This window comes from Kosakonia sp. (assembly GCF_032052965.1).
Taxonomy (GTDB): Bacteria; Pseudomonadota; Gammaproteobacteria; order Enterobacterales; family Enterobacteriaceae; genus Kosakonia.
This window is the reverse complement of sequence record NZ_DAMBVN010000002.1, coordinates 173,015-288,357: the sequence shown is the minus strand read 5'-3', so window position 1 is coordinate 288,357 and position 115,343 is coordinate 173,015. Positions and strand designations below refer to the sequence as shown.

Annotated in this window: 103 protein-coding genes, 2 pseudogenes, 1 riboswitch and 1 other annotated feature (2 of these 107 running past the window's edge); of the genes and pseudogenes, 38 read left to right on the top strand and 67 right to left on the bottom strand. The window is 53.9% G+C overall.

What is annotated here, in order from left to right:
* Positions 1 to 628 carry the 3' portion of an MFS transporter gene (locus RTX30_RS04690; RefSeq protein WP_312687312.1) on the top strand. It extends 776 nt beyond the left edge of the window, so only the last 628 of its 1,404 coding nucleotides appear in the window; its start codon lies off the left edge, out of view; its stop codon occupies positions 626 to 628.
* Positions 628 to 1,578 (top strand): family 43 glycosylhydrolase, encoded by a 951-nt coding sequence (locus tag RTX30_RS04685; protein ID WP_312687311.1) that lies wholly within the window; start codon positions 628 to 630, stop codon positions 1,576 to 1,578. Before RTX30_RS04690 ends, RTX30_RS04685 begins: the two co-directional genes overlap by 1 nt.
* Positions 1,579 to 1,594: 16 nt before the next feature.
* On the opposite strand, the gene ampE is transcribed toward RTX30_RS04685, so the two are convergent.
* Positions 1,595 to 2,449, bottom strand: a complete 855-nt coding sequence (gene ampE, locus RTX30_RS04680) for a beta-lactamase regulator AmpE (RefSeq protein WP_312687309.1) — start codon at positions 2,447 to 2,449, stop codon at positions 1,595 to 1,597.
* A complete protein-coding gene (gene ampD, locus RTX30_RS04675; RefSeq protein WP_312687308.1) occupies positions 2,446 to 3,009 on the bottom strand; it encodes a 1,6-anhydro-N-acetylmuramyl-L-alanine amidase AmpD in 564 nt (187 codons plus the stop codon). The genes ampE and ampD overlap by 4 nt, the downstream gene beginning before the upstream one ends.
* A 130-nt stretch (positions 3,010 to 3,139) precedes the next feature.
* Between ampD and nadC the strand changes: the two genes are divergently transcribed.
* The 4 genes from nadC to hofC all read left to right on the top strand — a co-directional run bounded on the left by nadC (position 3,140) and on the right by hofC (position 7,236).
* Positions 3,140 to 4,033, top strand: a complete 894-nt coding sequence (gene nadC, locus RTX30_RS04670; protein ID WP_312687307.1) for a carboxylating nicotinate-nucleotide diphosphorylase — start codon at positions 3,140 to 3,142, stop codon at positions 4,031 to 4,033.
* A 178-nt stretch (positions 4,034 to 4,211) separates the two neighbouring features.
* Positions 4,212 to 4,649, top strand: coding sequence for a prepilin peptidase-dependent pilin (ppdD, locus tag RTX30_RS04665; protein ID WP_312687304.1), 438 nt, complete (start codon positions 4,212 to 4,214; stop codon positions 4,647 to 4,649).
* 9 nt (positions 4,650 to 4,658) lie between these two features.
* A complete protein-coding gene (gene gspE, locus RTX30_RS04660; RefSeq protein WP_312687302.1) occupies positions 4,659 to 6,044 on the top strand; it encodes a type II secretion system protein GspE in 1,386 nt (461 codons plus the stop codon).
* Positions 6,034 to 7,236, top strand: coding sequence for a protein transport protein HofC (hofC, locus tag RTX30_RS04655; RefSeq protein WP_312687301.1), 1,203 nt, complete (start codon positions 6,034 to 6,036; stop codon positions 7,234 to 7,236). Before gspE ends, hofC begins: the two co-directional genes overlap by 11 nt.
* Positions 7,237 to 7,264: 28 nt before the next feature.
* Here the strand turns inward: hofC and RTX30_RS04650 are convergent, their stop codons facing one another.
* Positions 7,265 to 8,308, bottom strand: coding sequence for a GMP reductase (locus tag RTX30_RS04650; protein ID WP_312687299.1), 1,044 nt, complete (start codon positions 8,306 to 8,308; stop codon positions 7,265 to 7,267).
* A 321-nt stretch (positions 8,309 to 8,629) separates the two neighbouring features.
* Between RTX30_RS04650 and coaE the strand changes: the two genes are divergently transcribed.
* From coaE to yacG, 3 genes are read left to right on the top strand one after another with little or no spacing between them, the layout of a single operon-like run.
* The gene (coaE, locus tag RTX30_RS04645; protein ID WP_312687297.1) at positions 8,630 to 9,250 is read left to right on the top strand and encodes a dephospho-CoA kinase; all 621 of its coding nucleotides are present in this window, start codon (positions 8,630 to 8,632) and stop codon (positions 9,248 to 9,250) included.
* Complete coding sequence (gene zapD, locus RTX30_RS04640; RefSeq protein WP_312687295.1) at positions 9,250 to 9,993, top strand: cell division protein ZapD; 744 nt, start codon at positions 9,250 to 9,252, stop codon at positions 9,991 to 9,993. Before coaE ends, zapD begins: the two co-directional genes overlap by 1 nt.
* 9 nt (positions 9,994 to 10,002) lie before the next feature.
* Complete coding sequence (gene yacG, locus RTX30_RS04635; RefSeq protein WP_312687293.1) at positions 10,003 to 10,197, top strand: DNA gyrase inhibitor YacG; 195 nt, start codon at positions 10,003 to 10,005, stop codon at positions 10,195 to 10,197.
* Between the two features lie 42 nt (positions 10,198 to 10,239).
* Here the strand turns inward: yacG and mutT are convergent, their stop codons facing one another.
* From mutT to leuO, 23 genes are all read right to left on the bottom strand, one after another.
* On the bottom strand, positions 10,240 to 10,629 hold the full coding sequence (gene mutT / locus RTX30_RS04630) for an 8-oxo-dGTP diphosphatase MutT (protein WP_312687291.1): 390 nt from the start codon (positions 10,627 to 10,629) through the stop codon (positions 10,240 to 10,242).
* A 59-nt stretch (positions 10,630 to 10,688) separates the two neighbouring features.
* Complete coding sequence (gene secA / locus RTX30_RS04625; protein WP_312687290.1) at positions 10,689 to 13,394, bottom strand: preprotein translocase subunit SecA; 2,706 nt, start codon at positions 13,392 to 13,394, stop codon at positions 10,689 to 10,691.
* A 58-nt stretch (positions 13,395 to 13,452) separates the two neighbouring features.
* Positions 13,453 to 13,959 carry a secA translation cis-regulator SecM gene (gene secM / locus RTX30_RS04620; protein ID WP_312687289.1) on the bottom strand — a complete coding sequence of 169 codons (507 nt, stop codon included), beginning with the start codon at positions 13,957 to 13,959 and terminating at the stop codon, positions 13,453 to 13,455.
* Positions 13,960 to 14,228: 269 nt separating this feature from the next.
* A complete protein-coding gene (lpxC, locus tag RTX30_RS04615; RefSeq protein WP_263098053.1) occupies positions 14,229 to 15,146 on the bottom strand; it encodes a UDP-3-O-acyl-N-acetylglucosamine deacetylase in 918 nt (305 codons plus the stop codon).
* Positions 15,147 to 15,246: 100 nt separating this feature from the next.
* The gene (gene ftsZ, locus RTX30_RS04610) at positions 15,247 to 16,395 is read right to left on the bottom strand and encodes a cell division protein FtsZ (RefSeq protein WP_312687285.1); all 1,149 of its coding nucleotides are present in this window, start codon (positions 16,393 to 16,395) and stop codon (positions 15,247 to 15,249) included.
* Between the two features lie 117 nt (positions 16,396 to 16,512).
* Complete coding sequence (gene ftsA / locus RTX30_RS04605; protein WP_312687283.1) at positions 16,513 to 17,769, bottom strand: cell division protein FtsA; 1,257 nt, start codon at positions 17,767 to 17,769, stop codon at positions 16,513 to 16,515.
* A complete protein-coding gene (ftsQ, locus tag RTX30_RS04600; RefSeq protein WP_312687281.1) occupies positions 17,766 to 18,617 on the bottom strand; it encodes a cell division protein FtsQ in 852 nt (283 codons plus the stop codon). Before ftsQ ends, ftsA begins: the two co-directional genes overlap by 4 nt.
* A gap of 1 nt (position 18,618) precedes the next feature.
* The gene (locus RTX30_RS04595; RefSeq protein ID WP_312687279.1) at positions 18,619 to 19,539 is read right to left on the bottom strand and encodes a D-alanine--D-alanine ligase; all 921 of its coding nucleotides are present in this window, start codon (positions 19,537 to 19,539) and stop codon (positions 18,619 to 18,621) included.
* The gene (gene murC, locus RTX30_RS04590; RefSeq protein ID WP_312687277.1) at positions 19,532 to 21,004 is read right to left on the bottom strand and encodes a UDP-N-acetylmuramate--L-alanine ligase; all 1,473 of its coding nucleotides are present in this window, start codon (positions 21,002 to 21,004) and stop codon (positions 19,532 to 19,534) included. The genes RTX30_RS04595 and murC overlap by 8 nt, the downstream gene beginning before the upstream one ends.
* A 57-nt stretch (positions 21,005 to 21,061) precedes the next feature.
* Positions 21,062 to 22,129 (bottom strand): undecaprenyldiphospho-muramoylpentapeptide beta-N-acetylglucosaminyltransferase, encoded by a 1,068-nt coding sequence (gene murG / locus RTX30_RS04585; protein ID WP_312687275.1) that lies wholly within the window; start codon positions 22,127 to 22,129, stop codon positions 21,062 to 21,064.
* Positions 22,126 to 23,370, bottom strand: a complete 1,245-nt coding sequence (gene ftsW / locus RTX30_RS04580; RefSeq protein ID WP_312687274.1) for a cell division protein FtsW — start codon at positions 23,368 to 23,370, stop codon at positions 22,126 to 22,128. The genes murG and ftsW overlap by 4 nt, the downstream gene beginning before the upstream one ends.
* Complete coding sequence (gene murD, locus RTX30_RS04575; RefSeq protein ID WP_312687272.1) at positions 23,370 to 24,686, bottom strand: UDP-N-acetylmuramoyl-L-alanine--D-glutamate ligase; 1,317 nt, start codon at positions 24,684 to 24,686, stop codon at positions 23,370 to 23,372. The genes ftsW and murD overlap by 1 nt, the downstream gene beginning before the upstream one ends.
* Before the next feature lie 2 nt (positions 24,687 to 24,688).
* The gene (gene mraY, locus RTX30_RS04570; RefSeq protein WP_312687270.1) at positions 24,689 to 25,771 is read right to left on the bottom strand and encodes a phospho-N-acetylmuramoyl-pentapeptide-transferase; all 1,083 of its coding nucleotides are present in this window, start codon (positions 25,769 to 25,771) and stop codon (positions 24,689 to 24,691) included.
* On the bottom strand, positions 25,765 to 27,123 hold the full coding sequence (gene murF, locus RTX30_RS04565; RefSeq protein ID WP_312687268.1) for a UDP-N-acetylmuramoyl-tripeptide--D-alanyl-D-alanine ligase: 1,359 nt from the start codon (positions 27,121 to 27,123) through the stop codon (positions 25,765 to 25,767). The genes mraY and murF overlap by 7 nt, the downstream gene beginning before the upstream one ends.
* On the bottom strand, positions 27,120 to 28,607 hold the full coding sequence (gene murE / locus RTX30_RS04560; RefSeq protein WP_312687266.1) for a UDP-N-acetylmuramoyl-L-alanyl-D-glutamate--2,6-diaminopimelate ligase: 1,488 nt from the start codon (positions 28,605 to 28,607) through the stop codon (positions 27,120 to 27,122). Before murE ends, murF begins: the two co-directional genes overlap by 4 nt.
* Positions 28,594 to 30,360 carry a peptidoglycan glycosyltransferase FtsI gene (locus RTX30_RS04555; RefSeq protein ID WP_312687262.1) on the bottom strand — a complete coding sequence of 589 codons (1,767 nt, stop codon included), beginning with the start codon at positions 30,358 to 30,360 and terminating at the stop codon, positions 28,594 to 28,596. The genes murE and RTX30_RS04555 overlap by 14 nt, the downstream gene beginning before the upstream one ends.
* Positions 30,361 to 30,385: 25 nt before the next feature.
* Positions 30,386 to 30,751 (bottom strand): cell division protein FtsL, encoded by a 366-nt coding sequence (ftsL, locus tag RTX30_RS04550; RefSeq protein WP_312687260.1) that lies wholly within the window; start codon positions 30,749 to 30,751, stop codon positions 30,386 to 30,388.
* Positions 30,748 to 31,689 (bottom strand): 16S rRNA (cytosine(1402)-N(4))-methyltransferase RsmH, encoded by a 942-nt coding sequence (rsmH, locus tag RTX30_RS04545; protein ID WP_312687257.1) that lies wholly within the window; start codon positions 31,687 to 31,689, stop codon positions 30,748 to 30,750. The genes ftsL and rsmH overlap by 4 nt, the downstream gene beginning before the upstream one ends.
* A 2-nt stretch (positions 31,690 to 31,691) precedes the next feature.
* The gene (gene mraZ, locus RTX30_RS04540; RefSeq protein ID WP_312687255.1) at positions 31,692 to 32,150 is read right to left on the bottom strand and encodes a division/cell wall cluster transcriptional repressor MraZ; all 459 of its coding nucleotides are present in this window, start codon (positions 32,148 to 32,150) and stop codon (positions 31,692 to 31,694) included.
* A gap of 621 nt (positions 32,151 to 32,771) precedes the next feature.
* A complete protein-coding gene (gene cra, locus RTX30_RS04535) occupies positions 32,772 to 33,776 on the bottom strand; it encodes a catabolite repressor/activator (RefSeq protein ID WP_312687253.1) in 1,005 nt (334 codons plus the stop codon).
* A 178-nt stretch (positions 33,777 to 33,954) separates the two neighbouring features.
* Positions 33,955 to 34,446, bottom strand: coding sequence for an acetolactate synthase small subunit (gene ilvN / locus RTX30_RS04530; RefSeq protein WP_007373137.1), 492 nt, complete (start codon positions 34,444 to 34,446; stop codon positions 33,955 to 33,957).
* A 2-nt stretch (positions 34,447 to 34,448) separates the two neighbouring features.
* A complete protein-coding gene (gene ilvI, locus RTX30_RS04525) occupies positions 34,449 to 36,173 on the bottom strand; it encodes an acetolactate synthase 3 large subunit (protein WP_312687250.1) in 1,725 nt (574 codons plus the stop codon).
* Between the two features lie 386 nt (positions 36,174 to 36,559).
* Positions 36,560 to 37,522 carry a transcriptional regulator LeuO gene (gene leuO, locus RTX30_RS04520; RefSeq protein WP_312687471.1) on the bottom strand — a complete coding sequence of 321 codons (963 nt, stop codon included), beginning with the start codon at positions 37,520 to 37,522 and terminating at the stop codon, positions 36,560 to 36,562.
* A gap of 543 nt (positions 37,523 to 38,065) precedes the next feature.
* On the opposite strand from leuO, the gene leuL reads away from it, so the two are divergent.
* The 5 genes from leuL to leuD all read left to right on the top strand — a co-directional run bounded on the left by leuL (position 38,066) and on the right by leuD (position 42,931).
* A complete protein-coding gene (gene leuL / locus RTX30_RS22360) occupies positions 38,066 to 38,152 on the top strand; it encodes a leu operon leader peptide (protein ID WP_409429800.1) in 87 nt (28 codons plus the stop codon).
* A 94-nt stretch (positions 38,153 to 38,246) separates the two neighbouring features.
* Positions 38,247 to 39,818 carry a 2-isopropylmalate synthase gene (gene leuA / locus RTX30_RS04515; RefSeq protein WP_312687248.1) on the top strand — a complete coding sequence of 524 codons (1,572 nt, stop codon included), beginning with the start codon at positions 38,247 to 38,249 and terminating at the stop codon, positions 39,816 to 39,818.
* Positions 39,818 to 40,909 (top strand): 3-isopropylmalate dehydrogenase, encoded by a 1,092-nt coding sequence (gene leuB, locus RTX30_RS04510; protein ID WP_312687246.1) that lies wholly within the window; start codon positions 39,818 to 39,820, stop codon positions 40,907 to 40,909. Before leuA ends, leuB begins: the two co-directional genes overlap by 1 nt.
* A gap of 2 nt (positions 40,910 to 40,911) precedes the next feature.
* Complete coding sequence (gene leuC / locus RTX30_RS04505) at positions 40,912 to 42,315, top strand: 3-isopropylmalate dehydratase large subunit (protein ID WP_312687244.1); 1,404 nt, start codon at positions 40,912 to 40,914, stop codon at positions 42,313 to 42,315.
* A gap of 10 nt (positions 42,316 to 42,325) precedes the next feature.
* Positions 42,326 to 42,931, top strand: coding sequence for a 3-isopropylmalate dehydratase small subunit (leuD, locus tag RTX30_RS04500; RefSeq protein WP_312687242.1), 606 nt, complete (start codon positions 42,326 to 42,328; stop codon positions 42,929 to 42,931).
* A gap of 84 nt (positions 42,932 to 43,015) precedes the next feature.
* On the opposite strand, the gene RTX30_RS04495 is transcribed toward leuD, so the two are convergent.
* Positions 43,016 to 44,194, bottom strand: a complete 1,179-nt coding sequence (locus RTX30_RS04495; protein WP_312687241.1) for a sugar efflux transporter — start codon at positions 44,192 to 44,194, stop codon at positions 43,016 to 43,018.
* A gap of 95 nt (positions 44,195 to 44,289) precedes the next feature.
* On the bottom strand, positions 44,290 to 44,466 hold the full coding sequence (gene sgrT / locus RTX30_RS04490; RefSeq protein WP_312687239.1) for a glucose uptake inhibitor SgrT: 177 nt from the start codon (positions 44,464 to 44,466) through the stop codon (positions 44,290 to 44,292).
* An 87-nt stretch (positions 44,467 to 44,553) separates the two neighbouring features.
* Between sgrT and sgrR the strand changes: the two genes are divergently transcribed.
* The 4 genes from sgrR to thiQ all read left to right on the top strand — a co-directional run bounded on the left by sgrR (position 44,554) and on the right by thiQ (position 49,631).
* Positions 44,554 to 46,209 (top strand): HTH-type transcriptional regulator SgrR, encoded by a 1,656-nt coding sequence (gene sgrR, locus RTX30_RS04485; protein WP_312687237.1) that lies wholly within the window; start codon positions 44,554 to 44,556, stop codon positions 46,207 to 46,209.
* Positions 46,210 to 46,245: 36 nt separating this feature from the next.
* A riboswitch (TPP riboswitch) is annotated at positions 46,246 to 46,346 on the top strand.
* Positions 46,347 to 46,376: 30 nt separating this feature from the next.
* Entirely contained in the window at positions 46,377 to 47,360 is a 984-nt protein-coding gene (gene thiB / locus RTX30_RS04480) for a thiamine ABC transporter substrate binding subunit (protein WP_312687235.1), read from the top strand.
* Complete coding sequence (gene thiP, locus RTX30_RS04475) at positions 47,336 to 48,946, top strand: thiamine/thiamine pyrophosphate ABC transporter permease ThiP (protein WP_312687233.1); 1,611 nt, start codon at positions 47,336 to 47,338, stop codon at positions 48,944 to 48,946. The genes thiB and thiP overlap by 25 nt, the downstream gene beginning before the upstream one ends.
* The gene (thiQ, locus tag RTX30_RS04470; protein WP_312687231.1) at positions 48,930 to 49,631 is read left to right on the top strand and encodes a thiamine ABC transporter ATP-binding protein ThiQ; all 702 of its coding nucleotides are present in this window, start codon (positions 48,930 to 48,932) and stop codon (positions 49,629 to 49,631) included. The genes thiP and thiQ overlap by 17 nt, the downstream gene beginning before the upstream one ends.
* Here the strand turns inward: thiQ and RTX30_RS04465 are convergent.
* Positions 49,625 to 50,395 carry a DedA family protein gene (locus tag RTX30_RS04465; protein ID WP_312687229.1) on the bottom strand — a complete coding sequence of 257 codons (771 nt, stop codon included), beginning with the start codon at positions 50,393 to 50,395 and terminating at the stop codon, positions 49,625 to 49,627. The two genes, thiQ and RTX30_RS04465, sit on opposite strands and share 7 nt — an antisense overlap.
* A 127-nt stretch (positions 50,396 to 50,522) precedes the next feature.
* Positions 50,523 to 51,368 carry an arabinose operon transcriptional regulator AraC gene (araC, locus tag RTX30_RS04460; protein ID WP_312687228.1) on the bottom strand — a complete coding sequence of 282 codons (846 nt, stop codon included), beginning with the start codon at positions 51,366 to 51,368 and terminating at the stop codon, positions 50,523 to 50,525.
* 335 nt (positions 51,369 to 51,703) lie between these two features.
* Here araC and araB point away from each other — a divergent pair, with 335 nt between their 5' ends.
* From araB to rluA, 6 genes are all read left to right on the top strand, one after another.
* Positions 51,704 to 53,395, top strand: coding sequence for a ribulokinase (gene araB, locus RTX30_RS04455; protein ID WP_312687226.1), 1,692 nt, complete (start codon positions 51,704 to 51,706; stop codon positions 53,393 to 53,395).
* Between the two features lie 10 nt (positions 53,396 to 53,405).
* Complete coding sequence (gene araA / locus RTX30_RS04450; protein WP_312687224.1) at positions 53,406 to 54,908, top strand: L-arabinose isomerase; 1,503 nt, start codon at positions 53,406 to 53,408, stop codon at positions 54,906 to 54,908.
* A 102-nt stretch (positions 54,909 to 55,010) separates the two neighbouring features.
* Positions 55,011 to 55,706 carry an L-ribulose-5-phosphate 4-epimerase gene (gene araD, locus RTX30_RS04445; RefSeq protein WP_312687222.1) on the top strand — a complete coding sequence of 232 codons (696 nt, stop codon included), beginning with the start codon at positions 55,011 to 55,013 and terminating at the stop codon, positions 55,704 to 55,706.
* A gap of 73 nt (positions 55,707 to 55,779) precedes the next feature.
* Positions 55,780 to 58,137 carry a DNA polymerase II gene (polB, locus tag RTX30_RS04440; RefSeq protein ID WP_312687220.1) on the top strand — a complete coding sequence of 786 codons (2,358 nt, stop codon included), beginning with the start codon at positions 55,780 to 55,782 and terminating at the stop codon, positions 58,135 to 58,137.
* Between the two features lie 319 nt (positions 58,138 to 58,456).
* Positions 58,457 to 61,363, top strand: coding sequence for an RNA polymerase-associated protein RapA (gene rapA, locus RTX30_RS04435; RefSeq protein ID WP_312687218.1), 2,907 nt, complete (start codon positions 58,457 to 58,459; stop codon positions 61,361 to 61,363).
* Positions 61,364 to 61,374: 11 nt separating this feature from the next.
* Entirely contained in the window at positions 61,375 to 62,034 is a 660-nt protein-coding gene (gene rluA, locus RTX30_RS04430) for a bifunctional tRNA pseudouridine(32) synthase/23S rRNA pseudouridine(746) synthase RluA (protein ID WP_312687216.1), read from the top strand.
* Positions 62,035 to 62,071: 37 nt separating this feature from the next.
* Here rluA and djlA read toward each other — a convergent pair whose 3' ends face one another.
* On the bottom strand, positions 62,072 to 62,902 hold the full coding sequence (gene djlA, locus RTX30_RS04425) for a co-chaperone DjlA (RefSeq protein WP_312687214.1): 831 nt from the start codon (positions 62,900 to 62,902) through the stop codon (positions 62,072 to 62,074).
* A gap of 197 nt (positions 62,903 to 63,099) precedes the next feature.
* Here djlA and lptD point away from each other — a divergent pair, with 197 nt between their 5' ends.
* The 6 genes from lptD to apaH are packed head-to-tail and all read left to right on the top strand — an operon-like array spanning position 63,100 to position 69,875.
* Complete coding sequence (gene lptD / locus RTX30_RS04420; RefSeq protein WP_312687212.1) at positions 63,100 to 65,496, top strand: LPS assembly protein LptD; 2,397 nt, start codon at positions 63,100 to 63,102, stop codon at positions 65,494 to 65,496.
* Between the two features lie 53 nt (positions 65,497 to 65,549).
* Complete coding sequence (surA, locus tag RTX30_RS04415) at positions 65,550 to 66,836, top strand: peptidylprolyl isomerase SurA (RefSeq protein ID WP_312687210.1); 1,287 nt, start codon at positions 65,550 to 65,552, stop codon at positions 66,834 to 66,836.
* Complete coding sequence (pdxA, locus tag RTX30_RS04410; protein WP_312687208.1) at positions 66,837 to 67,823, top strand: 4-hydroxythreonine-4-phosphate dehydrogenase PdxA; 987 nt, start codon at positions 66,837 to 66,839, stop codon at positions 67,821 to 67,823. It begins immediately after the preceding gene.
* Positions 67,820 to 68,641 carry a 16S rRNA (adenine(1518)-N(6)/adenine(1519)-N(6))-dimethyltransferase RsmA gene (gene rsmA / locus RTX30_RS04405; protein ID WP_312687206.1) on the top strand — a complete coding sequence of 274 codons (822 nt, stop codon included), beginning with the start codon at positions 67,820 to 67,822 and terminating at the stop codon, positions 68,639 to 68,641. The genes pdxA and rsmA overlap by 4 nt, the downstream gene beginning before the upstream one ends.
* Positions 68,642 to 68,644: 3 nt before the next feature.
* Positions 68,645 to 69,022, top strand: coding sequence for a Co2+/Mg2+ efflux protein ApaG (gene apaG / locus RTX30_RS04400; protein WP_312687204.1), 378 nt, complete (start codon positions 68,645 to 68,647; stop codon positions 69,020 to 69,022).
* Positions 69,023 to 69,026: 4 nt separating this feature from the next.
* Positions 69,027 to 69,875: a bis(5'-nucleosyl)-tetraphosphatase (symmetrical) ApaH gene (gene apaH, locus RTX30_RS04395; RefSeq protein ID WP_312687202.1), complete on the top strand. Its 849-nt coding sequence runs from the start codon at positions 69,027 to 69,029 to the stop codon at positions 69,873 to 69,875.
* Between the two features lie 33 nt (positions 69,876 to 69,908).
* Here the strand turns inward: apaH and folA are convergent, their stop codons facing one another.
* From folA to RTX30_RS04355, 8 genes are all read right to left on the bottom strand, one after another.
* Positions 69,909 to 70,388, bottom strand: coding sequence for a type 3 dihydrofolate reductase (gene folA / locus RTX30_RS04390; protein ID WP_312687200.1), 480 nt, complete (start codon positions 70,386 to 70,388; stop codon positions 69,909 to 69,911).
* Between the two features lie 176 nt (positions 70,389 to 70,564).
* Positions 70,565 to 72,427, bottom strand: a complete 1,863-nt coding sequence (gene kefC / locus RTX30_RS04385; RefSeq protein ID WP_312687198.1) for a glutathione-regulated potassium-efflux system protein KefC — start codon at positions 72,425 to 72,427, stop codon at positions 70,565 to 70,567.
* The gene (gene kefF / locus RTX30_RS04380) at positions 72,420 to 72,950 is read right to left on the bottom strand and encodes a glutathione-regulated potassium-efflux system oxidoreductase KefF (protein WP_312687196.1); all 531 of its coding nucleotides are present in this window, start codon (positions 72,948 to 72,950) and stop codon (positions 72,420 to 72,422) included. The genes kefC and kefF overlap by 8 nt, the downstream gene beginning before the upstream one ends.
* Before the next feature lie 144 nt (positions 72,951 to 73,094).
* A complete protein-coding gene (locus RTX30_RS04375) occupies positions 73,095 to 73,328 on the bottom strand; it encodes a YgdI/YgdR family lipoprotein (RefSeq protein ID WP_312687194.1) in 234 nt (77 codons plus the stop codon).
* 206 nt (positions 73,329 to 73,534) lie between these two features.
* A complete protein-coding gene (gene carB / locus RTX30_RS04370; RefSeq protein WP_312687192.1) occupies positions 73,535 to 76,759 on the bottom strand; it encodes a carbamoyl-phosphate synthase large subunit in 3,225 nt (1,074 codons plus the stop codon).
* Positions 76,760 to 76,776: 17 nt separating this feature from the next.
* Entirely contained in the window at positions 76,777 to 77,925 is a 1,149-nt protein-coding gene (gene carA / locus RTX30_RS04365; RefSeq protein ID WP_312687190.1) for a glutamine-hydrolyzing carbamoyl-phosphate synthase small subunit, read from the bottom strand.
* 453 nt (positions 77,926 to 78,378) lie between these two features.
* A complete protein-coding gene (gene dapB / locus RTX30_RS04360; RefSeq protein WP_312687188.1) occupies positions 78,379 to 79,200 on the bottom strand; it encodes a 4-hydroxy-tetrahydrodipicolinate reductase in 822 nt (273 codons plus the stop codon).
* Positions 79,201 to 79,361: 161 nt separating this feature from the next.
* Positions 79,362 to 79,997: an alanyl-tRNA editing protein gene (locus RTX30_RS04355; RefSeq protein WP_312687186.1), complete on the bottom strand. Its 636-nt coding sequence runs from the start codon at positions 79,995 to 79,997 to the stop codon at positions 79,362 to 79,364.
* Positions 79,998 to 80,089: 92 nt separating this feature from the next.
* Between RTX30_RS04355 and RTX30_RS04350 the strand changes: the two genes are divergently transcribed.
* Complete coding sequence (locus tag RTX30_RS04350) at positions 80,090 to 80,989, top strand: LysR family transcriptional regulator (RefSeq protein ID WP_312687183.1); 900 nt, start codon at positions 80,090 to 80,092, stop codon at positions 80,987 to 80,989.
* On the opposite strand, the gene rihC is transcribed toward RTX30_RS04350, so the two are convergent.
* The 7 genes and pseudogenes from rihC to RTX30_RS04315 form a co-directional block, all read right to left on the bottom strand.
* A complete protein-coding gene (rihC, locus tag RTX30_RS04345) occupies positions 80,986 to 81,900 on the bottom strand; it encodes a ribonucleoside hydrolase RihC (RefSeq protein ID WP_312687181.1) in 915 nt (304 codons plus the stop codon). The genes RTX30_RS04350 and rihC overlap by 4 nt on opposite strands.
* Before the next feature lie 72 nt (positions 81,901 to 81,972).
* On the bottom strand, positions 81,973 to 82,923 hold the full coding sequence (gene ispH, locus RTX30_RS04340) for a 4-hydroxy-3-methylbut-2-enyl diphosphate reductase (protein ID WP_312687179.1): 951 nt from the start codon (positions 82,921 to 82,923) through the stop codon (positions 81,973 to 81,975).
* Complete coding sequence (gene fkpB / locus RTX30_RS04335) at positions 82,904 to 83,374, bottom strand: FKBP-type peptidyl-prolyl cis-trans isomerase (protein WP_312687176.1); 471 nt, start codon at positions 83,372 to 83,374, stop codon at positions 82,904 to 82,906. The genes ispH and fkpB overlap by 20 nt, the downstream gene beginning before the upstream one ends.
* 102 nt (positions 83,375 to 83,476) lie before the next feature.
* A complete protein-coding gene (gene lspA / locus RTX30_RS04330; RefSeq protein WP_312687174.1) occupies positions 83,477 to 83,977 on the bottom strand; it encodes a signal peptidase II in 501 nt (166 codons plus the stop codon).
* The gene (ileS, locus tag RTX30_RS04325; RefSeq protein ID WP_312687173.1) at positions 83,977 to 86,793 is read right to left on the bottom strand and encodes an isoleucine--tRNA ligase; all 2,817 of its coding nucleotides are present in this window, start codon (positions 86,791 to 86,793) and stop codon (positions 83,977 to 83,979) included. The genes lspA and ileS overlap by 1 nt, the downstream gene beginning before the upstream one ends.
* A gap of 45 nt (positions 86,794 to 86,838) precedes the next feature.
* Positions 86,839 to 87,780: a bifunctional riboflavin kinase/FAD synthetase gene (gene ribF / locus RTX30_RS04320; protein ID WP_312687172.1), complete on the bottom strand. Its 942-nt coding sequence runs from the start codon at positions 87,778 to 87,780 to the stop codon at positions 86,839 to 86,841.
* A gap of 7 nt (positions 87,781 to 87,787) precedes the next feature.
* Positions 87,788 to 88,005, bottom strand: a pseudogene (locus RTX30_RS04315) (DUF2575 domain-containing protein).
* A 102-nt stretch (positions 88,006 to 88,107) separates the two neighbouring features.
* On the opposite strand from RTX30_RS04315, the gene rpsT reads away from it, so the two are divergent.
* Positions 88,108 to 88,371, top strand: coding sequence for a 30S ribosomal protein S20 (gene rpsT / locus RTX30_RS04310; protein WP_012015991.1), 264 nt, complete (start codon positions 88,108 to 88,110; stop codon positions 88,369 to 88,371).
* A 48-nt stretch (positions 88,372 to 88,419) separates the two neighbouring features.
* On the opposite strand, the gene nhaR is transcribed toward rpsT, so the two are convergent.
* The 4 genes from nhaR to dnaK form a co-directional block, all read right to left on the bottom strand.
* The gene (gene nhaR, locus RTX30_RS04305) at positions 88,420 to 89,319 is read right to left on the bottom strand and encodes a transcriptional activator NhaR (RefSeq protein ID WP_312687170.1); all 900 of its coding nucleotides are present in this window, start codon (positions 89,317 to 89,319) and stop codon (positions 88,420 to 88,422) included.
* A 28-nt stretch (positions 89,320 to 89,347) separates the two neighbouring features.
* The gene (gene nhaA / locus RTX30_RS04300) at positions 89,348 to 90,511 is read right to left on the bottom strand and encodes a Na+/H+ antiporter NhaA (RefSeq protein WP_312687168.1); all 1,164 of its coding nucleotides are present in this window, start codon (positions 90,509 to 90,511) and stop codon (positions 89,348 to 89,350) included.
* 164 nt (positions 90,512 to 90,675) lie between these two features.
* On the bottom strand, positions 90,676 to 91,815 hold the full coding sequence (gene dnaJ, locus RTX30_RS04295; protein ID WP_312687165.1) for a molecular chaperone DnaJ: 1,140 nt from the start codon (positions 91,813 to 91,815) through the stop codon (positions 90,676 to 90,678).
* An 85-nt stretch (positions 91,816 to 91,900) separates the two neighbouring features.
* A complete protein-coding gene (gene dnaK / locus RTX30_RS04290; protein ID WP_312687163.1) occupies positions 91,901 to 93,814 on the bottom strand; it encodes a molecular chaperone DnaK in 1,914 nt (637 codons plus the stop codon).
* Between the two features lie 297 nt (positions 93,815 to 94,111).
* On the opposite strand from dnaK, the gene satP reads away from it, so the two are divergent.
* The gene (gene satP, locus RTX30_RS04285) at positions 94,112 to 94,678 is read left to right on the top strand and encodes an acetate uptake transporter (protein WP_312687161.1); all 567 of its coding nucleotides are present in this window, start codon (positions 94,112 to 94,114) and stop codon (positions 94,676 to 94,678) included.
* Positions 94,679 to 94,732: 54 nt separating this feature from the next.
* Here satP and RTX30_RS04280 read toward each other — a convergent pair whose 3' ends face one another.
* The 3 genes from RTX30_RS04280 to tal form a co-directional block, all read right to left on the bottom strand.
* Positions 94,733 to 96,034, bottom strand: a complete 1,302-nt coding sequence (locus RTX30_RS04280; protein WP_312687159.1) for an MFS transporter — start codon at positions 96,032 to 96,034, stop codon at positions 94,733 to 94,735.
* Between the two features lie 126 nt (positions 96,035 to 96,160).
* Positions 96,161 to 96,748 carry a molybdopterin adenylyltransferase gene (gene mog, locus RTX30_RS04275; protein WP_312687156.1) on the bottom strand — a complete coding sequence of 196 codons (588 nt, stop codon included), beginning with the start codon at positions 96,746 to 96,748 and terminating at the stop codon, positions 96,161 to 96,163.
* 110 nt (positions 96,749 to 96,858) lie between these two features.
* Positions 96,859 to 97,812, bottom strand: coding sequence for a transaldolase (tal, locus tag RTX30_RS04270; protein WP_312687154.1), 954 nt, complete (start codon positions 97,810 to 97,812; stop codon positions 96,859 to 96,861).
* Positions 97,813 to 98,111: 299 nt separating this feature from the next.
* Between tal and RTX30_RS04265 the strand changes: the two genes are divergently transcribed.
* Together RTX30_RS04265 and yaaA are read left to right on the top strand one after the other, a co-directional pair.
* Entirely contained in the window at positions 98,112 to 99,542 is a 1,431-nt protein-coding gene (locus RTX30_RS04265) for a sodium:alanine symporter family protein (RefSeq protein ID WP_312687152.1), read from the top strand.
* A gap of 80 nt (positions 99,543 to 99,622) precedes the next feature.
* Positions 99,623 to 100,396, top strand: a complete 774-nt coding sequence (yaaA, locus tag RTX30_RS04260; protein WP_312687151.1) for a peroxide stress protein YaaA — start codon at positions 99,623 to 99,625, stop codon at positions 100,394 to 100,396.
* Between the two features lie 35 nt (positions 100,397 to 100,431).
* On the opposite strand, the gene RTX30_RS04255 is transcribed toward yaaA, so the two are convergent.
* From RTX30_RS04255 to yjjY, 7 genes and pseudogenes are all read right to left on the bottom strand, one after another.
* Complete coding sequence (locus tag RTX30_RS04255; RefSeq protein ID WP_312687150.1) at positions 100,432 to 100,728, bottom strand: DUF2502 domain-containing protein; 297 nt, start codon at positions 100,726 to 100,728, stop codon at positions 100,432 to 100,434.
* Positions 100,729 to 100,923: 195 nt separating this feature from the next.
* Positions 100,924 to 102,210 (bottom strand): threonine synthase, encoded by a 1,287-nt coding sequence (gene thrC / locus RTX30_RS04250; RefSeq protein WP_312687148.1) that lies wholly within the window; start codon positions 102,208 to 102,210, stop codon positions 100,924 to 100,926.
* A 3-nt stretch (positions 102,211 to 102,213) separates the two neighbouring features.
* Positions 102,214 to 103,143: a homoserine kinase gene (gene thrB, locus RTX30_RS04245; protein ID WP_312687145.1), complete on the bottom strand. Its 930-nt coding sequence runs from the start codon at positions 103,141 to 103,143 to the stop codon at positions 102,214 to 102,216.
* A gap of 1 nt (position 103,144) precedes the next feature.
* Positions 103,145 to 105,607, bottom strand: coding sequence for a bifunctional aspartate kinase/homoserine dehydrogenase I (thrA, locus tag RTX30_RS04240; RefSeq protein ID WP_312687142.1), 2,463 nt, complete (start codon positions 105,605 to 105,607; stop codon positions 103,145 to 103,147).
* A 24-nt stretch (positions 105,608 to 105,631) separates the two neighbouring features.
* Positions 105,632 to 105,749: a sequence feature (Thr leader region), on the bottom strand.
* Complete coding sequence (gene thrL, locus RTX30_RS04235; RefSeq protein WP_134319007.1) at positions 105,688 to 105,756, bottom strand: thr operon leader peptide; 69 nt, start codon at positions 105,754 to 105,756, stop codon at positions 105,688 to 105,690. (Overlaps the previous feature by 62 nt.)
* Before the next feature lie 211 nt (positions 105,757 to 105,967).
* Positions 105,968 to 106,654 carry a tRNA/rRNA methyltransferase gene (locus RTX30_RS04230; protein ID WP_312687140.1) on the bottom strand — a complete coding sequence of 229 codons (687 nt, stop codon included), beginning with the start codon at positions 106,652 to 106,654 and terminating at the stop codon, positions 105,968 to 105,970.
* Between the two features lie 399 nt (positions 106,655 to 107,053).
* Positions 107,054 to 107,193, bottom strand: a pseudogene (gene yjjY, locus RTX30_RS04225) (protein YjjY).
* A 94-nt stretch (positions 107,194 to 107,287) separates the two neighbouring features.
* Here yjjY and arcA point away from each other — a divergent pair.
* Positions 107,288 to 108,004, top strand: coding sequence for a two-component system response regulator ArcA (arcA, locus tag RTX30_RS04220; RefSeq protein ID WP_312687138.1), 717 nt, complete (start codon positions 107,288 to 107,290; stop codon positions 108,002 to 108,004).
* A gap of 40 nt (positions 108,005 to 108,044) precedes the next feature.
* On the opposite strand, the gene creD is transcribed toward arcA, so the two are convergent.
* The 4 genes from creD to creA are packed head-to-tail and all read right to left on the bottom strand — an operon-like array spanning position 108,045 to position 112,079.
* Positions 108,045 to 109,424, bottom strand: a complete 1,380-nt coding sequence (creD, locus tag RTX30_RS04215) for a cell envelope integrity protein CreD (protein WP_312687136.1) — start codon at positions 109,422 to 109,424, stop codon at positions 108,045 to 108,047.
* A gap of 57 nt (positions 109,425 to 109,481) precedes the next feature.
* On the bottom strand, positions 109,482 to 110,906 hold the full coding sequence (gene creC, locus RTX30_RS04210; protein ID WP_312687133.1) for a two-component system sensor histidine kinase CreC: 1,425 nt from the start codon (positions 110,904 to 110,906) through the stop codon (positions 109,482 to 109,484).
* Positions 110,906 to 111,601, bottom strand: coding sequence for a two-component system response regulator CreB (creB, locus tag RTX30_RS04205; RefSeq protein ID WP_312687130.1), 696 nt, complete (start codon positions 111,599 to 111,601; stop codon positions 110,906 to 110,908). Before creB ends, creC begins: the two co-directional genes overlap by 1 nt.
* A 4-nt stretch (positions 111,602 to 111,605) precedes the next feature.
* On the bottom strand, positions 111,606 to 112,079 hold the full coding sequence (gene creA / locus RTX30_RS04200; RefSeq protein ID WP_312687128.1) for a protein CreA: 474 nt from the start codon (positions 112,077 to 112,079) through the stop codon (positions 111,606 to 111,608).
* 215 nt (positions 112,080 to 112,294) lie between these two features.
* Between creA and robA the strand changes: the two genes are divergently transcribed.
* On the top strand, positions 112,295 to 113,167 hold the full coding sequence (gene robA / locus RTX30_RS04195; RefSeq protein WP_312687126.1) for an MDR efflux pump AcrAB transcriptional activator RobA: 873 nt from the start codon (positions 112,295 to 112,297) through the stop codon (positions 113,165 to 113,167).
* On the opposite strand, the gene gpmB is transcribed toward robA, so the two are convergent.
* Entirely contained in the window at positions 113,164 to 113,811 is a 648-nt protein-coding gene (gpmB, locus tag RTX30_RS04190) for a 2,3-diphosphoglycerate-dependent phosphoglycerate mutase GpmB (protein ID WP_312687125.1), read from the bottom strand. The genes robA and gpmB overlap by 4 nt on opposite strands.
* Positions 113,812 to 113,910: 99 nt before the next feature.
* Here gpmB and yjjX point away from each other — a divergent pair, with 99 nt between their 5' ends.
* Positions 113,911 to 114,426, top strand: coding sequence for an inosine/xanthosine triphosphatase (gene yjjX / locus RTX30_RS04185; protein ID WP_312687122.1), 516 nt, complete (start codon positions 113,911 to 113,913; stop codon positions 114,424 to 114,426).
* Here yjjX and trpR read toward each other — a convergent pair.
* Positions 114,417 to 114,746, bottom strand: a complete 330-nt coding sequence (trpR, locus tag RTX30_RS04180) for a trp operon repressor (RefSeq protein WP_312687121.1) — start codon at positions 114,744 to 114,746, stop codon at positions 114,417 to 114,419. The genes yjjX and trpR overlap by 10 nt on opposite strands.
* Before the next feature lie 73 nt (positions 114,747 to 114,819).
* Positions 114,820 to 115,343 carry the final stretch of a murein transglycosylase gene (gene sltY, locus RTX30_RS04175; RefSeq protein WP_312687119.1) on the bottom strand. 1,417 nt of this gene lie beyond the right edge of the window, so 524 of the gene's 1,941 nt are visible here — the last part of the coding sequence; the start codon falls outside the window, past its right edge; it ends in the stop codon at positions 114,820 to 114,822.

Genomic DNA, 115,343 nt, shown 5'->3' with positions numbered 1-115,343 from the left:
GGGAGAAAGCACCCACTTTGCGACGCTGTTTATCAGTCTTGGCGTAGTTGGCATGATGATCGGCAGTATGCTGGCCAAAGTACTGACCGACCGCTGGTGCAAACTTAAAGTCTTTTTCTGGACCAATATCGCGCTGGCTATTTTCTCCTGCGCGTTCTACTTCTTTGATCCACACGCCACGATGCTGATTGTGGTGCTCTACTTTTTACTCAACATTCTGCACCAGATCCCTTCTCCGCTGCACTGGTCGCTGATGGCAGACGTCGATGATTATGGCGAGTGGAAAACTGGCAAACGCATTACCGGCATCAGTTTCTCTGGCAATCTGTTCTTCCTCAAAGTCGGGCTGGCTGTCGCCGGGGCAATGGTCGGCTTCCTGCTTTCCTGGTATGGGTACGATGCGGGGGCCAAACAACAAAGCGCGACGGCGATCAATGGCATTATGCTGCTGTTTACCGTCATTCCGGGTGTTGGTTACCTGATTACCGCAGGCGTTGTACGCCTGCTGAAAGTCGACCGCGACCTGATGAAACAGATCCAGGCGGACCTGGAGAAACGCCGCGTGAATTACCACGAACTGACCGGAAGTCAGCAAGTCCCCGCTGGCGACAACGTAAGGAAAGCATAATGAGCCACTGGCCAAATCCGTTTATTGAACAGCGCGCAGATCCGTTTATTCTGCGCCATGAGGGAATGTACTACTTTGTGGCATCAGTCCCGGAATATGACCGACTTGAGATCCGTCGCGCCAGCACGCTGGAAGGGCTCCGTCAGGCCGAAGGCGTGGTTGTGTGGCGTAAACCGACGAGCGGCCCGATGAGCGAACTCATCTGGGCGCCAGAGCTGCATCATATTGATGGCAAATGGTATCTTTATTTCGCCGCTGCCGGGACAAAAGCGCTGGATGCGCTGAATATGTTCCAGCACCGTATGTTTGTGCTCGAATGCGCAGATAGCGATCCACTGAATGGGCATTGGGTGGCGCGCGGCCAGGTGAAAACGCCTTTCGACACCTTTGCGCTGGATGCCACAACCTTTGTCCATCAAGGGAAACGCTGGTACTTGTGGGCGCAAAAAGCGCCGGACATCGCCGGGAATTCCAACCTCTATCTCGCAGAAATGGAAAACCCATGGACGTTAAAAGGCCATCCCGTACTGCTCAGCAAGCCCGAGTTTGACTGGGAGTGTCGCGGCTTTTTAGTCAATGAAGGGCCTGCGGTGCTGTTCCACGGTGACAAGCTGTTTATTAGCTATTCCGCCAGCGCCACAGATGAAAACTACTGCATGGGCTTGTTATGGATTGACAGGTCAGCGGATCCACAGATCGCCGCCAACTGGCACAAAGCACCACAGCCGGTGTTTAAAACCAGCTATGAAAATCGCCAGTATGGCCCTGGTCACAATAGCTTTACGCAAACGCCGGAAGGGGAAGATGTGCTGGTGTATCACGCGCGCAATTACACGGAAATTGAAGGGGATCCGCTGTACGATCCTAACCGTCATACCCGCCTGAAAACGGTACACTGGCAGCAAGATGGGATGCCTGATTTTGGCACCCCACCTGCGGATCATCCGTAACGCGACGGCACGCGGGTTAAATCAGCGTGCCGTAAATAGTCAGCAGCGCCACCACTACCACCAGCACCAGTGAGGTTTTCTTCGCCATCGACACGGCGGCTTTGGGGGTTTCGACTTTATCCATATGCGGTTCGCGCGCCAGTGAGAACTGCGCAAGGCGCGTCAGCACCTGGTACTGTGAGGTATAGCGATCGCCAAGCGAAGCAAACCAGGCGGGCAGCGCCTTTTCGCCATGCCCGACCAATGCGTAAACCACGCCCGCCAGCCGCACCGGGATCCAGTCCAGCACATGCAGGATCGCATCGATCCCGGACTGCTGGCGCTCATTCGGCGTTTGATAGCGCGCCAGCCATGACTGCCAGGCACGTAAAAACGCATAGCCCGCGAGCAGCACTGGCCCCCACGACGCACCAACAATAAACCAGAACAGCGGGGCAAGATAAAAACGAAAGTTAATCCATACCAGCGCGTTTTGCAGTTCGCGCAAAAACTCACGCTCATCGCAGCCCGGCGGTACACCGTGGATCAGCGTCAGCTCATTGGCCATTGCATTATGGGCATGACTATCATTGCGCGCCGCCGCTTTCAGATAGGCGTGATAGTGCAAACGGACTTTGCCTGCACCAATGCATAACAGCCCCAACAGGATCCACACCACCAGCAACGGCACATTAAAAAATAGCCCCAACAGCGCACGCAGGATCAGAAACGTCACCAGCATGACCAGCGCTGTCATCAAAACCGTTCTGATCATCGAATAGTGCTTAACCCGCCGGAATACCACTTCCAGACGGTGATCCAGTTGCCAATGCTCTCCCAGTTTAAACAGCCGCTCTGCCGCCAGTACCAGCAGCATGGTGAATAACGTCATGGCATCTCCTTTTCTGACAAACCGGCGACCTGCGCGCGAAACCGTGCCCAGTCAAAAGCAGGGCCCGGGTCAGTCTTGCGCACAGGGGCTATATCGCTATGCCCGGTCATATTGTCGGCAATCGACGGGTAAAGCTCAATCAGCGTTCGGGTTACGGCCGCCAGTTGCTGGTATTGCGTATCGGTGTAGGGCTGATGGTCCGTGCCTTCGAGTTCGATACCAATCGAGAAATCATTACAGCGCTCCCGTCCCAGATAAGAAGATACACCCGCATGCCAGGCACGTTTATCAAAAGGCACATACTGCACAATCTCGCCATCGCGGCGGATCAGGCAGTGTGCGGAAACACGCAGATGAACAATCTCAGCAAAAAAGGGATGGGCGGTCGCATCCAGCGTGCCGGTGAATAAGGCATCTATCCACGGGCCACCAAATTCCCCGGGTGGCAGGCTGATATTATGTACCACCAGTAGTGAAGGCTGTTCATCGTCCGGGCGGCAATCGAAATGAGGAGACGGCACCTGCCGCGCTTCTACCAGCCAGCCCTTGCGTAACTGCATAAGGAACTCCTTATAGAGGATGGTGCTGAAACACGCTTCAGAGTAGCATGTTCAGGCGGTGTCCTGTAATGGCCTCCCTGCACAAGACATTGCCTAACTTTGTGATTCGTTACCTTTTTTGGAGTTTATCATGCCGCCTCGCCGCTATAACCCCGACCTTCGACGTGACGCACTGCTCAAACGTATCGAACTGGATATCCCTGCCGCTGTCGCCCAGGCGCTGCGCGAAGATCTGGGGGGAGACGTCGATGCGAATAATGATATTACCGCTCAATTGTTACCGCCGGGGAATCGCTCGCACGCGGTGATCATCACCCGTGAAGCAGGTGTATTCTGCGGCAAGCGTTGGGTCGAAGAGGTCTTCATCCAGCTGGCGGGCAGCGATGTGGCCCTGACATGGCACGTGGCAGATGGGGATGTCATCAGGGCCGATCAGCCTTTATTCGAACTGGAAGGACCGTCACGCGTGCTGCTGACCGGCGAAAGAACAGCGTTAAATTTTGTACAAACCCTGTCAGGTGTCGCCAGCGAAGTGCGTCGTTATGTGGAACGACTGAACGGAACGAAAACGCAACTGCTGGATACGCGAAAAACATTACCTGGGCTGCGCACGGCGTTGAAATATGCCGTATTGTGCGGCGGCGGTGCCAACCATCGCCTTGGTCTCTCTGACGCCTTTTTAATTAAAGAAAACCACATTATCGCGGCGGGATCGGTACGCCAGGCGGTGGAAAAAGCTTTTTGGTTGCATCCGGACGTGCCGGTAGAAGTCGAAGTAGAAACGCTGGATGAACTCGACGATGCTCTCAAAGCCGGGGCCGATATCATCATGCTGGACAACTTCACCCCAGAACAAATGCGTGAAGCCGTGAAACGCACCAACGGTGAAGCACGGCTGGAAGTCTCCGGCAATGTGACGCTGGAAACCCTGCGTGAATATGCCGAAACCGGCGTTGATTATGTCTCCGTCGGCGCTCTGACAAAACATGTCCGCGCGCTCGATTTGTCGATGCGTTTTCGCTAACCCACCTGCTCACTGAACGGGCCGCTGGCCCGTTTTTGTGCGTACCTCCTCGCAAACTTTTTGTTCTCTCTTGCTACATCAGTAGCAAGTCTGGAAACCCTCTTCCTTAAACCAATTTTCCCTCTCGCAGTCCCCCTCAGGCACTGACACAGTAACGGCTCACTACAAGGAGCCAAAGATGAATAAACAACAAGGATTTACCCTCATTGAGTTGATGGTCGTGATCGGCATTATTGCCATTCTGAGCGCCGTTGGGATCCCCGCCTATCAGAACTACCTGCGCAAAGCCGCGCTGACCGATCTCTTGCAGACCTACGTGCCCTATCGTACTGCCGTGGAGTTATGTGCATTGGATCGCGGCGGTATTGAGAGCTGTGATGCAGGTAGCAATGGTATTCCTCTCCCGATCAGCACGCGTTATGTAGCGGCGATGAGCGTCGCCAAAGGCGTGGTCTCGCTGACCGGGCAAGAGAGCCTGAAAGGGCTGAGTATTGTAATGACGCCACAATGGAGTGATACCGAAGGTCTTAAAAGCTGGACGCGCAACTGCAACACCAATAGCGATAGCGCCTTGCAGCAAGCTTGTGAAGATGTTTTCCGTACCGGACGCCCTTAAGGAGACGCAATGAAAAAGGATAAACTGGTCGCACTGTGCCAGCGGCATAATGCCGCACTGCTAAACAATGAAGATGAAGTACTCACCATCGCGGTGGTCGATACGCCTGCCCCTGAACTGATGGAATCACTCAGTTTCGCGGTACAAAAGCGCGTTGATATCCGTTGCTGGACACAGGATCAAATGGACAAACACCGGCAAATGACGGTGCAGAGACCTCTCCCCTCCCATACAGAGGAGAGTGTGACTATCGCAAAGGTGCTGGATCAAACGCTGAAGCTGGCGCAGGTATTACGGGCGTCAGACATCCATTTCGAGCCGGGTGAAACCCAGTATGTTATCCGGTTACGTGTTGATGGCGTTTTACATGCGATCTCTCCCCTTCCCTGTGATTACGCGCCCACGATAACCGCAAGGCTGAAAGTACTTGGCAACCTTGATATTGCGGAACGACGTCTGCCACAGGATGGGCAATTCAGCATTGAGCTTGACGGTCACGCCATCTCATTTCGTATCGCAACGCTACCCTGTCGGCATGGCGAAAAAGTGGTTCTGCGTCTGCTGCATCAGGTCAATCAGGCACTGGAAGTGACAGCACTCGGTATGACAGATGCCCAGCTGGCGCTATTTACCGCGGCGCTGTCGCAACCTCAGGGGTTACTCCTGGTGACCGGTCCAACCGGCAGCGGTAAAACCGTTACGCTCTACAGTGCGTTACAGCGGCGCAACAAACCCGAAGTCAATATTTGCAGTGTGGAAGATCCGATAGAAATCCCCCTGGAGGGGCTCAATCAAACGCAGATTAATCCGCGAACCGGGCTGACGTTTCAAAGTGTGCTGCGCGCCCTGCTACGCCAGGATCCGGATATCATCATGGTCGGGGAAATTCGTGATGGCGAAACGGCAGAAATTGCCATCAAAGCGTCGCAAACCGGGCACCTGGTGTTGTCGACACTGCATACCAACTCCACCAGCGAAGCGCTGGTACGCATTGAGCAGATGGGCGTCGCCCGTTGGATGATCTCGTCGGCATTATTGCTGGTGGTTGCCCAGCGTCTGGTACGTAAACTCTGCCCACATTGCCGTAAACTGACTCACGAAAACAACCAACTGCCGGGGGATCTGTGGCCGCGTCCGCTACCTCGGTGGCGAGCGGAAGGGTGCGAACAGTGTTATCACGGCTTCTATGGGCGGGTTGCCCTGTTCGAAGTGTTTGCTGTCACACCTGAACTTCGCCACGCCATCGCCAGCGGTAAGCAAGTGAGTGAAATTGAACAATGCGCCCGTGAAGGGGGTATGTCTACCCTCTTCCAGCACGGCTGCATGGCGGTAGAAAAAGGACTAACGACGCTTGAAGAGCTGGTGCGCATACTGGGTCTGCCCCATGGCGACTAGGCAGTTATGGCAGTGGAACGGGATCGACAGCACCGGTGCATTACAGCATGGCGCTATGTGGTGTGAGGATCGCAACGCTGCACTACAACGGCTGAATCAGCAACAGATCCATCCTTTAACGCTGAAGCGCAGCCCTGTAAGGCGGTCGCTCTGGCGGGCAGAACAGGCTTGTACACTCTTGCGCCAGCTTGCCACCTTACTGCAGGCAGGGCTGACCTTGTCTGCCAGTTTGCAGCTGCTGGCGCAGCAACATCCCGCCAGGCAATGGCGGGCATTGTTGCAGCATCTTGCGCAGACGCTGGAACAAGGCGAAAGCTTTTCTGCCGCGCTACGGGAGTGGCCAGACGTTTTCCCGCCACTCTGGCTGGCGATGATCCAGACAGGCGAACTGACAGGAAAGCTCGATGAATGCTGTTTTAAACTGGCCATCCAGCAGCAAGCTCAGCGGGAACTGGCGCAAAAAGTAAAAAAAGCGCTGCGCTATCCGCTGATCATTCTTTCACTGACCGCAGCCATCGTGCTGGCGATGGTTTACCTGGTGCTGCCGCAGTTCTCTGCTATCTACCAGACGTTCAATACCCCACTGCCAGCGCTCACCCGTGGCGTAATTGCTGGCGCGGCACTTCTGCAACAAGGTGCCGTGCCATTAATGATCATTGGGCTAATGATGGCCGGAGCCATGACGATGATGCGGCGCCATACCGGCTGGCGGCGCACGCAACAACGCTGGTTGTTACGTTGTCCGCAGATGGGGCGGTTGATTCGCGGGCAGCGGCTGAGCCAGATTTTCACTGTGCTCTCGCTGACGCAGCGCGCGGGAATCACCTTTTTACAAGGTCTGGAAAGCGTAAAAGAGACCATGATTTGCCCGTACTGGCAGGAGGTGCTGCACCAGGCGCACCAGCAAATTACGCAGGGATCATCAATATCGTCAGCGCTGGCCGGGAGCGGAGAATTCACCTCACTGTGTGTTCAGCTGATTCACACCGGCGAAATTTCGGGTGCGCTGGATGTGATGCTGGAAAATCTGGCGCAGCACCATAGCGAACAGACTCAGCATCAGGCCGATGGGCTTGCTGCGGTGCTGGAACCGTTGTTGCTTGTCGTTACCGGGCTGATCATTGGCGTGCTGGTGGTAGCGATGTATCTGCCCATCTTCCATCTGGGAGATGCGATGGGCAGTACAGGGTAGAGGCGCAAGGGCTGCGCCAGCTGTTGCCTTACAGGCTGTTGAACACGCGGTTCTCTTGTTCCTGAACGCGAATAAAGGTCGTGCGTTTGGTCAGTTCTTTCAGACGAGAAGCCCCCACATAGGTGCATGCGGAACGTAAACCGCCAAGGATATCGCGGGCGGTATTTTCCACCGGGCCACGCAACGTAAGCTTAACAGTTTTCCCTTCTGCGGCGCGGTAACCAGCAACACCGCCAACATGGCGATTCATCGCAGATTCTGAGCTCATACCGTAGAACAGCATGAATTTTTCGCCGTTTTCTTCAACAACGGTGCCGCCGCTTTCTTCGTGCCCTGCCAGCATACCGCCTAGCATTACGAAATCTGCACCACCGCCAAAGGCTTTCGCCACGTCGCCAGGGACTGTGCAACCACCATCGCTGACGATTTGACCGCCAAGACCATGAGCAGCATCGGCACACTCAATCACCGCGGAGAGTTGCGGGTAACCTACACCGGTTTTCACACGCGTGGTGCATACAGAACCTGGGCCAATACCGACTTTAACGATGTCAGCTCCAGACAGAATCAGCTCTTCGCACATTTCGCCAGTGACGACATTGCCTGCACAAATGGTTTTGTCTGGCCAGGCTTCACGTGCTTTGGCGACGAACTGCACGAAATGCTCAGAATAACCATTCGCCACATCAATGCAGACAAAGTTCAGCGACGGGTGTAAGGCCAGGATACGCTTTGTCTTCTCGAAATCAGCATCTGACGTGCCAGTAGACACCATAACATGACGGATCACGTCTGCAGATTCACGCTGAATAAACCCCTGCCAGTCTTCAACTGAATAGTGTTTATGCACCGCAGTGAGGATGTCGAATGAGGCCAACGCTTTCGCCATGGCAAACGTGCCAACGGTATCCATATTGGCGGCAATAACCGGTACGCCAGACCAGTTCAATCCTGAATGTTTGAAGGTAAATTCGCGTTCCAGCTCAACATCGGAACGGCTTTTAAGGGTGGAACGTTTTGGGCGGATAAGAACGTCTTTGAAACCTAACTTCAGATCTTCTTCAATACGCATGTGCGGATTCCTGGGGTTAATGGCGAAAGGACAAACTCACAACTCCAGTGACGCTATCATACGCGCTAATAAGACCCGTGCAAGACTGCGAAATTCTCTTTTTTTACGCTACAATCCTATAAATTTACCTGGTGGACAGGCGCGTTCAGGCAAATGAGCTGAAATGCTGACTGATTAAATGACAAGCCACTGATTAAATTAGTAAATATATTTAACGATTTGCGATTTTCTTTATTCAGAAGAGCAATAAATGATTATCTTGCTGGCAGGAAAAAGATCGCAGATTGTGATGTGCGACAGTCTATTTTGGGATTAAGCGTTATGGGGTATACGGTCGCGTTAACCGGCGGCATTGGCAGTGGTAAAAGTACCGTCGCAGATGCCTTCGCCGCACTTGGCGTTGATGTTGTCGACGCGGATATTATTGCCCGCCAGGTTGTGGAACCCGGATCGCCTGCATTACGCGCTATTGCCAGGCATTTTGGCACTGAAATGATCCTTGCGGACGGTTCACTTAATCGCCGTTTATTACGTGAGCGCATCTTTGCTTCTCCTGCAGATAAAACCTGGCTTAACGGGTTACTCCACCCGCTTATTCATCAGCTGACGCAGCAACAAATTGCGCAAGCCTCATCGCCTTATGTGCTGTGGGTTGTGCCACTGCTGGTGGAGAACCAGCTTTATCACAAAGCCGATCGGGTTTTAGTTATTGATGTCTCTGAAGAGACACAGATTTCACGCACCATGCAGCGTGATGGCGTCAGCCGTGAACATGCTGAAAATATTCTCGCGGCCCAGGCCACACGTGAAGCGCGGCTTGCCGTCGCGGATGATGTTATTGACAATAATGGCGCACCAGATGCAATTGCCTCGGATGTTGCCCGCCTGCACGCCGCGTATCTTAAGAACGCCCTGCAGGCCGTATCACAGGAAAAACCGTAATGCATACCCACATTCTTTTTGAACATCCGCTTAACGAAAAGATGCGTACCTGGTTGCGCGTCGAGTTTTTACTGCAGCAACTCTCGGTTAATCTGCCGCTGAGCACCCATGCTGATGCATTGCACTTTTTCCGCAACGTGGGCGATTTACTGGACGTATTCGAACGGGGCGATACCCGAACGGAACTGCTCAAAGAACTGGAGCGCCAGCAGCGTAAACTGCGCGCATGGAGCGATGTACCCGGCGTTGATCAGAGCCGTATTGAAGCCATTCGTCAGCAATTAAAAGAGAGCGGGGCCGTACTGATGAATGCACCGCGCATCGGTCAGTTGCTGCGGGAAGATCGTCTGATTGGTCTGGTACGCCAGCGTCTGAGCATTCCCGGTGGATGCTGCAGCTTCGATCTGCCCACACTGCATGTCTGGTTGCACCTGCCGCAGGCACAGCGAGATGCACAAATCGCGATCTGGCTGGACAGTTTATTGCCACTGCAGCAGACCCTGTCGCTGATCCTTGATTTAATTCGTAATGCTGCGCCCTTCCGCCGTCAGACCAGTCTGAATGGTTTTTACCAGGATAATGGTGACGACGCCGATTTACTGCGTCTGCAATTACAACTGGACGATCGGTTATACCCGCAAATTTCCGGCCATAAGAGCCGTTTTGCCATTCGCTTTATGCCGCTGGATAGCGAAAATGGCGTAGTGCCAGAGCGACTCGATTTTGAACTGGCCTGCTGTTAAGGAGTAAAGATGTCTGAAGAAATCACCGTTAACTGCCCCACCTGCGGCAAACGGGTCGTCTGGGCAGAAAAGAGCACGTTTCGCCCGTTCTGCTCTAAACGTTGCCAGCTTATTGACCTGGGCGAATGGGCGGCTGAAGAAAAGCGCATTCCAAGCGCTGGCGACTTGTCGGACAGCGACGACTGGAGTGAAGAACAGCCTTGATCTGGCTTGCCTGCCGGCACATTACCCGGCAGGTTAATGACATCACTCTGATAATAGGCGGGTAATTACGGGCTCGTTGGCTGGCGGGAATTTAGCCGCATCGAGCGCGCTTTGTGCAACCCAATTGCCCGGCTGCCCCTCTTTCCCCCACGGTTCCCCATCCCAGCGCTCGACCAGCCAGAACCACAGCGTGATATGGCGATCCGGAAATTGATATTCCAGCTTATCGAACAATGTCGCCTCATGCGGGGTAATGCCCACTTCTTCCTGTAGCTCGCGGATCATCGCCTGTTCTGGGTTTTCTCCGGCTTCAATTTTACCCCCAGGAAATTCCCATTTATTCGCCATGTGCGCATCAGCGGCACGCTGGGTAATAAAGATTTCCCCTTGTGGGTTGCGAATAATCCCCACTGCGATGTTTAAAATTTTCATATTGCAGACTCCATAAAAAAGGCGCAGAAGTCTGCGCCTTTTTATTTTTTATCAATGCGTTACGCCAGACGGCCGTGGCACTGTTTGTATTTTTTACCGGAACCGCACGGGCACGGGTCGTTACGTCCTACCTTGCGCTCGCCAGTCTGCGCTGCCAGTGCGGCCGCCGCTTCTGCTTCGTCGTTCTGGTGACTCAGTTGCTGCATCTGCGCCAGACGCTCAGCTTCCTGACGACGCTGTAGCTCCATTGCTTCCACTTCTTCCGGCATGCGCACCTGTACTTTGCTCAGGGTACTGATCACTTCATATTTCAGGGATTCCAGCATCGCAGCGAACATAGCAAAGGATTCGCGTTTGTACTCCTGCTTCGGATCTTTTTGCGCGTAGCCGCGCAGATGAATGCCCTGACGCAGGTAATCCATCGCAGCTAGGTGCTCCTTCCACAGAGAATCAAGCGTTTGCAGCATCACGCCTTTTTCGAAGTGACGCATCATCTCAGCACCCACCACCTCTTCTTTACGCTGGTAGGTTTCGATAGCGCTTTGCAGAATACGCTCGCGCAGCGTCTCTTCATGCAGATCCGGCTCTTTATCCAGCCATTCAGCAATAGGCAGATCCAGATCGAAGTCGTTTTTCAGACGTTCCTGCAGACCCGGAATATCCCACATCTCTTCCAGCGACTGCGGCGGAATGTGACCATCAATAGTGGCTTTAAATACATCTTCCCGGATGCTGGCGATCGTCTCGCTTACATCGGTCACGTCCAGCAATTCGTTACGCTGAGTATAGATGGCACGGCGCTGGTCGTTTGCCACATCATCATATTCCAGCAACTGCTTACGAATATCGAAGTTACGGCTTTCAACTTTACGCTGTGCGTTGGCAATCGCTTTGGTCACCCACGGGTGTTCAATTGCTTCACCCGGTTTCATCCCCAGTTTACGCATCATGCCAGAGACACGATCGGAGGCGAAAATGCGCATCAGCGCATCTTCCATTGAGAGATAGAAACGGGAAGAGCCTGCATCGCCCTGACGGCCGGAACGACCACGCAGCTGGTTATCGATACGACGCGATTCATGACGTTCAGTACCGATAATGTGCAGACCACCAGAAGCCAGCACGGCATCATGACGCACCTGCCACTCGGCTTTAACCTTCGCGATTTGCTCTGCAGTTGGTTCTTCCAATTCGGCCAGTTCTGCCTGCCAGCTGCCGCCCAGTACGATATCGGTACCACGACCTGCCATGTTGGTGGCAATGGTAACGGCACCTGGATAGCCCGCCTGCGCCACAATATCCGCCTCTTTGGCGTGGAACTTGGCGTTCAATACGTTGTGCTTGATGCCCGCTTTGGTCAACTCATGGGAAACCACTTCGGACTTCTCAATAGAGATGGTACCAACCAGAACCGGCTGACCATTTTGAGTGCGTTCCTTAATGTCTTCGATGATGGCCTGGATTTTTTCCGCTTCGGTCATATAGACCAAATCCGCCATATCTTTACGGATCATCGGACGGTTAGTCGGCACAACGACCGTATCGAGTTTGTAGATAGAGCTGAACTCAAACGCTTCGGTATCCGCTGTACCGGTCATACCGGCCAGTTTTTCGTACAGACGGAAGTAGTTCTGGAAAGTAATGGACGCCAGCGTCTGGTTTTCGTTCTGGATATCCACACCTTCTTTCGCTTCAACCGCCTGGTGCAGACCATCTGACCAGCGACGTCCCTGCATGGTACGCCCGGTATGCTCATCGACGATAATGACTTCACCATCTTTAACAATGTAGTCAACATCGCGGGTAAAAAGCGCGTGAGCCCGCAGCGCGGCGGTGACGTGGTGCATCAGCATAATATTCGCCGGAGAGTAGAGCGACTCGCCCTCTTCCATGATGCCTTCTTTCACCAGCAGCTCTTCAATCAGCACCAGGCCACGCTCAGTCAGGGTCACCTGACGCGCTTTTTCGTCCACGGAGAAATGGCCTTCGCCCTGGAAGGTGTCGGAATCTTCTTTTTCCTGGCGAACCAGATACGGAATGATTTTGTTAACTTTTTTGTAAAGTTCAGAGCTGTCTTCTGCCGGACCCGAAATGATCAACGGCGTACGCGCTTCATCAATGAGGATGGAGTCGACTTCATCCACCAACGCATAGTGCAGTTTACGCTGTACACGCTCTTCAGGGCTGAACGCCATGTTATCGCGCAGGTAATCAAAGCCGTATTCGTTGTTTGTGCCGTAGGTGATATCGGCAGCATAGGCTTCACGTTTGGCGACAGCAGGCATATTAGGCAGGTTAATGCCCACGCTCATGCCGAGGAATTCAAAAAGCGGACGGTTGTTCTCGGCATCACGCTGAGCCAGATAGTCGTTGACGGTAACGACGTGCACACCTTTGCCGCTCAGGGCATTAAGATAAGCAGGCAGGGTTGCCGTCAGGGTTTTACCTTCACCGGTACGCATCTCTGCAATACAGCGCTCGTTAAGGACCATACCGCCCAGCAACTGCACGTCGAAGTGGCGCATGCCAAACACACGTTTACTGGCTTCACGCACAACCGCAAAGGCTTCCGGGATCAGGCTTTCAACGGTATCGCCTTTTTCCAGGCGCGCACGGAACTCTGCGGTTTTGGCTTTCAGCTCATCATCGCTGAGCTTTTCCATTTCGGGTTCCATGGCATTGATTTGTGCCACGACTTTGCGCATACGGCGCAGTGTACGATCGTTACGACTACCGAAGACTTTAGTTAATAATTTGATAAGCATAATAAAAATCTCAAACGCTCCACGCCGTGGAGCTAAAAAAATGAATTAGGGTATTTTTTTAGCTGAGGCGAAGAGGACCGGCGCGAATGCCCTGCACCTGACTTAACCAGGTGGAGATAGAGAACGCAGCATCAGGCGCGGCGGACGTTTGAACGGCCAGACGAACAATGGCTGGCGGCTTGCCTTCCTGGTCCAGTAACGCACTGAGCGTATCCAGTAAAGCGAGATGGTGTGCCTGAATTGGCAAAGCTTCTTCGGTTGCCACCGGCAGCGCTTGCGGTGCCATAGCGAACGAAAGATGGCGAATGACGGTGCGGATGGCATGTTGATGCCAGTAATCGACAGTAAAATTAGGGCGTCGGTTCGCTTCCAGTAATGCAAGACTGGTGAAATTGACCGAGCCTGCATTGTCGTGATTACGGCTACTCTCGCGTGGGGTTTGTGCTGGTTCAGCGCTGTTGGCAAGCGCAGGCAGGCCGAGACTCGCCGCGACCATCCCTAATAAGAGATGCGGCCAGAAATAACGTCTGCCAAATTGTCTCCAGCGCGTCAGAATTCCGCTCACTTGCTCCACCCAAAAATAACGCTTGTCGAATTGACTTCTGTTTGTGTCATTTTGCGCACGAATCTTACCACTAAAGCGGCCTTCGCCACAGCAGTATTCCGGCATTTTAGAGGATAAAAACGGTCAGGAATGCAGCGTTCGCACAGCCAGAATGCTGTTATGAATCAAGGAAGCACAAAGAGAGGATTTACAAACGTGCAAATAAAAACGACTGGCTTCCCTGACCGGAGAGAGTGCCAGGTTAACCAGTCGCTTTTGTGGTTAAGGCGTTACGCCAGAACCATAGACGGTGCTTTAAACGCCAACGGCAATTCGGCTTCGTCTTCGAAGGTCACATATTCCCAGGCTTCCTGTTTTGCCAGAACAGCCTGCAACAATTTGTTGTTCAGTGCGTGACCGGATTTATACGCGGTAAACGCACCAATAATGTTGTGACCACACATGAACAAGTCGCCAATAGCATCCAGCATTTTGTGGCGAACGAATTCATCTTCGAAACGTAAACCGTCTTCGTTCAATACGCGATAATCGTCAACTACGATGGCACAATCGAAGCTACCGCCCAGGCACAATCCACGGGACTGGAGGTATTCGATATCACGCATGAAACCGAAGGTACGCGCACGGCTAATCTGGCGCATAAATGCGTCGGCAGAAAAGTTCATCGCGTAACGTTGTGTGCTGGCATCAATCGCCGGGTGATTGAAGTCGATAGTAAAATCGAGAGAGAAACCGTTATGCGGTTTAAACTCTGCCCACTTATCGCCATCTTCAACACGAACGGTATTTTTGATACGCACAAATTTTTTGGCGCTGTTAAGTTCTTCGATTCCTGCATCTAGCAACAAGTAAACGAATGGCGCAGCACTGCCATCCATAATCGGAATTTCCGGCGCATCGACTTCAACAACAATGTTGTCGATACCCAGCCCCGCCAAAGCAGCATTCAGATGCTCGACGGTGGAAATCCGCACGTCATGCTCGTTGACCAGACAAGTACAGAGCATAGTATCACGCACAGATTTAGCATCAGCCGGAAAGTCAACCGGTGGATTTAAGTCAGTGCGACGATAGATGACCCCGGTATTTGCCGGCGCAGGGCGCAACGTCAGGGTGACTTTTTTGCCGGTATGCAAACCGACGCCAGTCGCCTGAACGATACGTTTAAGAGTCCTTTGTTTGATCATCGTATAATCTCGCCTAATTACCAATCCAACCAAATTGTATAACACAATCGGTGGGCCAGTTTAGCACAAAGAGCGAAGAAGCCCAACTTCCAGCAAATTCTTAATCCGCCTGCTTACGCAGGAACGCAGGAATATCCAGATAGTCCGGTTCTTTCGTGGTCTGCGGCGTATTGTCGTTGACCACTTTTGCCGGTTTCTGTTCCTGCTGCATCGGCGGCATACCATGCTGCTGATAACGATCCATCACTGGCTGCTGCGCCTGTTTGTTGGTCACCAGCGTAATTTCTGGACGTTTGTCCATACCGATACCGGTTGCAACAACAGTAACACGCAGTTCGTCGTTCATGTCCGGATCGAGAGAAGTACCAATCACCACCGTCGCGTTATCAGAAGCGAACGCACGAATAGTATTACCTACAGTTTCGAACTCATCCAGACGTAAGTCAAAGCCAGCCGTGATGTTAACCAGCACGCCGCGCGCGCCAGACAGGTCGATATCTTCCAGTAATGGGCTGGAGATCGCCATTTCTGCGGCTTCTTCAGCACGGTCTTCACCGCTGGCAACGCCTGAGCCCATCATTGCGTAGCCCATTTCGGACATTACTGTACGGACGTCTGCAAAGTCGACGTTCATCAGACCCGGGCGCGTAATCAGCTCAGCGATACCCTGCACTGCGCCTTTCAGTACGTCATTTGCCGCACCGAATGCATCCAGCAGAGAAATACCACGGCCTAATACTTTCAGCAGCTTGTCGTTCGGAATAGTGATCAGCGAGTCCACATGCTTGGACAGCTCAGTAATCCCCTGCTCCGCAAACGCCATGCGCTTCTTGCCTTCAAAGTTAAAAGGCTTGGTGACCACCGCAACGGTCAGAATACCCAGATCTTTAGCAACTTCAGCCACCACAGGCGCAGCACCAGTACCGGTACCGCCCCCCATGCCCGCAGCGATAAAGACCATATCAGCGCCTTCGAGCGCAGCGCGCAGGGCTTCACGATCCTCTTCTGCTGCGTTACGGCCAACCTCAGGGTTTGCGCCAGCGCCCAGACCTTTAGTGATACCACCACCGATCTGGATGGTCTGACCTACCGCCGTTTTACGCAACGCCTGCGCGTCGGTATTCACCGCGAAGAATTCAACCCCTTCGATGCGTTCACGCACCATATGCTCTACGGCGTTACCGCCGCCGCCACCGACGCCGATGACTTTAATCACCGCGTCGTTGGTTAATTCCATTGGTTCAAACATGATCTCTCTCCGTCGTTACGCTTTTTCTTTTAAGCTACCTCTTGCGACGTATCTTAAAAGGATAGGCGTATGTGCCTGTCGCCTGAGACCGTTAATTTTCGGCGGTCTCTGAAAAAATTAAAACTCTTTTCGCAGCCAGCTGTTGATTCGTTTTAACCACGAACCGACTGACGCTCGTTTTTCCACTTCTGCTTCACCACTTAAATGGGTTTCTTTCCCGTAGTGCAGCAACCCCACCGCCGTAGAGTAATACGGCTCCTGGGCATAATCCGTTAAGCCGGTAATATTGAGCGGCGCACCAATACGCACCTGCGTATGGAACACGCGTTGGGCGCAGGCCGCCAGGCCTTCAATTTGCGCTGCCCCACCGGTCAATACAATCCCCGCCGCCAGATGATGTTTCACGCCTTGCTGACGGAGTTGCTCCTGCAACTGCAAAATTTCGTCGTTCACCAGATTGAGCAACTCGGTGTAGCGCGGCTCAATCACATCGGCCAGCGTCTGGCGCTGCAAGCTACGCGGCGGACGACCGCCCACGCTCGGCACTTCCACGCTTTCGTCTTTGCCGACCAGCGAGCCCAGCGCGCAACCATGGCGAACTTTAATCGCTTCGGCGTCGCTTGGTGGCGTACCGAAGGCGTAAGCGATGTCACTGGTCACCACATTCCCCGCATACGGGATCACTTTGGTGTGGCGCAACGCACCGCCTGTGTAGACAGCCATGTCCATTGTACCACCGCCGACGTCGACAACGCAGACCCCTAACTCACGTTCATCTTCCGTCAGCACGGAATAACTGGACGCCAGTCCGGCGAAAATAAGTTGGTCAACTTTCAATCCACATCGTTCAACCGCTTTGACGATGTTTTTCGCCATATCGTTATGGCAGGTAATCAGATGCACTTTCGCCTGCATACGCACGCCAGACAACCCAACCGGGTTTTTGATCCCTTCCTGGTAGTCAATGGCATACTCTTGCGGGATCACGTGCAGTACACGGTGCTCATCACGTACACGCACCGACTTCGCGGTATGCACGACGTTCTCAACGTCTTCCTGGGTGACTTCCTCTTCGGAAATCGGCACCATGCCAATCTCATTCTGGCAACTAATATGTTTCCCCGACAGCGCAAGGTAGACCGAGGAGATCTGGCAATCGGCCATCAGTTCGGCCTGATCGATGGCGCGCTGTACGCACTTAACCACCGATTCCAAATCGTTCACGCCCCCTTTGTCCATCCCGCGGGACGGGCAACTGCCCACGCCAATGATATTCACGATGCCATCGGGCAGAACTTCCCCTACTAAAGCGGCGACCTTCGCGGTGCCAATCTCCAGTCCAACTACCAGTTTTCTGTCCGTCGCCTTGATCATTGTTGCTCTGCCTGTGCCTGATTCTGTTGTGCCTGTGTTTGCTGCTGATTCGGTTCCTGAACAGGGGCTGCCGCTTTCCAGCCAACCGCCGCACCTGAGTCATAGCGTAAATCCACGTAGCTAATCTCTTTGCCATCGGTCTGCGCTTGTTGCTGCAGAACGGGATAAAGTTCCACAAAGCGCGCCAGGCGTTTCATCGTATCGCCGCGGCCCAGATTGAGCTTAATGTCATTACTCAGCGTTAACTGCCATGAACGCCGAGCGGTCATAGCCGCCTCTTTCAACGTGAATTTATCCTTTGCCAGCACCTGCCCCATATCGCGATAGCCTTGCAACACTTCGCTCTCGCTGCCTTCTGGCCCGTACAGCATGGGTAAAATCTGCTTACTGGTTCGTTCGGCCGGCACACTGAAGGAATTACCGTCAACATCAACCATGTGCTGATCATTCCACCGCGCAATCGGCACATATTCAACCAGATGAATCTTCAATTCGTCCGGCCACTGTTTTCTGACGCTGGCCTGCTTAATCCAGGGCAGACGCTCAATCTGGCTTTGAATGATGTTAACGTCCTGCGTCATAAAGGTGCCAGGCGCGCCCAACGCCAGTATCGACTGGCGAATATCGTCGTTACGCGTGTAGTGACGATCGCCAGTTACCACCAGTTTCGACAATGGTAAACGCTGTGCATCATCCATCCAGCCCAACACCACCCAGCCGCTAATAAACACGGTGCACAGCACCGCCAGCAGGAACACAATCCCTGCAAGACGCGTTCCATTATTCCGCCGGGAAGCTGTTATTGCTTCCTCCTCGCGGTTTCGCGTGTTCAGCGCAGCCTGAGACATATCACTCCGCCAGTTCCAGAATGCGTACAACAAGTTGCGAGAAGCTCAACCCCGCCTGACGGGCCGCCATCGGCACCAGGCTGTGACTCGTCATGCCAGGAGACGTGTTCGCTTCCAACAAATAAAACTGACCATCGCTGTCCAGCATCGCATCAATTCGGCCCCAACCACGACAGCCAAGAACATGCCATGCTTTCAGCACCAGAGACTGTAATGCGGCTTCACGTTCAGCTTCCAGACCAGAAGGGCAGAAATATTGCGTCTCATCAGAGAGATACTTTGCTTCATAATCATAGAAGATTCCCGCCGGTTGAATACGGATCGACGGTAAAATTTCATTTCCGAGCAGCGCCACGGTAAATTCAGGCCCACTCAGCCATTTTTCGATCAGAACTTCATCATCATGTTGAAAGGCAAGCGCTAATGCAGCCTGCAGATCATCATTTTTGTCGACCTTCGACATTCCAACGCTGGAGCCTTCACGGCTGGGCTTGACAATAACGGGTAACCCCAGATCATCAATGCGCTGAATAACATCATTTTTCAGGCCTAATTCGAACTCGCTACGCGTCACGCCAACAGAAGGCGCAACCGGTAAGCCTGCGCCCTGCCACAGTAACTTGCTACGCAGCTTATCCATTGAGATGGCTGATGCCATTACGCCACTGCCGGTATAGGCGACACCGGTCAGTTCCAGTAACCCTTGCAATGTCCCGTCTTCGCCGCCGCGACCATGCAAAGCAATAAACGCCTTGCTAAAGCCCATCTCTTTGAGGCGCGTAACATCTACGTCGCGCGGATCAATGCCATGCGCATCCACCCCGCCCTCACGCAAGCCGCTTATCACAGCAGCGCCGGAGTCGAGCGAAACCTCGCGTTCAGCAGACGTTCCGCCAAACAGAACCGCGACTTTCTCAGCCATTGGTCTCCTCCGCGGTCTGTGGCTTCAATTTACACTCCGCCAGGCTGCGCGCGATCTTACCGATGTTGCCTGCCCCCTGGATCAGGATCAGATCATTACCGGTCAGCACGGGTGCCAGCATCGCCGCAACCTGCGTTGGATCTGACGCCAGAATCGGGTCAATTTTGCCGCGACTGCGGATAGTGCGGCACAACGAACGGCTGTCCGCACCCGGAATCGCCGTTTCACCAGCCGGGTAAACTTCCAGCATCAGTAAGGCATCAACTTGTGTCAGTACATTGGCAAAATCGTCGTACAGATCGCGAGTACGGGTGTAACGGTGCGGCTGAAACACCATGACCAGATTTTTATCCGGCCAGCCTGCGCGCGCCGCTTTAATGGTGGCATCCACTTCTGTCGGGTGGTGACCGTAATCATCAACCAGCATCGCAGTACCTGCTTTGCCGTTCACCGCTTCCAACGGATACTCGCCCAGGAAATCGAAACGACGGCCGGTTCCCTGGAAGCTCTCCAGCGCACGCAGGATAGCCTCATCTTCAATGCCTTCTTCCGTGGCAACCGCTACTGCGGCGGCGGCATTCAGGGCGTTATGGCGTCCTGGCGCATTCAGCGTGACGCGCAGTTCCGGTTTATCCTGGCGCACCAGCGTAAAGTGACCCTGAGGCCCAATCTGGCGGTAGTTTTCTACCCGCACATCGGCATCATCGCTAAAGCCGTAGGTTGTCGTCTGGCGGCCGACACGCGGCAGTAACTCGCGGATCACCGGGTCATCAACGCACATTACCGCACGGCCATAGAACGGCAGGTTATGCAAGAAGTTGATGAACGTCGTTTTTAAATTTTCGAAGTCGCCCTGGTAGGTATCCATATGGTCAGCTTCGATATTGGTAACAATGGCCACCATCGGTTGCAAATGCAGGAAAGAGGCATCGCTCTCATCGGCTTCGGCAATCAAATAGCGGCTATGTCCGAGGCGCGCATGCACGCCGGCGGCTTTAACCAGCCCGCCATTGACGAAGGTCGGATCCAGCCCGGCTTCGGCGTAAATACTTGCCACCATCGCAGTGGTGGTGGTTTTACCGTGCGTACCGGCAATGGCGATACCGTGACGAAAACGCATCAACTCGGCCAGCATTTCTGCACGGCGGATCACCGGGATACGCGCCTCATGCGCCGCGACAATCTCCGGATTATCGGCAGAGATCGCGCTGGAGACCACGACAACACTGGCATCGCTTACATTTTCCGGGCGATGGTTGAAATAAATCGTGGCGCCAAGCGACGTCAATTGCTGCGTAACCGGGTTCGGCGCCAGATCGGAACCGCTGATCTGGTAGCCTTCGTTGGCCAGGACTTCGGCAATACCGCCCATGCCGGCACCGCCAATGCCAACGAAGTGAATGTGCCGGACGCGACGCATCTCGGGCACGATTGAACGCAGTTTCGCCAGTTCTTGTGTATTCATTCTCTAAACGCCATCGAGTACTTCAATTTCGCGCGACGCAACAGGCGTCGCCAGTATTTATGCCTGAGCTGCCAGGCTCACTTCATGCGCCACCCGTTCGGTGGCATCGGGAATGGCCGCCGCGCGCGCGCGTTCCGCCATATCCAGTAATGCTCCACGATCCCAGCCCGCCAGCACCGTTGCCACTGCGTCAGCAGTAAACTGTGGCTGCTCCAGGATCTTTGCTGCGCCCGCCTTTTCCAACGGCAGCGCATTCCAGTACTGCTGCCGATCTTTATGCTGGAAAGGCACGAACAACGCCGGTAAACCCGCGGCAGCGATTTCACTGACCGTCAACGCGCCGGAGCGGCAAACAACCACATCCGCCCACGCATAGGCTTGTGCCATATCGTCAATAAACTCAGTAACTTTATGGTGAGTCTCACCACTAGCCGCGTAAGCCTGTTCCACTTCCTGCTGCGCGCCTTTACCGCTCTGATGCCAGATGGTTACCGACGCGCCCAGTTTGGCCGCCACCTGCGGCATGGTCTGGTTTAGTACACGTGCCCCTTGTGAGCCGCCAACAACCAGCACGCGCACCGGGCCATCGCGACCGGGTAAGCGTTGTTGTGGCAAAGGCAGCGCCAGCACATCCACCCGCACCGGGTTGCCCACTACTTCCGCTTTCGGGAATGCGCCGGGAAAAGCCTGCATCACAGTAGTGGCAATTTTTGCCAGCCATTTATTGGTCAAGCCGGCGATACCATTTTGCTCATGCAAAACCACCGGAATGCCAAGCGACCACGCCGCAAGGCCGCCAGGGCCAGAAACATAACCGCCCATTCCCAGCACCACATCCGGTTTAAAGCGCTGCATAATCGCTCGCGCCTGGCGCCAGGCGTTAAAAATGCGCACCGGTGCCAACAGTTGCGCCTTGATCCCCTTGCCACGCAGGCCAGAGATGCGAATAAAATCGATCTCAATACCGTGTTTCGGCACCAGGTCGGCTTCCATGCGATCGGCGGTTCCGAGCCAGCGCACTTGCCAGCCCTGATCCATCAAATGGTGCGCAACGGCCAGTCCGGGGAATACATGTCCGCCGGTACCGCCTGCCATCACCATTAACCGCTTTGGTTGACCACTCATCGCAAACCCCGTGTAAACGCCTGGGCTTTTTCCAGACGCGTTTCATAATCTATTCGTAGCAACAGCGTAATCGCCATCGACATAATTAATAAGCTGGAGCCGCCGTAACTGATCAATGGCAGCGTCAGCCCTTTGGTTGGCAGCATGCCCGCAGCTGCACCTACGTTTACCAGTGCCTGGAAGCTAAACCAGATGCCAATTGAACAGGCGAGGAAACCGGAAAAACGTTGGTCGATTTCCAGCGCTTTACGCCCAATGGACATGGCGCGGAAAGCGACGAAGAATACCATTAAAAGTGCTAATACCACACCGATATAACCGAGTTCTTCCCCGATAATGGAGAAGATAAAGTCGGTGTGTGCTTCCGGCAGATACTCCAGTTTCTGTATCGAGTTACCCAGCCCTTGCCCCCACAACTCGCCGCGGCCAAATGCCATTAACGACTGGGTAAGCTGGTAACCGCTACCAAAAGGATCTTCCCATGGGTTCCAGAAGGACGTTACACGGCGAATACGGTAGGGCTCAGCCAGGATTAACAGCACCACGGCTGCAATACCGGTGCCGATAATGGCGATGAATTGCCACAGTTTCGCCCCCGCCAGGAACAGCATGGCCAGCGTGGTAATAAACAGCACCACCACCGTACCAAGGTCCGGCTGCGCCAGCAGCAGCACCGCCAGCACCAGGATCACCCCCATCGGTTTGAGGAAGCCGCGCAAGTTATTGCGTACCTCATCAACCTTGCGCACCAGGTAGTTAGCCAGGTAGCAAAACAGCGACAGCTTGGTAAATTCCGCCGGCTGGAAACGCATCACTCCAAGGTCGATCCAACGTGATGCCCCATTGATCGAACTACCGACAACCAGTACCACTAACAGCATGATGATCGCGGTGATCAACATGACGGAGCTGTATTTTTGCCAGAATTCCATAGGCATACGCAGCGTGATCATCGCCGAGCAAAACGCCAGGAACAGGTACAACGCATGGCGCTTGGCAAAGAAAAAGGGATCGTTCGTCAGACGTTGACCGACCGGCATTGACGCCGAGGTCACCATAATGAAGCCAATCGCAGCCAGGCCCAGTGTCAACCACAGTAATGTGCGGTCATACATGACCAGGCTGTTGGTATCTTTCTCTCTGGAGCCCATCACCCAGCCTTTTAATGCCGCAAACAGCCACGCCAGGACACCAAATCCTGGCAAGTGCGGCATTTTCGGGCGAGGGAGAGTTAAACGCATCAACCTAACTCCTGCGCCAGGCGGGTAAAGACATCACCCCGCTGTTCAAAGTTTTTAAACTGATCGAGGCTTGCGCAGGCGGGAGAGAGCAATACCATATCACCCGACTGTATGCGCGTGGCAATCTGGTGCATGGCCTGGTCCATGGTCTCGAATTGTTCGGCAATTTCCGGACGCAGTGCCGCCAGTTCCGCCCCATCACGGCCAAAGCAGTACAGACGCACGCGCTCGCCACCGAGATAACGTTTCAAGGGAGAGAAATCCGCAGACTTCCCGTCGCCCCCCAGGAGCAGGTGTAACGTCCCGTCAACGTGCAGACCGTTCAGCGCCGCTTCTGTACTCCCGACATTGGTCGCTTTGGAGTCGTTGATCCAACGCACGCCGTTATGATCCAGCGCCAGCTGGAAGCGATGCGCCAGCCCGGTGAAGGTTGTCAGTGCTTTCAGACTGCTTGCGCGCGGTAAACCCGCGGCATCCGCCAGCGCCAGCGCCGCCAGGGCGTTGGTGTAGTTATGCTGGCCGGTCAGTTTCATCTCTTTAACATTCAATACCTTTTCACCTTTCACCCGCAGCCAGATCTCGCCCTGCTGGCGGTTAAGGTGATAGTCGCCGACATCGACGCCAAAACTGACGCAACGTTCATCCGCCCCGCGAACCGGCATCGTGAGCGCATCATCAGCATTGACCACGCACACTTTCGCGTTTTCGTAGATACGCAGTTTCGCGGCGCGGTACTGCTGCAGACCAAACGGATAACGATCCATATGATCTTCAGTGACGTTCAGAATGGTTGCCGCCACGGCCTGCAGACTGGAAGTGGTTTCCAGTTGGAAGCTGGACAGTTCCAATACATACAGTTCGCGGGCTTCGTCGAGTAGCATTAATGCAGGCAGACCAATATTACCGCCCACGCCAACGTTTACCCCGCCCGCTTCGGCCATCTCGCCTACCAGTTTGGTGACGGTGCTTTTGCCGTTCGAACCGGTGATCGCAATAATGGGTGCCTGCGCTTCACGGCAGAACAGTTCAATATCGCCAACAATTTCGACGCCCGCGTCCGCCGCCGCGCTCAAAGAAGGATGCGCCAGGGCGATGCCCGGGCTTGCGACAATCAGATCCGCCGCCAGAAGCCAGTCATCGTTAAGAGTACCAAGATGGCGTTCCACCTCTTCCGGCAGCTTATCCAGCCCCGGCGGTGAAATGCGCGTGTCCATAACACGTGGCATCACACCGCGCGCGAGGAAAAAGTCCACGCAGGAAAGGCCCGTCAGGCCTAAACCGATAATGACGACTTTTTTACCCTGGTAATCTGCCATGATTAACGTACCTTCAGCGTTGCCAGGCCAATCAGCACCAGCATCAGCGAAATAATCCAGAAACGCACGATCACGCGCGGCTCCGGCCAGCCTTTCAGTTCATAGTGGTGGTGGATCGGCGCCATACGGAAAATGCGCTGACCGCGCAGCTTGAACGACCCAACCTGCAAAATCACCGACAGTGTTTCCACCACGAAGACCCCGCCCATGATCACCAGCAGGAACTCCTGACGCAGCAGCACGGCGATAATACCCAGTGCGCCGCCCAAGGCCAGCGAGCCAACATCCCCCATAAAGACCTGAGCCGGATAGGTGTTGAACCATAAGAAGCCGAGCCCCGCGCCGACAATCGCCGTGCACACGATCACCAGCTCCCCCGCGTGGCGGAGATAAGGAATATGCAGGTAATTCGCAAAATTCATGTTCCCGGTCGCCCAGGCGACCAGCGCAAAACCGCCCGCCACAAATACGGTCGGCATAATCGCCAGGCCATCAAGACCATCCGTCAGGTTCACCGCATTGCCCGTGCCGACAATGACAAAATACGCCAGCGCGATGTAGAGCAAGCCCAGTTGCGGCATCACATCTTTAAAGAAAGGCACCACCAGTTCGGTGGCCGGGGTATCTTTACCTGCGAGGTACAGCGCAAAGGCAACGCCCAGGGCAATCACCGACATCCAGAAATACTTCCAGCGCGCGATAAGCCCCTTGGTATCTTTGCGTACCACTTTGCGATAGTCATCAACAAAGCCAATGGCACCGTAACCCACCAGCACCACCAGCACGCACCAGACGTACGGGTTGGACGGGTAAGCCCAAAGCAGCACAGACACAACGATCGCTGTCAGGATCATGATGCCGCCCATCGTGGGCGTACCGCGTTTACTGAAGTGTGATTCCGGGCCATCGTTACGCACGACCTGCCCGAAAGAGAGCTTTTGCAGGCGAGCAATCATACGCGGCCCCATCCACAACGAGATGAAGAGTGCGGTCAGCAGGCTGACAATGGCGCGAAACGTCAAATAGGAAAAGACGTTAAAGCCCGAATAATATTTGACCAAATGTTCGGCCAGCCACACTAACATGTCCCGTTCTCCTGTAATTCGCGTACCACCTCTTCCATGGCGGAACTACGTGAACCTTTCACTAAAATGGTAATAATTTGCTGTTCAGCAATCAGCGCTTTTAAGCGCGCCGCCACTGCCGCTTTATCGTTAAAATGCTCGCCGACGCCGCTAGCGTCGCTTAATGCCTTACTCAGTGCGCCAACACTCAGTACCTTGTCGATCCCCACGGCTTTTGCCGCTTCGCCAACCTGAATATGACAGGCTTCGCTTTCATCGCCGAGTTCTGCCATATCGCCAACCACCATCACCCGGTAGCCCGGCATTTCTGCCAGAACATGAGCCGCAGCCGTCATTGAACCGACATTGGCGTTATAGGTGTCATCCAGAAGTAGCTGGTTTTCAGCCAGCCTCACCGGGAACAGGCGGCCGGGTACGGCTTTCAGATTCGCCAACCCTTTTTTCACTGCATCAAGACTGGCATCCACCGCCATTGCCAACGCCGTTGCCGCCAGCGCATTGGCAATGTTGTGCCGTCCTGGTAATGGCAGAGTGACATCAATGTTGCCCGCCGGCGTTTGCAGCGTGAAATCGGTGCCATGAGAGGTGACGTGAATATTGATAGCCGTAAAATCGCTGTTTGCTGCGTTCGGCGAGAAGCGCCACACTTTGCGATCGCCAATAATGCTCTGCCAGTTCAGCCAGTCGTTATTGTCGGCGTTCAGAATGGCAATGCCGTTCTCGGGCAGGCCGGTGTAGATCTCACCTTTTGCTTTCGCCACACCCGCCAGTGAACCAAAACCTTCCAGGTGTGCTGCTGCCAGGTTATTTACCAGCGCGGCTTCCGGGCAAGTCAACCCAACCGTCCAGGCAATTTCGCCCTGGTGGTTAGCGCCCAGTTCAATTACGGCGTATTGATGCTCTCTGGTCAGACGCAGCAGGGTCATCGGCACGCCGATATCATTATTCAGATTGCCTGCGGTATAGAGGGTGTTGCCGCATTCGCTGAGAATGGCTGCCGTCATCTCTTTCACCGAGGTTTTGCCAGATGACCCCGTCAGGGCAACGACACGTGCGGGAACCTGCTGGCGGACCCATGCGGCCAGTTGACCAAACGCCTGGCGGGTATCTTTCACGACCAGTTGCGGCAGATCGATATCCAGCTTGCGGTTGACCAGCAGCGCGCCTGCGCCGCCTGCTTTCGCTTTGTCAGCAAAATCATGCGCATCAAAGCGTTCGCCTTTCAGGGCCACAAACAAGCAGCCCGGCGTCAGTTTTCGGGTATCACTGGTCACCGCATCGATAGCGATGTCATGACCGTGTAATTCTCCCGGCAGAATGCCGGTGAGTTGGCTGAGCGTTACGCTAATCATGCCACGACTCCCAGCAAACGTGCCGCCGTTACGCGGTCTGAATAATCCAGACGGCGGGTGCCGACTATCTGATAATCTTCATGGCCTTTACCAGCCAGCAGAACCACATCGTTCTCTTTCGCCTGCATAATGGCGTTGGTTACGGCTTCCGCGCGGCCTTCCACCACGTGCGCCCGGCCAGCGTCCAGCATTCCGGCCAGAATGTCATTAATGATGGCGCGCGGCTCTTCTGTTCGCGGGTTGTCATCCGTCACAACGGGCATATCCGAAAACTGTTCAGCAATTGCCCCCATCAGCGGGCGTTTGCCTTTGTCGCGATCGCCACCGCAGCCAAAAACGCACCACAATTTGCCTGTGCAGTGCAGGCGTGCGGCCTGCAAGGCTTTTTCCAGTGCATCTGGTGTATGAGCATAATCCACCACCACCGTGGGTTTACCCGGCGCGCTGAACACTTCCATACGGCCGCATACAGGTTGCAGACGTGATGCCGTCTTAAGCAGCTCCTGCAACGGGTAGCCCAGCGCCAGCAGCGTCGCCAACGCCAGTAACAGGTTGCTGACGTTAAATGCCCCCATCAGGCGACTTTCAATTTCGCCTTCACCCCAACTGGAGCTAAAACGGATAGTCGCGCCACTGTCGTGGTAATCGACAGCGATGGTTTTCAACCAGCGACCATGGCAATCAGGATTGATATGGTCTTCCATTGATACCGCAACCGCATCCGGCAACTTCGCCAGCCAACGGCGCCCCACCTCATCATCGGCGTTAATAATTGCCTGGCCGTAGTGATGCGCGGAGAACAGTAGCCACTTCGCCGCTTCGTAGTTGGCCATGTCACCGTGATAATCCAGATGATCGCGGCTGAGATTGGTGAATACCGAAGCAGCAAACTTCAACGCCGCAACACGATGCTGCACCAGACCATGGGAGGAAACTTCCATTGCTGTGAAGGTCGCGCCCTGTTCTGCCAGTCCGGCAATCACATGCTGCACATCCACCGCCGAGCCAGTGGTATTTTCCGTTGGGGTGACTTTGCCCAGCAACCCGTTTCCTACCGTGCCCATCACCGCACTGGTTTCGCCCAGCAACTGGCTCCACTGCGCCAGCAATTGGGTGGTGGTGGTTTTACCGTTGGTGCCGGTAACGCCAATCAGGCGCAGTTGCTCAGAAGGTTCGTTATAAAAACGGCCTGCCAGCGCGGAGAGGCGCTCAGTTAACTGGCTGAGATAAATGACCGGAACACCATGCATTTCACGAATTTCACCGTCATTTGCTTCGTCTTTCGCTTCAGCAATAATGGCAGCAACACCTTGCGCAATCGCCTGCGGGATATATCGACGCCCGTCCGCCTGATGACCGACCACCGCCACAAAGAGATCGCCCGATGCAGCCACACGGCTATCGAGTATCATTTCCCGCAGTGTTCGCTCCGGCGCGCCAGGCACCCACGGAGCGAGAAGGTCGCGCAAATTACGATCTGCCACCTGTTCCCTCGCCTTGATTAATTACAAACTCACTTTTCTCGCCTGTGGTCAGCGCATCCGGCTCAATGTTCATGGTACGCAGAACGCCGCCCATGATGGCACCGAAGACCGGCGCGGACACAGCGCCACCGTAGTATTTACCCGCTTGCGGATCGTTGATAACCACCACCAGCGCAAAGCGCGGGCGGCTGGCAGGCGCGACGCCAGCGGTGTAAGCAATGTATTTGTTGATATAACGACCGTCAGGCCCGACTTTTTTCGCTGTACCGGTTTTAATCGCAATGCGATAGCCTTTGATGGCTGCTTTTACGCCGCCGCCGCCAGGCAGCGCGACGCTCTCCATCATATGCACCACAGTACGGACAATCGGCTCCGCAAAAACGCGTTCGCCAGGCACGGGCGGATCAACTTTGGTTATCGACAGCGGGCGATAAATGCCATAGCTGCCAATGGTTGCATAGACTCGCGCTAACTGTAACGGCGTTACCATTAGCCCGTAGCCGAAAGAGAAGGTGGCCCTCTCTATGTCAGACCACCGTTGTTTTTGAGGAAATAAGCCACTGCGTTCCCCGACCATCCCCAAATTGGTCGTTTTTCCCAGTCCAAAACGTGAGTAAGTATCTACTAACGCTGAGGAGGGCATCGCTAACGCCAGCTTGGAAACGCCGACGTTACTCGACTTCTGTAGCACACCGGTAAGGGTCAATTCGCTGTATCGCGCCACGTCCTTAATTTCGTGGCCGTTAATACGGTAAGGTACGGTGTTTAATACGGTATTCGGATTCACGACACCACGTTGCAGGGCGGTCATCACTACCATCGGTTTAACTGTAGAACCCGGTTCGAAAACATCGGTAATAGCGCGGTTGCGCATCGCGTCCTGCGCCGTACCGGTAAAGTTGTTCGGGTTGTAGGAGGGGCTGTTAGCCATCGCCAACACTTCGCCAGTATTTACATCCACCAGTACCGCACTACCGGATTCGGCTTTGTTAAACGCCACAGCATTGTTCAGCTCACGGTAGACCAGCGCCTGCAGACGTTCATCAATGCTCAGCGCCAGGTTATGCGCAGCCTGGCTGTCAGTAGAGGAGATATCTTCAATGACCCGACCATAGCGATCTTTACGCACAATGCGCTCGCCGGGTTGACCGGTAAGCCATTTATCAAAGCTTTTTTCAACCCCTTCAATGCCCTGGCCATCGACATTGGTGAAACCAATGAGGTGAGCGGTCACTTCCCCGGAAGGATAGTAGCGACGTGACTCTTCCCGCAGGTGAATACCTGGCAACTTGAGTTTTTTAATGTAGTCGCCCAGATCCGGGTTAACCTGACGCGCAAGGTAGATAAAGCGCATTTTCGGGTTTGCGTTAATACGTGCCGCAAGCTGGTCGAGCGGCATATTCAACGCATCGGAAAGCGCTTTCCAGCGGTTATCCAGCGTAACGCCGCCCGCATCGTGTAACTCTTTCGGATCCGCCCAAATAGCTTTTACCGGTACACTGACCGCCAGCGGGCGGCCCGACCGATCTGTGATCATCCCCCGCGATGTCGCGACTTCTTGTACGCGCAGAGAACGCATGTCTCCTTCACGCACCAACATCTCCGGATTGACGATCTGCAAATACGCAACGCGCCCGAGCAGGAACCCGAGCGCAAGTAAAATGCAACCGCAAAGCAACGCAAAACGCCAACTTATAAAGTTGGCCTGTTCTTCCTGGCGTTTCGGTTTAAGCGTCTTCGCCGCTGCTTTCATGCGTTGCGTGATTCCTTATTCATCTTTATTTCTGCACGACAATATTTTCCTGAGAGGGATCGACATGCTGCATTTGCAGTTTATCCGTCGCGATCCGTTCAACACGGCTGTGATCGCCGAGCGCGTTCTCTTCCAGGATCAGGTTGCGCCATTCGATATCCAGCGCATCACGCTCAAGCACCATTTGTTCACGCTGCGCGGTGAGTAAGCGAGTGTGGTGTGCGGTAGTGACCACCGTTACCGCCGTCATGATGATGCAAATGAACAGACAGAGTGGCAGTTTCCCAAATCGCAAAAGATCGTCGCCGATCACGCCAGGCAAAGCATGGCGCTCGTTGCTTCCTAACGATCCCTTCACTTTGCTCAGGGTCTCTGTCACTCTGCTGATCATGCGTTCGTCCTCTCTGCGATACGCAGAACTGAACTACGGGCACGTGGGTTTTCAGCCACTTCTTCTTCGCCCGGCATCAACTTTCCTAAAGCTCGCAGTTGGCGACCACCCAGTTTACTGAGCTGCTCTTCGGTCATCGGTAGCCCGGCAGGAACCTGAGGGCCACGGCTTTGTTCCCGCATAAAGCGTTTAACAATCCGATCTTCCAGCGAGTGGAAGCTGATAATCGAGAGCCGCCCACCAGGGGCAAGCACACCGAGCGAGTTTTTTAGCGCCAGCTCGATCTCTTCCAGTTCACTGTTCACCCAAATGCGCACCGCCTGGAAGGTACGGGTCGCAGGATGTTTGAATTTGTCTTTCACCGGCGTAGCTGCCGCGACAACTTCTGCCAACTCTTTCGTGCGGGTCATTGGCTCAACACGATTACGCTCTACAATCGCGCGAGCGATACGTTTTGCGAAACGCTCTTCGCCAAAGGTTTTCAACACCCAGGCAATATCGGCTTCTTCTGCGGTTTGCAGCCATTCGGCGGCAGACTGACCGCGTGTCGGATCCATACGCATGTCCAGCGGGCCATCGCGCATGAAAGAGAAACCGCGTTCAGGATCGTCAAGTTGCGGCGAAGAGACACCAAGATCGAGAAGAATTCCGTCGATCTTGCCATTAAGTTCGCGCTCGCTGACATAATCAGCAAGCGCAGAAAAGGGCCCATGAATGATGGAGAAGCGGGGATCATCAATGGTCTGTGCTACGGCAATTGCCTGCGGATCGCGATCGATCGCCAGCAAGCGTCCTTCCGCTCCCAGTTGGGAGAGGATCAGGCGTGAGTGACCACCGCGACCAAAAGTGCCATCGATGTAAATGCCATTCGGACGAATGTTCAGGCCATTAACGGCCTCATCCAGCAGCACCGTCGTGTGTTTAAAATTTTCCATCATATTTACAGAGACAAATCCTGCAATCGATCCGAAAGCGCTTCAGAACCTGATTGCTCAGCGTCGATATCTTCCCTGACCTGTTGATACCAGGTCGTTTCGTCCCACAGCTCAAATTTATTGAACTGCCCGACCAGCATCACTTCTTTGGTCAGCCCGGCGTGTTGCCGTAAAACAGGCGCGATCAATAGACGCCCGGCGCTATCCATCTGGCACTCGCTGGCATGACCTAGCAATAAACGTTGCACGCGTCGCTCAAGCGGGTTCATGCTCGACAGACGCGACAATTTTTGCTCGATAATTTCCCATTCGGGCAGGGGGTAAAGCAGCAGGCATGAGTGACGGATGTCAATGGTGCATACCATTTGACCGGAGGCATTCTCTTGTAGCAAATCCCGATACCGGGTAGGGACGGATAACCGCCCTTTGCTGTCGAGATTGACTAACGTCGCGCCACGGAACATGTCCGATTCACCCCCAGGTGACCTTTTTCACCACTTTATCCCACAAATCCCCACCAAGGGAGTTTACGGAGCGGAGGAAAAGCTTGTCAAGCTAGCGAAAAGGCTAACCAGAGCAAAAGATCCCTTATTCGCAATGAATATCTGCGTTGGTGAATTACTGCTCAGCTTACGAGGCAAATTAACGTCATGAATATTTGCAAGAAAATAAATAGAATATGCGCACCGGCGTTTACAACCATTCAATTTCTGCGCGCGAAATATAAAGTGTCAGTTTGCGACGCGGGCGGCATTTTAAGCCATATTTAGCCCACTGAACAGTGCCAGTTGCGTCCGTTAGCACTTTGCATGGCGGCATGTGCACTGTGTTTACTCGCCTTAAGGGAAAGCGGTTGTTAATTCAGCAATTACGGTGCTTTTTAGATGTAACAATTTAATACAGAAGTCATGTTCAGTTACTTCTCAATAACCTTTAAAAATTGTTTTTAAAGAAACGCCCAGAATAAATAAAAAGTGACCTAAGAAAAAATAAGGATTTATCTTAGGAAGGTGAAAGGCAATAAATGGATTAAAAACATCAGAGAGAACTAAAAAGGCAGCTTGCGCTGCCTTTAATCTTAACAGTTAAACGCGGCTCAATATCCCGCGGCGGTAAAGATTCCTGCGGATACGGCTCAAACCGGCTTTGGGTTTACGCGGCTCATCGAGGCTTGCAAGCACGATCTCCAGCACCCGTTCAGCGACGTCGCGGTGACGCTGCGCCACAGCAAGCACCGGGCATTGCAAAAAATCGAGCAGTTCGTGATCGCCGAAGGTTGCAATCGCTAAATCGGACGGCAGTTTACCGTCCCGGCGTAGCGTAACGTCCAGCACACCCTGCAATAACGCAAAAGAGGTGATAAACAACGCCTGTGGCATTGAGTTGGTTTCCAGCCATTTATCAAACAATTGCGCGGCAGCTTCCCGCTCGTAACTGTTCGCATAGAGGAATTGCACCTCGCGCGGGTCATCTTTCCAGGCAGTGCGGAAGCCTTGCTCTCGCAAGAAGCTGACCGACAACTCCGGAAGCGCCCCCATATAAAGCACGCGTTCCGCCGGGAATTTACGCAGCTCCTGCGCCAGCATCTCTGAATCATCCTGATCGGCACCAACAACGCTGGTGAAATGTTCGCGATCCAGTGCGCGATCCAGCGCGACAATCGGGAAAGAATCATTCGCCCAGCGCTGGTAAAACGGATGCTCAGGCGGAAGAGACGTCGAAACGATAATTGCATCCACCTGGCGCTGCAGGAGATGCTCGATACAGCGCATTTCGTTATCAGGTTGATCTTCTGAACAGGCAATAAGCAACTGGTAGCCGCGCTGACGCGCTTGCCGTTCGAGATAGTTGGCAATGCGTGTATAGCTTGTATTTTCAAGGTCGGGGATAACCAGCCCAATAGAGCGAGTACGTCCTGCTCGCAGCCCAGCCGCTACCGCATTCGGGTGGTAGTTATGCTCACGAACGACAGCCATGACTTTCTCAACGGTTTTGTCGCTGACACGATATTGCTTCGCCTTACCATTAATGACGTAGCTTGCCGTGGTACGTGAGACGCCGGCTAACCGGGCGATTTCATCCAGTTTCACAATTGCCCCTCAAAATGATGTACTCCATAACCTTTTTAGGGATATAGGATAATTTCCATAACATCTAAGCGCAGAATAGGCACTGCGGCAACCGCTTTCGTATCTGGTTCCGTCTGATTTCGCAAAAAAAAGCCCGACACAGCTATGTCGGGACTTTAAATGCAGACAGCAATAACGATTAACGCATGATTTTATCGCCGCGCGACAAGCCAACAACACCTGAGCGAGCGACTTCAACAATTTTCGCCACATCGCGAATGGTCGCCAGAAAGGCATCCAGCTTATCGCTGGTGCCGGCAAGCTGAACCGTATAAATAGAAGGCGTGACATCAATAATCTGACCACGGAAAATTTCCGCGTTTCGTTTGACCTCTTCACGCCCGTATCCGCTGGCCTGGATCTTCACCAGCATGATCTCACGCTCAACGTAAGCGCCCTGCCCCAGTTCATTAACCCGCAGTACATCGACCAGCTTGTGCAGTTGCTTTTCGATTTGCTCAAGTACTTTCTGATCGCCGACCGTTTGAATGGTCATACGCGACAGTGTCGGATCGTCGGTCGGTGCAACCGTCAGGCTTTCAATGTTGTAGCCGCGTTGTGAGAAAAGACCGATCACGCGCGATAACGCGCCCGACTCGTTTTCCAGTAAGACAGACAGTATCCGGCGCATAATCAGGTCCTCTCCGTTTTGCTTAACCACATCTCATCCATTCCGCCGCCGCGGATCTGCATCGGATAAACGTGTTCACTACCATCAACGGTAACATCAACAAACACCAGGCGATTATTTTTCACCTGCTCCAGCGCGTGTGCCAGCTTCTCTTCCAGTTCATCCGGGCGCGTAATATTGATCCCCACATGACCGTAGGCTTCCGCCAGCCGGGCAAAATCAGGCAGAGACTGCATATAGGATTGTGAATGGCGACCGGAATAAATCATGTCCTGCCACTGTTTCACCATGCCTAAATAGCGGTTGTTCAGATTAAGCACCAGCACCGGCAGCTCATACTGCAGCGCAGTAGAGAGTTCCTGAATATTCATCTGGATGCTGCCATCGCCCGTTACGCAAATAACAGTCTCATCCGGAAACGCCATCTTCACACCTAGCGCGGCAGGCAAACCAAACCCCATCGTGCCCAGGCCCCCGGAATTGATCCAGCGGCGTGGCTTATCGAAGCGGTAATAAAGCGCGGCAAACATCTGGTGTTGCCCCACATCGGAGGTCACATACGCCTCGCCGTTGGTCAGGCGCCAAACCGCTTCGATGACTGCCTGCGGCTTGATGCTGTCGCTTTGCGTGTCATATTTCAGACACTGACGCGCCCGCCACTGCTCAAGGCGCAACCACCAGTCACGAACATCATCCAGCGATTGCGGGTACTCTTCCTGAGCCAACAGTTCCAGCATTTGCTCCAGCACTAAACGCGCATCACCGACAATAGGCACGTCCGCCTGTACGGTTTTAGAAATTGAGGTGGGATCGATGTCGATATGAAGAACCGTGGCGTCGGGGCAATATTTCGCCAGGTTATTGGTCGTACGATCGTCAAAGCGCACGCCGACCGCAAAAATGACATCGGAATGGTGCATTGCCATGTTGGCTTCATAAGTGCCATGCATGCCAAGCATACCCAGAGATTGACGGTGAGACGCTGGAAATGCGCCTAATCCCATGAGAGACGACACCACCGGCACATTGAGTTTTTCCGCCAACTGACGGAGCTGGCTTTCACATGCGGAATTAATGGCCCCACCACCGACATAGATAACAGGCTTTTTGGCTGCGCTAAGCGTTTGAAGCGCACGCTTTATTTGCCCTTTGTGCCCCTGCGTTGTCGGATTATACGAGCGCATACTGACCGATTCCGGCCAAACATACGGCAACTTATTCGCTGGATTCATAATGTCTTTTGGCAGATCAACCACCACAGGCCCCGGGCGCCCGCTGGCTGCCAGCCAGAACGCTTTCTTTAATACGCCTGGAATATCTTCGGTCTGTTTAACCAGGAAGCTGTGTTTTACCACCGGGCGGGAGATCCCCACCATGTCGCACTCCTGAAAAGCATCGTAGCCAATCAGAGAAGTCGCCACCTGCCCGGACAGTACGACAAGCGGGACCGAATCCATGTACGCTGTGGCAATCCCCGTAATGGCATTTGTTGCCCCCGGCCCGGATGTAACCAACACAACGCCCACTTCTCCCGTTGCCCGTGCCAGACCGTCCGCCATATGCACTGCGGCCTGTTCGTGGCGTACCAGTACATGTTCTATCCCCCCAACCGTATGCAGGGCATCGTAGATATCGAGGACCGCGCCTCCGGGATAACCGAACACTTTCTTGACGCCTTGATCGATAAGCGATCGGACGACCATCTCGGCTCCAGACAACATCTCCATGGTTTGCCTCCAGGCTTTGTTTTGTCGACTGACGGCGAAAATCATTTCCGCGCTGTCGCTCTGTTCAGAACAGGAAAACCCTGCATTCTGATTATGAATGGCAGTTACCATAACCGCTCAAAATCTGGCAGGCAATTAGCAAACCGGTGATGGCAGATGGCCTGAAAAGAGAAATAGCAACGTCAGTTCGCAAGAATTGGTGAAAACATCTGTGATAAGTAAAGACAATGACCAATCATCGTCCTGATAAGGGACAGCGCAGTAATTCATGCATTTTTACTGCAACCACCAGCGTTTTAAGGATGACAAATCAGGACAAAATACTACCAACGAAACTGAATACAGAATAAACCGGGAGAGGGATCCCGATTTATCCTGTTACGGGGTTATCGACTGCATATCGAAACGAGCAGTTCTTCCATCCACTGGTGCCCTTTATCGCGCCCCGCCGCCTCATGCCATGAGAGATAACAGGTTCGGCTATTCAGGTGCAACGGCAGCGGTAACATGTATAACCCCAGACTTTCCGCGAACTCTTCCGCCAGCCAGCGGGGAGCAATGGCCACAAGATGCGTTTGCGAAACCACATTCAAGGCACTGGTTAACGCCATTCCCTGGTAGGCAATACGGTTTTGTTTTTCTGGCGTGTCATACCAGGGCTGGCTGAAAGAAGCATAGCGCTCCAGGGAAACGACAGCATGCTGCTCTTTAAAAATATCCTCTTCTGTGACGAGAGCATCAAGACGAGGATGATTTGTACTGGCAACCAATACCATATCGTCTTTAAAAAGAGGCACACAGACAAACTCAGGGCGGCGGAATTCATCATAGCCGATCACAAATTCAACTTCCTGATAACGCAACTGATGTTCTGTATTATGATTAAGCGCGGATTTAAAGCCTAAGTGAATATTTGGCGCAATTTTCTCTACGTTATTGTAAATAATAGAGGTTAAAAAATTATCAAGTGGGCTACAAACGCAAAGATTAAAAACGCGATCGCTGGTAACAGGCTCAAATCCCGCGCCGGGTAGTTCGTTTTGCACCAGTTGCAGCGCCTGACGGATCGATCCAAAAAGCTGACAGGCGCGTGTTGTAGGTTGAATACCACGGCCATATCGCACAAAAAGTTCGTCATTAAACATTAGCTTAAGGCGGGCGACAGCATTACTGACCGCCGGTTGAGACATACCCAGCGAATGGGCCGCCCGGGTAATGTTTTGCTCCTGCATTACCGCATCAAATACGGTAAGCAGATTAAGATCCACAGAGCGTAATTGCGGTTTCCCACTACTAACAATCCTATGATTATCAACGCTCTTCCCCGGAAAATCACATGCTGTCGACATCATATACTCCCTTCAATTTCATAATAATATTCAGGAAGATGATTTATCATGCATATTGCATTAATAGAAGTATGCTACGGCAAATTAGGAATATATAAAGCCCATACCTAATGCTTAAGAAACAAAAAAATAGCGGTAATTTGTGAGGTAATATTATGACCTTAACTATTTTTTCAGTTGACTTTATAAATATATCAGGCAATTAAAAAGGAAATCATCTTATTTTCACAGAAAAATAACATACTTTATTGACTTTCCTTGCTCTTAATTTATTTGAAAAGCTAAAAAAAAGATTAATTAAATAAAAATGTTAAAAATAGACTTTGCACAAGCCAGTCCGCGCCAGCCGCATATGGCATAAGAGCGCAGACAGCAAACAAAGCGAACGGTAATAGTGCATTTCATACCACAAGCAGAATAATTATCTAAAGCCATGTCAAACAATTCGCCCTCAAAGCGGTGCATTGACATGCATCAGGGTTGACATTGCAGAACGCATCCGGTACCACTAAAAGCATATCGCATTCATCTGGAGCAAGATTCATGATTCGCAACGTCGGTTTCGCTGGTCTACTACTACTAAACGCATCTCTCGTGCGCGGTAGACCGGTGGGCGACATTCAGAATTGAATCGTCTTCCAGTTTAAGACTAAGAACCCGCGCCTTGGCGCGGGTTTTTTTATGCTCGTAGCAAGGCGACCCAAGAAACAAAAGGACCTAAACCATGAGCCAGCAAGTCGTTATTTTCGATACCACGTTACGTGATGGTGAACAGGCTTTACAGGCAAGCCTGAGCGTGAAAGAGAAACTGCAGATCGCCCTGGCACTGGAACGTATGGGTGTTGATGTCATGGAAGTCGGCTTCCCTGTTTCTTCCCCGGGCGATTTCGAATCCGTGCAGACTATCGCGCGCCAGGTGAAGAACAGCCGGGTTTGCGCCCTCGCTCGCTGCGTTGAAAAAGATATCAATGTCGCAGCTGAGTCGCTGAAAGTAGCAGAAGCGTTTCGTATCCACACGTTTATCGCCACTTCACCGATGCATATCGCTACCAAATTGCGCAGCACGCTGGATGAAGTGATTGAGCGCGCTATCTATATGGTTAAACGTGCGCGTAACTATACCGATGATGTTGAGTTTTCTTGTGAAGATGCAGGTCGTACACCGATTGCCGATCTGGCACGGGTAGTAGAAGCTGCGATTAACGCTGGCGCTAAGACCATCAATATTCCGGATACCGTTGGCTACACCATGCCGTTCGAGTTCTCTAACATCATCTCCGGCCTGTACGAACGCGTGCCAAATATTGATAAAGCGATTATCTCTGTCCATACCCATGACGATTTAGGCCTGGCGGTAGGCAATGCGATTGCCGCTGTGCATGCCGGGGCTCGCCAGGTTGAGGGCGCCATGAACGGTATCGGCGAACGCGCCGGTAACTGCTCGCTGGAAGAAGTGATCATGGCAATTAAAGTGCGCAAAGACATTATGAATGTGCACACCCAAATCAATCACCACGAAATCTGGCGCACCAGCCAAACCGTCAGCCAAATTTGCAATATGCCCATCCCGGCTAACAAAGCCGTTGTCGGCAGCGGCGCATTCGCCCACTCCTCCGGTATTCATCAGGATGGCGTGCTGAAAAACCGCGAAAACTACGAAATCATGACCCCGGAATCAATCGGCCTGAACCAGGTGCAACTGAACCTGACCTCCCGTTCTGGTCGCGCAGCGGTGAAACATCGCATGGATGAAATGGGTTACAAAGAAACGGATTACAGCCTGGATAACCTGTACGACGCGTTCCTGAAACTGGCGGACAAAAAAGGCCAGGTATTCGACTACGACCTGGAAGCGCTGGCGTTTATCAACAAACAACAGGAAGAGCCGGAGCATTTCCGTCTCGAATATTTCAGCGTGCAGTCCGGCTCTAATGATATCGCCACGGCCTCGGTAAAACTGGCCTGCGGGGATGAAATCAAAGCTGAAGCCGCCAACGGTAACGGCCCGGTCGATGCAGTTTATCAGGCGATCAACCGTGTGACGGAATACGACATTGAACTGGTGAAATACGGCCTGAGCGCCAAAGGCCAGGGCAAAGATGCACTGGGCCAGGTCGATATCGTGGTGAACTACAATGGTCGTCGTTTCCATGGTGTAGGTCTGGCGACCGATATCGTTGAATCTTCTGCAAAAGCAATGGTGCACGTACTGAATAGCATCTGGCGCGCCGCCGAAGTCGAACAAGAATTGCAACGCAAAGCTCAGAACAAAGAGAACAACAAGGAAACCGTGTGATGTCGAAGAATTATCATATTGCTGTGTTGCCAGGTGATGGCATTGGCCCGGAAGTGATGGCGCAAGCGCTGAAGGTACTGGAAGCTGTGCGCAACCGTTTTGGTATGCGCATTACCACCAGCCATTATGATGTCGGCGGTATCGCCATCGATCGTCATGGCAACCCGCTGCCGCAGGCAACCGTGGAAGGTTGCGAGCAGGCAGACGCGATCCTGTTTGGCTCCGTAGGCGGACCAAAATGGGAAAACTTGCCCCCGGCGCAGCAACCGGAACGCGGCGCATTGCTGCCACTGCGCAAGCATTTCAAACTGTTCAGCAATCTGCGCCCGGCTAAACTTTATCAAGGTCTGGAGGCATTTTGCCCGCTGCGTGAAGACATCGCGGCAAACGGCTTCGACATCCTGTGTGTACGTGAATTAACCGGGGGTATTTACTTCGGCCAGCCGAAAGGCCGCGAAGGAACCGGTCAGCACGAGAAAGCCTTTGATACAGAGGTGTATCACCGTTTCGAGATTGAGCGTATTGCTCGTATCGCATTTGAATCGGCGCGCAAACGGCGTAAGAAAGTGCACTCTATCGACAAAGCCAACGTTCTGCAGACTTCTCTGCTGTGGCGCGAAATCGTTAACGAAATCGCCACGGAGTACCCGGATGTGCAACTGGCGCATATGTATATTGACAACGCCACCATGCAGTTGATTAAAGATCCGTCCCAGTTCGATGTGCTGCTGTGCTCTAACCTGTTCGGCGACATTCTGTCGGATGAATGCGCAATGATCACTGGTTCCATGGGCATGCTGCCATCGGCAAGCCTGAACGAGCAGGGTTTTGGCCTGTATGAACCGGCGGGCGGCTCAGCGCCGGATATCGCGGGTAAAAATATCGCTAACCCGATTGCGCAAATCCTGTCGCTGGCGTTGCTGTTGCGTTATAGCCTGGACGCGGGCGCTGCGGCTGATGCCATCGAAGGCGCTATCAACCGGGCATTAGAAGAAGGCGTGCGCACCGGCGATTTAGCCCGTGGCGCGGCTGCAGTCAGTACCGATGAGATGGGCGATATCATTGCCCGTTATATCGCTGAAGGGGTGTAATTATGGCTAAGAGCTTGTATGAAAAGTTGTTTGACGCCCATGTCGTCTACGAAGCGCCCAACGAAACCCCGTTGTTATATATCGACCGGCATCTGGTGCACGAAGTCACTTCGCCACAGGCCTTTGATGGTTTGCGCGCGCACCGCCGCCCGGTCCGTCAGCCGGGTAAAACCTTCGCCACGATGGATCACAACGTTTCCACGCAGACGAAAGACATCAACGCCTCCGGCGAGATGGCACGCATTCAGATGCAGGAGCTGATCAAAAACTGTAACGAGTTTGGCGTCGAACTGTACGATCTGAACCACCCGTATCAGGGCATCGTCCACGTTATGGGGCCGGAACAGGGGATCACCCTGCCTGGGATGACCATCGTTTGTGGCGACTCGCATACCGCAACGCACGGCGCATTTGGCGCACTGGCTTTTGGTATCGGCACATCGGAAGTCGAACATGTTCTGGCCACACAAACCCTGAAACAGGGCCGCGCCAGGACCATGAAAATCGAAGTAAAAGGCACTGCAGCACCCGGCATTACCGCAAAAGATATCGTGCTGGCGATCATTGGCAAAACCGGCAGCGCGGGCGGCACAGGTCATGTGGTGGAATTCTGCGGCGATGCTATCCGAGCTTTGAGCATGGAAGGTCGTATGACTCTGTGCAATATGGCAATCGAAATGGGGGCGAAAGCAGGCCTGGTTGCGCCTGACGAAACCACCTTTAATTATGTGCGTGGGCGTCTGCACGCGCCGAAGGGCAAAGATTTTGACGACGCTGTCGCCTACTGGAAAACCCTGCAAACCGACGAAGGCGCGGCCTTCGATACGGTGGTGACGCTGCAGGCAGAAGAGATTGCGCCGCAGGTAACCTGGGGCACGAATCCCGGCCAGGTGATTTCCGTCACGGATGCTATCCCCGATCCGGCGTCTTTCGCCGATCCGGTGGAGCGCGCCTCGGCGGAAAAAGCGCTCGCGTATATGGGCCTGAAACCCGGTGTCCCACTGACCGAAGTGGCTATCGATAAGGTCTTTATCGGGTCCTGCACCAACTCACGGATTGAAGATTTACGTGCAGCAGCAGAAATTGCCAAAGGGCGTAAAGTTGCGCCAGGCGTACAGGCGCTGGTGGTCCCCGGCTCCGGCCCGGTAAAAGCACAGGCGGAAGCAGAAGGTCTGGATAAGATCTTTATTGAAGCCGGTTTCGAATGGCGTTTGCCGGGCTGTTCAATGTGTCTGGCGATGAATAACGATCGTCTGAACCCGGGCGAACGTTGCGCCTCAACCAGCAACCGTAACTTTGAAGGCCGCCAGGGCCGCGGCGGACGCACGCATCTGGTGAGCCCGGCTATGGCGGCCGCTGCGGCGGTAACTGGCCATTTCGCTGATATTCGTAGCCTGCAGCACTAAGGAGACCACCATGGCAGAAAAATTTACCCAACATACCGGCCTGGTTGTTCCGCTGGATGCCGCAAACGTCGATACCGACGCCATTATTCCGAAACAGTTTTTGCAGAAAGTGACGCGAACCGGTTTTGGCGCGCACCTGTTCAATGACTGGCGTTTTCTGGATGACGAAGGTCAGCAGCCCAACCCTGAGTTCGTGCTGAACTTCCCGCAATACAAAGGCGCGTCGATTTTACTGGCGCGTGAAAACTTTGGCTGTGGCTCTTCTCGTGAACATGCGCCGTGGGCGCTGACGGATTACGGCTTCAAAGTGGTTATTGCGCCAAGCTTCGCAGACATCTTCTATGGCAACAGTTTTAACAACCAGTTGCTGCCGGTAACGCTGAACGAGGAAGAGGTAGACGCCCTGTTCACCCTGGTGCAAAGCCAACCGGGCATCACATTTGAAGTCGATCTGGAAGCCCAGGTGGTGAAAGCGGGCGGGAAATCCTACAACTTCAACATTGATGCATTCCGGCGCCACTGCATGTTGAACGGGCTGGACAGTATCGGTTTAACGTTGCAGCACGAAGATGCTATCGCCGCTTACGAACAGAAACAGCCCGCGTTTATGGGCTAATGGAGAGACGTGGGTTGCCAGTTGGCACCCACGCTTACCCGGCCAGTATGATGTTGCTTGCCGGGTAAAGTAACCCCGCGCCGATCATACGTCTTTGACCCTGCTGGTTAGCACCAGCGCCACGACTGAAATTACCGCAATGCCAATATAAACCGCGCCATGACCATAGCTTTGCGCCAGCGCCCCCTGGATCACCCCGGCCAGAATCACACCTGTCGAGATACTGTTCGTGAACAACGTCGTTGCCGACCCGGCTCTTCCTGGCATGAGATCCTGAAACCATAACATGCCGATCCCGGCGATGATGCCGATAAACACTGCGTTAAACAGTTGTAAAGCAAGCAGTGCTGCCTGACTGTGAAAGAAAATCAACCCGAGATAAAACAGCACGCCAGCAGCGACGGCGATCACCATCATTGGCCGTTTACCCACGCGTTTGACCACATAACCCGCGAGGATCATCGCCGGGATCTCCAGCCCGGCAGCCGTTCCCATCAGGATCCCGGCCAGTTTATCGGGCAGGCCAAGTTCAAGGCTTATCCACAACGGCATATCAATGATGTACATGGTGTTGCAGGTCCACATCAGCGTGGAAGCTATAAACAACATGCGTACGTTGTTATCGCTCCAGCCGCTGACCTGCGTCACCGCCGTGTCAGCAGGCTGTTCAATTCGCGCCACGGAAGGTAACCACAACGCAATCAACGCCAGGCTGATAATAAAAAGCCCGGCGGCGAGGGTGAACATGGCGGTAAAGCCATAATTCAGTGCCAGCATAAACGCCAGCGGCGGGCCAATGACCCAGGCCAGCGAGAGCTGCGCACGCATGACAGAGCTGAACATCACCACTTCACGCGCCGAACTGTCGGCATATTCTCGCGCCAGGGCAAACAACTGCGGCATCGCCGTGTTCGCCAGCGAGGCCAGCAATACCCCGCAGGTGATCAAGGTCAAATAGTGGCGGTTAAAAGCAAACAGCAGTGCATTGCCGACCGCCATCATGCAGCAGAAGAGGATCAGTTTGCGGCGATCGCCCCGGCTGTCGGAACGCTTTGCCAGCCACAGGCTAACGAGGATCCCTGCAATAGCGTTGACGGTATAAAACAGCCCGATCCAGAAAGGCTCTGTGCCCACTTCACGGCTTAAAAACAGACTCAGCGTCGGCGCCTGAACCGCACCGGCGACGCCCATCATAAAGGCGACGATCATAAAGGCGATGTACACGCCATTCAGGCGGCGCCCCATCGTCATTAACCAGAGCATGGCATTTCCTTGTCGAAAACAAAAAGCGTTGCAAGCATAAACGAAAAAAGCCAGCAAAAAGGTTTTTTGCTGGCGGGTGCATTTGCACTCAATACTCAGTCACACATGACGTCTGCGGAGCGGTGTGAAGAAACAGGGGGTGTCACTTCCCACTGCATCAGTTCTTCCAGAATTTTCAGGCGCTGTCCTGCACTCTGACGGGCGAGCCAGCACGCATCCTGCGTTGCTCGAAAATAGTCCAGATAAAACCGTCGTAAGGATGCTCTCTTCATATCACCTCCTCGCTTTCATCGAAGAGAAGTATTGGCTTAATATAGGGATTAATAAATTGCTGAGTTTTCGCCAGGAGTTCCTCTTTTATGTCGTCTGGTCGCCTGCAACAACAGTTCATCCGTCTGTGGCAATGCTGCGATGGCAAATCCCAGGAAACCACGCTCAATGAGCTGGCAGAGTTGCTCAGTTGCTCACGCCGCCATATGCGCACGCTCCTGAACACCATGCAGCAGCGCGGCTGGCTAACATGGGACGCTGAAGCTGGGCGCGGGAAACGCTCGCGCCTGACCTTCCTTTATACCGGCCTTGCGCTCCAGCAGCAGCGCGCTGAAGATCTGCTGGAGCAGGATCGTATCGATCAACTGGTTCAACTGGTCGGTGACAAAAGCGCTGTGCGACAAATGCTGGTTTCGCATTTGGGCAGAAGCTTTCGCAGCGGTCGGCATATCCTGCGCGTGCTCTATTATCGCCCGCTGCGTAACCTGCTACCAGGCACCGCGCTCCGGCGTTCCGAAACCCATATGGCACGGCAAATTTTTAGCGCGCTAACGCGAATAAATGAGGAAAATGGGGAACTGGAAGCGGATATTGCCCACCACTGGAAGGCGATTTCCCCGTTACACTGGCGTTTTTATTTACGCCCTGGCATTCATTTCCATCATGGCCGCGAACTGGAAATGAGCGATGTTATCGCTTCCCTGCAACGTGCAACGGCGTTACCGCTTTATTCGCATATCAGCGAGATCCTCTCGCCAACCCCATGGACGCTGGATATTCACCTGACACAACCGGATCGCTGGCTGCCATGGCTGATGGGTTACATTCCGGCAATGATTTTGCCTCGCGAGTGGAATACGATGGCCAACTTTGCCAGCCAGCCGATTGGCACCGGCCCCTATGCGGTCACCCGCAATACCCATAATCAGCTTAAAATCCATGCCTTTGATGATTACTTCGGTTTTCGCGCTCTGATCGACGAAGTTAACGTGTGGGTGTTGCCGGATCTCGCCGATGAACCGACCAGCGGCCTGACGCTCGAAGGGCCAACCGACGGCGAAAAAGCCGTTGAGAGCCGTCTCGAAGAGGGATGCTATTATCTGCTGTTCGACGCCCGCTCCAGCCGTGGCGCTAACCCGGCGGTCAGAGAATGGGTCAGCCAGGTGCTCTCACCCACTAACCTGCTCTGGCATGCCAATGAGCAATATCAGCGCTACTGGTTCCCGGCTTATGGTCTGCTGCCACGCTGGCACCATGCCCGCCCCGGCAGCGGCGAAAAACCTGCCGGTCTGGAAACCCTGACGCTCACGTTCTACCGTGAACATAACGAGCACGAAGCACTCTCCCGCACCATGAGCACCTTATTAGCAGAACATGGGGTAAAACTGATCGTACAGGAAGTGGAGTACGAGGAGTGGTATCGGGGTGAAGCCGTGAGCGATATCTGGCTTAACAGCGCCAACTTTACGTTACCGCTGGATTTTTCCGTGTTCGCCAACCTGTATGAAGTCCCCCTGCTGCAGCACTGTATTATGCGCGACTGGCAAGCCGATGCCGCACAATGGCGTACCGGCGACATGAACCTCGCCCTCTGGTCGCAAGAGTTGCTTGCCAGCAAAGCGATGGTGCCGCTTATTCACCACTGGCTGATGATTCAGGGGCAACGTTCTATGCGCGGGCTGCGTATGAACACACTGGGCTGGTTTGACTTTAAATCTGCCTGGTTCGCGCCACCGGACCCATAACGCTTTCCCATTGTTTACCAAATCATTACAATAGCGGCGTTCTCAACGGGGTGCTGCGCGAAGAGCGTGTGCTGAGAAAATACCCGTCGAACCTGATCCGGATAACGCCGGCGAAGGGATTTGAGGCTATGACTCAAAATCCTTTGCCACCCATATTGAGGTGCAAAGTGTTAAAAAAATGTCTGCCATTCCTGCTGCTGATTGCAGCGCCTGCTTTTGCCAAACCTGTATTGACCGTTTACACCTACGACTCGTTTTCCGCCGACTGGGGCCCGGGCCCTGCGGTGAAAAAAGCCTTTGAAGCCGACTGTGACTGCGAACTGAAATTCGTCGCGCTGGAAGATGGCGTCTCACTGCTTAATCGTCTGCGTATGGAAGGGAAAAAAAGTAAAGCAGACGTGGTACTGGGACTGGATAATAACCTGCTTGAAGCCGCAACGCAGACTAACCTGTTCGCCAAAAGCGGCGTCCCCACCGATGCCGTCAGCATTCCCGGCGGCTGGAAAAACGAGACGTTCGTTCCGTTCGACTATGGCTGGTTCGCCTTTGTCTACGATAAAAACAAGCTGAAAAACCCGCCGAAAAGCCTGAAAGAACTGGTAGAGAGCGACCAAAAATGGCGTGTCATCTATGAAGATCCGCGCACCAGTACGCCAGGCCTGGGTCTGCTGCTGTGGATGCAAAAAGTCTATGGCGACAAAGCCCCGGAAGCCTGGCAAAAACTGGCAGCAAAAACGGTGACCGTCACCAAAGGCTGGAGCGAAGCTTATGGGCTGTTCCTGAAAGGCGAGAGCGATCTGGTGCTAAGCTACACCACCTCACCGGCTTACCATCTGATCGAAGAGAAAAAAGATCGCTACGCGGCAGCCAATTTCAGCGAAGGGCACTATTTGCAAGTGGAAGTGGCCGCCCGCACTGCCGCCAGTAAACAGCCGGAACTTGCGGAGAAGTTCCTGAAATTTATGGTTTCCCCTGCTTTCCAGAATGCTATCCCGACTGGCAACTGGATGTACCCTGTCAGCGATGTCACCCTGCCTGCCGGTTTTGAGACGCTGACAAAACCGCAGACGTCACTCGAATATAGCCCGCAAGATGTTGCCGCACAGCGCGCGGGCTGGATTAGCGCATGGCAACGCGCCGTCAGCCGCTGATTGCCGGCTGGCTGATACCTGGCCTCACCGCCGCCATTGTGATGGTGGCGGTGGCGCTGGCCGCTTTCCTGGCACTATGGCAAAACGCCCCCACCACCGCGTTGTCGGCGTTCTGGCAGGACAGCTACTTGTGGCACGTGGTGCGGTTCTCTTTCTGGCAGGCATTTCTCTCCGCCCTGCTCTCCGTGGTTCCGGCCATTTTTCTTGCCCGCGCCCTCTACAGACGCCGCTTCCCTGGCCGTCTCGCACTGTTACGCCTGTGCGCAATGACGCTTATCCTGCCGGTGCTGGTCGCAGTATTTGGCATTCTTAGTGTTTATGGGCGCCAGGGGTGGCTGGCCAGCCTCTGGCAACTCTCAGGACACGAGTGGACATTTTCGCCCTATGGATTACAGGGTATTTTGCTGGCCCATGTCTTTTTTAACCTGCCAATGGCGTCGCGTTTATTTTTGCAATCGCTGGAGCTGATCCCCGGCGAGCAGCGCCAGCTGGCAGCGCAGCTGGGCATGAACGGCTGGTCATTCTTTCGCTTTGTTGAGTGGCCGTGGCTACGTCGCCAGCTCCTCCCTGTCGCGGCGCTGATTTTTATGCTCTGTTTCGCCAGTTTCGCTACCGTCCTGTCGCTTGGCGGCGGGCCGCAAGCCACTACCATTGAACTGGCTATCTACCAGGCGCTAAGCTTCGATTTCGATCCCGCACGTGCTGCCATGCTGGCGCTGATCCAGATGGTGTGCTGCCTTGCACTGGTATTGCTGAGCCAACGGTTGAGCAAAGCGATAGCCGTGGGTAGCCATCAGATTCAGGGCTGGCGCAATCCGCAGGACCGTCTGTTCAGCAGAATTGCCGACAGCATACTGATTGGCCTGGCACTGTTGCTGCTGCTGCCGCCCTTGTTGGCGGTGATCATTGACGGGATCAATATGAGCATGCTGAAAGTTCTGGCAGAACCTATTCTATGGCAGGCTATTGGCACCTCACTGCGCATTGCGCTGGCCGCCGGGTTGCTGTGTGTGGTACTCACAATGATGCTGCTGTGGAGTAGCCGTGAACTACGCGCCCGCCAGCAAAATCTGGCCGGTCAGGCGCTGGATCTGAGCGGCATGCTGATTCTGGCAATGCCAGGCATTGTGCTGGCTACCGGTTTCTTCCTGTTACTGAACGACAGTGTGGGTTTGCCTGCTTCCGCCGATGGCATCGTCATCTTCACCAATGCATTGATGGCCATCCCTTATGCTTTGAAAGTACTGGAAAACCCGATGCGCGACGTGGCTGCACGCTACAATTTGCTGTGCCAGTCGCTGGGCATGCAGGGCTGGCAGCGGCTGCGGGTAGTGGAATTACGCGCCCTGAAACGCCCGCTGGCGCAGGCGCTGGCCTTTGCCTGCGTTCTTTCAATCGGGGATTTTGGTATTGTGGCGCTCTTTGGCAATGACGATTTCCGCACATTGCCGTTTTATTTGTATCAACAAATCGGCTCTTATCGCAGCCAGGACGGGGCTGTTACCGCATTGATCCTGCTGCTGCTGTGCTTTTTATTATTCACATTGATAGACAAACTTCCGGGCCGCCATGCTAAGACTGACTGATGTCACCTGGCTTTATCAGCACCTGCCAATGCGTTTCTCTCTCTCGGTTCAACGCGGAGAGCAGATTGCTGTTCTCGGCCCCAGCGGGGCAGGCAAAAGCACACTCCTGAACCTGATTGCCGGCTTCCTCACCCCAGCAAGCGGCACGCTGCTGATAGCAGGAACAGACCATACACGGACGCCCCCATCTCAGCGCCCGGTCTCAATGCTGTTTCAGGAAAACAACCTGTTTACCCACCTCACCGTGTACCAGAACATCGCACTGGGGCTGCATCCGGGGCTAAAACTGCATGCCGACCAGCAAAGCAAGCTGCAGCGAATTGCGGAAACGATGGGGCTGGAAACATTACTGCAACGTCTGCCAGATCAGCTCTCCGGCGGCCAGCGCCAGCGTGTTGCACTGGCCCGCTGCCTGGTCCGGGAACAACCGGTACTGCTACTGGATGAACCCTTTTCGGCGCTCGATCCGGCGCTACGTCAGGAAATGCTGAGCCTGGTGCGGGAGGTGTGCCGCCACCAGCAACTCACGCTCTTGATGGTGTCACACAGCATTGAAGACGCTGCGCACATTGCCGATCGTTCGCTGGTCATTGCAGATGGACGTATCGCCTGGGATGGTCGCACCGCCGATTTGTTGAGCGGCAAATCGGCGGCATCAGGATTGTTGGGTATTCGCGGTCAGTGACCGCGTATAACATCCGCCAGAATGTTGAGATACATCGGCATCAGTGGGTGTTTCGACAGCAAGGCTGCCGCTGCCACGCCTGCGATTAACGTTACTGGCGCCAGCCAGATCAGCCGCTGCCGCGGCAAATAACGCGCCAGACGATCGACGCCCGCTTTGCCGGAGCGCCATAAGCGCCAGCATAACCAGCCGCCCAGCCACAACAACAACGCCGTCAGTAGCAGCAACCATTTGAAATTGCCGCTTTGCATATCCGGCGGAATGTCAATTGCCGCACCGGCAAGAATACCGGGCAGAAAGTAGAAGGGTGGCCATAACAGGCAGCCGATAATATTCGGCGGCAGGAACTTACGGATCGGCAGATCCAGCATACCGGCCACCATCGGAATTAGCGGACGCGTCGGGCCAACAAAGCGCCCAACAAGAATGGTAAACACGCTGTGCTGGTGCAGCGCATGTTCGGTTTTGTTGAGCAGCGCTTTGTTCTTTTTCATAAACGACCAGCGATGCAGCGGACCTTTAAAGCGCCAGCCAAGCCAGAATGAGATCCAGTCGCCCAGCAGGCATCCCACTATTCCCGCCAGCCACGCATGCCAGAAATTGACTTCGCCGCTGCCAATTAGCGCCCCCAGCGCTGCCATCATCACCGTTCCGGGCAGGATCAACCCAACCAGCGCCAGCGATTCAAAGAAGGCTACCAGCGCAATCGCCGCCAGCGAATAGGCGGCGGATTGGGTAATAAAGTGTTCCAGCAGTGATTCCATAACCTGTCCTGTTCAGAATGAAGGCTGGATTCTCCAGAGGGTATCCGCGAGCGTCAAGCTTTCAATTATCTGAAATTTTTACGAGTTATGTCACTTTTCAGAACCGTTTATTGCCAAACTTTACGAATCATTCACATCCGGCACGGAATTCACTCGGGCTGGCGCCCGTGCATTTTTTAAACACCCGCGAGAAGTAGAGTTGATCATCAAAACCGACATTGCGGCCCACGCTGGCAATCGGCATACGCGTGGTGCTGAGCAGTAATTTGGCCTGACTGATGCGCTGATCCTCGCGCCAGCTCAACACGCTCACCCCCAACTGCTGGCGAAACAGGTGCGACAACCGCGACGGCGACAAACAGACATGCTGGGCTACGCCCGCAATATCGAAATGGCTGTCCGCCAGGTGGTCGCTAATGTACTGGCAGGCATCACGCACGCGGTTATCCAAAGGCGGGTGCAGCGAGGCGTTGATTGCTTCCATTCTGCGCAACAGAAGCTGCTCCAACAGGTTTATCGCCAGATGTTCCGCATAACGGCCTGCGCTCTGCCCGGCATCAATAATTTGCGCGAAAAGTTCGCGAAAACGCTCCATATTGTCATCATCCGGGCGGTAAAATCCCGTTTGTGCAAATAGCGTCGGCCAGCTTAACCATTCATGCCAGTAAGCGCGCGGCCGAAAATAAACCCACTGGTGATACCACTCTGTGGCGTCCGGGTGGCGGCCATAATGGTGAATTTCACCCGGCGGAAAAAGCAAAATATCCCCGGGGCGGCAGACGAATTGCTTGCCCTGGTTTTTGACAATCCCTTCACCGCGCACGGTAAGATTGAGGATATAGCCTTTCATTCCCAACGGGCGGTCAATAAAGAAATCGAGATACCCTTCTGACTCGATAGGCGTCAGACCCGCGACCAAATGCGCGTTAAATGAGTATCCGGGCAGCAGTGGATCATTTTGTGATTCAGCCATAAACGCATTACTCCGAGGCTCAGCAAGGAAACCAATTGTCCATATTGGCGGTCACACAACTTCCCCCACTCCTGCGCACAGGGGATGCAAACGCGTATAACGTGTAATCCCGCCAGATAAAAGCAATTACGCCTTTCCTCCCCCTTCAGTCGGGGTAAAAAGGGATAACGGAAGTGTCTATAAAGGTGGCAGAAATGTCCACATCGAATTTTTGCACGGCGTCACACTTTCCCATGCCATAGCATTTTCGTCCATAAGATTAGCGGATCCTGCCTGACGGTTTTTGCCATCGGTCACTATGTTTTTGCTAACGGTTATTCTTATGGAGCAACACCATGGCAATCACAATTGGCCTCGATTTCGGCAGCGATTCAGTACGTGCGCTGGCGGTAGACTGCACATCCGGGGCGGAGATCGCCACCAGCGTAGAATGGTATCCGCGCTGGCAGGAGGGCCGCTATTGCGACGCCCCACATAATCAGTTTCGTCATCATCCGCGTGATTACATTGAGTCGATGGAAGCCGCACTCAAAGCAGTCGTGACGCAGTTAAGTGAAACGCAACGGGCGGCGATCAAAGGTATCGGCGTAGACAGCACCGGTTCTACGCCCGCCCCGATTGATGCGGAAGGTCGCGTACTGGCCCTGCGCCCGGAATTCGCCGATAACCCGAACGCCATGTTTGTGTTATGGAAAGATCACACTGCCGTCGAAGAAGCGGAAGCGATTACTCGCCTGTGCCACACCCCCGGCAAAACAGACTACTCACGCTATATTGGCGGCATTTATTCCAGTGAATGGTTCTGGGCCAAAATTCTGCATGTCACCCGAGCCGACAGCGCCGTGGCGCAGGCCGCCGTCTCCTGGATCGAGCTGTGCGATTGGGTTCCGGCCCTGCTTTCCGGGACCACCCGTCCGCAAGCGATTCGCCGTGGTCGTTGCAGCGCCGGGCATAAATCGCTGTGGCATGAAAGCTGGGGTGGCTTACCACCGGCCTCTTTCTTTGACGAGCTGGATCCGATCATTAATAAGCATCTCGACTGGCCGCTGTTCACCGATACCTTTACCGCCGATCTTCCGGTCGGCACGCTCACCGCAGAATGGGCACAGCGCCTGGGTCTTTCCGAGTCGGTCGTGATTTCCGGCGGTGCGTTTGACTGCCATATGGGCGCAGTGGGCGCTGGCGCACAGCCCAACACGCTGGTGAAAGTGATTGGTACTTCTACCTGCGACATTCTGATTGCCGACAAACAAAGCGTTGGGCAACGCGCGGTAAAAGGCATTTGCGGCCAGGTTGATGGCAGCGTGGTACCAGACTTTATCGGGCTGGAGGCCGGGCAATCCGCCTTTGGCGATATCTATGCCTGGTTTGGCCGTATCCTCGGCTGGCCGCTGGAACAACTGGCGCAACAACACCCGGAACTGAAAGCGCAAATCCAGGCCAGCCAGAAACAGCTTCTGCCCGCGCTCACTGACGCCTGGGTAAAAAATCCCTCGCTGGAACATCTGCCAGTCGTGCTCGACTGGTTTAACGGCCGGCGCACCCCCAACGCCAACCAGCGCCTGAAAGGGGTCATCACCGACCTCAACCTGGCGACGGACGCGCCAGCGTTGTTCGGTGGGCTGATCGCCGCAACAGCCTTCGGCGCGCGCGCCATCATGGAGTGCTTTACCGAACAGGGGATCGCCGTCGACAACGTGATGGCGCTGGGCGGTATCGCCCGTAAGAACATCGGCGTAATGCAGGCCTGCTGTGACGTGCTTAATCGCCCGTTGCAGGTGGTGGCCTCTGAACAATGTTGTGCGCTGGGCGCGGCCATTTTTGCCGCCGTCGCGGCGCAGGTGCATGCGGATATCCCGGCGGCGCAACAGAAGATGGCCAGCGCCATCGAAAAAACCCTGCAGCCTTCGCCGCAAGCTCAGCAATTTGAACGCCTCTATCGCCGCTATCAGCAGTGGGCGAAGAGCGCCGAACAACACTATCTCCCTTCCGCCGCGACAGTCTCGCAGGCCGCGTTAACTCATTAAGGACAAGATCATGACTATTTTCGACAATTATGAAGTGTGGTTCGTCATTGGCAGTCAGCACCTGTATGGCCCTGAAGCGCTGAAGCAGGTGACGAAGCATGCTGAACAGGTGGTCAACGCCCTCAATGCGGAAGCGAAACTCCCCTGCAAACTGGTGCTGAAACCACTGGGCACCTCGCCGGACGAAATCACAGCGATTTGTCGTGATGCGAACTATGACGACAAATGCGCCGGGATGGTGGTGTGGCTGCACACCTTCTCCCCGGCAAAAATGTGGATCAACGGCCTGAGTATCCTGAACAAACCGCTGTTGCAGTTTCATACCCAGTTTAACGCTGCCCTGCCGTGGGACAGCATTGATATGGACTTTATGAACCTCAACCAGACCGCGCACGGCGGCCGCGAATTTGGCTTTATTGGCGCACGTATGCGCCTGCAACATAGCGTTGTAACTGGCCACTGGCAGGACAAACACGCGCACACCCGTATTGGCGCCTGGATGCGTCAGGCTGTCTCTAAACAGGATACCCGCCACCTGAAAGTGGTCCGTTTTGGCGACAATATGCGCGAAGTAGCAGTGACCGATGGCGATAAAGTCGCTGCCCAGATTAAGTTTGGTTTCTCGGTTAATACCTGGGGCGTGGGCGATCTGGTCCAGGTGGTCAATGCGGTCAGTGACGGTGATGTTAATGCGCTGGTGGATGAGTACGAAAGCAGCTACCGGCTGACGGCAGCGGCACAAGTTCACGGCGACAAACGTCAGAACGTTATCGACGCCGCGCGTATTGAATTGGGTATGAAGCGTTTCCTTGAAGAGGGTGGATTCCACGCGTTTACCACTACGTTTGAAGATTTGCATGGCCTGAAACAACTGCCGGGCCTGGCGGTGCAACGCCTGATGCAACAAGGCTACGGCTTTGCTGGCGAGGGTGACTGGAAGACTGCAGCACTGCTGCGCATCATGAAGGTGATGTCCGGCGGACTGAATGGAGGCACCTCCTTTATGGAGGATTACACCTACCACTTTGAACACGGAAACGACCTGGTGCTCGGCTCCCATATGCTGGAAGTCTGCCCGAGTATCGCCATTGAAGAGAAACCGATCCTCGACGTGCAATACCTCGGCATTGGCGGCAAGGCCGATCCGGCACGCCTGATCTTCTCCACGCAGACCGGCCCGGCAATTAACGCCAGCCTGATCGATCTGGGGGATCGTTTCCGCCTGCTGGTGAACTGCGTCGACGCGGTGAAAACGCCACATGATCTGCCCAAACTGCCAGTGGCCAACGCACTGTGGAAAGCGCAGCCGGATCTGCCAACCGCATCGGAAGCGTGGATCCTCGCCGGCGGCGCGCACCACACTGTGTTCAGTCACGCGCTGACGCTCGATGACATGCGCCAGTTTAGTGAACTGCATGACATCGAACTGACTGTGATTGATAACGACACCCGCCTGCCTGCGTTTAAAGATGCGCTGCGCTGGAACGAAGTGTATTACGGTTCAAAACGCTAAACCGTTACGACCGCGCCCGGTGGCAATACGTTCACCGGGCCAGGTTACGTCGTAAGCCGGATGAGCGTTGCCGCCATCCGGTAACGTGTTCAGGAGAGAAGTATGCTCGACGATCTCAAACGGCAGGTGCTGGAAGCTAACCTGGCGCTGCCCAAACATAATCTGGTGACGCTGACCTGGGGTAACGTCAGCGCGGTAGACAGGCAAACAGGCCTGATGGTGATCAAACCGTCCGGCGTTGATTACAGTGTGATGACCGCCAACGACATGGTAGTGGTAGATATCACCACCGGCAAAGTGGTCGAAGGGACGAAGAAACCCTCTTCGGATACCCCGACCCACCGCCTGCTTTATCAGGCTTTCCCGACGATTGGCGGCATTGTGCATACTCATTCGCGTCACGCTACGATCTGGGCACAAGCGGGTCAGCCGATCCCGGCGACCGGTACCACGCATGCCGACTATTTTTACGGCGAGATCCCTTGCACCCGCAAGATGACCGACGAGGAGATCAACGGCGAGTATGAGTGGGAAACCGGTAATGTCATCGTTGAAACCTTTGAACGAAAAGGCATTGACGCAGCACAGATGCCAGGTGTGCTGGTGCACTCGCACGGGCCATTCGCATGGGGTAAAAATGCGGATGATGCGGTGCATAACGCCATCGTGCTCGAGGAAGTCGCCTATATGGGCATTTTCTGCCGCCAACTGACTCCACAACTGCCCGCTATGCAGCAAACCCTGCTGGATAAACATTATCTGCGCAAGCACGGGGCAAAAGCCTACTACGGGCAATAACTGTATAAAACCACAGCTTAAAAAACTGAACCAGGCTATAATCTTGCCTGGTTTTGTTTAATGAGAGAACGCTGTGGCGCAGGCGCGAGAAGGCTTTTTATTGACCCGACACTGGCGGGATACCCCCGCTGGCACCGAGGTGGAATTCTGGCTGGCAACGGACGAAGGTCCGTTGCGTGTTGTTCTGCCGCCACAGGAATCAGTGGCATTTATTCCTGCCACCCAGGTGGAAAAAACCAAACAGTTGCTGCGCAGTGAAAACCACTGGCGTTTAACCCCTCTGAATCTGGCGGATTTCCGCCGTCAACCCGTGTATGGCCTCTACTGCCGTGCCCACCGCCAGTTAATGCGCATTGAAAAACTGCTGCGTGAGAACGGCGTTACCCTCTACGAAGCCGATGTGCGCCCGCCTGAACGCTTTCTGATGGAACGCTTTATTACCGCGCCGGTGTGGGCCGATGGCGAGCGTCAGGGATCTGCGCTGGTCAATGCGCGTCTCAAACCCAACCCCCATTACCGACCACCGCTAAAATGGGTTTCACTGGATATCGAAACGAGCCGTCACGGCGAACTTTACTGTATTGGCCTTGAAGGCTGCGGTCAGCGCACCGTGTATATGCTGGGGCCAGAAAACGGCGACGCGCGGGCGCTGGATTTTGATCTCCACTATGTCGCCAGCCGGCCACAACTGTTAGAAAAGCTAAACGCCTGGTTTGCCGAACACGACCCGGATGTGATCATCGGCTGGAATCTGGTGCAATTTGACCTGCGGGTTCTGCAAAAGAGTGCCGAGCGCTACCGCGTGCCGCTTACGCTTGGGCGTCTCGGCAGTGAACTGGAGTGGCGCGAGCACGGTTTTAAAAACGGCGTGTTCTTTGCCCAGGCCACCGGCAGGCTGATTATTGACGGCATTGAAGCGCTGAAATCCGCCTTCTGGAACTTCTCCTCTTTCTCGCTGGAAGCTGTCTCGCGGGAGCTGCTGGGTGAAGGTAAAGCCATTGATAATCCGTGGGATCGCATGGATGAAATCGACAGACGCTTTGCCGAAGATAAACCGGCGCTCGCCACGTATAATTTGAAAGATTGCGAGTTGGTGACGCGCATTTTCCATAAAACGGAGATCATGCCGTTTCTGCTGGAGCGCGCCACGGTTAACGGCCTGCCGGCTGACCGGCACGGCGGCTCGGTCGCGGCATTCAGCCACCTCTATTTCCCCCGCATGCACCGTGCCGGGTACGTCGCGCCAAACCTTGGTGATGTTCCGCCTCAGGCCAGCCCAGGCGGCTATGTCATGGATTCCCGGCCGGGCTTGTACGACTCGGTACTGGTGCTTGACTATAAAAGCCTGTACCCCTCGATTATCCGCACTTTTTTGATAGATCCTGTAGGCCTGGTTGAAGGGATGGCGCAACCGGATAATGCACACAGTACTGAGGGTTTTCTTGGTGCCTGGTTTTCACGCGAAAAGCACTGTCTGCCGGGCATTGTCGGGCAGATCTGGCATGGGCGTGATGATGCCAGGCGTCAAGGCAACAAACCGCTGTCGCAGGCGCTGAAAATTATTATGAACGCGTTCTATGGCGTGCTCGGCACCAGCGCTTGCCGCTTTTTCGATCCCCGCCTGGCATCGTCGATCACCATGCGCGGCCATGAGATCATGCGCCAGACAAAAGCGCTGATCGAAGCGCAAGGTTATGACGTGATCTATGGCGACACCGACTCGACCTTTGTCTGGCTTAAAAAGCCGCACAGCGAAGAAGCAGCCGCGCAAATTGGCAAAGCGCTGGTAGAACAGGTCAACGCATGGTGGGCAGCACATTTACAGCAACAGGGGCTGGAGAGCGCGCTGGAGCTGGAGTTCGAAACCCATTTTTGCCGCTTTTTAATGCCCACCATTCGCGGTACCGACCAGGGTAGCAAAAAGCGTTACGCCGGGTTGATTCAGGAAGGCGACAACCAGCGTATGGTGTTTAAAGGGCTTGAGACGGTGCGCACTGACTGGACGCCACTGGCGCAACAGTTTCAGCAGACGCTTTACCTGCGCGTGTTTCGTAACGAGCCTTATGAGGACTATGTGCGCGAAACGATTGCCAGCCTGATGGCGGGCGAGCTCGATGCACAGCTGGTCTACCGTAAACGCCTGCGCCGGGCGCTGGCAGATTATGAACGCAATGTGCCCCCACACGTGCGCGCCGCCAGACTGGCCGATGAAGAAAACCGCAAGCGTGGTCGCCCGGCACAGTACCAGAATCGCGGCAGCATAAAATACGTCTGGACGCTCAACGGCCCGGAGCCGGTGGATTACCAGCACTCGCCACTGGATTACGATCACTACCTGAGCAAGCAGTTACAACCCGTCGCCGACGGAATTCTTCCTTTCATTGACGATGATTTTGCTACACTACTGACAGGGCAACTGGGATTATTTTAAAGCCACGTCATTCCGTCGCTAGCCTGAATAATTTGAGTTGCAGGGAACCTCTCGTCACGGATGTCAGTCAGTGACGGGGTGAGCGCCCCGTCTGCTGGAGCAGATTTCAACACTGTTCGCGGCAGCCTGAAGGGTGATGCTCATGGACGAGCCGGGTAGCAAAGCCAACGCGCATGCAACCTGAAGTATGACGGGTATATACGAACGAGGTGTCATCCAGTACCATAGCGCCCTTCCTGTTCCTGGCCCCAAATTTATGCCCGCCTAACCTAAGGCGGTGACGAACTATTGCCTGAAATTTGAGATATAGAGTCCATTTATGCCCTTTACACTTGGTCAACGCTGGATTAGCGACACGGAAAGCGAACTCGGACTTGGTACGGTCGTCGCAATGGATGCGCGCACAGTTACGCTGCTGTTTCCCGCCACGGGAGAAAACCGTTTGTACGCACGCAGCGATTCACCCGTTACCCGCGTGATGTTTAACCCCGGCGATACGGTCACCAGTCATGAAGGCTGGCAGCTCGCGGTTGAAGACGTAAAAGAAGAAAATGGCCTGCTTGCCTACACCGGGACTCGCCTGGATACGCAAGAGAGCAATGTCGTGCTGCGCGAAGTCCTGCTCGACAGCAAGCTGGTGTTCAGCAAGCCACAGGACCGCCTGTTTGCCGGGCAAGTGGATCGCATGGACCGCTTTTCGTTGCGTTTTCGCGCCCGTAAATACCAAAGTGAACAGTACCGCATGCCGTGGAGCGGTCTGCGCGGTCAGCGCACCAACCTGATCCCGCACCAGTTACATATCGCTCACGATGTTGGTCGCCGTCACGCGCCACGCGTTCTGCTGGCCGATGAAGTAGGCCTGGGTAAAACCATCGAAGCCGGCATGATCCTGCATCAACAGTTGCTCTCTGGCGCCGCTGAGCGCGTTCTGATCGTGGTACCGGAAACCCTGCAACACCAGTGGCTGGTAGAAATGCTGCGTCGCTTTAACCTGCGTTTTTCGCTGTTTGATGACGAGCGCTATGCAGAAGCCCAACACGATGCGGACAACCCGTTTGAAACAGAACAACTGGTGATTTGCTCACTCGACTTCGTACGTCGCAATAAACAGCGGCTGGAGCACCTGTGCGAGGCGGAATGGGATCTGCTGGTAGTTGACGAAGCGCACCACCTGGTGTGGAGCGAGAACGAAGCGAGCCGCGAATATCTGGCCATTGAACAACTGGCCGAACGCGTACCGGGCATTCTGCTGCTGACCGCCACGCCGGAGCAACTGGGGATGGAGAGCCATTTCGCCCGTTTGCGCCTGCTGGATCCGAATCGCTTTCATGATTTTGCCCAGTTTGTGGAAGAGCAACAAAACTACCGCCCGGTAGCCGATGCCGTTGCGCTGCTGCTGGCAGGTAAGCATCTGAGTAATGAAGAGCTAAATACCTTAAGCGATCTGATTGGCGAACAGGATATCGAGCCATTACTGCAAACCGCCAACAGCGATCGCGACAATGCCGACGCGGCCCGCCAGGAGCTGATCGCCATGCTGATGGATCGCCACGGCACCAGCCGCGTGCTGTTCCGCAACACACGTAATGGCGTGAAAGGTTTCCCGAAACGCGAGTTGCACACGGTGAAATTGCCGTTGCCTACCCAGTATCAAACCGCGATTAAAGTTTCCGGCATTATGGGCGCGCGCAAGAGTCAGGAAGAACGCGCGCGCGACATGCTCTACCCGGAACAAATTTATCAGGAATTTGAAGGCGATAGCGGCACGTGGTGGAACTTCGATCCGCGGGTTGAGTGGCTGATGGGTTACCTGACCAGTCACCGTTCGCAGAAAGTGCTGGTGATTTGCGCTAAAGCCGCCACCGCGCTGCAACTGGAGCAGGTTCTGCGCGAGCGTGAAGGCATCCGCGCGGCGGTGTTCCATGAAGGGATGTCTATTATTGAGCGTGACCGGGCCGCAGCGTGGTTTGGTGAAGAAGACAGCGGTGCGCAGGTGCTGTTGTGCTCGGAGATCGGCTCTGAAGGCCGTAATTTCCAGTTCGCCAGCCATCTCGTCATGTTCGATTTGCCGTTCAACCCGGATCTGCTGGAGCAACGCATCGGCCGTCTGGATCGTATTGGCCAGGCACACGATATTCAGATCCACGTCCCATATTTAGAGAAAACCGCCCAGTCCGTTCTGGTGCGCTGGTACCACGAAGGTCTGGATGCTTTTGAGCACACCTGCCCGACGGGTCGCACAATCTATGACAGCGTGCATAACCCATTGATCGGTTATCTGGCCGCGCCGGAAAACAGTGAAGGCTTTGAAGAGCTGATCAAATCCTGTCGCGAACAGCACGATGCGCTGAAAATCCAGTTGGAACAGGGTCGGGATCGTCTGCTGGAGATCCACTCCAACGGTGGCGAGAAAGCACAGGCGCTGGCCGACAGCATTGCCGAACAGGACGATGACACGGCACTGATCAGCTTCGCCATGAACCTGTTCGATATTATTGGTATCAACCAGGACGATCGTGGCGAAAATATGATTGTTCTCACGCCGTCGGATCATATGCTGGTACCCGACTTCCCGGGGTTACCGGAAGATGGCTGCACCATCACCTTTGATCGCGATGTCGCACTCTCCCGTGAAGATGCACAGTTTATTACCTGGGAGCACCCGTTAATCCGCAACGGTCTGGATCTGATCCTCTCCGGCGATACTGGCAGCAGCACCCTGTCGCTGCTGAAAAACAAAGCGCTGCCGGTCGGTACTCTGTTGCTGGAATTGATTTATGTGGTAGAAGCCCAGGCACCGAAGCAGTTGCAACTTAACCGCTTCCTGCCGCCAACGCCGATTCGCCTGCTGGTCGATAAAAACGGCACCAACCTGGCAGCACAGGTCGAGTTTGAAAGCTTTAACCGCCAACTCAGCGCCGTTAACCGCCACACAGCCAGTAAACTGGTCAATGCGGTTCAGCAGGAGGTACACACTATTCTGCAGAAAGGCGAAGCACAGGTCGAAGCCGCCGCGCGCACATTAATCGATGCCGCACGTAGCGAAGCCGATGAGAAATTATCGGCCGAGTTTTCTCGCCTGGAAGCGCTGAAAGCGGTCAACCCGAACATCCGCGATGACGAACTGGCTGCCATTGAAAGCAACCGCCAGCAGGTGATGGATAGCCTGGCGCAGGCAGGCTGGCGACTGGATGCGCTGCGTTTGATCGTTGTGACGCATCAGTAACGGAGCTGGCAATGATGATGGAGCCCTACAATCCGCCACGGGATCCCTGGCTGGTTATTCTTTATCAGGATGAGCACATTATGGTCGTCAACAAGCCCAGCGGCTTGTTGTCGGTGCCGGGGCGTCTGGAAGAACACAAAGACAGCGTGATGACGCGCATTCAGCGCGACTTTCCTCAGGCCGAATCGGTGCATCGTCTGGATATGGCGACCAGCGGGGTGATTGTAGTGGCGTTGACGAAAGCAGCGGAGCGAGAATTAAAGCGACAGTTTCGCGAACGTGAGCCGAAAAAGCAGTACCTGGCACGTGTCTGGGGTCACCCGGAAAACGCCGAAGGTCTGGTGGATTTGCCACTGATTTGCGACTGGCCGAATCGCCCGAAGCAGAAAGTATGTTACGAAACCGGTAAAACGGCGCAAACCGAGTACGACGTGTTGAGTTACGACGAGGATGGCACGACGCGCGTGCGGCTGAAGCCGATTACCGGGCGCTCGCATCAACTGCGCGTGCATATGCTGGCGCTGGGGCACCCGATTCTGGGCGATCGCTTCTACGCGCCGCCGGCCGCGCTGGCAATGGCACCGCGTTTGTTGCTGCATGCCGAAACGCTGACCATTACCCATCCGACGTTCGGCAACAGCATGACGTTCAGAGCGCCGGTTGATTTCTGACTGGTTCCCCCGCCGTTAGCGCGGGGGGATATCCTGCTTAGCGGAATCCCTTCTGCTCGCGGATCAATTCGTACGCTTTTTGAATTTCCTGCGCCTTTTGTTTCGCCATCTCCATCATTTCTGGCGGCAACCCTTTTGCTACCAGCTTGTCCGGATGATGTTCGCCCATCAACTTGCGATACGCTCGCTTAATCGTGGTGGCGTCATCCGTCGCTTTAACGCCCAGCACATTACAGGCATCTTCCAGCGTCGGCCGACGCTGCGTCTGCTGCCAGCCTGCGCCACCGCCAGAATGCTGTTGCTGCTGTTGATGGAAACCGCCACCAAACTGCGCGCCGCCCTGCATCATGCGCAGGAACTGATCGAACTGCAGACGTGAGATCCCCAGCTCCTCGGCGAGGACGTACAGCACCTGCCGTTCACTGGGATGCAACGTACCGTCGGCAAAAGCCGCCTGGATTTGAATTTCCAGAAACATCCTAATCAAATCAAAGCGCCCGAAACAAATGCTGCGGAACTGTCGCATTTTGTCGCGAAGCGGATAATTGTCCGTTTTGCCGACGCGAAAAGCGTGCTGCGCCGCGGTCCGCGACTCGCCGTGCAGGTTCATCCGGTCCATAAACAGGCTGGCGACCTGAATGTCTGCTTCGGTAACGCGACCCTTCGATTTGGTCAGGTGCCCCATCACTTCAAAAGTGGTGGCAAAAAAGAGCGACTGACGTTCACGTTGATTGGCAAACCACGCCATTTTACGGCTGCGCGCTTTATCAAACATATGCCCGACAATGAGCCCAAGAATCGCGCCCCAAAAGCCGCCGCCCACGAAAAGGGCAATGACTACACCAACCACTTTTCCCCAATACTGCATATACTCCCCAAATCGTCATGCCGTCGGCTAAAATTTGCTTTATCATACCCGTCATTCTATGCCGTGCACAGGCACAGTCTTCTCTGACCTGGCTCGACCGCGGGCAGGATTAACACTAGCGTTGCAAAGGTGAGTAAGTTAGTCTCTGACCGTTTGCCAGCGTAAAGCCACAGATGACGGAACAACAAATACAACGTATGAAAAAACGTATCCCCACCCTCCTGGCCACCATGATTGGCTCTGCTCTCTATAGCCAGCAGGGGATGGCAGCCGATCTCGCCTCGCAATGTATGCTTGGCGTTCCCAGCTACAACCGCCCACTGGTGCAAGGCGATACCAACAACTTACCGGTGACTATTAACGCCGATCATGCAAAGGGCAACTACCCGGATAATGCCGATTTTAGCGGCAATGTTGATATTAATCAGGGTAATAGCCGCTTGCAGGCTGATGAAGTTCAGCTTCACCAGAAGCAGGCGGAAGGTCAGACGGAACCGGTTCGCACAGTGGATGCACTGGGTAATGTGCACTATGACGACAATCAGGTCATCCTGAAAGGTCCGAAAGCCTGGGCAAATTTAAATACTAAAGACACCAACGTCTGGAACGGTGATTACCAGATGGTCGGACGCCAGGGGCGCGGTAACGCTGACCTGATGAAACAGCGCGGACAAAACCGTTACACCATTCTGGAAAACGGCTCATTCACTTCATGCTTGCCGGGTTCAGATACCTGGAGTGTGGTTGGCAGTGAAGTGATTCACGATCGCGAAGAGCAGGTTGCCGAAATCTGGAATGCGCGCTTTAAACTCGGGCCGGTGCCAGTGTTCTACAGCCCTTATTTGCAGCTGCCAGTGGGTGATAAACGCCGCTCCGGTTTCTTGATCCCGAACGCCAAGTACAGCACAACGAACTACTTCGAATTTTATCTGCCGTACTACTGGAACATTGCGCCAAACTTCGATGCAACGCTGACGCCGCATTACATGCATAAGCGTGGCGGGGTACAGTGGCAGAACGAATTCCGTTATCTGACTCAGGCCGGTTCAGGTCTGGTCGAGTTTGATTATCTGCCGTCTGATAAAGTCTACGCAGGTGACTACCCGGCAGAAGGCGATCGCCATCGCTGGTTGTTCTACTGGCAGCATGCCGGGGTAATGGATCAGGTTTGGCGTTTTAACGTTGACTACACCAAAGTCAGCGATGCCAGCTATTTTAATGACTTCTCGTCAAAATACGGTTCCAGTACCGACGGTTACGCCACGCAAAAATTTAGCGTCGGCTACGCGGTGGAAAACTTTGACGCGACCGTCTCTACCAAACAGTTCCAGGTCTTTAACCGCCAGAACAGCAACTCCTATTCGGCAGAGCCGCAACTGGATGTGAACTGGTACCACAATGATTTGGGGCCGTTTGACGCGCACATTTATGGCCAGGCAGTTAACTTCGTCAGCACAAGCTCTAACAACCCGGAAGCGACGCGTGTCCACCTGGAACCGACGCTGAGCCTGCCGGTGTCCAATGAGTGGAGCAGCCTGAATACCGAGGTTAAATTGCTGGCGACACACTACCAGCAGAGCAATCTTGATAACTATCGTTCCTACGCGCAGCAGCAGTACAACAATAGTGCGAGCAGCTCAAATCTCACCACGCTGGAGTCAGCAAACCGACTCAAAGACTCCGTTAACCGTGTAATGCCGCAGTTCAAAATGGACGGCAAACTGGTGTTCGAACGGGATATGAACTGGGCGGAGGGTTACACTCAGACGCTGGAGCCGCGCGCGCAGTACCTGTACGTGCCGTATCGCGACCAGAGTCATATCAACAACTACGACTCCACCCTGCTGCAATCAGACTATAGCGGTCTGTTCCGCGACCGCACCTACGGGGGTCTCGACCGTATTGCCTCCGCGAACCAGGTCACTACCGGCGTCACAACCCGTATTTATGATGATGCGGCAGTTGAACGTTTTAACGTTTCTGTTGGTCAAATCTACTATTTCACCGAGTCACGTACCGGTGATGACAACATTAACTGGGAGAAAGACAACAAAACGGGCCCGCTGGTATGGGCTGGAGATACCTACTGGCGTATCTCCGATCGCTGGGGTCTGCGCGGCGGGGTTCAGTACGACACGCGTCTGAACAGCATTGCGAACAGCAGTTCATCGCTCGAATACCGCCGTGATGAAGACCGTATGGTGCAACTGAGTTATCGTTACGCCAGTCCGGAATATATCCAGGCAACGCTGCCAAGCTATGCCAGCGTTGCGCAATATAAAGACGGTATTTCGCAAGTGGGTGCAGTGGCGAGTTGGCCGATCGTTGATCGCTGGTCTGTTGTCGGTGCTTACTACTTCGATACCAATACTCACAAACCTGCCGACCAGATGTTAGGTTTGCAGTACAACTCCTGCTGTTATGCAATTCGCGTGGGCTATGAGCGCAAAATTAACGGCTGGCAAAATGACCAAAGCAAGTATGACAACGCCATCGGTTTCAACATTGAACTGCGCGGTCTGAGTTCCAACTACGGTTTGGGCACGCAACAAATGCTGCGTTCGAACATTCTGCCGTACCGTAGTTCAATGTGATCTGTTTGATTTGCAACGTAATCCGCATTGCGGTTAATTGAAATGGAAAAGGTATGAAGAACTGGAAAACGCTGCTCCTCGGTATCGCTATGGTTGCGAATACCAGTTTTGCAGCGCCTCAGGTTGTCGATAAAGTCGCCGCCGTCGTGAACAACGGCGTCGTGCTTGAAAGTGACGTTGATAGTTTGATGCAATCCGTGAAGGCAAACGCAGGCCAGGCGGGCCAGCAGTTGCCGGATGACGCCACGCTGCGCCATCAGATCCTTGAACGTCTGATCATGGATCAAATCATCCTGCAAATGGGCACCAAAATGGGCGTCAAAGTGACCGACGAACAGCTTGATGCCGCCATCGCGGATATTGCTAAACAAAACAATATGACGATGGACCAAATGCGTAGCCGCCTGGCTTACGACGGGGTGAATTTCAGCACTTACCGTAACCAGATCCGCAAAGAAATGATCATTTCTGAAGTCCGCAACAGCGAAGTACGCCGTCGCGTGACCGTGCTGCCGCAGGAAGTCGAAACGCTGGCTAAGCAGGTTGGGAACCAGAACGATGCCAGCACCGAGCTGAATCTGAGCCACATTCTGATCCCATTGCCGGAAAACCCGACCTCCGATCAGGTTAACGAAGCGGAAAGCCAGGCGCGTTCAATCGTTGAACAGGCCCGTAACGGCAACGACTTCGGTAAACTGGCCATCACCTATTCTGCCGACCAGCAAGCGCTGAAAGGCGGTCAAATGGGTTGGGGTCGAATTCAGGAACTGCCGAGCATTTTTGCTCAGGCACTCAGCACCGCGAAAAAAGGCGACGTCATTGGGCCAATCCGTTCTGGTGTAGGTTTCCATATTCTGAAAGTGAACGATCTGCGCGGCCAGAGTCAGAGCATTTCCGTCACCGAAGTACATGCGCGGCATATCCTGCTGAAGCCGTCGCCGATCATGAGCGACGATCAGGCGCGGGTAAAACTGGAACAGATCGCAGCCGACATCAAGAGTGGCAAAACCACTTTTGCTAACGCAGCGAAAGAGTTCTCACAGGATCCAGGCTCTGCCAACCAGGGCGGCGATCTGGGCTGGGCGGCGGCGGATATTTACGATCCGGCTTTCCGCGATGCACTGATGAAACTGAAACGCGGTCAGATGAGCGGCCCGGTACACTCCTCCTTCGGCTGGCATCTGATCGAGATGCTGGATAGCCGCAACGTCGATAAGACCGATGCTGCCCAGAAAGACAGAGCTTACCGCATGCTGATGAACCGTAAGTTCTCTGAAGAAGCGGCAACCTGGATGCAGGAACAGCGCGCCAGCGCTTACGTCAAAATTCTGAGCAACTAAATGAAGACAGCGCGTGTCATTATCACTCCCGGCGAACCTGCCGGGATTGGCCCGGATTTAGTGGTGCAACTCGCCCAGCGCGACTGGCCGGTTGAACTGGTTATCTGTGCAGATGCGACGCTATTAACAGACCGGGCTGCGCTGCTCGGTCTGCCACTGGCGCTGCGGGAGTACGTTCCCGGCACGCCAGCAGTGGCACAACAGGCCGGTACACTGACACTGTTACCTGTTCCTCTGCGCACCCCGGCAACGCCGGGCATGCTGAATACGCTCAATGGTCCTTACGTTGTTGATACGCTTGCCCGTGCTTGCGACGGCTGCCTGAACGGCGAGTTTGCAGCGCTAATTACAGGACCGGTGCATAAAGGCGTTATCAACGATGCGGGTACCCCCTTTACCGGGCATACCGAGTTCTTTGAAGAGCGTTCGCAGGCGACCAAAGTCGTGATGATGCTGGCTACTGAAGCGCTGCGCGTGGCGCTGGCCACCACGCATTTGCCGCTCAAAGCCGTAGCCGATGCCATTACACCGGCGCTGCTGCACGAAGTGATCGGCATTCTGCACGCGGATTTGCAGCAGAAGTTTGGCATTCCGCAGCCGCACATTCTGGTTTGTGGTCTTAACCCGCACGCGGGTGAAGGCGGCCATATGGGGACGGAAGAGATCGACACGATCATTCCGGTGCTGGATGCGTTGCGCGCGCAAGGGATGCATTTGAGCGGTCCACTGCCTGCCGACACGCTGTTTCAGCCCAAATACCTTGATAATGCCGACGCCGTGCTGGCGATGTACCACGATCAGGGTCTGCCCGTGCTAAAATACCAGGGATTTGGCCGTGGCGTGAATATCACCCTCGGTTTACCTTTTATTCGTACATCTGTCGATCACGGTACCGCGCTTGAACTGGCGGGCCAGGGCACGGCAGATGTCGGCAGTTTTATTACGGCGCTTAATCTCGCCATCAAAATGATTGTTAATACTCAATGAATAATCGCGTCCATCAGGGCCACTTAGCCCGCAAACGCTTCGGGCAAAACTTTCTCCACGACCAGTTCGTGATCGACAGCATCGTTTCGGCGATCAATCCGCAAAAAGACCAGGCCATGGTAGAAATCGGCCCCGGGCTTGGCGCGCTGACCGAGCCGGTTGGCGAACGTCTGGATAAAATGACGGTCATCGAGCTTGACCGCGATCTGGCCGCACGCCTGCAAACGCATCCTTTCCTCGCACCGAAACTGACTATCTATCAGCAAGATGCGATGACGATGAATTTCGGCGAACTTTCTCAGACGTTAGGCCAGCCGCTGCGTGTCTTCGGCAACCTGCCGTATAACATCTCGACGCCGCTGATGTTCCATCTGTTTAGCTATACTGATGCCATTGCTGACATGCATTTTATGTTGCAGAAAGAGGTGGTGAATCGCCTGGTTGCAGGGCCAAACAGTAAGGCGTATGGTCGCTTGAGCGTCATGGCACAATATTACTGTCAGGTCATACCGGTACTGGAAGTGCCGCCAACTGCATTTGCGCCGCCGCCAAAAGTGGATTCTGCGGTTGTTCGCCTGGTGCCGCATGCGACCTCACCGTACCCGGTGAAGGATATTCGTGTACTGAGCCGCATCACGACGGAAGCGTTTAACCAACGTCGCAAGACCATCCGCAACAGCCTCGGCAATGTCTTTACCGTTGAGGTGCTGACGTCGCTGGGTATTGATCCGGCGATGCGTGCAGAAAATATCTCTGTTGCACAATATTGCCAGTTAGCTAACTACCTGACTGACAATGCGCCGCCAAAGGAGTGCTAAGTTATGATCAATTCGCCCCGAGTTTGTATCCAGGTGCAAAGCGTCTACATTGAGTCTCAGTCCGCTCCCGACGATGAACGTTATGTTTTTGCTTACACCATTACTATTCGGAACCTGGGGCGAACCCCTGTCCAGTTGCTCAAACGCTACTGGCTGATCACTAATGGCAATGGCCGCGAAACAGAAGTTCAGGGCGAAGGTGTGGTAGGCGTCCAGCCACACATCGAGCCCGGCGGCGAATATCAATATACCAGCGGTGCGGTTATCGAAACGCCGCTGGGCACCATGCAAGGCCACTACGAGATGATCGATGCGCAGGGTGAACCTTTCCGCATCGCCATCCCGGTCTTCCGACTCGCCGTTCCAACACTGATCCATTAATACAATGTCTACATATCTTATTGGCGACGTTCATGGTTGCTATGATGAACTGATCGCATTGTTAAAGCAGGTCGATTTCACGCCCGGCAAAGACACGTTATGGCTGACAGGCGATCTGGTCGCTCGTGGGCCGGGTTCGCTGGAAGTGCTGCGTTTCGTCAAATCTCTTGGCGATAGCGTACGTCTCGTTCTGGGGAACCATGACCTTCATCTGCTGGCGGTTTTTGCCGGCATCAGCCGGAATAAGCCAAAAGATCGGCTGACTCCGCTGCTGGAAGCGCCAGATGCCGACGAGCTGATTAACTGGCTGCGTCGCCAGCCGTTATTGCAAATCGACGGCGAGAAAAAACTGGTAATGGCGCATGCCGGCATCACGCCGCAATGGGATCTGGATACCGCCCGACACTGTGCGCACGACATCGAAGCCGTGCTGTCGAGCGACTCTTACCCGCTGTTTCTTGACGCCATGTACGGCGATCTGCCGAATCACTGGAGCCCGGAGCTGAGCGGCCTTGCGCGTCTGCGTTTTATCACCAATGCATTGACGCGTATGCGCTATTGCTTCCCGAACGGGCAGCTCGACATGTACTGCAAAGATATTCCTGCGCATGCCCCTGCGCCGCTTAAACCCTGGTTCTCCATTCCTGGGCCAGTATCACAAGAGTACAGCATTGTCTTTGGTCACTGGGCATCGCTGGAAGGTGAAGGGACACCAGAAGGGATTTACGGGCTGGATACCGGTTGCTGCTGGGGTGGAGTTTTAACGTGCCTGCGTTGGGAAGACAAAGCGTACTTTGTCCAGCCGTCGAATCGCCAGATGGATTTGGGCGACGATGAGGCCATCGCCTCCTGAAAAAGATTCCCCGGTTTAGGCCGGGGAAGTCTCTTATCTGCGATCGAGGATCTCGAAGCAGTAACTGTGTGAATTCTGTGCGTCTGCGTCGTTAAACTCACTGAACACAGACTCCCACTCATCCGGATCGTAATCAGGGAAATGGGTGTCACCTTCCACTTCCGCATCAATGTGCGTCAGATACAGGCGTTGCGCTTTCGGCAGGAACTGCTCGTAAACGCGGCCACCGCCGATCACCATAATCTCTTCCACGTCGCCACACTCGGCAATCGCTTCATCAACAGATTTTACCCATACCACGCGATCGTCCGTACCGGGCTTGCTGCTGATGACAATGTTTTTTCGGCCCGGCAACGGGCGACCAATGGACTCCCAGGTCAGGCGGCCCATTACGACAGGCTTGTTTAAGGTGTTGCGCTTAAACCAGGCGAGATCGGCAGGTAAATTCCACGGCATTGCGTTTTCCATGCCAATGACGCGATCCACCGCTAACGCCGCAATCAAACTGATCATTCATTCATTCCTGGATGCAAAAAAATTGTCGCCACTATACGGAAAGCGCAATCTTTCGTCGACGGTGTACAAGGTAAAGAATGAGAAAATTTTCTATTCTGCTGGCGGCTCCACAGCACAACACTGTACCGCCAGCATGCCTCTCTTTGTGAATCAGTCCGTTAGCCGCGACGAGCTCAGTTCTGCGGTTTCACAGCGGGCTCATCGGCAACATTGCCTGTATGTCGCCCCTCTTCCGTACCCTGCCAGCCATGCTGCTGGATCAGCGAAAGATGCGCGCGATCCTCCGAAATAATTTCCGTCAGCATCGCACTGGTGCGTTTAAATACTGCCGCCCGGGCGAGTGCATCGTTCTCTACTTGCGCCATCTCATCCACCATTTGTGTATTGAAACGGCGGAAATGATCGGCTCTTTCTCGGGCTTCATACGACCCCAGCCCCAATCCCTCCAGCGCGATTCGGCCCACTTTTAATGCTGCTTCGAACGTTTCACGCTCAGGTTTCTCTACCCCCGCCAGGCGCAAACGTATGTAGTGATCCACATCGCGGGCGCGGGCGATAATCTGCAAATGTGGGAAATGCTCTCTCGCCAGTTCTGTCAGCAGCAGGCTCCCTTGCGGATCATCAATCGCATTAATCAACACTTCCGCACGCGCGGCCCCCGCAGATTCCAGCAGATCCACCCGCGTTGCATCGCCATAAAATACCTTCATGCCAAACTTACGCAGCGTTTCAATATGATCCGGATCGTGATCCAGCACCACCATCTTCACACCGCTGGAAAGTAATAAACGTCCGGCGATCTGCCCAAAGCGGCCAAAACCGGCGATGATCACCCGCGCCTCTTCTTCATCAATCTCGTCGGCTTCGCGTTCTTGCTGCGAGCCTGTTTTTTCCAGCCGGGTGAGCAGTACCAGCAGCACGGGGGTCGCCGCCATTGATAATGCGACCGTCAGGGTTAAGGCTTTCGACCACTCGCTATCCAGCACCTGTGCCGTTTGCGCCGCGCCAAACACCACAAACGCAAATTCACTCCCCTGCCCCAGCAGTGCAGCAAACCAGAGCCGCTGTTTACCCGGTACGCTTAGCGGGCGGGCAATCAGCCACAATACCGCGCTTTTGATTGCCAGGAACCCGACCAACAGCAGCAGAATACGCAGCGGGTGAGTGACTAATGTGCCAAAATCGATCGACATCCCCACACCGATAAAGAACAGTCCGAGCAGCAGACCTTTGAACGGTTCAATATCGCTCTCCAGCGCATGGCGATATTCAGAACTGGCGAGCAGGACCCCGGCCAGAAATGCGCCCATCGCCATCGACAGCCCGGCTTCTTCAAGTAATAAACCAAAACCAAAGACCAGGAACAGCGCTACCGCGCAAAAGACTTCACGCAGGCCGGAGCGGGCGACAAAACGCAGTGCCGGGCGTGCAACATACCGCCCGATTAACACCACCAGCGCCAGCGCACCTGCCACTTTTAATGCCGAAAGCGTAAACGCGCCCAGTGTGGTCGACGCCCCGCTTGCCGCCAGTAGCGGGATCATCGCCACCAACGGAATGGCGGCGATATCCTGAAACAGTAGCACGGAAAAGGCGCTACGCCCCATTTGCGACACGGTCAGGTTGCGCTCATTCATCGCCTGCATGGCAATCGCGGTTGAAGAGAGTGCCAGCGTCAGACCAATTAGCAACGCCACGGGCCAGGGCAGCCCAAGCAATGCGCAGAAGAGACCAAGCAGGATCCCGCAGCTGGCCATTTGTAGCGCTCCGCCGCCAAATACCGATGCGCGTAGCTTCCATAACCGCTGCGGATCCAGCTCCAGACCAATCACAAACAGCATCAACACCACGCCGATTTCGGCAAAATGAAGGATCGATTCGGCGTCTGTCACCAGACGTAACCCCCACGGGCCAATCACCCCGCCCGCGATCAAATAACCGAGCACAGACCCCAGCCCCAGCCGTACCGCAATGGGTACAATGAGTGCCGCCGAGCCCAGATAGATCAGGGCCTGAATCAGAGAGTGACTATCCACGCTGCGCCTCCTGCCATTCCAGCAAGCGATGTTTGTAATGCCGCGCCTGTGACTGCAACGTTTCATCGTCACAAACAAAGGTGTAATGCACCGCACAAGGCGGTAACCAGTTCAACCCACAATATAGCGCCGTCGCTTGCAGAGGCTGGCATAAGACATCGAACCCTGGATGCGAACCAATATTGAAGTGGTTCTCGCCGCCGCCGGTGGTCACTGCCCACATCACACTTTTTCCGCGCAGCGCTGTGCCACCGTGACCGTAAGCCCAGCCGTGCGCCAGCACTTTATCAATCCATAATTTCAGCAGCGGCGTTACACCGTACCATTGCATAGGGTGCTGCCAGACAATAAGGTCAGCGCGGGAAACAGCTTCCTGTTCTGCGGCAACGTCGATATTAAAATCAGGGTAGAGTTCGTAGAGGGAGCGGACTTCCACATTTTCCAGCGTCCCTGCCAGTTCAATCATCCGTTTATTCGCATGCGAATGCTGCGGATAAGGATGTGCATAAATAATCAGAATCATTGATTAGCCTGTTTTCACTCAACTATTTTCCTTCAGAGTGTAGACAGTTAATCGTCCGGCTAACAGCGCCAATCTGTGTGGGAATACGGGGGCGTAAGCAGAAGGGGTGCGGCAGCCGGGGCTGCCGCCTGAGCGCTGTCGGAATTAGTTATCCAACTCACTCATGTTTTTCACCTGGTCGCGGTTAATCTGCTCGGTTTTGCCGGTTTCCGCATTTTTGTAGGATACCAGCCCAGTATCGTCATCAACCTGCGGCTTACCGTCGGTCACAATCGTGCGGCCATCGGTGGTGCGAACTGCCTGATTAGAAGAACACCCGGCAACAGTAAACAGCGCTGCAGCAGTAAAAAGTGAAGTGATCAGAAGTTTAGTTTGCATGGTTATCTCCCTGCTTTTCAGTGGTTATCATTCATCTGCTTATCTATTTTAGGTTAACTCACTGAGCCAGGTGGAAAATGCAGAACACTCTGAAGGGAAGCAGCAGGGAAACAAAAAGACACAGGCCTGATAAGCGAAGCGCCATCAGGCCTGTGGTCACACCGTGCAGGTCAATCAACCCGCCCAAAAAACGGGCCGGATATGACTTATTTACCGATTAACGCGTGCATCTCCTGCACCGAAATTACCTTTTCAGTGGCATCAGCATTTAACGCCATGGTGGTGGCGAAACCGCCATTCAACGTAGTGTCATAATGCACTTTGTATTGCAGTGCGCTGCGGCGAATCAGTTTGGAGTCTTCAATTGCCTGACGTCCTGCCGTGGTGTTAATGATGTAGGTGTACTCGCCATTCTTGATACGATCCTGAATGTGCGGGCGGCCCTCATGCACTTTGTTCACCAGGCGCGGGTTAATACCCGCTTCCCCCAGCACAATCGCCGTACCGTGAGTGGCATCCAACTCGAAGCCCTGTTTCAGCAGTTTTGCCGCCAAATCTACCACGCGTTCTTTATCACCTTCACGCACGGAGAGCAGCGCGCGCCCCTGCTTCTTCATGTTGGAGTTGCTGCCCAGTTGCGCTTTCGCGAACGCTTCCGCGAAGGTGCGTCCTACGCCCATGACCTCTCCGGTCGAACGCATTTCTGGCCCTAACAGCGGGTCAACGCCCGGGAATTTGTTAAACGGCAACACCACTTCTTTCACCGAATAATACGGCGGGATGATTTCTTTAGTATGGCCCTGCTGCATCAGCGTTTTACCGGTCATCACGCGCGCGGCAACTTTTGCCAGCGGCAGACCAGTCGCTTTGGAGACAAACGGTACCGTACGCGCAGCACGCGGGTTCACTTCAATCAGATAGACTTCGTTATCTTTGACGGCAAACTGCACGTTCATCAGACCGCGCACTTGCAGTTCGAACGCCAGCTTCTGCACCTGCTGGCGCATAACATCCTGAATTTCCTGGCTCAGCGTATACGCTGGCAGAGAGCATGCGGAGTCGCCGGAGTGAACGCCAGCCTGTTCGATATGCTCCATGATGCCGCCAATCAGCACGTTTTCGCCGTCGCATACTGCGTCAACGTCCACTTCCACCGCGTCATCAAGGAATTTATCCAGCAGCACCGGCGCGTCGTTAGATACGCTAACTGCGGTCATAAAGTAGCGGCGCAGGTCAACTTCGTCATAGACGATTTCCATGGCGCGCCCGCCCAGTACGTAAGAAGGACGCACCACCAGCGGATAAGTGATCTCTTTGGCTTTCTCAACCGCCTGCTCCAGCGCAGTTACCGTGGCGTTGGCAGGCTGTTTCAACTTCAGGCGCTCAACCGCATGCTGGAAACGCTCGCGGTCTTCCGCGCGGTCAATGGCGTCCGGGCTGGTACCAATAACAGGTACACCCGCCGCTTCCAGCGCACGAGCCAGTTTCAGTGGCGTCTGGCCGCCGTACTGCACGATGACGCCTTTTGGCTTCTCAATACGCACGATTTCCAGCACATCTTCAAAGGTAACCGGTTCGAAGTAGAGACGGTCTGAGGTGTCGTAATCGGTCGATACGGTTTCCGGGTTACAGTTCACCATAATGGTTTCGTAACCATCTTCACGCAGTGCCAGCGAGGCATGTACGCAGCAGTAATCGAACTCGATACCCTGGCCGATACGGTTTGGTCCCCCGCCCAACACCATGATTTTTTCACGGTCCTGATTCGGGTTGGCTTCGCACTCTTCTTCATAGGTGGAGTACATGTAGGCCGTGTCGGTGGAGAATTCCGCCGCGCAGGTATCCACGCGCTTGTAAACCGGGTGCAGGTTGTACTGATCGCGCAGCTTGCGGATTTCCGCTTCGCGTACACCAGCCAGTTTTGCCAGGCGCGCATCGGCAAAGCCTTTGCGTTTCAGCTGACGCAGGAATTCTGCATCCAGACCGTTGATACCCACTTCCGCAACCTGCTCTTCCAGGCGCACCAGTTCTTCGATTTGCACCAGGAACCAGCGGTCAATATTGGTAAGATTAAATACGCCATCCACAGAGAGGCCCGCACGGAAAGCATCCGCGATGTACCAGATACGCTCTGCGCCAGCATCTTTCAGTTCGCGGCGGATTTTGGTCAGCGCTTCCGGGTCATCCAGGCTGACTTTTGGATCAAAACCGGTCGCACCCACTTCCAGGCCGCGCAGCGCTTTCTGCATCGACTCTTGCTGCGTGCGGCCAATCGCCATCACTTCGCCCACCGATTTCATCTGAGTGGTCAGGCGGTCATTGGCACCAACGAATTTTTCGAAGTTAAAGCGAGGGATTTTGGTAACAACATAGTCGATAGAAGGCTCGAACGATGCCGGGGTGCGTCCGCCGGTAATGTCGTTCATCAGCTCATCCAGCGTGTAGCCCACCGCCAGTTTCGCCGCGACTTTGGCAATCGGGAAGCCGGTCGCTTTTGACGCCAGCGCCGAGGAGCGCGACACACGCGGGTTCATCTCAATAACGATCAGACGACCATTTTTCGGGTTCACCGCAAACTGTACGTTCGAGCCGCCGGTTTCCACCCCGATTTCACGCAGTACCGCCATCGAGGCGTTACGCATGATTTGGTACTCTTTATCGGTCAGGGTTTGCGCTGGCGCAACGGTGATGGAGTCGCCGGTATGGATACCCATGGCATCGAAGTTTTCAATCGAGCAGACGATGATGCAGTTGTCGTTTTTATCACGCACCACTTCCATCTCGTACTCTTTCCAGCCAATCAGCGACTCGTCAATCAGCAGCTCATTGGTCGGGGAAAGATCCAGCCCGCGGGCGCAAATTTCTTCAAACTCTTCTCGGTTGTAAGCGATACCGCCGCCAGTGCCACCCATCGTAAAGGAAGGACGGATAATACACGGATAGCCGACATCTGCCGCCACGGCCAGTGCTTCGTCCATCGTATGTGCAATGCCGGAGCGGGCTGTGTCGAGGCCGATTTTTTTCATCGCAATATCGAAACGACGGCGATCTTCAGCTTTATCAATCGCATCGGCGGTAGCACCAATCATCGTCACACCGAACTCTTCCAGTACACCCTGGCGTTCCAGTTCCAGCGCACAGTTCAGCGCCGTCTGGCCGCCCATGGTAGGCAGTACCGCATCCGGGCGCTCTTTCTCAATAATTTTGCGCACCACTTCCCAGTGAATCGGCTCGATGTAAGTCGCATCGGCCATTTCCGGGTCAGTCATAATGGTTGCCGGGTTGGAGTTCACCAGAATAACGCGGTATCCCTCTTCGCGCAGGGCTTTACAGGCCTGCGCGCCTGAGTAGTCGAATTCACATGCCTGGCCGATAACAATCGGGCCAGCGCCAAGGATCAGGATGCTTTTTATATCAGTACGTTTTGGCATGGCTCTTTTTCTCCTGATTATTTGGCGGTGTTGCGGTATTGCTCAATTAACTCAATGAAATGGTCGAACAGTGGCGCGGCATCGTGCGGGCCAGGGCTGGCTTCCGGGTGCCCCTGGAAGCTGAAGGCCGGTTTGTCAGTACGATGGATGCCCTGTAACGTGCCATCAAACAGCGATTTATGCGTAACGCGCAAATTGGCCGGCATGCTCGCCTCATCTACCGCAAAACCGTGGTTCTGCGCGGTGATCATCACGGTGTTGTTATCAATGTCTTTCACCGGGTGGTTACCACCGTGGTGACCAAACTTCATCTTCACGGTTTTTGCACCGCTTGCCAGCGCCAGCAGTTGATGGCCAAGGCAGATGCCGAACACTGGGATGTCGGTGTCGAGGAACGTTTTAATCGCCTCAATCGCATAGTCGCACGGCGCCGGGTCACCCGGACCGTTAGACAGGAACACACCGTCCGGATTGAGTTTCAGTACTTCTGCTGCAGAGGTTTTTGCCGGGACGACCGTCAGGCGACAGCCTCTGTCTACCAGCATGCGCAGGATATTGCGTTTTGCGCCGTAATCGTACGCCACCACATGGTAGGGCAGTTCGTCGTCTTTCTTCGCTGGCGGCAGGTCGTCTGCGAGTGTCCAGCTGCCCTGTGTCCAGCTGTAGGTTTCCGCCGTAGTGACCTCTTTTGCCAGGTCCATACCGTTCAGGCCCGGGAAAGCTTTCGCTTTTTCCAGCGCGACGGCAGCGTCCACATTTTCCCCGGCGATGATGCAGCCGTTTTGCGCGCCTTTCTCACGCAGTAAACGGGTCAACTTACGGGTATCGATATCGGCAATCGCCACAATGTTATGGCGCTTCAGATAAGAAGAGAGGTCTTCGGTATTGCGGAAGTTGCTGGCAATCAGCGGCAGGTCACGAATGACAAGACCTTGCGCATGGACCTGGGAAGATTCTTCGTCAGCGGAATTGGTGCCGACATTGCCGATATGAGGATAAGTAAGAGTAACGATTTGGCGGGAATAGGAAGGATCAGTGAGGATTTCTTGATAACCGGTCATTGAAGTATTGAAAACGACTTCCCCAACCGCCGTGCCCGTTGCCCCTATGGCCCGACCGTGAAACTGGGTTCCGTCTTCCAGAACCAATAGCGCTGACTTAATCAAAACACCCTCCAGAGAATATTCACTCACTTTATTTGCATATTAATTCAAATGCAGATGATGAATCAATGCAAATTTGCTGGCCGTGGATTTTTGGCAAACGGCGGCATTCTGGAGAGAAGCCGGTTAAAAGTCAACTTTTGTCACCGTTTTTTCTTCCTGTTTTACGCCACTGCCCTTATTTACTGGGTTTAACAGATAAAAAGATCAAACAAAGGCCGCAGGAAAACGCTTGCGCGTATAGAAAATTGCATAGCGCTTACCATCAACGGGAAAAAGTAGACCATATGGTCAAAATTTACATTCCGGAAACAAAAAACAGAGAGAAGAGTGATAATTTTAGGGGGTATTCAAATAATTTATACTGAAAAAGATAAAATAAAAGGGCAATAAAATATTGCCCCTTGCAATCAATTGGTTACGACTGCAACAACCACATCACGATGGGTAATAAACTTACAGATTGTTGAGATCAAGCACATCCCGCATATCGAAAAGGCCATTATTTTTTCCTTTAAGCCATGAAGCGGAACGAACCGCGCCATTGGCAAAAGTCATGCGACTTGATGCTTTATGCGTTATCTCGACACGTTCGCCAATATCGGCGAACATCGCCGTGTGTTCGCCGACGATATCCCCTGCACGCACGGTCGCAAAACCAATTGTGCCCGCCACGCGTTCGCCTGTATGCCCTTCACGAGAATAAACAGCGCACTCTTTTAAATCTTTATTCAGTGCATGAGCAATCGCTTCGCCCATTGCCAGCGCCGTACCCGACGGTGCATCGACTTTGTAACGATGGTGCGCTTCCACGATTTCGATATCGGTATAGTCGCCCATCACTTTTGCTGCTTTCTCAAGCAGCTTCAGCATCACGTTCACACCCACGCTAAAGTTTGCAGCAAAGACAATCGCGATATCGTGCGCCGCATCGGCTATGGCCTGCTTGCCTGCATCATCAAAACCCGTGGTGCCAATAACCATGCTTTTCGCGTGCTGTCGGCAAAATGCCAGGTGATTCAGCGTACCCTCCGGACGGGTGAAGTCGATAAAGACATCAAAATTATCTTTCACCGCCTCAAGGCTGCTCTGAAGGGTGACCCCCGTTTTCGCCACGCCAGCCAGTTCACCGGCGTCGCTGCCCAGCAGGGATGAACCTTCACGTTCCAGTGCCGCGCCAAGCTCGACGCCGTCCATTGCCAGTGCCGCCTGAATCAGCTGACGGCCCATACGCCCGCCAGCCCCCGCGATGGCTACGCGGATTGGTGCATCATGCATAGTTGTGCTCTTTTGTTAAAAAATTGCGTAAGAATCGTTTCCAGATTAACCAGCCCGCGTCGGGGCCACCAGCCGAAAACACCGATAATTAGAATTTAATGATATACAGCTGAAAATATCAGTAAAAGGCATGATACGTCGACGCGTATGCAGGTGCTGGCTTATTCCACCGCGTAGCTCACAATCAGCTGACCTTTTTTGATTTTGATCTGGCTGATCGTAACCTGCCCCAGCGCCGCCAGCGAGTGCAGATGCGTTCCCCCGCAACCGTAAGCGGGAAGCTCACCAAAACGCACTTTACGACGCCCTTCTTTAAACACAATATGGCGAACAAGATCTGCAGATTGCCAGTCTGCGATCGGCACCAGCAAAGCGCTGGCTTCGGGCACTGTTGCCTCATCGCCGCCCTTAAAAGTTATCCGCCCTTCGCCGGGCCAGTGGTGTGCCTTCACCGGCTGCCAGCCGAGCAATTCACCGGCATAACCTATGAGATGCCCGGCAGTGTGCAGACGCGAATGTAGCATCCGCGAAGCTGCATCAACATTCAGTTCAACCGGGTCGTCTGTCGCAGGCAATACGGATGACAAAATATGCCATACCTCGTCACCGTGCTGTAATACCGCCTCGACCGCGATCCCGGCAATCGTGCCGTTGTCGGCTGGCTGGCCTCCCCCCTGAGGGTGAAAAACCGTTTTGTTGAGCACCACAGCATAGCGTCCATCATCCTGCGCTTCACAACGTAAAACCTGCGCAGTACAGGTTAGCGTATCACTGGTGTAATAAAGGCGTTCTGTCATGGCTATTCTCCTGGAAAGAGGAAGAGTATATTCAATCTGCCGACAGCAATAATCACGTCATCATTCAATGCACTTTTGCCTGGTACGCACAAATGAACTTTACTCTTCTTCCCGACCTGGCGACGTTCGTATTGATTGTCGATCAGGGGAGTTTTTCCGCAGCCGCCCGCGCGTCGGGAGCGACACCCTCCGCCCTCAGCCGCAGCGTAACGCGCCTCGAACGTGAAATGGGCAGTAAGTTACTGCACCGCACCACGCGCAAACTGGCGCTCAGCAGAACGGGGAAAATGGTGTATGAGCATGCGCAGGCAATGCTGGACGCCGCCCGGCAAGCCGTCGATTCTGGAAGCAGTGTACAAAAAGAAGCGCAGGGCAAATTGACCATTAGCGTACCCAAGGCCGTGGGCCGCTTCGTTATTCACCCGCTTATGCCGGCGTTTCTTCAGCGCTACCCGCAAGTAGACCTCTGCTTACGGCTGGAAGATCGCTATATGGATCTGATTGATGACGGGGTAGATCTCGCGCTACGCATTACCAACTCCCCGTCCCCTGGCCTCTATGGCAGGGCACTCATGCCTGTCACACACATTATCTGCGCCACGCCTGATTATCTGCGGCAACACGGTACACCAGAACATCCACAGGCGTTGCGTGAACATAGCTGCATCAGTCTGGGTGAATCACCCGCCGATTCACGCTGGAAATTCAGACGGGGCGATAAAAGCGAAACGATCCAGACGCACGGACGCTACGCCGCCAATCATACCGGCGTCCGTCTGGATGCAGTTAAGCGGCATCTTGGCATTGGCAGTTTGCCGCTGTTTACCGCCCGCGAGTCCCTTGCCAGCGGCGAAATCGTTCGGTTATTGCCAGAGTGGGAGTTTATTAGCAGCTATAGCGGTGAGTTGTGGCTGTTATGGGCTCGCCATAATCCTATGCCCGCCAGAATGCGGGCGATGATCGATTATTTGGGTGAGCAAATGGTACCTTAAGGCGCGAGAGCCAGTACTTCTGCGGCCCAATGACGAAACCCCTCGACGTCAATTTCCAGCGCCACCTGCGCATTCGGCGGCTGCCTGAGCTTGCCATCGATGTCTACCACTGTGGTGCCGGACGTGTATTGCCCCTGCGTTTCCACTGCCACAAAGCAGGGCTTCAGCGTAAACAAATCCGGACGCGCCAGCCAGGCGATGGCGCACAAATCATGCATACGCAGCCAGGTCGTCATGCTACCGCTGCGGTAGTGGCTGAACAGCGCGTGCAGCATGGCACCTGTACGATTTAGCCCGGGTAGCGTTGCCAGAAACTCGGCGGTAAGCGTGGCTTTGTTAGTCACATCCAGCCCGCACATCACAATCTCCAGCCCGCTGTTAAATACGCGAGCAGCCGCTTCCGGATCGACGGCAATGTTAAATTCAGCGTTCGGCGTGACATTCCCCCGCCCGGCAGAGCCGCCCATCATCACCAGCCGCCGAATGTTAAACAGGCACTCCGGGTAGTGCGACAGCAACAGAGCCACATTGGTTAGCGGACCGATGGTCACCAGCGTCATCGGCTCGGATGAGGCCAGAAGGGTATCGCGGATAGCCTGGAATGCCGGTTTCGCCAGCGGTTGACGTGCGTGTTCAATGAAGTCATACCCCTCCATTCCAGATTCGCCATGCACATCAGCAGCGTTATGTAACGGGCGCAGCAGAGGTGTTGCCGCACCCTGCGCCAGCGGGATATCCGCGCTCCAGAAATTTAGCAATTGCAGTGCGTTGCGGGTCGTTTTCTCCAGCGAGACATTACCCGCGACGGTGGTAATAAGCCTGAGATCGCACTGAGGCGCAAACAGCGCAGCGGCAATGGCGACAGCATCGTCAATGCCAGGATCGGTATCGAGAATTATTGGCTCACGCATCACGCCTCCTCATAAACCCCAAAAAAAATGCCAGACTGAGTCTGGCATCTTCGCATAAAGCACAGAGAAACGTTATTCGACTTCGCGAACGTCCACGCGCAGCTCTTTTGGCACTTCGAAGACGATATTCTCTTCGCGCCCTTCCAGAGGAATGGCTTCGCCGCCGCCCAGTTCCTGCAAACGGGCGATCACATTCTGCACCAGAATATCCGGTGCCGAAGCTCCGGCGGTTACCCCTACGCAGGCGATCTCTTTCACCCAGCTTTCCTGAATATCGGAAGCATCGTCGATCAGATAGGCTTTTTTGCCCATACGCTGCGCCAGTTCGGCCAGACGGTTAGAGTTGGACGAGTTTTTCGATCCCACGACCAGCACGACTTCGGCCTGTTCAGCCAGCGCACGCACCGCTTCCTGACGATTGGTGGTGGCATAGCAGATATCGTCTTTGCGCGGACCAACAATCTGAGGAAAACGTTCACGCAACGCGTCAATCACGTCGGAGGTATCATCAACGGAGAGGGTCGTCTGCGTCATAAACGACAGCCTGCCCGTATCTTTAATATTCAGCAAACCGACGTCCTGTGGCGATTCGACCAGATACATGCCCCCTTTCGGGTTGCTGTACTGGCCCATGGTGCCTTCCACTTCCGGATGCCCGGCGTGACCAATGAGGATAGCCTCTTCACCGCGCCGGCTGGCGCGAGCAACTTCCATATGGACTTTAGTAACCAGCGGGCATGTGGCGTCAAAAACGGTCAGATCGCGGCTTTTTGCTTCATTACGCACTGCCTGAGAGACACCATGCGCAGAGAAAATCAGGATCGCGCCATCCGGCACTTCACTGATTTGCTCAATAAAGATAGCGCCACGCTCGCGCAGGCTATCGACAACATAACGGTTATGCACCACTTCATGGCGCACATAAATGGGCGCGCCATACAGCGCTAACGCGTTTTCGACAATGCTGATAGCGCGGTCAACCCCGGCGCAAAAACCGCGCGGGTTAGCCAACAGGATCTGCATTTGTTTCCTCCAGTACCGGATCAACTTCCAGTACATCGATATCAAAATGAACGGTTCTGCCTGCCAGCGGGTGGTTAAAATCCACGGTAATGGAATCACCGTTGACTTCACGGATCACGCCTGGCATTTCACTGCCGTCCATTGCGGTAAACAACATAATTGCACCGATTTCTGGTTCTCCAGCATCCATAAACTCACGGCGCGAGAAGTACTGAATCAGGTCCGGGCTGGGCGTGCCGAAAGCGGCATCCGGCTCGAGGGAAAAGACTTTTTTCTCTCCGGCCTTCAGACCCAGCAGATGTTGTTCCAGTCCTTCGGAAAGAGAACCGTCACCGAGGCGAAACAGCGCCGGTTTGCCGTTATTGCGGGTTGACTCGGCAAGCGAGCCATCTTCGAGTTTCAGCGTGAAGTGCACCAGCACTGCGCTATCACTCTGTACGGATTTAGACATGCAGGTTGCTCTTATGTTTTAGCGATGGTACTGCCCGGCTGCGCGTCGATTGCCAGAAGGCGCGACGCGAGTGATGACACAACCGGGCAGACTGTTGGCAGCTTACGCCTGTTTCTTCGCCGCTGTGGACGGTAAAAAACCTTCCAGCACAATCAGCGCCGCACCGATACAGATTGCGGTATCAGCAAGGTTAAAGGTAGCAAAATGCCAGTCGCCCACATAGAAATCGATCATATCGACGACAAAACCATGCCACAAACGATCAAACAGGTTACCCAACGCGCCACCAATGATCAGCGCATAGGCAATATTGTTCAGTTTTTGTGACGCCCTGGCGCGGTACATCAGCACCGTCAACACCACGCAGATACCTAATGCGATACCGGCGAAGAACCAACGCTGCCAGCCACCGCTGTCCGCCAGAAAACTGAATGCTGCGCCATAGTTACGCGCATAGTGCAGATTGAGCGACGGGAACAGTGATACCGTCTCCCCCAGAGCGAAGTTCTGGAGGATCAGGTATTTGCTGCCCAGATCGATAATCAGCACGACTACAACCAGCCACAGCCAGCGTAGTCCCGTTGAACAGATCGGTTTACTCATCAGGCGAACTTACGTTTTTCGCCGTCACCGGCGACATTGCTTACACAGCGTCCGCAGATATCTGCGTGTTCCGCCACCTGACCGATATCGGTAGTGTAATGCCAGCAACGCGGGCACTTCTCTCCGTCGGCTTTGCTTAACGCCACCTTCAGCCCTTTGAGCACATCGCTCTGCCAGGCCTCGGCGGAAGCCGCTGCATAATCCGCAACTTTCGCACCGGAGGTCAACAGGACAAATCGCAATTCATCGCCCAGCGCGGTCAGCTTCGCCGCCAGCTCCGCTTCGGCAAACAACGTGACCGATGCTTCCAGCGAACCACCGACTTTTTTGTCAGCACGCGCCTGTTCAATCACCTTGTTCACTTCGCCACGCACTTTCAACAGCGTGTCCCAGAAGGCATCGTTCATGGCTTCGGTTTCAGCCAGACCGAACAGGCCTTCGTACCATTCGCCGGTGAAGACATACTTCTCGCGATCGCCTGGCAAATAACCCCAGATTTCATCAGCGGTGAAGGACATGATCGGCGCCATCCAGCGCACCAGCGCTTCACAGATATGCCAAAGCGCGGTCTGGCAGCTGCGACGTGCCACGCTGTCTGCTTTGGCGGTGTACTGGCGATCTTTAATGATATCGAGATAAAACGATCCCATTTCGATCGAGCAAAAACGCATCAGACGCTGCACCACTTCGTGGAAATCATAGGATTCATAAGCTTTGATGATATCTTCCTGAGCCGCTTGTGCGCAGCCTACCGCCCAGCGATCCAGAACCACCATCTCTTCCGGTTGCACCTTATCGGTTGCCGGATCGAAACCATTCAGGTTCGCCAGCAAGAAACGTGCGGTGTTACGGATACGACGATAGCTGTCAGCAGCACGCTTCAGGATCTCATCGGATACAGCCATCTCGCCGGTGTAGTCGGTGGAAGCTACCCACAGACGCAGAATGTCCGCGCCCAGTTTGTTCATCACATCCTGCGGCGATACGGTGTTGCCGATGGATTTGGACATCTTGCGGCCCTGACCATCCACGGTAAAGCCGTGCGTCAGTACCTGACGGTAAGGCGCTTTGCCCTTCATCGCTGTTGAGATCATCAGCGAGGACATAAACCAGCCGCGATGCTGATCCGACCCTTCGAGATACATATCTGCTGCATGCCCGGAAAATTCCGGACGCACATCAACCACCGATGCGTGGGTTGACCCAGAGTCAAACCAGACGTCCAGCGTGTCCGGCACTTTCACGTAGTTATCTGCGTCGTCACCCATGATGTCGCGTGGGTCAAGATCCCACCACGCCTGGATGCCATCAATTTCAACACGCTTAGCTACGGCTTCGATCAACTCTTCGGTACGCGGATGCAACTCTTCGGTGTCTTTATGCACGAACAGCGACATCGGCACGCCCCAGGTACGCTGACGAGATATACACCAGTCCGGACGGTTAGCGACCATAGATTCAATCCGCGCCTGACCCCAATCCGGGATCCACTGCACGCCTTTGATCTCTTTCAGCGACTGTGCGCGCAGACCTTTCTGATCCATGCTGACAAACCACTGCGGGGTCGCACGGAAAATGATCGGCGACTTGTGACGCCAGCAGCACGGATAGCTATGCTGCATTTTCTCAACGTGCAGCAGCGCCCCGCTCTCACGCAGCATATTGACGATAATGTCATTGGCTTTGAAAACGTTGACACCATCAAGCGTCGGGTAGGTTCCCGGCAGGTATGCGCCATCCGGGCCAACCGGGTTCGCAATTTCCAGACCGTATTTCAGGCTGATGGTGTAGTCGTCCGGACCATGGCCGCCAGCAGTATGCACCGCCCCTGTACCTGCATCCAGCGTAACGTGATCGCCAAGGATTGCCGGCACGTCAAAGTCGAGGAACGGATGTTTAAAGCGCATCAGTTCAAGTTCTGCACCTTTCACGGTCCCCAGCACGCTGTAGTCAGCCGCGCCAATGCGTTTTGCCACGCTGTCGGCCAGATCCTTCGCCAGAATCAGCGCCTGACCGTCGATCTGCACCAGCGCATAGTCAAACTCAGGCGAGAGGGAGATGGCACGGTTAGCAGGTAACGTCCACGGTGTGGTGGTCCAGATAACCAGTGAAACCGGGCCATTTACTGACGTGACGCCGAATTTGGCTTTTACCGCGTCCTGATCGACCGCGTGAAACGCCACATCAATGGACGGGGACGTTTTGTCGTAGTACTCCACTTCGGCTTCGGCCAGGGCGGAACGGCAATCAACGCACCAGTGCACCGGCTTGGCACCTTTGTGCAGGTGACCGTTACCGATGATTTTGCCCAGCGCGCGAATAATGTTGGCTTCGGTTTTGAAGTCCATGGTCAGGTAAGGATGCGACCAATCACCCAGGACGCCCAGGCGGATAAAGTCGGCACGCTGACCGTCAACCTGTGTGGCCGCATATTCGCGGCATTTGGCACGAAACTCGGCGGCGGTGAATTTCTCACCCGGCTTACCGTATTCCTGCTCCACTTTCAGCTCGATCGGCAGACCGTGACAGTCCCAGCCCGGAACATAAGGCGAGTCATATCCTGCGAGTCCTTTGGACTTCACAATAATGTCTTTCAGAATCTTGTTAACCGAGTGACCAATATGAATGCTGCCATTCGCATATGGAGGGCCATCATGCAGAATGAAGGTTTTTTTGCCTTTTTTCGCCGCACGGATGATGCCGTACAGGTCATCATCAGTCCAACGCGCCAGCATTCCCGGTTCGCGCTTGGCGAGATCGCCACGCATCGGGAACCCTGTTTCCGGCAAATTCAGGGTAGATTTATAGTCACTCATCAGATTCTCGGTTCCGTATTTCGGTTTGATTAATACCACCAGGCCTTAAGAAGCCGGTTTAGATAGCCCAAAAAATTCGCGGGCCGCTACCTCATCTCGGGCGATTTGCGCCTTCAGTTCATCAAGGGAAGCAAATCGCTGCTCGTTGCGTATTTTTTTACGCAGTATGACATCTATATGGCGCCCATAAAGGTCCATTACAACGTCCAGCACATGCACTTCCAGTTGCTGACGCACACCAGCGACCGTCGGGCGAGTACCAATATTGGCCACGCCGGGTAAAACACTATCGCCCAGTCCAGCCACTTCTACCGCATACACCCCTTTAACCGGGGAGACCTGACGACGCAGCGGTAAATTCGCCGTCGGGAAACCTATCGTGCGCCCCAGTTCATCTCCGTGCACAACGCGCCCGGAAATGCTAAAGGGGTGACCGAGTAAATTTTCAGCCAGTGAAAGATCATCGTTAGCCAGCGCCTGACGTACCGCAGTGCTGCTGACGCGTGCGCCACCTTCACAGAACGTTTGCGTACTGATTACATCAAAGCCGTACTTTTCACCGGCCTTCTGTAATAACAAGAAATCCCCCTGGCGACCAGCGCCAAAGCGGAAATCGTCACCCACTGCGAGAAATTTCACACCGAGACGATCAACCAGCAAGTCGCTGACGAAGGTTTGTGCGGTCAATGCTGCAAAACGACGATCGAAGCGTAAGCACAACACGTAATCCACGCCGCATTCAGCCAGCCAGCGCAGTTTCTCCCGGAGACGAGTCAGGCGCGCGGGCGCTTTTTCCCCGGCAAACAACTCCAGCGGTTGTGGCTCGAAAATCATGACCACGACTGGCAACCCGCGAGCACGGCCCTCTTCTCTAAGCCCTTGTAATAACGCCTGATGGCCACGATGCACGCCATCAAAATTACCAATAGTCAGCACACACCCTTGCGGTGCCTGGCTGAGATTATGTATGCCGCGTATCAGCTTCATGTCTGGCTCAAAACAGTGAAAATCGTCGGATTATACCTTGTACAGCGGGCAACGTTAACCGACGATTGCCTTTACAAGGCAGAAAGGAGAAGGATTTCATCAGGCTGTATCCCTTCGCCAGGAAAATCTGGCGCTGAGAGCGATTTTTCTGGTGGAAAAGCTGTATTCGTGGCACGCAAGCTGTTAGAATCCTGCGCCATCACTACGTAACGTAGCGTCGTGCATTAACGGCGCTTATTTGCACAAATCCATTGACAAAAGAAGGCTAAAAGGGCATATTCCCCGGCCTTTGAATTGTCCATATAGATCATATTTGGGAGTTGGACCTTGGCTAATATCAAATCAGCTAAGAAGCGCGCCGTTCAGTCTGAAAAGGCTCGCAAGCACAATGCTAGCCGTCGCTCAATGATGCGTACTTTCATCAAGAAAGTATACGCAGCTATTGAAGCTGGCGACAAAGCCGCTGCGCAGAATGCATTTAACGAAATGCAACCGATCGTGGATCGTCAGGCCGCTAAAGGTCTGATCCACAAAAACAAAGCAGCGCGTCATAAAGCTAACCTGACCGCGCAGATCAGCAAACTGGCTTAATCGCTCGCTTGCTCGCTTTGTGAAAAAACCCGCCTCTGGCGGGTTTTTTTATTTCTGAGGCAGCGAAAAGAGACCTGAATAATCGCGATTGCAGATACGCTGTACCGCCGGATGCTGGATCATGCGCTCGGCAAAAATTGCGTGATACTCCTCCATCACGTTATCGACCCGCCCTATTTCTACCATGCGCTCGTCGGCAAAAAAATCGTGAGCATATAACGTCGGTGCAACAAAAATCGCGTTATGCGCCGCACCGAACGCTTTCATCAATGCGGCATCGTCAAATTCGCCGAGGATCTCAACCTGCAAGCCCTGAACGTTAAACCAGTTCTGCAGCTTACGGCCGAGCATTGAACGTCGACCGGGAACGAGCAAACGGCGCTCCTCCAGGCAGGCAGGAAACGGCGAACGCGGCGGCGGACTGGTGCACCAAAAGCTTACACTGCACTCACCTATTTTCACCGAGAACAGTCCCTCCTGCTGCGTCGAATCAATGGGGCAGTCGGAGATAATCATGTCCAGCTTGTGCTGACTGAGTTGTTCCAGCAACAGTTCATGAGTGGACTCAAAACAGCGCAAATGGATCTGCTCGCCCTCCAGCACCGCTGCGTCCAGTACACCACTCACCAACCGCTTAGAGAGCGCATCGGCGATGCCGACATCAAACAACAAGTTTGCTTCTTTGCGGTAGTTAATGATGTCCAGCATCTCCTGGCTAAGCGTGAACATTTTGTCCGCATAGCGAAACACCAGTTCGCCCAGCTCTGTGGGTTCCAGCCCTCTGCCTTTGCGTTTAAACAGTTTGCCCTGCAGCCGATCTTCCAATGCTTTGATTTGGCCAGTAACGGTTTGCGGCGTCAGCCAGAGCGCCTCCGCCGCGCCAACGACGGAGCCTTCACGATAAACATGCCAAAAATAATACAAGTGATTGTAATTAATGTAAGACATTGGCTCTGCTCCCTAACGACGCCGACGATCAGGCGCGGGCAACACGCGTACGCAGTAAACAATAACCGAGCACTGCCGAGATGATTGAACCGGTGAGGATACCCAGCTTACTCCAGGCAACCATCTCTGCATGTGCGTCACCGAAGGCCAGTGAAGAGATAAAAATCGACATCGTAAAACCGATACCGCACAGCACACCCACGGCCATGATTTGTTTAAATACTGCGCCTTGCGGCAATTTCGCCAGTTTTGCCCGCAGCGCCAGCCAGCAGAAAAGAGAGATACCGAGCGGCTTACCGATCACCAGACCAGCAATAATGCCCAGTGGCAGCATATCGGCCAGACCGGAGAGCGACATCCCCGTCAACGATACACCGGCATTGGCAAAGGCGAACAGCGGCAGGATCAGCCATGCTACCCACGGATTAATCGCATCCACCAGTTGGTGTAAAGGCGAAACGCCTTTCTCTTCACGCAACGGAACAAAAAAGCCAACGACGACGCCTGCAAGAGTGGCATGAACGCCGGATTTTAGTACCGCCGTCCACAGTACAACACCCACCAACATATAGAGGCCAATACGCCGGACATTCAGTGCATTCATCATAGCCAGCACCACAATAGCCGCAGCCGCCACTCCCAGTGCCATGGTCGAGAGATCGCTGGTATAGAACAGGGCAATAATGATAATCGCCCCCAGGTCATCGATGATAGCCAGCGCCATCAGAAACACTTTCAGCACAGGTGGAACACGGTTTCCCAGCAAGGCAAGTACGCCAAGAGCAAAGGCTATATCGGTGGCTGTCGGAATTGCCCAGCCGTGGCTCACCAGCGGATTATGAAAATTGAACAGCAGAAAGATCAATGCCGGTGCCACCATGCCGCCAAGAGCGGCAATCACCGGGAAAACGGCCTGCTGACGGCTGGCGAGCGTGCCTTCCATCAGTTCATATTTCACTTCCAGGCCAACCATCAGGAAGAAGACTGCCATCAACGCGTCGTTGATCCACAGCAGCATATCTTTTTTGATCTCCAGCGAGCCAACTGTTAACTCAACAGGCGTTTGCAGAAAAGAGCTGTATAAATTCTGCGTGACCCCGAGATTAGCGCAGAGCATCGCCAGCGCAGCGGCAATGATAAGTACAATGCCGCCAGAGGCGTCACTGTTAAAAAAACGGTGCAATAACTTCATTTTATTCTCCCGATCCCTGTAACGTCGTGGCGCCTATCTTACTCTTCACCACTCTTCGCTAAAACCAGATTATAGTTGCTTATATATTCCTTTTTTCCGAGCAATGGGAAAAGATAAAAAAAGCCCGGCGGATGCCGGGCCTGATGACGACTGAGCGTATTCGCTTATCGCGTCAAATCATCAAAGAATTTTTTCACGCCGTCGAAGAAGCTTTTTGAGCGCGGACTGTTATTTTCACCCGTCGGGCCACCGAAACTGTCCTGTAAATCTTTCAGCAACTGTTTCTGTTTGTCGTTCAGGCCGACTGGCGTTTCAACAACGACACGGCACAACAAGTCACCCTGGGCTCCACCGCGAACAGATTTTACGCCTTTGCCGCGCATGCGGAACAGTTTACCTGTCTGTGTTTCGCTGGGGACTTTCAACTTCACGCGCCCATCCAGGGTCGGCACTTCAATTTCACCGCCGAGCGCAGCCATAGCAAAGTTAATCGGTACTTCGCAGTACAGGTTATTGCCTTCACGCTCGAAAATCGGGTGCTGTTTCACCTGCACCTGAACATACAGATCGCCTGCCGGCGCTCCATGCTCACCTGCTTCGCCTTCACCACTCAGGCGGATACGGTCACCGGTATCGACACCGGCAGGAATTTTAACGGACAAGGTCTTGGATTTTTCAACCCGACCATGCCCATGGCATTTATTGCAGGGATCTTTAATCAATGTACCGCGGCCCTGACAATGAGGACAGGTCTGCTGTACCGCAAAAAAGCCCTGACGCATCTGTACCTGACCTGCGCCGTGGCAGGTTGGACAGGTCTGCGGCTGAGTACCCGGTTTTGCGCCGTTGCCGTGGCACACGTCGCATTCTTCCAGTGTTGGAATGCGGATCTCTTTTGTCACGCCGCGCACAGCTTCTTCCAGCGTCAGGTCCATGTTGTAGCGCAAATCTGCGCCACGGGCCGCGCGTTGACGACCCCGCCCGCCGCCAAAGATATCGCCGAATACATCACCAAAAATATCGCTGAAATCTGCACCGCCGCCAAAACCGCCGCCGCCAAATCCACCGCCACCGCCTTGTTCAAACGCGGCATGGCCATACTGATCGTATGCCGCACGTTTTTGGGCATCGGTCAGGATTTCATACGCTTCTTTGATCTCTTTAAATTTGGCTTCGGCCTCTTTATCGCCCTGATTGCGGTCAGGGTGATATTTCATGGCCAGGCGTTTGTACGCCTTTTTGATTTCACGCTCTTCCGCTGTTTTCGGAACGCCTAAAATCTCGTAATAATCTTGCTTCGCCATCAGTTTATCTGCCCCTTAACATACGAGCACGGGCGTGGAGAGACCCCCGACGCCCGTGCTGGTTATCTACCCTGCATAAGGGCGATTATTTTTTGTCTTTAACTTCTTCGAACTCGGCGTCAACAACATCGTCATCTTTCGCGTTGTTCGCGGAAGCATCAGCACCCGCCTGCTGCTGTGCGTGCTGCTGTTGAGCAATTTCCAGCAGTTTCTGAGAAGCCTGCGCCAGCGCCTGCATTTTCGCTTCGATATCCGCTTTGTCTTCGCCTTTCAGCGCAGTTTCCAGCTCGCTCAGTGCAGCGTCGATAGCCGTTTTGTCTTCTGCTGGCAGCTTGTCGCCCGCCTCTTCAACCTGCTTACGGGTGCTGTGCAGCAGATGGTCGCCCTGGTTACGGGTTTGCACCAGCTCTTCGAACTTACGGTCGGACTCCGCATTCGCTTCAGCTTCGCGAACCATTTTCGCGATTTCTTCTTCGTTCAGACCGGAAGATGCCTTAATGGTGATCTTCTGCTCGCGGTTGGTGTTCTTGTCTTTTGCAGACACATGCAGAATACCGTCGGCATCGATGTCGAAGGTTACTTCAATCTGCGGCATACCACGTGGGGACGGGTTAATGCCATCCAGATTGAACTGGCCCAGCGATTTGTTATCAGATGCACGTTTACGCTCGCCCTGCAGCACATGGATAGTTACCGCAGACTGGTTGTCTTCCGCAGTAGAGAACACCTGGCTGTGTTTGGTCGGGATGGTGGTGTTTTTGTTGATCAGCGCAGTCATCACGCCGCCCATGGTTTCGATACCCAGCGATAGCGGGGTAACGTCCAGCAGCAGAACGTCTTTCACTTCACCAGTCAGAACACCGCCCTGAACCGCAGCACCAATAGCAACGGCTTCGTCCGGGTTCACGTCTTTACGCGGTTCTTTACCAAAGAACTCAGCAACTTTTTTCTGCACCATCGGCATACGAGTCTGACCACCGACCAGGATCACGTCCTGAATATCGGAAACAGACAGGCCCGCATCCTGCAGCGCAACTTTCAGCGGCTCGATGGAACGGTTAACCAGGTCTTCTACCAGGCTTTCCAGTTTCGCACGGGTCACTTTAATGTTCATGTGTTTCGGACCGGTCGCGTCTGCAGTGATGTACGGCAGGTTAACGTCGGTCTGCTGTGCAGAAGAGAGTTCGATTTTCGCTTTTTCTGCAGCTTCTTTCAGACGCTGCATTGCCAGCGGATCGTTGCGCAGATCGATGCCCTGATCTTTCTTGAACTCTTCTACCAGATAGTTAATCAGACGGCTGTCGAAGTCTTCGCCACCCAGGTGGGTATCACCGTTGGTTGCCAGAACTTCGAAGGTTTTCTCGCCTTCAACTTCATCAATTTCGATGATAGAGATATCGAACGTACCACCACCCAGGTCATATACTGCGATGGTGCGGTTGCCGGTTTCTTTATCCAGACCGTAAGCCAGCGCTGCCGCTGTCGGTTCGTTGATAATACGTTTGACTTCCAGGCCCGCGATACGGCCGGCATCTTTGGTTGCCTGACGCTGCGCATCGTTGAAGTAAGCCGGAACGGTAATAACTGCTTCAGTTACCGGTTCACCCAGGTAATCTTCCGCGGTTTTTTTCATTTTTTTCAGGACTTCAGCAGAGATCTGCGGCGGCGCCATTTTGGTGCCTTTTACGTCGATCCATGCATCGCCATTATCAGCCGCGATGATTTTGTACGGCATGATGGATTCATCACGCTGAACTTCTTCGTCCAGGAAGCGACGGCCAATCAGGCGTTTGATCGCAAACAGTGTGTTTTGCGGGTTCGTCACTGCCTGACGTTTAGCCGGCTGACCCACCAGAGTTTCGCCATCCTGAGTGTAAGCAATGATAGAAGGCGTAGTGCGATCGCCCTCTGCGTTCTCCAGCACACGTGCCTGAGTGCCATCCATAATCGCTACACAAGAGTTGGTAGTACCCAGGTCGATACCAATAATTTTACCCATCTAAACGTCTCCACTAAAAATTCGGTCAACATGTGGTTGTGAATCTGTAATAAGGGCGAAACGTGCGGTTTCAACTGCCCCATATCGTTTTTTTTCAGACTCACATACTGCGGTTGACTACAAGATGGGGTCGCAACCCAACTCATCAAGGGGGAAGGATAAAAAATTTTTTAATTTACACCTGTTCAGATCATAGACAGGCTCTCTGGCGCTCATTATGATGCCGCGCCCCGCCACCCTAATATGGCGTGGGCACCTCTTATTTCACCATTCAATATTGATTTATTTTGAGGAATTATGGGCAACACTAAGTTGGCTAATCCGGCTCCGCTGGGCTTAATGGGCTTTGGCATGACCACTATTCTGCTTAACCTGCACAATATTGGCATGTTCCCATTAGATGGCATCATCCTGGCGATGGGCATTTTCTATGGTGGTATTGCACAAATTTTCGCTGGCCTTCTTGAATTCAAAAAAGGCAACACCTTTGGTTTAACCGCGTTTACCTCCTATGGTTCTTTCTGGTTAACGCTGGTGGCTATTCTGTTGCTCCCGAAAATGGGTCTGGCGGATGCGGCTAACGGCCATTTCCTGGGCGTTTACCTGGGCATCTGGGGCGTATTCACGCTGTTTATGTTCTTTGGCACTCTGAAAGGCGCACGTGTTCTGCAGTTCGTCTTCCTGAGCCTGACTGTGCTGTTCGCACTGCTGGCGATCGGGCACCTCACAGATAACGAAAGCATCGTTCACGTTGCAGGCTGGATTGGCCTGGTATGTGGCGCCAGCGCTATTTATCTGGCAATGGGCGAAGTGCTGAACGAACAGTTCGAACGCACTGTCCTGCCGATCGGTGAAACGCACTGATCGCGGTTCAAACGATGAAACAAAAACGGAGCCAGAGGCTCCGTTTTTTTATGGCTATTGTAACGCGCGTTCTGCCACAGGATCTGAATGACAGATATCCTGTCGTAACCAGATCCCCAGCGCCAGCCCTATTAAGGAAAGAGCCAGCACATACCACGCGGGAGCCATCGGCGAGACGCCCATCAGCATAGTAACCGCAATCGGTGTCAGTCCCCCAAAAATGGCATAAGAAACATTGTATGAAAATGAAATGCCCGTAAAGCGAACTTCCGCCGGGAAAGCCCTTACCATGACGAACGGCACCGCCCCCACAACACCAACACATAACCCTACCAGACCATAGAGCAGGAACAACTGCTCAGGATGAGCGCCTACCTGATGGTAGAAAAGCCAACTGGAGCAAGCGAGCAGAATGCTGCCAATAATAAAAGTACGGCTTGCGCCCAAACGATCCACTAGCAACCCAGCGGCAAGACACCCCAGGCACAGCATAACAGTGGCAATGCTGTTAGCCTGCAGTGTCAAGGCAGGCGCAAAACCATACTGTTTTTGCAGCCACACCGGCGACATCAGGATCACCACAACAATGCCGGCAGAAAGGAGCCAGGTCAGCAGCATAGAAATCACAACGGCTTTTTTATGCTTAAGTACAACCGATTTTACCGGTAGCTCCTGCGCCAGCGCTTTGCGCTGTTGCATCTCAAGAAAGATGGGGGTTTCCTGCAACCAGCGACGCAGATACATCGCGACCAGCCCGAACACGCCGCCAAGCAAGAAAGGCATACGCCAGCCGCCATCATGTATCGCCTGTGGCGTCATACTGGTATTTACCAGCGTAGCCACAACCGAACCAAGCAGAATACCAACTGTCAGACCTGCAGTCAGCGTTCCACAGGCAATCCCGATACGCCGTGCCGGAACATGTTCGGCCACAAAGACCCAGGCGCCAGGCACTTCTCCGCCAATTGCCGCACCCTGCAGTACGCGCATCAGCAACAGTAATAAGGGCGCGATAATGCCCACTGAGGCATAAGTCGGTAACAATCCTATTGCCAGCGTCGGCAGTGCCATCAACAAGATGCTCAGAGTAAACATCTTTTTGCGCCCGACCAGATCACCGAAGTGCGCCATCACAATGCCCCCCAGCGGGCGCGCCAGATAACCAGCGGCAAAAATGCCGAAGGTCTGCACCTGACGCAACCACTCAGGAATATCTGCCGGGAAGAAGAGTTCGCCGACTACGGCGGCAAAGAAGACGAAAATAATGAAGTCGTAAAACTCCAGCGCACCACCCAGGGCGGCAAGGGTCAGAGTTTTGTAATCCTGCTTGTTCAGAGGGCGTGTGTAATTTGACATAGCTAACCGTTTGTAAAGAGGAGTGCGTAATTTATTTGCTACGCATTATGTAAACTAAAAATTACTATACCGTAAATAAATCAGCACTCCAGTATCGGCCACGCTTATGTCATAAAAGAAAGCTATTTAGGATAATGTTTCGCGCCTGGCACTTTTTGGCCGAAAAGATGCTACAACTGTGGCATCGGTTTCGACGTAAGGGCCATCAAGAAGCTGTAAACAATAAGGTACACTAGCAAAAATACCAGGAACCGTCACATCACCATTGTCTTCTTTAACCCCCTCCAGCGTCTCTTTGATAGACTTTGGCTGCCCTGGCAGATTCAGGATGAGCGCCTGTTTACGGATCACGCCCACCTGACGAGACAAAATCGCAGTGGGCACAAAATGAAGGCTAATTTGTCGCATCTGTTCACCAAAGCCCGGCATTTCACGATCGGCAATTGCCAGCGTCGCATCCGGCGTGACATCCCGGCGCGCCGGTCCGGTGCCACCCGTGGTCAACACCAGATGGCAGCTCATTTCGTCCACCAGCTCACACAGGGTTTGTTCAATGATGCTTTGCTCGTCGGGGATCAGACGGGTTTCAATGTGAAAAGGCGTGGTCAGTGCGCCCGCCAGCCACTCCTCGAGTGCCGGGATGCCTTTATCCTGATAAACGCCGCTGGAGGCGCGATCGGAAACAGAAACCAAACCAATGCGTAGTGTGTCCATATTCATTCCGTTTCAAAAACCGTGATAAACGAAATGATACACGTTGAGGGGAGAGTCAAACAGAGCACAGCGAGGTAAAGCGTGACCGGGAGCCCGGCCACGCCTGAGGATTACAGCAGATCGCCGACCATTTTTTCCAGTTTTTCCTGGTCAACGGCAAACTTACGGATACCGTCCGCCAGTTTGTCTACCGCCATCGGATCCTGATTATGCTGCCACAGGAATTCCGCTTCGGTAATGCGCTCCGGGCGGGCTTTCACTTCGCCGGTATACGCCAGTTTGCGCTCAAGCGCGCCGGCGCTTTCAGACAGCTCTTTCAGCAGTGCCGGAGCAATGGTCAGGCGGTCGCAGCCAGCCAGCTCAACGATTTCGCCGGTATTACGGAAGCTTGCGCCCATGACCACTGTTTCATAGCCATGCTGTTTGTAGTACTGGTAGATTTCGGTAACAGAAACCACGCCCGGATCTTCTGCTGGCGCGTACTCTTTCTTGTCGGTATTCGCTTTGTACCAGTCGAGAATACGACCAACAAACGGAGAAATCAGGAACACACCCGCTTCGGCGCACGCACGCGCCTGCGCAAAGGAGAACAGCAGCGTCAGGTTACAGTTGATGCCTTCTTTTTCCAGCTGTTCAGCGGCGCGAATGCCCTGCCAGGTCGAGGCCAGTTTGATCAGGATACGATCGTTGCTGATGCCAGCATCGTTATACATTTTGATCAGACGTTTCGCTTTTGCGATAGAGGCTTCGGTATCGTAAGAGAGGCGCGCATCAACCTCAGTAGAAATACGGCCAGGGATCAGCTTCAGGATTTCCAGACCAATATTCACCGCCAGCTTATCCGTTGCGTCAACCACCTGCTGAGCGCGATCGCTGCTCTGGCTACGCGCCCACGCGACTGCGTCATCAATCAGTTTGCGGTATTCAGGGATTTGGGCAGCGCCAAGGATCAAAGAAGGGTTGGTTGTTGCGTCCTGCGGCTGGTACAGCTTCATTGCCGCGATGTCTCCAGTATCAGCCACGACTGTTGTGTACTGACGCAGGGAGGTCAATTTATCCGTCATGATAATGTTTCTCTTTAAACGATACCCTGAATAAATCACATTCAGACCAGCTGGACGTTCGTTATACGAAGAGTCGCAAACACAGCCAGCGCACCTGAACGAGAAGTATGACGAGTATACTAGTTAGGGGATGTAACCGGTCTGCCAAGATGATAACACGACGCACTGCCAGCGCAACCGCAGACAATGCTGCGAAAATTGTATGGTAAACTCCATGGATGCATAGCCTGCAAAGTAATCTACACTCACCGAATGCCTCGCCATGGCCCTGACAACTGGCATCAACAAGAGGGACGTTAATGCCACAATTCTTCTCATTTATCAGTGAAATACTGTGGGGTTCATTGATGGTGTACCTGCTGGCGGCGGCAGGTATCTGGTTTGCGGTGCGCAGCCTGTTCATCCCTTTTCGTTTTATTACCGACTTTGGTAAAAGTCTGAAAAGTAGTCGCGCTCCGTTACGAGGCACACTTTCTTCTTATCAGGCCTTATGCCTGAGCCTTGCGACGCGCCTGGGGAACGGTAATCTGGCAGGTGTAGCATTTGCCCTCACGACCGGCGGGCCCGGCGCGATTTTTTGGATGTGGGTTTCCGCCCTGATTTGTATGGCGACCAGTTTTGCTGAATGCTCGCTGGCGCAGCTCTACAAAGAGCGCGATGCCAGCCACCAACTGCGCGGCGGGCCAGCATGGTATATGGAGCGAGGGCTGGGGATGCGCTGGATGGGCGTATTGTTCTCTGTCTTCCTGCTTATAAATTATGGACTGGTGTTTAACACCATTCAGTCCAGCGCTGTCGCTCGTGCCATGCATTATGCCTGGCATGTGCCGGGCCTTATCACTGGTTTACTGTTAGCCACCTTCGCTTTCTTTTTTATTGTGAAAGGGCTTAAAAGTGTCACCCGCCTGATGCAATGGATCGTCCCCGTGATGGCCTGTGCGTGGATCCTGGTGAGCTTTGGCGTCAGCCTGTGGCACGCCAATTTGTTACCGGGAGTCTTTACTACGATTATAAAAAGTGCGTTTGGCTGGCAGGAAGCAGCAACAGGAACAATGGCATACAGCCTGAGCCAGGCGGTGACCAGCGGTTTTCAGCGTAGCATGTTCGCCAACGAAGCAGGAATGGGATCATCACCGAATGCAGCCGCTACGGCCGCCTCCTGGCCACCGCACCCAGTGGCGCAGGGCATTGTGCAAATGATTGGCGTACTGACGGATACCTTTCTTGTCTGTACCGCCAGCGCGCTGGTGTTATTGCTGGCAGGCGCCGCGTCAACAAGCGATACCTATGGTGGCATTCTGCTGATGCAGCAAGCCATGGTGGCGCTGACAGGGGAATGGGGCGCGGGTTTTGTCGCGTTTATTGTGATCCTGTTTGCCTTTACCTCAATTGTGGCAAATTACATTTATGCGGAGAACAACCTGATCTTCCTGCGGCGCAACAGCCCGCGAAATGTATGGCTGTTGCGAATTTGCGTTCTGGCAATGGTGGTGCTGGGTTCCGTGGTGAGCGTTCCGTTGATCTGGCATGTCGCAGATGTAGCGATGGCGCTAATGGCAATGATCAATCTCAGTGCGATCCTGCTACTTTCTCCGGTTGTCCGCCTGTTGGCGCGCGACTATTTGCGCCAGCGTAAGCTGGGTGTGATGCCGGTGTTTGATCCGAAACGTTATCCTGAGATTGAACGGCAACTGGCACCGGGTGCCTGGGATGACATTCCCCGATCGTAACGCTAATCGCAACTATCGATCACGCCTGTTGTTTTTTTTGCTACAGTCAGCGGAAATTTCTCGCACAGCCAGGACTGAGTATGCTGATTATAATTTCACCTGCCAAAACGCTCGATTACCAAAGCCCGCTGGCGACAACGCGTTTCACCCAGCCGGAACTGCTGGACTACTCGCAACAGTTAATTAAAACCGCGCGCAAACTCTCTGCCCCGCAAATCAAAGCATTGATGGGCATCAGCGATAAGCTGGCCGATCTGAATGCCACCCGCTTCCACGACTGGCAGCCAGATTTCACACCAGATAATGCCCGCCAGGCAATTCTGGCGTTTAAAGGCGATGTTTATACCGGCTTGCAGGCAGAAACCTTTAGCGACGCAGATTTTGATTTTGCGCAGCAACATCTGCGAATGCTCTCTGGCCTGTATGGCGTGCTGCGCCCGCTGGATCTTATGCAACCCTATCGTCTGGAGATGGGCATCCGGCTGGAGAACACCAAAGGCAAAGATCTGTATCACTTTTGGGGCGACGTGATCACGCAAAAACTCAATGACGCCATCGCTGAGCAGGGCGACGAGATTGTGGTGAATCTGGCCTCAGATGAGTACTTCCGTGCGGTAAAAACACCAAAACTGAATGCGCAAATCATCAAACCGGTCTTTCTCGACGAAAAAAACGGCAAATTTAAAGTGATCAGTTTCTATGCCAAGAAAGCACGTGGTCTGATGAGCCGTTATATTATTGAACAGCGCCTGACAAAACCGGAGCAATTAACCGGGTTTAACAGCGAGGGGTATTTCTTTGATGAAGAAGCCTCAGCACAAGGCGAAATGGTCTTTAAACGTCACGAGCAATAAACGTGCCCTCCCCCAACGGGAGAGGGCGGTAAAGGTTAGGGGTGGTGACGCCAGTCCTGATCCGGGCCGTCGTGGCGGTCATCGTGATGGTCACGCGGACCATCACGACGATCGTCAAAGTGGCCATGCGGCTGCCAGCGATCTTCCCGCCACTCGTAGTGTTTTTTCCACCAGTCATGATCGCGCCAGCGATCGCCATCCCAGTAATGCCCGCCATTGTCGCGGTCGCCGATTTGCAGTTTCACTGCCGGCACAAGGGTGATTTCTGCCGCCTGAACCGCGAGGGGAGCCACCAACATCATGGAAAGCGCTAACATTACAGGTTTCAACATAGGTTACTCCTTTGCAACATCCTGCCCGTAGTGGGCCGATGTGAGGAGCTTACGCAACGTCACCGGGTGTTGTTATTGGCCGCAATCCTATTCTCTAAGCGCCCGCATTTATTGAATATCTCTGCTTTTTTACTGCAAAATATCTTCATAATTTCTCCCTGTTTCCCCCGCGCATTCGCAGGGGAAACGAAGAAATTACGCTTTGCTCATCATTAACTTACGCAGCGCAGCAAAATCTGCTGGCAAATTATGCGACAGCAGCGGTAAGTCCGCGCGATCCGCCAGCTCTTTCGGCAGTACCAGCGGTTCACCCAGAATACTTTCTACGCTCTCTTTGAACTTCGCCGGGTGAGCAGTGCCAAGGAACAGGCCATATTCGCCTGGATTCAACTGATCGCGCAGCGCACGGTAAGCCACGGCCGCATGCGGTTCAGATACGTAACCTTTCTCTTTCAGCTCGCGCATGGCGGCTTTGGTGGTTTCGTCATCCACTGCCGCGTAACCCAGTTCGTTCAGGCGCCAGATTTTACGGCGGAATAACTCCTCCACGCGCGGCCAGTTATTCGGCTGGCTGACGTCCATGGCGTTAGAAAGCGTGGCCTGCGTCGCTTTGGGCTTCCATTCGCCTTCCTGCAGGAAACGTGGCACGGTGTCGTTGGTATTGGTAGCGGCGATAAAGCGTTTGATGGGCAGCCCCAGGGATTTTGCCAACAGGCCCGCCGTCAAATCACCAAAGTTGCCGCTCGGTACTGACACCACCAACTGATTGCGCGCCTCTTGCGGCAGCTGCGCCACCGCTTCGAAGTAATAACAAATCTGCGCCAGCAGGCGGCTAATGTTAATGGAGTTAGCCGAGTTCAGCCCCAGCGCCGTTTTGAGTTCTTCATCGTCAAAAGCCTGTTTGACCAGCGCCTGGCAGGCATCAAAGTCGGCATCAATGGCAACCGTTTCAATATTGCCGCCTAGCGTACAGAACAGTTTTTCCTGTAATGGGCTGATTTTGCCCTGCGGGTAGAGGATCACGACGCGTACGTTTTTCATGCCGTAAAACGCATGGGCCACCGCCGCTCCCGTATCACCGGAAGTCGCAGTCAGAATGGTCACCGGTTTATCGCCGCTGATTGCACTCAGCATCTGCGCCATAAAACGGCCGCCAAAATCTTTGAATGCCAGCGTCGGTCCGTGGAACAGTTCCAGGCAGCCGACATCGCTTTCGACAGAGCGTACCGGCGCAGGGAAAGCAAAAGCGGTGCGAACACGCGCTTCCAGAGCATCCTGCGGGATTTCATCACCGATATACGCCGCCAAAATTTTTGCACTACGGGTGACGAAATCCTGCTCCAGCATTTCGTCGATTTCTGTCAGGTTGAACTCCGGCAGATCGTGTGGGAAAAACAACCCCTGATTTTTGCCAAGCCCCTGGGTGACGGCCTGCGCAAAGCTGACCTGCTCATTGTGATCTTTTAAATTATAGAGTTTCATTGGTTATCCCACTACTCGTGCGCCCGCCGTGTCCAGCCGGCAAATATGAACGAAGCCTTCCTGATTTTGCAGATAGTGTTTAGCGAGCCAGTCGGCCACACGCTGCGCGGTATCGGGCTTATCGCACAAGGCGAACAGCGTCGGCCCGGAACCGGAAATACCGCTCGCCACCGCGCCAATATCCGCCACTGCCTGCCGTGCTTCACTAAAGCCTGGCAGCAACTTCATGCGATAAGGCTCGGCAATCACGTCTTTCATTAATTTTGCTGCCAGGCTCGGCTGACGGGTATAACAAGCGTGAATAAAGCCTGCCAGATGGCGCCCGTGAGCAATACAGTCCTGACGACGATACTGAGCAGGCAGAATAGCGCGCGCTTCCGCCGTCGACACTTTGATGCCCGGATAAGCCAGTACCCATAACCACTCATCAAAGCCTGGCACCTGCTGACTGATAATGCCGCTTTCTTCAATCATCAGTTGCATACCGCCGAGGAAACAAGGTGCCACATTGTCGTAATGCACGCTGCCCGAGATTCGCCCTTCCAGCTCGCCCATCAATGCCAGCATTCGGCTGTCGTTCAGCGGTTTGCCGCAAAACTCGTTCATCGCTACCAGAGCGGCAACCACAGAACAGGCGCTGGACCCCAGACCTGAGCCGATAGGCATGTTTTTTTCCAGTGTCATCGCCACCGGCACCTGTTTACCGATTTCGCGGCAGAACAGTTCCCAGCATTGATAAACAATGTTTTCCTGCGGTTCGCTCGGCAATTTGCTGGCAAAGCGACCCAGATTTTTCAAACTAAAGTGATCTGCCGCCTCGACAGTCACATTGTCACCTAATAACGTACCATCAACTGGCGTCACCGCCGCGCCAAGCACATCAAAACCTACGCTCATATTGGCACTGGAGGCCGGAGCATACACCTTCACCATCTCAGACTCCTAACTTCCATGACAGGGTGCGCAGCAGATCGGCGAACACGCCCGCCGCCGTCACATCATTACCCGCACCGTAACCGCGCAATACCAGCGGCAGCGGTTGATAGTAGTGGCTGTAGAATGCCAACGCATTCTCACCATTTTTAACTTTAAACAGTGGATCGTTACCATCGACCTCGGCGATTTTCACCCGGCAGGTACCGTCTTCTTCAATATTGCCAACATAACGCAGAACCTTACCGGCATCACGGGCTTTTGCCACACGCGCCGAAAACTCGTCGTCAAGCTGCGCCAGGCGAGCCATAAAACTGTCCACATCGCCGGAGTCATCAAAGTGGGTAGGCAAAACCGGTTCAATGACAATATCCGATAACTCAAGCTCACGCCCGGTTTCACGGGCGAGAATCAATAATTTACGCGCGACATCCTGCCCGGAAAGATCATCACGTGGATCCGGTTCGGTATACCCCATCTCACGTGCCACGCGGGTCGCCTCCGAGAGACTCACACCTTCGTCCAGCTTGCCGAAAATAAACGACAACGAACCAGAGAGAATGCCGGAGAAATGCTGCAGTTCGTCACCCGCATTAAGCAGGTTTTGCAGGTTTTCAATGACCGGCAGGCCCGCACCGACGTTGGTATCATAGAGGAATTTACGCCGGGATTTTTCCGCTGCGCGACGCAGTTGGTGGTAGTAATCCATCGACGAGGTGTTGGCTTTTTTGTTCGGTGTCACCACGTGGAAACCTTCACGCAGGAAGTCGGCATACTGGTCGGCCACCGCCTGGTTCGAGGTACAGTCAACGATGACGGGGTTCAGTAAATGGTACTCTTTTACCAGACGGATCAAACGGCCAAGGTTAAAAGGCTCTTTCGCCGCGTCCAGCTCTTCGCGCCAGTTATCGAGATTCAGACCGTGAACATTGGTCAGCAAGGCCCGGGAATTCGCCACACCGCAAACTCGCAGATCGATATGCTTGTGCTTCAGCCAGCTCTGCTGGCGTTTTAACTGCTCCAGCAGTGCACCGCCAACGCCGCCAACACCAATGACAAATACTTCAATAACCTGGTCGGTGTTAAACAGCATCTGATGAGTCACCCGCACGCCAGTTGTGGCGTCATCATTGCTGACCACAACGGAAATAGAGCGCTCAGACGACCCCTGTGCGATAGCGACAATGTTGATATTCGCCCGCGCCAGCGCAGCAAAGAACTTCGCAGAGATCCCACGTAACGTGCGCATACCGTCGCCAACAACCGAAATAATGGCCAGCCGCTCCATTACAGCAAGCGGCTCCAGCAAACCCTCTTTCAGTTCGAGATAGAACTCCTCGTTCATTGCGCGCTGCGCACGGACGCAGTCAGACTGCGGGACACAGAAGCTGATGCTGTATTCCGAGGAAGACTGGGTGATCAGCACGACCGAAATCCCGGAACGGGACATCGCCGCAAACACGCGTGCAGCCATGCCGACCATCCCTTTCATTCCCGGCCCGGAAACACTGAACATCGCCATATTGTTCAGGTTTGAAATGCCTTTTACCGGTAAGCCGTCTTCATCTGATGTGGCGCCTATCAGCGTGCCTGGCGCTTGTGGATTTCCGGTGTTTTTAATCAGGCAGGGAATCTGGAACTGAGCGATGGGGGTAATGGTGCGGGGATGGAGAACTTTAGCGCCGAAATAGGAGAGTTCCATGGCCTCCTGGTATGACATCGACTTCAGCAGTCTGGCATCAGGAACTTGCCTTGGGTCACACGTATAAACGCCATCCACATCCGTCCAGATCTCACAACAGTCTGCACGTAAACAGGCTGCCAGCACTGCTGCAGAGTAGTCAGAACCATTACGGCCCAATACCACCAATTCGCCTTTTTCATTACCCGCAGTGAAACCAGCCATCAGCACCATATGATCCTGAGGGATACGGCTTGCAGCAATACGGCGAGTGGACTCGGCAATATCAACGGTCGATTCGAGGTAATGACCAATCGCGAGCAGTTTTTCTACCGGATCGATAACAGTGACCTTGTGACCACGCGCTTCCAGCAGCCCCGCCATAATGGCAATGGAGAGTTTTTCGCCACGACAAATGAGTGCAGCATTGATGCTGTCCGGGCACTGCCCTAACAAGCTAATACCATGCAGAACATGTTTGATCTGCGCAAATTCTTGTTCAACAAAGGCTTTTAACTGTGCGAGGGGGAAACCGGGTTGCGCATCCGCCAGTCCTTGCAGAAGCTCAGCAAAAATACGTTCAGCATCGCTAATATTCGGTATCGCATCCTGACCACTGATCGTTTTTTCGATCATCGCGACCAGATGGTTGGTGATTTTCGCCGGGGCAGAAAGAACGGTCGCTACCTGCCCCTGCCTGGCATTGCTTTCCAGAATGTCGGCAACACGCAGAAACCTTTCCGCATTTGCCACTGATGTACCGCCGAACTTCAACACTCGCATGGTTTTACCCCTTGATCTCTGGTCGAAAAAAAAGCCCGCACTGTTCAGGTGCGGGCTTTTTTCTGTGTTTCCTGTACGCGTCAGCCCGCACCGTTACCTGTGGTAATGGTGATGGTTGTAATGGTGATAATCGTGCTGATGCGTGTCATGGATGTTGTGTGCTCTGTCATTATTATCTGTCTGTCCTGTATCCCTATATTGGTTAAAGTATCTGCCGGCTTAAGTCAATTTATTTTTAATTTTGCCCGTTTTTACTTCATTGCCGCACGCGCTGAATGTGAACGGCCAGGCAACGTAATAAGACCAATGGCCAGCCTCCACGCAGTGCCTTCAACCATAAAATAAACTTATAGCAGCAGCTTACTCGGGCAGTTTTTTTTCAATGTCGTGAAGCAATCTGTGCAACATAGCCGTGTCGCGCTGCTCCAGTCGCCCCAGTCGCTGATCCAGCCAGTCGGCCAGTTTGACATCATCTGCAACGTCCAGTTTTTGCAACAGGGCACGTGCACGTAAACGCAGCGCCTGCAGCTGATTATCATCGACAGGTATTACAGCATTGGCCGTTTGTTGCATTAATGATGCTAATTGATAACAGAACACCATTACCGCCTGGCCCAGGTTTAGCGAGGGATAATCCGCTGCCATCGGTACGCCAGTTAAGATATCGGCCAGCGCCAGTTCGTCATTCGTCAGGCCCGAGTCCTCACGGCCAAACACCAGCGCCGCGGTATTTAGCCACGTACTTTTTTCCTGAAGCAACGGCACCAGCTCCGCTGGCGTGGCGTAATAATGGAACTTTGCCCGACTGCGAGCTGTGGTAGCTATCGTAAATGACACATCGGCCAGCGCGTCGGCCAGCGTCGGATAAGTTTTAACATTATCAAGGATATCGCCAGAACCATGCGCTACGCGCCGCGCCGCTTCTTGTAAATGCACGTCGCTGTCGACAATGCGCAAATCGCTAAAGCCCATGGTTTTCATCGCCCGGGCGGCCGCGCCAACATTTTCGGCCCTGGCGGGGGAAACAAGAACAACTGCCAGTTGCATTTTATCTTCTCTGATTGACTTAAAAAGTGAAGCGATATGCCTTTTGTCAGCATATTACGCGTCACGAATTTACAATTATGTAACAGCTATCACTGATTTCAGTCTCGCCAACGGTTAAAAAAAGCTAAACTGTTTCTCAGCAATATTACCTGTTAAGATGTTAACAGAAGGGACTTATCCCTCTGTTTATACATGGCATTTTAATACAATATCCCGCCATAGTGTTGGATTCGCCATGTTTATCAATTACTATTCGCAACCTGTTGGTTTATTGTGGAATTGTAATAAACGCTAGCATTTGGCTATCAGGATTTCACCAAACTGTTAACGTGCTACAATTGAACTTGATATATGTCAACGAAGCGTAGTTTTATTGGGTGTCAATTACGTCTTAGCCTGTTATGTTGCTGTTAAAATGGTTAGGATGACAGCCGTTTTTGACACTGTCGGGTTCAGAGGGAAAGTACCCACGACCAAGCTAATGATGTTGTTGACGTTGATGGAAAGTGCATCAAGAACGCAATACGTACTTTAGTCATGTTACGCCGTCATGTTAATTTTCTACATGCACCAGGCTGGTCAGGGACTTTTGTACTTCCTGTTTCGATTTAGTTGGCAATTTAGGTAGCAAACATGCAGACCCCGCACATTCTTATTGTTGAAGACGAGTTGGTAACACGCAACACGTTAAAAAGCATTTTCGAAGCAGAAGGCTACGATGTCTTTGAAGCGACTGATGGCGCTGAAATGCATCAGATCCTATCTGATAACGATATTAATCTGGTGATCATGGACATCAACCTGCCAGGTAAAAACGGCCTTTTGCTGGCGCGTGAATTACGCGAACAGGCAAATGTGGCGCTGATGTTCCTGACGGGTCGTGATAATGAAGTCGATAAGATTCTGGGCCTCGAAATTGGTGCCGACGACTACATCACCAAACCGTTTAACCCACGCGAACTGACTATCCGCGCGCGCAATCTGCTGTCTCGTACCATGAATCTGGGTACCATCAGCGAAGAACGCCGCAGCGTCGACAGCTATAAATTCAATGGCTGGGAACTGGATATCAACAGCCGTTCGCTGGTCAGTCCGAACGGTGAGCAGTACAAGCTGCCGCGTAGCGAATTCCGCGCGATGCTGCACTTCTGCGAAAACCCGGGCAAAATTCAGTCGCGTGCTGAGCTGCTGAAAAAAATGACCGGTCGCGAGCTGAAGCCGCACGACCGTACTGTGGATGTCACTATCCGTCGCATTCGCAAACATTTTGAGTCCACCCCGGACACGCCGGAAATCATCGCCACTATTCATGGCGAAGGTTACCGTTTCTGCGGCGACCTGCAGGAATAAGCGAACAAACCTGAAAAAGCGGCGCTGAGCGCCGCTTTTTTTATTTCCAGATGCGTAACCCATCCGCTGTACCCGCCTCAATGGGCACCGTTTTTTTGCCGGTCGCCGACAGGGCATACCAGTCAAGCCGGCGAGTCAGAAACATTACTGCGCTCAACGCCACAAACAACACGCCAGTGCCCAGCAACAAAGCATTATCCTCTGAATTCAGCAGACTCCACATCACTCCGTCCAGCAGCAACAGCGCGGCGGTAAACAGTAAGCTTGCCCGCCAACTTTTCATCACGCCCTGCAGATAGATGCCATTCAGCAAGGCGCCAAGCAGGCTGGCCACAATCCAGGCTGGCGTAAAACCGATATGTTCCGACAATGCCAGCAACACCAGGTAGAACATCACCAGCGACAATCCAACAAGCAGGTACTGCATCGGGTGCATATGCCGCGCGGTTAAACTCTCAAACACAAAGAAGGCAAGGAACGTCAGCACAATAAGCAGTACCGCATATTTCACAGCTCTGTCAGTTAACTGATACTGATCCGCGGGCGTGGCAATACTGACGCTAAACGCAGGCAATACCCAATCATTCCCTGCCGCAAGCTTGATATTGTCGCGCACTTTGCTGTCAAGGTTATTGGCAAACCAGCTGCTCTGCCAGTGAGCCTGATAACCACTGGCGCTCACCTGTCGTTTCTCCGGCAAAAAATCGCCCATAAACCCGGGATGCGGCCAGTCACCGTTGAGTGTCATTTCGCTATTACGCCCCAGCGGCACCACCGAAAAAGCGCCGGTTCCGCTCAAATTAAGCGACAGAGTAAATTCCAGCGGTTTGTTCAGGCTACTCGCCGGCAGTGGCATATGGATCCCCTGCAACTCACTCATTAATTGAGTGCCTGGCTCCACGTTAAGTGTCTCGCCATTCAACAAGCTACTTCGTACCTGACCAATACCACGTGAATCACTCACCGCTAACACCATAAACGGTTCGCCTATGGCGATGTTCTCACCGGGTTTGATATCCAATCGTTTTGGGTCAAACGCGGCTTTGATATTCAGATCGTTATGCCAGATTTGGCCGTCATAGATACCAATCTTTCGGGTTTCAACCTGCTGTTTGCCGGTGACCATCAGTGACTCCGGCAACCATAAGCGAATATAACTCTGTTTACGGCGCACCTCTTTTGGCGCCTCTTTATCGTTCGCACTCTCCATTGAGATTACCGTCTCTGTTACCGGCACCGCGATCAACGGACCAATCAATTTTTGCGATCCGGCACTGCTCTGACGCAGTGTATCGGTTACGTCATGACGATAATCCGCCCGCTCGCCAATCAGGCTACTTAGCATGGTCAACGGGATCAGCAGAACGCAGAGGCAGCTCGCCAGGGTTAACATTTTCCAGAACAGGGGGGATTTCAACATAGCCTTCTCCTTTGTGATGCGCGCAGAGTAACGAGGCTATGTGTGAAGGATTTGAAGTTATGTGAAGTGAGGGTGAAGTTTCAGTCGGGCTTCGCAGCCGCCTTGCGGGCGATTCGCAATCTGAATGTCGCCGTGATGCAAGCGAGCAACCTCCTGCACAAAGGCCAACCCGAGGCCACTGCTTTTTTGCCCGTTTTCGCGGGGCAAAGAGTAGAAGCGTTCAAATACGCGCTCCAGCGCATAGTCCGGAATACCACAACCGCTATCGCTGACGGATAACACCCACATTTCCCCTTCACGGCTGGCGCATAAATCCACCGTGCCGCCCGCCGGGGTAAAATCAATCGCATTGTCCAGCAAGTTGCCCAGTGCCTGTATCAACAGTTCGTGATCGCCTGCCACCTGTATCTCAACGGGGTGACAATGAAAGGCGATATTTTTCGCCGCCAGCACCACACTGCGCTGCTGCTGTAACTGGTGAAATAGCATTGTGATATCAACAGGCTGGAAAGCAATTTCCAGCCTGTTCTCCAGCTTGGCCTGGAATAGCAGCTTTTCTACCAGCTTCTGCATCCGATTATTTTGCGTGAGGATGTTGTCCGTAAATTGTGTGACCACGGCCGGCGGCGGACCTTCACGCAGGATCTCCGCCGCGCCGCGAATGGCCGCCAGAGGGCTTTTCAACTCATGCGTCAGGGCATACACGTACTGCTCAATATAATTTTTACCTTCCAGCTTAACGCGCATGCTCTCCAGCGCCTGCGCCAGCTTACGCAACTCGCTGCTGCCTAATGACGGCAGAGGAACCGGTCTGTCTTCCGTCACGGAGTCGGCATAACGTGCCAGCCTGCCGATTGAGCGGTTGATCCACCCCACCATTATTGCGCCAATTAATAAGGCAATACCCAGTAACGCACCGCCAGCCCATAGGATCCGCCGCTCACTGCGTTTGATCACTGGATCCATGGCACTGTTCGGTTTCCCCACACTCACCACGCCAATAATACGTCCCTGATCGGTGACGGGCGCAGCGACATACATCACCGTACTCTGCGGATTATTGGGATCCGCCAGTGAGCTACGCGCGCCATACTGCCCACGTAGCGTGAGCCAGACATCATTCCAGCGCGAGTAATCTGCCCCCAGTGCTTTGCCTGCGGAGTCGAACACCACGCGCCCGTTATCATCCGTCATGTAAACGTGGTATTCATTGCGTACTTTATGAATGCCGCTGATGTGGGCATTGATCGGTTGCGCATTGAGCGTTGAGAATGCCTGCGCCAGCCTGCCCTGTTGGGCATGGCCGCTAAGTAAATCCTCCCGCGCCAGCTCGGCCAGCAGGGTGGCAGTGTCAATCAGCGTCCCTTCCGTGGCGCGGCGAACACCGGGTTTGATCTCCTGAACAAAGATCGACAGCACAAACCATGCGGCAACCGCCACGATCAGAAAGTAGCCCAGCAGCAGACGCATACCAATACGCATTAGCGTATCCCCAGGCTGTAGCCCATGCCCCGGTGCGTATTAATCGGTGTCAATTCAGGATTAATGCTGCGCAGTTTCGCGCGCAGTGTCTTGATATGGGTATCAACAGTGCGGTCAAAGCTCTCCTGGGCATCGCTCCACACCTGATCCATTAATTGTTGGCGGGAAAAAACCCGCCCAGGCGCCAGCAGCAAGGTTTTCAGCAACAGAAATTCATAACGCGTCAGGATCAACGTTTCGCCGCACCAGCGGATCAGCGCTGCGGCTTCGTCGAGTTCGAAATGCCCGACCCGCACCGTCTCACCGTGCAGTGTCGACTTTTGCAGTCTGCGCAGCACTGTGCGCACCCTGGCGCACACCTCGCGGGGAGAAAACGGTTTGGCAATATAATCATCCGCGCCCATTTCCAGCCCCAACAGCTTATCGACTTCATCACTGCGCGCGGTCAAAAACAGCACCGGCAATGCCGGCGCCTGTGCCAGCAAGCGCCGGCAAAGTTCAAAGCCGCTAATATCCGGCAGTCCCACATCCAGAATGGCCAGATCCGGCAATTGCCGGGTTGCCGTATCCAGAACCGGCAATCCACGCTCAAACGCGGTAACGGTGAACCCATCTTGTTGCAACATGTAAATCAACGTTTCAGCAATACTGGCTTCATCTTCCACCAGCCAGATCAGCGGTTGCGGGGTAGACATTCTGTTACTTACTCCATGGCATTATCGGTACCGCACTCAACGCATTCTTCGGCGAACCTTCAACCACTTTATCGGAATAAGCTAAATAAGCCAGTGTGTTACGTTTCGCATCGTAGAAACGCACAACCTGGAGTTTCTTGAAAACTAACGAAGTGCGCTTCTGGAAGACCACATCGCCCTGGGCTTTGCCGTTCTTGATTTTATCGCTCAACTCGACCGGCCCGACTTGCTGGCAGGAGATTGCGGCATCGGAAGTATCTTCCGCCAGCCCCAGCCCGCCCTTAATGCCACCGGTCTTTGCCCGGCTGATATAGCAGGTCACATTTTTTACGTCGGGATCGTCAAACGCTTCGACGACGATTTTATGATCCGGACCAAAGATCTTAAAAACTGTGTCTACGGATCCGATCTGTTCTGCATGCGCGCTACTGAATGTTGCCAACATCAAGGCAGGAAGTATTAATTTTCCGTATTTCATATTGTTACCATTTTTGAATATTACGTTACGTAATTATTCACCTTTATGATGAGAAACTGTTTGCAGATCACCAATTTACAAAATTCATGATGAAAATCAGTCACAATGCGTATTAGTGCACAAAAAAAACACTGAATGCTAAAGCCAGAAAAACCCGCTATTATCCGTCCCCTGTTGTCAGGCGTTAACCGCTGTTTTAAGGAAGAGGATATTATATGGATCAGGCTGGGATCATTCGCGACTTACTTGCCTGGCTGGAAGGCCATCTGGATCAGCCCCTGTCTTTAGACAATGTGGCGGCAAAAGCGGGCTATTCCAAGTGGCATTTGCAAAGGATGTTCAAAGACGTAACGGGCCATGCTATCGGCGCTTATATTCGTGCGCGTCGTTTGTCAAAATCCGCCGTTGCGCTGCGCCTTACCGCCCGTCCAATCCTGGATATCGCCCTGCAATATCGTTTTGATTCGCAACAAACTTTCACCCGAGCTTTCAAAAAACAATTTGCGGTAACGCCTGCGCTTTACCGCCGCTCTCCGGACTGGAGCGCATTCGGCATTCGCCCTCCGATGCGGCTGGGTGAATTTGCGATGCCGAAACACGAATTCGTCACCCTGCCCCCACTGCAACTTCTCGGCACGACTCAGAGCTATACCTGCGCGCTGGAGGAGATTTCTGATTTCCGTAATCAAATGCGGATTCAGTTCTGGCGAGAATTCTTAAGTAATTCACCGACGATCCCGGCTGAAATGTACGGCCTGCATGAGCCGCGCCCAAGCCTGGAAAAAGATGACGAACAGGAAGTGTTCTACACTACGGCACTGACACCGGAAATGGCCAACGGTCATTTGAGTAATGCTCAGCCAGTGTTGCTGGAAGGCGGCGAATACATCGCCTTCTCCTACGAAGGCGCACCCGCTGGCTTTCAGGATTTCATCCTGCTGGTTTACGGCACCTGCATGCCATTGCTTAATCTCACACGCCGCAAAGGCCAGGATATCGAACATTTTTACCCGCAGCATGAAGGCAGAGACAATCATGAACCGCCGTTGCACATCCGCTGCGAGTACCTGGTGCCAATTCGCCGTTAACGCTGTAATTCATCCAGCGCGGGGGCGTCCAGATGTGAGACGTCGCCTGCCGTTTCCACCACCCAACCGGATGCCAGCCACGGGCTTTGCTGGTAATCGATGCGTGAAATAGAGCAGTTGCGCAGACGCAGACGGCGTTCTGCCCAGGCCGGCAGCCCCAGGATGGTGCTTACCAGACACCCCAGCGCCATGCCGTGACTGACCAGCATCGGGCGGCTGCCCTGCGGCAGATCCAGACAGGTAGCCAGCGCCGCATGCATACGTTCACTCAACTCCTGCATTGATTCCCCATCAGGAATACGACCGTCCGCCGTGCCGTTCACCAACTGGCGACGCCAGCTCTCTTCTTCTTCAGTCAGGGAATCAATATGACGGCGTTCGAGCACGCCCATGTCCAGTTCACGTAAGCGCGAATCAAAGGTCACGTCGCAACCGCAGAAGTCAGCGATAATCTCTGCCGTACGGCGTGTACGACCAAGATCGCTGGCGATGATATGAGTAATGCCCAGCGCCTTTGCGCGCTCAGCAACCTGCCACGCCTGCTGCTCCCCTTTATCGGTTAACGGACTGTCAGACTGGCCTTGAATACGACGCTCGGCGTTCCACTGCGTTTCACCGTGGCGAACAAGGTATACCTGTAACATGCTTTTTTATCCATTATACTGCGATGAATTTATTATCTGAGGAAGGTCTCTGCCCGAACCAGAGAACACGTCTCGTTTCGGACATGCCAAGTATAGATTATGCACCAAGTTATCTCCGCCACCACAAACCCGGCGAAAATTCGGGCGATTCTGCACGCTTTTAACGAGATCTTCGGCGAAGGATCCTGCCATATCGAATCGGTTTCCGTCGATAGCGGCGTGCCTGAACAACCCTTCGGTAGTGAGGAAACGCGGGCTGGCGCACGAAATCGCGTCGCCAACGCGCGCGAAATCCGCCCGGATGCCGATTTTTGGGTCGCCATCGAAGCCGGTATTGACGGCGACAGTACATTCAGTTGGGTAGTGATTGAAAATCATCAACAACGCGGGGAAGCGCGTTCAGCCACACTGCCGCTACCCGCGGTGATTCTGGAGAAAGTGCGCGCCGGCGAAGCGCTTGGCCCGGTAATGTCGCACTACACGGGTATCGATGAGATTGGTCGTAAAGAGGGAGCAATTGGTGTGTTCACCGCAGGGAAACTGACCCGCGCGAGTGTTTACCATCAGGCCGTGATCCTCGCGCTAAGCCCATTTCATAATGCGATTTATCGCTGAGCGTTCAGTAACGTCTCTTCCAGCCACAGGCGCAAATCGGCGGGGGCGGATTTCAGGCTGTTCGAACCGCGCGTGATGGTGGCAATGCCCGCGCCAAGCTCCGATTTCAGTTCACGCTGGCTCATTTCACCGCGTAACAGCTCTTCAATAATCCGCACCCGCGTGCCCAACGCTTCGCGCTCATCCGGCGTGAGCATCAAGTTAAGCAACGGAATGTGCAGATCCTTTTCGTAAGACTGCCTGACCAGCTCAACGAAGCGCAACCATTCCTGGTTACGCTGTTCGGCCATTGCTGCGGAATAGGGGGATTGCTGAGTCATAGTTTGCCGCCACGTTTGGGTTTACAGATGCGTACTCTTTAGCGAGTACACATCATAGCATAAACCACAGAAATCAGTAACGGCGCTGCCATTCAGCGTCATTTAGAACATTTGTCTTACCCTCGCCAAGGAAATAGCGATAGTAAGCATCGTAGGCGAGCACATTCTTCACATAACTGCGCGTTTCCGAAAACGGAATACTTTCGATAAACGCAACTGCATCCAGTTTCCCGCCGCTGCTGTTCAGCCAGTTACGCACCCGCCCAGGCCCCGCGTTATAGGCCGCCGATGAGAAAATACGGTTATTACCAAACTGTTGATATACGTATTGCAAGTAGCTGGTGCCAATATTGATGTTTGTTTCCGGCTCAAAAAGCTGGCTGGCATTGCTGTAACCGGGAATGCTGAACATCTTCACCGTGTGCGTCGCCGTGCCAGGCATGATCTGCATCAGCCCGCTGGCACCCACTGGCGAGCGCGCTTTCGGGTTCCACGCGCTTTCCTGGCGTGAGATCGCCATGGCATAGCTTTGTGAAATCCCTTTACCGCTGGTGTAGCGGGCATAGAGATCGCTGTATGCCAGCGGGAATCGCTCCT

What these genes read in the sequence shown, in the direction of transcription:
- RTX30_RS04685 (WP_312687311.1), top strand. Translation starts at nt 628, where the DNA reads ATGAGCCACTGGCCAAATCCGTTTATTGAACAGCGCGCAGATCCGTTT.
- ampE (WP_312687309.1), bottom strand. Translation starts at nt 2,449, where the DNA reads ATGACGTTATTCACCATGCTGCTGGTACTGGCGGCAGAGCGGCTGTTT.
- ampD (WP_312687308.1), bottom strand. Translation starts at nt 3,009, where the DNA reads ATGCAGTTACGCAAGGGCTGGCTGGTAGAAGCGCGGCAGGTGCCGTCT.
- nadC (WP_312687307.1), top strand. Translation starts at nt 3,140, where the DNA reads ATGCCGCCTCGCCGCTATAACCCCGACCTTCGACGTGACGCACTGCTC.
- ppdD (WP_312687304.1), top strand. Translation starts at nt 4,212, where the DNA reads ATGAATAAACAACAAGGATTTACCCTCATTGAGTTGATGGTCGTGATC.
- gspE (WP_312687302.1), top strand. Translation starts at nt 4,659, where the DNA reads ATGAAAAAGGATAAACTGGTCGCACTGTGCCAGCGGCATAATGCCGCA.
- hofC (WP_312687301.1), top strand. Translation starts at nt 6,034, where the DNA reads ATGGCGACTAGGCAGTTATGGCAGTGGAACGGGATCGACAGCACCGGT.
- RTX30_RS04650 (WP_312687299.1), bottom strand. Translation starts at nt 8,308, where the DNA reads ATGCGTATTGAAGAAGATCTGAAGTTAGGTTTCAAAGACGTTCTTATC.
- coaE (WP_312687297.1), top strand. Translation starts at nt 8,630, where the DNA reads ATGGGGTATACGGTCGCGTTAACCGGCGGCATTGGCAGTGGTAAAAGT.
- zapD (WP_312687295.1), top strand. Translation starts at nt 9,250, where the DNA reads ATGCATACCCACATTCTTTTTGAACATCCGCTTAACGAAAAGATGCGT.
- yacG (WP_312687293.1), top strand. Translation starts at nt 10,003, where the DNA reads ATGTCTGAAGAAATCACCGTTAACTGCCCCACCTGCGGCAAACGGGTC.
- mutT (WP_312687291.1), bottom strand. Translation starts at nt 10,629, where the DNA reads ATGAAAATTTTAAACATCGCAGTGGGGATTATTCGCAACCCACAAGGG.
- secA (WP_312687290.1), bottom strand. Translation starts at nt 13,394, where the DNA reads ATGCTTATCAAATTATTAACTAAAGTCTTCGGTAGTCGTAACGATCGT.
- lpxC (WP_263098053.1), bottom strand. Translation starts at nt 15,146, where the DNA reads ATGATCAAACAAAGGACTCTTAAACGTATCGTTCAGGCGACTGGCGTC.
- ftsZ (WP_312687285.1), bottom strand. Translation starts at nt 16,395, where the DNA reads ATGTTTGAACCAATGGAATTAACCAACGACGCGGTGATTAAAGTCATC.
- ftsA (WP_312687283.1), bottom strand. Translation starts at nt 17,769, where the DNA reads ATGATCAAGGCGACGGACAGAAAACTGGTAGTTGGACTGGAGATTGGC.
- ftsQ (WP_312687281.1), bottom strand. Translation starts at nt 18,617, where the DNA reads ATGTCTCAGGCTGCGCTGAACACGCGAAACCGCGAGGAGGAAGCAATA.
- RTX30_RS04595 (WP_312687279.1), bottom strand. Translation starts at nt 19,539, where the DNA reads ATGGCTGAGAAAGTCGCGGTTCTGTTTGGCGGAACGTCTGCTGAACGC.
- murC (WP_312687277.1), bottom strand. Translation starts at nt 21,004, where the DNA reads ATGAATACACAAGAACTGGCGAAACTGCGTTCAATCGTGCCCGAGATG.
- murG (WP_312687275.1), bottom strand. Translation starts at nt 22,129, where the DNA reads ATGAGTGGTCAACCAAAGCGGTTAATGGTGATGGCAGGCGGTACCGGC.
- ftsW (WP_312687274.1), bottom strand. Translation starts at nt 23,370, where the DNA reads ATGCGTTTAACTCTCCCTCGCCCGAAAATGCCGCACTTGCCAGGATTT.
- murD (WP_312687272.1), bottom strand. Translation starts at nt 24,686, where the DNA reads ATGGCAGATTACCAGGGTAAAAAAGTCGTCATTATCGGTTTAGGCCTG.
- mraY (WP_312687270.1), bottom strand. Translation starts at nt 25,771, where the DNA reads ATGTTAGTGTGGCTGGCCGAACATTTGGTCAAATATTATTCGGGCTTT.
- murF (WP_312687268.1), bottom strand. Translation starts at nt 27,123, where the DNA reads ATGATTAGCGTAACGCTCAGCCAACTCACCGGCATTCTGCCGGGAGAA.
- RTX30_RS04555 (WP_312687262.1), bottom strand. Translation starts at nt 30,360, where the DNA reads ATGAAAGCAGCGGCGAAGACGCTTAAACCGAAACGCCAGGAAGAACAG.
- ftsL (WP_312687260.1), bottom strand. Translation starts at nt 30,751, where the DNA reads ATGATCAGCAGAGTGACAGAGACCCTGAGCAAAGTGAAGGGATCGTTA.
- rsmH (WP_312687257.1), bottom strand. Translation starts at nt 31,689, where the DNA reads ATGATGGAAAATTTTAAACACACGACGGTGCTGCTGGATGAGGCCGTT.
- mraZ (WP_312687255.1), bottom strand. Translation starts at nt 32,150, where the DNA reads ATGTTCCGTGGCGCGACGTTAGTCAATCTCGACAGCAAAGGGCGGTTA.
- ilvN (WP_007373137.1), bottom strand. Translation starts at nt 34,446, where the DNA reads ATGCGCCGGATACTGTCTGTCTTACTGGAAAACGAGTCGGGCGCGTTA.
- ilvI (WP_312687250.1), bottom strand. Translation starts at nt 36,173, where the DNA reads ATGGAGATGTTGTCTGGAGCCGAGATGGTCGTCCGATCGCTTATCGAT.
- leuO (WP_312687471.1), bottom strand. Translation starts at nt 37,522, where the DNA reads ATGTCGACAGCATGTGATTTTCCGGGGAAGAGCGTTGATAATCATAGG.
- leuL (WP_409429800.1), top strand. Translation starts at nt 38,066, where the DNA reads ATGATTCGCAACGTCGGTTTCGCTGGTCTACTACTACTAAACGCATCT.
- leuA (WP_312687248.1), top strand. Translation starts at nt 38,247, where the DNA reads ATGAGCCAGCAAGTCGTTATTTTCGATACCACGTTACGTGATGGTGAA.
- leuB (WP_312687246.1), top strand. Translation starts at nt 39,818, where the DNA reads ATGTCGAAGAATTATCATATTGCTGTGTTGCCAGGTGATGGCATTGGC.
- leuC (WP_312687244.1), top strand. Translation starts at nt 40,912, where the DNA reads ATGGCTAAGAGCTTGTATGAAAAGTTGTTTGACGCCCATGTCGTCTAC.
- leuD (WP_312687242.1), top strand. Translation starts at nt 42,326, where the DNA reads ATGGCAGAAAAATTTACCCAACATACCGGCCTGGTTGTTCCGCTGGAT.
- RTX30_RS04495 (WP_312687241.1), bottom strand. Translation starts at nt 44,194, where the DNA reads ATGCTCTGGTTAATGACGATGGGGCGCCGCCTGAATGGCGTGTACATC.
- sgrT (WP_312687239.1), bottom strand. Translation starts at nt 44,466, where the DNA reads ATGAAGAGAGCATCCTTACGACGGTTTTATCTGGACTATTTTCGAGCA.
- sgrR (WP_312687237.1), top strand. Translation starts at nt 44,554, where the DNA reads ATGTCGTCTGGTCGCCTGCAACAACAGTTCATCCGTCTGTGGCAATGC.
- thiP (WP_312687233.1), top strand. Translation starts at nt 47,336, where the DNA reads ATGGCAACGCGCCGTCAGCCGCTGATTGCCGGCTGGCTGATACCTGGC.
- thiQ (WP_312687231.1), top strand. Translation starts at nt 48,930, where the DNA reads ATGCTAAGACTGACTGATGTCACCTGGCTTTATCAGCACCTGCCAATG.
- RTX30_RS04465 (WP_312687229.1), bottom strand. Translation starts at nt 50,395, where the DNA reads ATGGAATCACTGCTGGAACACTTTATTACCCAATCCGCCGCCTATTCG.
- araC (WP_312687228.1), bottom strand. Translation starts at nt 51,368, where the DNA reads ATGGCTGAATCACAAAATGATCCACTGCTGCCCGGATACTCATTTAAC.
- araB (WP_312687226.1), top strand. Translation starts at nt 51,704, where the DNA reads ATGGCAATCACAATTGGCCTCGATTTCGGCAGCGATTCAGTACGTGCG.
- araA (WP_312687224.1), top strand. Translation starts at nt 53,406, where the DNA reads ATGACTATTTTCGACAATTATGAAGTGTGGTTCGTCATTGGCAGTCAG.
- araD (WP_312687222.1), top strand. Translation starts at nt 55,011, where the DNA reads ATGCTCGACGATCTCAAACGGCAGGTGCTGGAAGCTAACCTGGCGCTG.
- rapA (WP_312687218.1), top strand. Translation starts at nt 58,457, where the DNA reads ATGCCCTTTACACTTGGTCAACGCTGGATTAGCGACACGGAAAGCGAA.
- rluA (WP_312687216.1), top strand. Translation starts at nt 61,375, where the DNA reads ATGATGATGGAGCCCTACAATCCGCCACGGGATCCCTGGCTGGTTATT.
- djlA (WP_312687214.1), bottom strand. Translation starts at nt 62,902, where the DNA reads ATGCAGTATTGGGGAAAAGTGGTTGGTGTAGTCATTGCCCTTTTCGTG.
- lptD (WP_312687212.1), top strand. Translation starts at nt 63,100, where the DNA reads ATGAAAAAACGTATCCCCACCCTCCTGGCCACCATGATTGGCTCTGCT.
- surA (WP_312687210.1), top strand. Translation starts at nt 65,550, where the DNA reads ATGAAGAACTGGAAAACGCTGCTCCTCGGTATCGCTATGGTTGCGAAT.
- pdxA (WP_312687208.1), top strand. Translation starts at nt 66,837, where the DNA reads ATGAAGACAGCGCGTGTCATTATCACTCCCGGCGAACCTGCCGGGATT.
- rsmA (WP_312687206.1), top strand. Translation starts at nt 67,820, where the DNA reads ATGAATAATCGCGTCCATCAGGGCCACTTAGCCCGCAAACGCTTCGGG.
- apaG (WP_312687204.1), top strand. Translation starts at nt 68,645, where the DNA reads ATGATCAATTCGCCCCGAGTTTGTATCCAGGTGCAAAGCGTCTACATT.
- apaH (WP_312687202.1), top strand. Translation starts at nt 69,027, where the DNA reads ATGTCTACATATCTTATTGGCGACGTTCATGGTTGCTATGATGAACTG.
- folA (WP_312687200.1), bottom strand. Translation starts at nt 70,388, where the DNA reads ATGATCAGTTTGATTGCGGCGTTAGCGGTGGATCGCGTCATTGGCATG.
- kefF (WP_312687196.1), bottom strand. Translation starts at nt 72,950, where the DNA reads ATGATTCTGATTATTTATGCACATCCTTATCCGCAGCATTCGCATGCG.
- RTX30_RS04375 (WP_312687194.1), bottom strand. Translation starts at nt 73,328, where the DNA reads ATGCAAACTAAACTTCTGATCACTTCACTTTTTACTGCTGCAGCGCTG.
- carB (WP_312687192.1), bottom strand. Translation starts at nt 76,759, where the DNA reads ATGCCAAAACGTACTGATATAAAAAGCATCCTGATCCTTGGCGCTGGC.
- dapB (WP_312687188.1), bottom strand. Translation starts at nt 79,200, where the DNA reads ATGCATGATGCACCAATCCGCGTAGCCATCGCGGGGGCTGGCGGGCGT.
- RTX30_RS04355 (WP_312687186.1), bottom strand. Translation starts at nt 79,997, where the DNA reads ATGACAGAACGCCTTTATTACACCAGTGATACGCTAACCTGTACTGCG.
- RTX30_RS04350 (WP_312687183.1), top strand. Translation starts at nt 80,090, where the DNA reads ATGAACTTTACTCTTCTTCCCGACCTGGCGACGTTCGTATTGATTGTC.
- rihC (WP_312687181.1), bottom strand. Translation starts at nt 81,900, where the DNA reads ATGCGTGAGCCAATAATTCTCGATACCGATCCTGGCATTGACGATGCT.
- ispH (WP_312687179.1), bottom strand. Translation starts at nt 82,923, where the DNA reads ATGCAGATCCTGTTGGCTAACCCGCGCGGTTTTTGCGCCGGGGTTGAC.
- fkpB (WP_312687176.1), bottom strand. Translation starts at nt 83,374, where the DNA reads ATGTCTAAATCCGTACAGAGTGATAGCGCAGTGCTGGTGCACTTCACG.
- lspA (WP_312687174.1), bottom strand. Translation starts at nt 83,977, where the DNA reads ATGAGTAAACCGATCTGTTCAACGGGACTACGCTGGCTGTGGCTGGTT.
- ileS (WP_312687173.1), bottom strand. Translation starts at nt 86,793, where the DNA reads ATGAGTGACTATAAATCTACCCTGAATTTGCCGGAAACAGGGTTCCCG.
- ribF (WP_312687172.1), bottom strand. Translation starts at nt 87,780, where the DNA reads ATGAAGCTGATACGCGGCATACATAATCTCAGCCAGGCACCGCAAGGG.
- nhaR (WP_312687170.1), bottom strand. Translation starts at nt 89,319, where the DNA reads ATGTCTTACATTAATTACAATCACTTGTATTATTTTTGGCATGTTTAT.
- nhaA (WP_312687168.1), bottom strand. Translation starts at nt 90,511, where the DNA reads ATGAAGTTATTGCACCGTTTTTTTAACAGTGACGCCTCTGGCGGCATT.
- dnaJ (WP_312687165.1), bottom strand. Translation starts at nt 91,815, where the DNA reads ATGGCGAAGCAAGATTATTACGAGATTTTAGGCGTTCCGAAAACAGCG.
- dnaK (WP_312687163.1), bottom strand. Translation starts at nt 93,814, where the DNA reads ATGGGTAAAATTATTGGTATCGACCTGGGTACTACCAACTCTTGTGTA.
- satP (WP_312687161.1), top strand. Translation starts at nt 94,112, where the DNA reads ATGGGCAACACTAAGTTGGCTAATCCGGCTCCGCTGGGCTTAATGGGC.
- RTX30_RS04280 (WP_312687159.1), bottom strand. Translation starts at nt 96,034, where the DNA reads ATGTCAAATTACACACGCCCTCTGAACAAGCAGGATTACAAAACTCTG.
- mog (WP_312687156.1), bottom strand. Translation starts at nt 96,748, where the DNA reads ATGGACACACTACGCATTGGTTTGGTTTCTGTTTCCGATCGCGCCTCC.
- tal (WP_312687154.1), bottom strand. Translation starts at nt 97,812, where the DNA reads ATGACGGATAAATTGACCTCCCTGCGTCAGTACACAACAGTCGTGGCT.
- RTX30_RS04265 (WP_312687152.1), top strand. Translation starts at nt 98,112, where the DNA reads ATGCCACAATTCTTCTCATTTATCAGTGAAATACTGTGGGGTTCATTG.
- yaaA (WP_312687151.1), top strand. Translation starts at nt 99,623, where the DNA reads ATGCTGATTATAATTTCACCTGCCAAAACGCTCGATTACCAAAGCCCG.
- RTX30_RS04255 (WP_312687150.1), bottom strand. Translation starts at nt 100,728, where the DNA reads ATGTTGAAACCTGTAATGTTAGCGCTTTCCATGATGTTGGTGGCTCCC.
- thrC (WP_312687148.1), bottom strand. Translation starts at nt 102,210, where the DNA reads ATGAAACTCTATAATTTAAAAGATCACAATGAGCAGGTCAGCTTTGCG.
- thrB (WP_312687145.1), bottom strand. Translation starts at nt 103,143, where the DNA reads ATGGTGAAGGTGTATGCTCCGGCCTCCAGTGCCAATATGAGCGTAGGT.
- thrA (WP_312687142.1), bottom strand. Translation starts at nt 105,607, where the DNA reads ATGCGAGTGTTGAAGTTCGGCGGTACATCAGTGGCAAATGCGGAAAGG.
- RTX30_RS04230 (WP_312687140.1), bottom strand. Translation starts at nt 106,654, where the DNA reads ATGCAACTGGCAGTTGTTCTTGTTTCCCCCGCCAGGGCCGAAAATGTT.
- arcA (WP_312687138.1), top strand. Translation starts at nt 107,288, where the DNA reads ATGCAGACCCCGCACATTCTTATTGTTGAAGACGAGTTGGTAACACGC.
- creD (WP_312687136.1), bottom strand. Translation starts at nt 109,424, where the DNA reads ATGTTGAAATCCCCCCTGTTCTGGAAAATGTTAACCCTGGCGAGCTGC.
- creC (WP_312687133.1), bottom strand. Translation starts at nt 110,906, where the DNA reads ATGCGTATTGGTATGCGTCTGCTGCTGGGCTACTTTCTGATCGTGGCG.
- creB (WP_312687130.1), bottom strand. Translation starts at nt 111,601, where the DNA reads ATGTCTACCCCGCAACCGCTGATCTGGCTGGTGGAAGATGAAGCCAGT.
- creA (WP_312687128.1), bottom strand. Translation starts at nt 112,079, where the DNA reads ATGAAATACGGAAAATTAATACTTCCTGCCTTGATGTTGGCAACATTC.
- robA (WP_312687126.1), top strand. Translation starts at nt 112,295, where the DNA reads ATGGATCAGGCTGGGATCATTCGCGACTTACTTGCCTGGCTGGAAGGC.
- gpmB (WP_312687125.1), bottom strand. Translation starts at nt 113,811, where the DNA reads ATGTTACAGGTATACCTTGTTCGCCACGGTGAAACGCAGTGGAACGCC.
- yjjX (WP_312687122.1), top strand. Translation starts at nt 113,911, where the DNA reads ATGCACCAAGTTATCTCCGCCACCACAAACCCGGCGAAAATTCGGGCG.
- trpR (WP_312687121.1), bottom strand. Translation starts at nt 114,746, where the DNA reads ATGACTCAGCAATCCCCCTATTCCGCAGCAATGGCCGAACAGCGTAAC.